Origin of the sequence: Halobacillus shinanisalinarum, from assembly GCF_022919835.1 — a bacterium.
Taxonomy (GTDB): Bacteria; Bacillota; Bacilli; order Bacillales; family Halobacillaceae; genus Halobacillus_A; species Halobacillus_A shinanisalinarum.
In genome coordinates this window covers 4025789-4140642 of record NZ_CP095074.1, presented here as the reverse complement: position 1 = coordinate 4140642, position 114854 = coordinate 4025789, and the positions used below count along the sequence as shown (strand labels likewise).

Genomic DNA, 114854 nt, shown 5'->3' with positions numbered 1-114854 from the left:
GTTAAAATACGTTTGCGAAGCTGCTTCTACCCCATACGCGCCATTGCCAAAATAAATCCGATTCAAATACAACTCTAAAATTTCATCCTTCGTAAAGTTTCTCTCTAAATATATAGCAGCCATGACTTCTTTGGTTTTCCTCATCCATGACTTGTCATTGGATAGAAATAAATTCTTTGCAAGCTGTTGGGTAATTGTACTTGCGCCTTCCACCTTATCCATGGCAATGATATCGCGGTACACGGCCCTAAATACTGATTTAAAGTCCACACCCGCATGCTCATAGAAGCGGCTATCCTCTATGGCAACAAACGCTTGCTGCACGTGTTCAGGCACTTCCGAAATGTCTACTAACATACGGTTTTCTGTATTAATCCGTTCAATCACTTCACCTTCAACCGTTTCCACAGTTGTTGCTGCATCCAGAATCAAATCTTTTTCTGATACGACAAATCTTCCGCCAAACACAATAAATAAATATCCTAGTAAAGCCAGTAAAAATGTTACACCCAAAGCGATTGCTGGCCATTTAAAGGATTTGAGCCATTGAGGACGATGTTCTAAGTATTCTTTAATGGTCACACGTTGCGCATCCTTTCTCATAAAACTTGCAGTCCATACTGCCCAATTGCTACACTTAAACTAATGCAGGAAAGGAGACATTTCTATATGAAAGTATCTATGACAAATGGTACATTAAACTATTTAGCAAAGCTAGATCAGCAGCATAAAGAAGCAAATCTCATGATTATGCAGGACCAGGACAAAACCGTAGCCTACTATGAAGGAAATGAACCGTCTGTATTTGAAGAAGGCCGCGAGTATGAAATCGTTGATTCTGCGGGTAATATACAACACACAGGTTACGTGGTCATGAATAATATTCCTGTTTCCGATGAAGGTCGTCCATTATTTGAGGATCGCTTTAAGAAAAGGATAGGATCTGTCGAGGGGATGGACGGGTTCCAGGCTATTCGGATTTTACGTCCGGTGCAGGGGAATACGTATGTTGTATTCACTCAATGGCGAAATCAACAAAGCTTTGAGGATTGGAAAAATTCGCAAGCCTTTGAACAAGCCCACCAAAACTCTGGACCCAAACATAAAGAAAAGCCCTCCTTTATCGACGGCAAACCTTATATTACGAAATATCAGATGGTGCAACTCGAACAATAATAAACCAGTAGTTATAACAAAAGTGAGCGATCTCAGTCGCTCACTTTTGTTATTGCTGTCCAGCTGTGTTATTTCAGTACTTCTTGTTGAAAAAACTCTTTGAATGTAGCTTCATCCTGTGATCCTACGATTCTCGCTACCTCTTCCCCATTTTCATAATGGACAAGGGTGGGTGTTGATTGGACGCCGTATTCCTGCCACTGATTAGAAAATTCTAGAAGGTTAAGCTTTTTCATATCGATTCCCATTTCCTGTACGATTGGGACCAATACAGGTGTCGTTCGCTGACAGTGAATACATTCCGGGCTGTAAAAATAAACCGTGGTGGGTTCACCTGAATTAATTTGTTTCTCTAGTTCATCTGGTAGAATCTGATTTTGATAATTGGGATCATCCAACTGTTCGATTGTAGCCTGCTCCAAATTACTCTTCCCGTATGGATTACCTTCTGCTTTCTGAGAGTTTTGATAGTTAACGACAAAGGCAAGCACAACAAGTAGAGCGACTAATATCGTTCCAAATATAATCATATTTTTCTTCATTAGCTATTTTCCCCTCTCTTACGAATCATGAACATATGACATACAAAAATAATAATAAATGCTGTTCCCGCTAAAAAGGGGATGGTAATAAAGCCAAAGTAGTTTATGTATTCCGCGTTACAAGGAACTACCCCGCACGAGCCACCTGCTGATTGAAAGGCCGGCACTTTTTGAATCAAATAGTGATAGATCGAGACAGCCATGCCCAATCCACTAAGAATCAGCCCGGAAAAAGCGATGTCCACTTTCCTTTTAACTAAGGCGGTACCATAAATAATGATTAGTGGATACATGAGAATTCGTTGATACCAACAAAGTTCACAAGGAGTGTACCCTAGAATTTCCGAAAAAAACAAACTTCCTAGTGTTGCTACAAGAGCTTGAGCCCATGCAACAAACAACAAGGTTTCACTTCGCTTACTCATAATAATCGTCCCTTCTCCCTCACCATTTACTATTATACAAGGTATCGCTTTGAAATCAAAATAGTTAAATCAAAAAAACACCCCTTCACGTTATTGTCACAAAAAGCATATAAAGCCGTCATATCCAGATTTATAAACTAGTTTGCTGCTCTCTACTATTGAATGGAAGTACCGTTCTAACATAAATCAAATAGCGGTACGTGCAAACGAGCTGAGATAGAAATATTCTTTTTACGTTTAAAGAGCAAGGATCAGGGAATAAAACTAAGTGGAGATAACTTTAACTTGGAAGGATGATAATCAATGGATGAAAAAATGAAAAAACTAATCGATGGATTGAATGAAGACTTGGCTCACGAATATGCTGCTTCTATTATGTACACCTATAATGCGGCAGTTGTATCCGGTCTTTATCGTTCTGTGCTCAAGCCATTCTTTGAAAGTGAAGTAGCTGATGAACAGGGACACGCTGTTTACCTAGCTGAAAAAATCAGCACACTTGGCGGTACACCTACAACGAAACCAGCTGAGGTAAAGCCTTTATCAGAGGTAAAAGAGATGCTTGTAGAAGCAAGAAATTCCGAGTACGATACAATAAAACGGTATGAAGTACGCAAACAACAGGCAGATGAGCTTGGGCTAACTGAGCTTTCCATCAAGCTTGATGATTTAATTTCAGATGAGACCGGTCACATGGAAGAGATAGACCGTCTGCTTCAAGATTCTCGTTTACACTAATCAAAAACCAACCTGAATATATAAGCTCGCCGCATGTGCGGTGAGCTTATTTAGTTTTATTTGCCAAGCTCATTTGATATATTGAATACCATACTGAACCAGAGGAGGAAACACAATGTGGACATCTCTATTTGAAGCAATTGACAGTCAATATGAAAACATGGTAGAGACACGAAGATTTTTACATCAGTACCCCGAAGTTTCTTTTCATGAAACAGACACTGCTCGTTTTATAGCATATACATATAAGCGACTGGGCATTCCTTACCAAAACAATGTTGGGGGAAACGGTATTGTCGCAACATTAAAGGGTGGAAAACCGGGGAAAAAAGTGGCTTTACGAGCCGATTTTGATGCTTTGCCTATTCAGGAAGAAAATGAGGTAGCCTATAAATCTAAAAATGACGGTGTCATGCATGCTTGTGGCCACGATGGACATACGGCTTCTCTTTTAGGCTTAGCTGAAGCACTCCTCCCTTTCCAAGACCAGCTCCCTGGAACAGTTGTCTTCGTACATCAGCATGCAGAAGAACTTCCCCCAGGCGGCGCAAAAACGATGATCGATACTGGAGTACTTGATGATGTAGATGCCGTATTCGGAACCCATTTATGGGCAACAACACCGCTCGGTACCATTCAAACCTCAAAGGGGCCATTTATGGCAGGTGCTGATAGTTTCACGATTAAAATCCAAGGCAAAGGCGGACATGGGGCTCAACCCCACTTAACAAAAGATGCCATTGTCATCGGCTCCCAGCTTATTTCATCTTTACAGCAAGTAGTCAGCAGAAAAGTTGATCCCCTTCATACAGCCGTACTTACTGTCGGAACCTTCCAGGCCGGACAAACGTTTAATATTATAGCGGACTCTGCGACCTTAACAGGTACTGTTCGTACGTTTGATCCCGAAGTACAAGAGCTGATCATAGCGGAAATGGAAAAACTGATCAAAGGTGCTTGCATAAGTAACGGTGCAGATTACCAATTCGATTATCAAAAGGGATATCCGCCTGTTATCAATCATCCTGAACAAGCGGACTTAATTTTACAGGAAGCTGCTAAGGCAAACTCATCTCTTCAAACAGAAGAAGTCGATCCTTCTATGGCGGGCGAGGACTTTGCCTATTATTTAGAAAATAAACCAGGCGCGTTTTACTTTACGGGCGCACAAATACCTGATCACGCCTACCCTCATCACCATCCGAAGTTTAATTTTGATGAACGAGCCCTCCCTCATGCAGCCAAAACGCTAATCCAAGCCTACCGTTCTTATCAAGAGCAAAACAGCTAATTTTGCAACAGTCGGAGACGATACGCATTCATTGTCGTCTCCCCTAATTGCTCAAGAAACCTTTTATTTGCTACATATCCGACGATAGCCCCGAATCCAGGAACGAGCTGCAGCAATTTTGCAAGATCAATCGTGTCACGGTATTCAATTTGCAGCGTCTTCCAGTCTATCTTTTTCCTCTCTGTTGGTACTGCTCTCCAGTTTAGTACAATGTCCCTCACCTTTGTTTTTTCTTGATCACTTGAAAAAGCTAACATAAATATATATAGCAGATAGACCCGTTCCTCATAGTCATCTACGTTTAAACCATAGTATTGGGCAGCATCAAATAAGAACTTCATCTTGATACTTAAGAGAAGCGGGAAATCTACAGCTCCAAGCCAGAATCCTCCGAATCCCGTGCCGGCTCCTTCCCAGGAAGCTGTATTTTTGTATTGTTTGAGCCGCTCCGTGACAAGCTCCTCCCGCTCTTTGAATATCCACGAATCTTTGATCTCTATTGGTCGAATATATTGTGAGGAAGTTAGCGCAAGCTCAATCATCTTACGAATGCTTTCTGTAACGATGGTATGGATCCGTTCGGGAACTCTATCGTTGATCGACGATTGAATGCGTTTTGACGATCGTTGAATGATAGAAGAACGTTTTTCTATCGACTTACTCCATCTCATTGCTTCTTTATACACTTGTGCTTCATAACTCATTTGCCAACCCTCCTGTTTTAAAAATACGGTCCCCAAGCAAAAAGGAACCGTACTACACCAATTTCTGTTTTACATAGCCTTGAATAAAAGCAAAGCTAAATATGGTGCCACCTATCATTACGAGTAAAGCAGCTAAAAAGTTCGTCTGGATAATAAACAATAGGGTAAATAAAACAGTCTGAACGATCATCAGCTGCTTAAGACCATTAAGCATCGCTACTTGCTTCCACTCTGATTTTACTGGATATAAATCAAGCCACGCAATGGTGCGATGATGATTCCACAGTGACATCATTTGAAAAGCACTTAAATAAAGGAACAAAATAGCAAACGCCACTTTCACCCAAACATTCGGTACAAACCAAATCGCAAGTCCACCTATCACCATTAACCGTACGTACATCCCTAAATAATCGCTACTCCGAACAAACGTGATTCGATATAAATAAGTGAAGGTTTGATCCTGACGATAGCTAATTGATGCTAACAATAAACGGACAAGTGAATGTCTCTTTTTGACGGTATTTTTTAAATGAGGTACATCTGTGAACATGTTGGCTATTCGATAAAAAGTCCGCATCCTGGCTTGATCCTTACTTACGAGTAGATCAAATGCTAGTCCAGCTTTTTTTCTAGAAAGGGAGTAACCATACAGCATCATGGCAACGAGTAAAATGGTTACTATGCTTGCAAATATCCATTCCCCCTTGGCTAGAAAATAAAAGAGAAGGATACTGATTGCCCCTCTCACGATCTGATCCGTCATGCGGATAGTTGCATTGCGTTCCTTTAACATCCACCAGTTTGCTAACATGTTCCATACCTTTGCAACGAGAATGACAACAATCATCATTAAATAATGTCGTGTCCCTAGCTCAGGGTATGACGCAAAATATAAAGGACCGAGTGCAGCGACAACAAGAAAGATTAAATAAAGCTGGATGATAAAGCTGTAGTATAAGCAACGTTTAAAATAATCACCCAGTTGATGCTCTGCTGGCAAAAGAAATACTAAATCTGGCTCTTTCAACAAGGTACGAACAGGGCTGTAACTGGCAATGAGTCCAAAAGCTATCCCTACAACCCATGCTGTTGGAAACGATTCAGGAAGCTGCATGAGCCACTGCTGATAGTAATAAGCTAGGGCTGAAACAAAGAAGACCATAGCAATGGCGATATGACCATTAAAAATATAGCGCAAGTAACGACTTGTTTCCTTTATATGTGCCTGGAAGCGATGACTCCAAAATTCCTTCGCATTAATCATTGTCTTCTTCCTTTGTCAACTCAATATAAATATCGTCCAGGGAAGCCCCAGGTTTGTTAAAGGATTTCCTAAGCTCATCTAACGTTCCCATCGCTCGTATTTTACCATCATGTAAAATAATAAACCGATCACAGTACTTCTCAGCTGTCGCTAATATGTGGGTAGACATTAATATACCAGCCCCGTTTTCCTTCATTTCATCCATCCGTTGAAGATAAGATTGAATCCCAAGTGGATCAAGCCCAACAAATGGTTCGTCGACGATATAGAGCTCTGGTTCAATAAGGAAGGCGCACATGATCATGACCTTCTGTCTCATCCCTTTTGAAAAATGGACAGGAAACCAATTAAGCTTCCGTGTTAATCGGAATTCTTTCAATAACGGATCAAGCCTTTTCTTAAAGGTTTCTTCCGGCACATTGTAGGCCATGGCCGTTAAATGCAAGTGCTCATACAATGTCAATTCATCATACAGAATTGGCATCTCCGGAATATAGGCCAGCTGCTGGCGATAATTTTCAGGATTTTCTTCAAAAGTTGTCCCATTGATTGCTACTTTACCTTTTTTAGCCTGCATCATTCCAATGACATGTTTAATCGTCGTACTCTTCCCCGCTCCATTGAGCCCAATTAATCCGACGATCTCTTTTGGAAAAACATCAAACGAAATTCCATGTAGTACGTTTTTGTGCGTATAGCCACCGTGAAGGTTATCGATATGTAACAATGATTTCATTGTCGTCCCTCTTTTCATTTGCGTACATTCTTCACAAATTTTATCACACTTTTCTTAAGGCTTGCATCTTTCTACTATAGAGGGACGGATATCGTTAAAACGCCTTAAATTATGATACAATTATACAAATGATACCAAGGAGTGAATGATATGACACAAGTGGATGATTGTATTTTTTGCAAAATTATTAACGGTGACATCCCTTCGGCTAAAGTGTATGAGGATGAAGATGTGTATGCCTTCCTTGATATTAGTCAAGTTACAAAGGGCCATACGCTGGTTATTCCTAAAGAACATACGAAGGATATTTATCATACTCAGTCAGGTGCAGCTGAAAAATTGTTCGCACGAGTACCTAAGATTGCCAGCGCCATTAAAACATCCTTTCAGCCGATCGGTTTAAACCTATTAAACAATAATGAAGAACCTGCAGGACAATCTGTTTTTCATCTACATATCCATCTTATACCACGCTATGGTGCTGAAGATGGATTTGAACCAAAATGGACAGTTCATGCAGACGATTATACGAATGAAGATTTGCAATCCATAGCCGAGCAAATTAATCAAAATATTCAGAAATAGGCAAACTGAAGACTTTGCATTGCCATTGTTTTTTGCTATAATAAGTCTATGCTTTTGCAGGCGGTCAAAGGATACGTCTGAAGAGTAAATTAGATTAGATGAGTAGAGATGAGGAGAGTTGTTCAAGTGAATACACGTGTATTAGTTATGCTATCGTTACTTGTTGGAATTGGTGCAGTACTGCATGCCATCGTCCCCCCGTTTTTCTTAGGGATGCGTCCAGATATGATGCTTGCCATGATGTTTTTAGGGATTATGCTTTTTCCTAAACTTCAATATGTCATTATTCTTTCTGTAGCAACTGGCTTCATTTCAGCCTTAACCACAACCGTTCCAGGAGGACAGTTAGCTAACTTAATTGATAAACCTTTAACGGCTTTAGCATTCTTTGGTTTGTATCTATCATTACGTAAGTTGCTTAAGAAGGCAGTAGCCCCCGTTCTTACAGCAGCGGGAACGATCATAAGCGGCACCATATTCTTAAGTTGTGTCCTATTCGTTATCGGACTTATGGATGCAAGCTTTACGGTTATGTTTGCCACCATTGTGCTGCCTACAGCTGCGGTGAATACGATCGTTATGGTAGTTATCTATCCAATTGCACAACGAATTATGAAGCGGACACAAATGAATCCATCGTTACCTGTCCAACCATAGGATCCCGAGGTAGCTACTCCATCATGCACAATTACAAAGACCGCTACATCCTTTTGTAGTGGTCTTTTTCTCTAAAAGTGAGTGTTCATAAAGTTGCCAAATTAGAAGGTCGACAAAATCGCCACGACACGCGAGCATTGTCGACACTAGCACGTCCTGTGCGTCGCAATAAGGTCGAGTCGGCGTAGGCTTTGAGCACCAAGGAAAGCTTCCCTGAATCCGCATCGCACGAAGGAAAAGTGTCCTTCTTTTCCAAGGAACGGACTTGCACAGGACTTGCTGACTTCTACGTTGTGCAAAGGACGTGCACGGTTTTAGTAGAAGTTCCCTGCTGCTTAATGATACGTGAGTAGCGAGGCCACTTCAGAGAATAGCCTTCTTCGCTGCCTTGCCCCGAGGAATTTACCTCTTTGAATAGGCTCGCAGACGCAGGGGCACACGCTCTTCAAAAGCAAGCCAACGAAGAGATGCTCCGCTTATCATTTGGTGACTTTTTAAACCTCTAAAAGCACTCTTTTTTAAACATTTTCATTAATTTAGGTTTCAATCGTACATATTAAGAGAAAATAATAAGTAGGAACTTGATACGAAAGGGGATTTTTTTATGCCAAACGCAAAATCGCTTGTACTCGGAATGATCGTGGGTGGGGTCACTGGCGCCGTCTATACATTATTTAACACACCATCATCTGGACGTGACTTCCGTGAAAATGCCAAACTTAAAAGTGAAAATATTAAAACAACGGTGATGAGCTTAAAAGAGGAAGGCATGCAGTTGAAAGATCAAATTGCCCAAACTTCCAAAGAAGGTGCTGAACTGATTAAGGAACTTTCTGAAGATGTGAAAGTGTCCATTGAAAGCTGGAAGAAAACGGTTGAGCCGCACCAAAAAAATATCCAGAAATATCTTGAACAGATTGAAAAAAGCTTAAAAGAGCTTGAGGAAAAGGCTAAGGCAGAACAGGATACCGACACACAGCCTAGCCATGAAATCATTAATCACCAATAAATCCTGCTCATTTCAACGGAAACAGCCCAAGGTAGATCCCATGCCTTTGGGTTGTTCTTTTGTATGCAAAAAGGCTGCACACAACCCTAGAGTTGTGTGCAGCCTCAGCTTGTAGAGAACCCCCTTTTTTTCTCTAAAAGCTTTTTTGTGCATACGTACAGGCGAATACCGCTCGCTTTCCGCGGAAGAATGCCCGAGTCTCCTCCTGAAACCTACACTGCCGGTTCTCGGATCACCCGTTTTTCCTCTAGGTGAAGGGTCATCTTCTTCATGTTCTGACAGGCTGCTGTCCAGTAACGCCTGTTCCCGAACCTTTTGTTGGTTCACGCAAAGGACAATAACGCAGCCCATGCAGTTCTTTTGAATCTGCGAAGCTACGCTGAACTTTCTCTTTTCTCATGCGATATATCCATTTTCCTTCATTGGAGAGCCGGTTCAAGCGAACTTGTTCTTTACCTTCTCCCAGACATACTCCAAATACATCTCTTTGGGCGAGGCCATGACAGATATCTAATCTAAACCAACGGCTTCTACGTCTAAACTGATAACAAATGAACGCAAAAAATAAAATAGAGAGAAAAAATCAGGCTGTCGAAACTTTCTCGACAGCCTGTTCTTTATTACTCAATTATTCTTTTGGCTGCAGATCTTCGATAGATTCTACATCCATATAAGATGGAACCACAAGGCCGATTTTAGCGCCTTCCAGGTTCATACCTAGATCGACTAGACTATCTTTGTATTCTGCATATAAGTCACCGTGAGTGGCTGGCAGCCAAGCCGCGACCATACCTGTTACTTCGCCTTCTGCAACAGCTTCCCACATTGGACCGTTATTTAGCGGTGTAATCGTTACATCAAATCCCTGTTGTTTCAATACTTCTGCTACTACGTTTGTTGATGCTATTTCTGTATCCCAATTTACATACACAAGTTCCACTTCAGTACCATCAACTTCTTCTGTTCCTTCTGTCCAAGAACTTACTTTATCTTTGTTCTCTTCGATCCATGCTTTTGCAGCTTCTTCGGGTGCAGCACCGTCATTAATCTCTAACATAACACTCTCTATATCTTCTCCAGTCCACTGGAATTGATCTAGAATTTTATAGGCATTCGGTTTATCTTCTTCTAGTCCTTTACGAACCATTGTTTTAATTTGCTCTGCTTCTCCAAATACCCCTTTAGGATCCTTAAGATATTTCAAGTCATATTTAGCAAATTTCCAGTGAGGAGACCAGCCAGTTACTACGATAGGTTCCTCATTTTCAATCGCATCACCTAGAGCTGTTGCCATAGCTCCAGAAGAAGAAGTTGAAACTTCCCATCCTGCTAGGTTCTCGTATTCTTCAACAGCTGATTGGGATGCTGCTACAACACCAGCCCCTGCTTCGATACCAGTAATTGTATAATCCAATTGTTCTCCGTAACCTGCTTCTTCACTATCTCCGCCGCTTGCATTAGTGGATGTCTCTTCTTCAGATGATCCACAGCCTGCTGCTACAAGAGTAAATGAAAGTCCTGCAGTCATTCCTAGACGTTTCCAGTCTAATTTAAACATAAAAAATCTCTCCCCTTTTTAAGATTTATTTATTGTTAAAAGGCTGCCATCAGCCTTTTTAACCTCTAATTAAAACAATTCTTAAGCTTGATCTCCACGTTGAGTGTTTAAGTTTTGGGTAAAACGGTCAATGATAATAGCTAAGATAACTATTCCAAGACCTGCAACAAAGCCCGTTCCGACTTCCGCACGCTGGAGACCTGTTATAACTGTTTGCCCAAGTCCCTTCGCACCGATCATGGAGGCAATAACAACCATAGATAGTGCTAACATAACGGTCTGGTTGATTCCTGCCATAATTGTTTTTTTAGCCATAGGCAGCTGTACTTTAAAAAGCTTTTGAAATCCGGTTGTACCAAAGGCATCTGATGCTTCAATTAGTTCATGTGAAACTTGACGAATACCTAAGTTTGTAAACCTTACCGTTGGTGGTGTTGCAAAAATAACAGATGCAAATACACCTGGAACCATCCCAATACTAAAAAAAGCAACGGCTGGGATTAAATAAACGAAGGCTGGCATCGTCTGCATAAAATCTAAAATTGGTGTGAGGATACTCTCTACTGTTTTACTCTTTGCCATCCAGATTCCAAATGGAACACCGATGATGACGGATATTAAACTGGCAAAGATCACCAAAGTAAATGTATTCATTAGTTCTGGCCACAGCTCCTGGTTTTGGATAAACCATAGTCCGATAACTGAAAAAGCTGTAAGTCCAAACTTTTTACCTGAAACAAAGAAGGATAACAAACCAACGACTACGATAAACAGCCAGATTGGAATTTCCATTAGTAGTCCTTCAGCAAAGAATTCAATAAAATTACCAAAGTCTTCTTTAATAAAATCAAATAAAAATTCAAACGTATTTGTTGTCCAGTCTGTAGCTGCAGATATCCATTCAGCTACTGGCAGTTTAGGAATTAGTTTCATTTAAATTCACCTCATTTCCAGCTAATGCTGCAATGACTGTTCCTCTTACAATAATCCCGACAAGTTTGTTCTCTTCAATGACAGCGACAGGTACTGGGGCATCATGAATGATCGAGAAGATTTCTTGCATTGACGTGTCTTTTTTAACCTGTGGAACATCCTTACGTAGAATCGATTTTAAATCTCTTTGTTCTTTTTTAGCTGCTTCCGAAACATCATCCGCTGTAACAAATCCGTGGAGGTTCCTTTTCGCATCGGTTACATAAATACTGGAAAGCCCTTCCTTACGCATCCTCTCAAGCGCTGTTCTTGGACCATGTTTTTCGATATCAACCGTTTCGGGACGTTTCATGACATGCTCAGCCGTTAATACTTTGGAACGGTCCACATCTTCAACGAATTTCTCTACATAATCGTTTGCTGGATTAACTAATATTTCTTCAGGTGTTCCGATTTGTACAATGCGTCCATCTTTCATTAATGCGATACGATCACCAATTCTCAATGCTTCATCTAAATCATGTGTAATAAAAAGGATCGTTTTTTTCATCGATTCCTGAAGCTCTAACAGTTCATCCTGCATTTCTTTCCGAATGAGCGGATCAAGTGCAGAGAAAGCTTCATCCATAAGTAGTATTTCTGGGTCATTGGCAAGCGCACGCGCTAACCCCACACGCTGTTGCATTCCCCAGAAAGCTGGACTGGAAATTGATGAATATATCCGCCAAGCCCTACCATTTCAAGAGATTCTTGAGCTTTTTTCTTTCTTTCCTCTTTATCCACACCTTGGACTTCCAATCCAAACTCCGCATTCTCTAAGATCGTCCGATGTGGAAACAGAGCAAAACGTTGGAATACCATACTTAATTTTTGACGGCGTACTTCCCTTAATTTTTGCTTATCGATTTTAGCTAAATCTTCACCGTTAATATAAACACTTCCTTCAGTCGGTTCAATTAATCTATTAATTAAACGAACTAAAGTAGATTTACCACTTCCGGAAAGACCCATGATAACGAAAATTTCACCTTCTTCTACATTAAAGGATGCTCGGTTCACACCCACCGTATTTCCCGATTTTTCTAATATTTCTTCTTTAGATAATCCCTCATCTAAATATTTTGTTGCCTTTTTGGCATTCTTTCCGAAGATTTTAGATAAGTCTTTAACTTCAATGATCGGCACATCTCTCACCTCTTAGCTTGAATTGTTCATTAGTCGTACAGACCAACGTATTTTATTACAGCGACTTATATACTGTAACCTATTTGCAATATAAAGTTCAAACGATAAATTCTATTATATAAGTTAAAAAATTACGTACAGTTTAAACTGTACGTAATTTTTTATGATAAATACTATTGTTTTCGCCTACTTGCTTTGAATTTCGACTCAACCTGCAATTTTTAAATTTCTGGTATATATAGTAGTGTGTTGTTGACCCTATTTGAGCGAAGGAGGGATCTTATGGAGCTTTATAACCATCATACACTTGAACACTTAAACACCAAGGTAATCCAGGAGTTCTCTAAAACACTTGAAATGTTTGGGCTATCACAAGGAGATGCTCGTTTATTTGTTACTCTTTATATTCACCCTACACCCATGACCTTAGATGAAATGAGTGAAGCACTCGGCAAGAGTAAAACTTCCATGAGTACAGGTGTCCGTAATTTAGCTGATCAAGGATTAGTTGAACGCGTCTGGAAGAAGGGTTTTAGGAAAGATCTTTATCAAGCCGATGAGAATTTATATCGTAAGTTTATGAATTCTTATACTAACAAGTGGCTTACAGCAAGTCATGAACAGATGGCTACCCTTAAATCAATAGACATTCAAATGGAAGATGATTCAAATAATACGGAACAACCTTGTGAAGTCGCTCAATTAAAGAAAAGAGTGGATGATATGATTCGTTTTCATAGACTCATATCTGAGGCATTTAAGGAGATCCAACCTAATAACTCAAAGTAAATCAACCTATGCTAAGTGAGCAACTTAGCATAGGTTTTATTTTTTGGAATGGAAATGATTCAAATAGATCTTGATATTTTTAAAATTCGCTTTACTATTAATATGAGAACACATTATTTCTGCTAGTGAATATAGACCTGACCGCATTGTATATACATCAAACCCTAGAAAAGGTGGTATGTATGAAAGACAACATCTCAAAACAACAAGCCATTTTCTACAGTCATAAAATGGCTCAGCTTTCTAAAGCCCTTTGGAAGGCTATTGAAAAAGATTGGCAAGATTGGATTAAGCCATTCCAGCTAAACATTAATGAACATCACATTCTGTGGATTGCTTACCACTTAGAGGGGGCTACTATATCTGAAGTCTCAAAGTATGGTGTGATGCATGTATCTACAGCTTTTAACTTTTCTAAAAAGCTAGAAGAACGTGGGTTACTTGACTTCTCAAAGCGCGAGAATGATAAGCGTAGCACATACATTGAATTATCAAATGAAGGGGTCACTTTGCTTGAAGATACCCTGAATGCGTATAATCCTGAAAGTAATTCAGTATTACGCGGGTCATTGCCTTTGACTGAAATGTATGGCAAACTGCCAGAATTCCTTGATTTGTCTGCATTGATCAAAGAAATCTATGGAGATGAATACATGAGCATGCTTGAACGTTCCCTTGAAAATATCGAGGACCAAGAAGCCGAATGGAATCAATCATCCCAGATCGCAACATCCAAACAACAGACCAAATCCTCTTAACACTATAAAAGAAGTCCTTCCTAAGTTTGCTAAGGAAAGGGCTTCTTTATATTTTTAACAGCTGTAGTAACTTATTTGTAAGTAATGGATAAATATTTTCTTCATACATAGCAATTATTGTTCTCTCAACGGGCATTTTGTAAGAAAGCATACCCGCAAAATGGATAAGCAGCAACGAGTGATCAATCAACCCGTTCTCAAGATCTTGCTCATATGTATCCTCAAGTTCCTCAAATAGACGCAAGGTTTGCCGATATTCTTCTTCAGTCAAGCCATAGTGGATCACCATTTTAGTAAAGGGATATTGTTTCATCTCCTTCACTTGTAACAATAACTGCAGATGAAAATGAAGCCGCGTGTCCGGGTCCGCTCTTTCCACTTTTTTTCTTCCTCCTTATGACGTTCACAACAAGGATATTTTACTGTAAGTATAGGCATTTATAAAGACCAAAAAAAATAATATTTTTTTCGTTAAAAACCTATTGATTTTTCACGCGAAACATACTAATATACGTTTTGTGCTAAACGCTTTTCAACCGCTACAATAAACTAATCATAACGATATATTTTAGATGAATTCACAGTACTTTTTCTTATAAAGGGGGATTCTTAAATGAATTGCTGGAAAACAGTAGATATCAATAAAGAATTCGGTCCAAACCGTATAAATTTACTATCCCTATTAACCGGACTTATGTCCTTTCTTATCATTTATCTCCCGTTCTCAATTATCCATGGAACGCATGAATTGAAAGATCATGGTTTTGTACCTTTAATGTTTGTCTTATTCTTATTACCAGCTATGCATCGATTAATGCATATATTACCTTTAGTATTGCTGTATAAACGGGTGCGGGTGACTTTTAAATTCAGAAAGAGATTCACGCCTACATTCACCTATCAATGTACGTCCAAACTTTCAAAACAAACATCCATTATAATGGCCCTTGCACCGACATTCTTAATTACAGTGCCTGCCCTGATGATGAGCTTTATTTTTCCAGGTTACTTCGCCTACTTGGTTCTGTTCGCAGCTGTTAATATCGGTCTTTCTTTCTCTGATTTTCTTTATTTAAATCAATTTGCACGTGCACCTCGCCGCTGTGTTATTGCCAACTCAAAAAGCGGGTATGATATTCTCATCCAAAGACCGGAATTGTAATAAAAATGAAGCGCCGCTCTTATAAATAAGAGCAGGCGCTTTTTTAAGGGTTTCTTCTGTTCAACCTAAGGAAATTTTGATAGAGTAGTTTAATAGGGAATAAAGGAGGTTCTTCACTTTGGCATTTGTATTTATCATTTACGGTCTAATCGTCTTATTTGTATTCAATTCTCTCACTCATTCCTTATGTTTGAAAACTAAAATGTCTAATGAAAAACAAGCACGGGTATTTCGGACCATTAACGTGCTTATAACAATTCTTTTGATCACCTCATATATGGATGTCCTCAACCATATGTAAAGAAACAGGCTATGTTCCTAAAAGTAAACATAGCCTGTTTCTTTAATTTCATTTTAGAACCAAGCTGCACCTACGATGATGAGCAAGATAAATAAAACGACGATTAACGCAAACCCACCACTATTTCCGTAACTCATAAACTCACCCCCAACCTTGAGACATATCATATCCTATGCTTATAAAATCTTATATGAATGGGCTGGCACCTACCCCTTTTCTGATTTTTTAATCTTTCTATAGAATAGATGAGGCAAAATATGTTATATTAATCCATGGGCTGCTAGGACCTCTACGTCAAAGAATGTTTATAATTTGTTTGAGGAGTGTACGTGATATGAAGAAAATAGCTATAACGGCTGCACTTGCAGCTAGTGTATTCACCTTATCTGCTTGTTCCTCTGAAGAATCAGAGTCAGAAGCAGTTGTTGAAACAAGTGGCGGTGAAGTGACTAAAGAAGAGTTTTATGAAGAACTTAAGAATAAACATGGTGGACCAATTTTGCAGCAATTAGTAATGAATGAAGTGCTATCCGCAAACTATGAGGTTTCGGATGAAGCAGTAAATCAAGAATTAGAATCATTGAAGGAACAATACGGTGATCAGTTTCAAATGGTCCTTCAGCAAAGTGGTTTCTCAAATGAAGACCAGTTTAAAGAGACTATTCGTTTAAGTCTTCTACAGGAGCAGGCAGCTGCTGAAGAGGTAGATATTTCCGAAGAAGAAATGAAGAAATACTACGAGCGTATGAAAACAGAAATTCAAGCGAGTCATATTTTAGTATCCGATGAAAAAACGGCAAAAGAAGTGAAACAAAAACTTGAAGACGGCGAAGATTTTGGAACACTAGCAAGTGAATATTCCAGTGACGGATCAGCCAAACAAGGCGGCAAACTTGGATACTTTGGCCCCGGTAAGATGGCACCTAAATTCGAAGATGCTGCCTACAATTTGAAAGTTGGACAAGTTAGTGATCCTGTAAAAACTCAATTTGGTTTTCACATTATTAAGGTAACGGACAAACGTGAAGTTGAAGACGTCAAACCATATGAAGAGGCGAAAAAAGAAATTAAACGTACACTTGTCAGTCAAAAGATCGATCAGAAGACACTACAAGCAAAAATGAATGAACTTATGAAAGCAGCTGAAATCGATGTGAAGATTGAACAATATAAAGATCTATTTAAACAGCCAGAAGCTCCTGCCAATGAAGGCGGTGGAGGTTCTTCTGAAGGAGGAGAAAATGGCTCCTCTGAAGGCGGCTCTTCTGAACAAGGAAATGGCTCTTCTGAAGAAACCAACTCTGAAGAAGGCAATTCCCAATAACAATAACCAAAATCGCTAACGCGACTTAACTAACTCACGCCCCAAGTGACTTATTCATCACTTGGGGCATTTTTCGCTTTAATCATAGTGCCGTGGCAGAACGGACATTCTAATTCGACTTCCTCTCCCTTTTTGAGATCCAGACTACATTCATCAATGATATAGTCCGGTACATCATCGGTTTTCTTACAATCTATACATTCAAATTCAACGATAACGAGTTCTTCATCTAACCAACCCTCCTGACTTTTATCCTTTTTATCCAGTTCTTTTCGGTTAGACATACCCACGTTTCCTCCATTTCTTTCCGAACTCTTTTTTCCATATAATGATAAAGGATGCCAAAGATATAAATGACTGTAGTAATGCCTGACTGTAACCCTTGTTTCTTACTCTTGCTGTAGTTATGATATTGAAAGACTTCAGCCACTTGTTTACTTAAAGCATTCAGCTTTTTCCGATCTTCATAGAACACTTTCCTAAGTTTTTTTGGGGTGTTAAACACCATATGACAATGGGGAACAATTCTTGTTGTTTTTAGACCATTCATCCGTATATTTTTACCAACCGTATGACAAAAGCGACTTTTACAAGTAAAGCAAACAAACCTAGGAGCTGGATTTCCTTCGCACCCTAAGCATTCGTAACGAGCATAACCGATGTTTTTGGTTCCACAATGGATCGTTTCTTCCACCGTTTCTTTGTTCTTCAGGAAACCGATCCGCATGGAAAAACCAAAAACCATCAAAATGGTCGTTTCATATTCGTTTGATCATACCAGAACGCCTATTTCCCATTTTCATTATCCTCCTACGGTTTGGTAAGAGTTTACCACTCGCTTTTATAGTTTCCTAAACAAGAACAAAAGCCAGGTGGTTTAAACCACCTGGCTTCTTTCTAGTTAAGATATGGCCTCTTTCTCACGCTTTTTCAAACCACATCTCTCGCTTTTTTCTCTCGCTTTTCCTTTTCCTCGTTCATTCTAGCCAAATAAACCCGTCCCTCACGCTCGATAAACTGTTGCTCTATCTTTTGTTCTGCTCTCATAGCACGGAATGCCATGTATCCGCTTATGAATATGAAAACAATGCAAAAAAACACCCAAATTGGAATACCAAATATCATTGCGATATCCTCCCTGTCCCATTTATTATCATTTTATGAATGGATGCACATAAATATGATTAGGAATTGGACAAGGACCCTTTTTCCATTTTGCTAAACATGAATGCATAGGTCATTGCACCACCAATGGCTAACAGACCGATTACAGTAAAAACCACTTGATAGCTAAAATAATTTGTCGCTACTAAAGAAAAAGGTGCAAGTAAACGTCCTAAAGTAAACCTTAGGGAAGCAGCAGAAAAATATTGTCCCCTCATATTTTCAGGCGCAAGCTTTGCAATAAAGCTCTCCTGGATGCCGACGACCATTAATTCAGCCAATGTGAAAATAGCCATAGCCAAGATAAATACCCAAACATTTTGGGTTAAACCGTAAAGAGTCACACCAAAAGCGTAAAGAAGGCACGAGGAAATGAATACTCGCTTTTCTTTTAAACGATTCATGTACCTAGTAACAATAACCGTAAATAAAGCAACAAGCAAACCATTCTCTGCCAAGATTAATCCAAAGGCGCGTTCTCCTGAAATCGTCCATTTGAAATCTCCAATATGAACAAGCGTCTGCTCCTGCACAACTTCACTCGTATAAACGGCGATGAGAATATCAAGCTGCATAAAGGTTTGCGAAACAAGCACCCCGGCTATGATAAATAACAAAAATGTTCTATCTTTAGCAATAATCCTGTAGTCACTCAGCTCTTCCCATAACACTGACGTCCATTTATTTCCTTTTTCCTTCACACGTTCTTTCAAGGTAGTCGTTTCATCAAGGAAATAAGCTAAAATAATGGCTAAAATAGCTGTTATAATCACACCAGTAAGGAGCATTTCAAACCGATGGGTATAAAATATGTAACTGCCCACGATGGGACCAATAACGACAGCAATATTGATCGACGTATAGAACACGGCAAATACACTTGCTCTATGTTTCTCTGAAACCACATCTGCAACCATCGCGTGGGAAGCAGGCCAATACAATGCACCAAACACTCCTAATAGACTAAACGAAAAGAACGTCAGTAATGGAGAGCTTAACCATGGAGAGTTAGCTGCAGCAAACAATACAAACGATACACTTTCCCCTATAGCCGCAAATACCATCATCTTCTTCCGACCAAATCGATCAGCACAGTATCCGCCTATTAAACTCGCTGCTACTGAAAACACTTGTGAGAGTACGAGCAACACCCCGGCCGAACCCTTACCAAATGAACGTTCAAAATAGATCGTCATGAAGGGGAAAAATGCCCAAAACAATACATTCATCGTCCCTTCCCCAAACAGACGAATTTTTAAATTCCTATCCCAGTCTTTCCACTTCATTCCTCTATCCCCTATGATCTATCCTCAGTCCTCAAACGTTGGTTTGTAAAATGTACGTTGGTCCATCGCATAGATTCTTTCTGTAAATTCTCCCGGTCCCACTTTTTGTAGTGACCGATTTAACATATTCAATCCAGCATCCATCATGTCAATTTGATGAAGCAATTCTGCTTCTCTCACGAGTGGCGGCTTTGGACTTCCCCATTCAGACCTGCCATGATGAGATAAAATCATATGCTGTAAGATCGTGACCACTTCCCCTTTAATGTGCAGTTCATCGGCTACCACCCGAATTTCTTCCACCATGAGTGGAATATGGCCAATCAATTTTCCCTCTAAGGTGTAACTGGGTGATGTAGCTGTTGAGAGCTCTTTAAGCTTTCCTAAATCATGCAGGATAATTCCAGCATACAGCAAATCCTTATTAATATCTGGATAAAGAATAGTTAATTCTTTTGCAATGTTTAACATCGATACAATGTGGTGAGCAAGTCCAGATACATACTCATGGTGATTTCGAACGGCCGCTGGATAACTTAACAAATCTTTTTGATAATGCTTCAGGAAGTGCTTTGTTATTCGTTGAATAGTGGGATTTTTCATCTCAAAAATGGCTTCGGTTAAACGCTCCATTAAGTCTTCTTTATTAACAGGTGCTTTTTCTATAAAGTCCGTTGCCTGAATCCCATCTGTAGGCTGTGCAGGTCGAATGCTTTGAATTTTCAGCTGCGGCTTGTTGCGGAATTGACCTACCTCCCCCTGTACCTTGACAAGCTCCCCTTGTTGAAATAGTGATTCATCTTCAGGAGTAGACTCCCAAAGTTTAGCATCAATCTCTCCTGTCGTATCAGTTAACAATAATGTTAAAAAGGGCTTATTGTTGCTAGCCACTCCTTTAACAGCTGATTTAATCATCAGATAGTGATCGAAGGTATCCCCTAATGTGTAATGGGCAATTCCTTTCTTCATTTTGGCATCTCCTCCTCTAAGTAAAAAGACTGTTCCCATTATACGTCTTTACCCAAAATACCTTTCTTTAGGATAAGAGACAGGAACAGTCTTGCATATTGGTTCAGTTAAGCTGACAAAGGAGTCATTTTTGTTCCGATACTCCCTCTGTAAATGTCATTTGTTTTTTTGATCAATCTTAGGTACATACTCAAAAATCTCGCCGGATTCTACGACATAGATAAACCGCATAAGCCACCGATAATAATTTTGGGCGTATTGCAGACGTTCAATATCAATGTCAATCTTTTCTTTTAATGATTCATCATCCGTATGATCTTTAATCGTTAACAGTTCTTGAATGGCCTCATCGGCTTCCTCAATGTTGGTTTCCGTATGGTGTCTCCATCTACTACCGAAAAGTGAGGTGAAAGATTTATACCAGTCTTCCTCAGATTTGTATAAATCTTTACGTACCCCCTTCTTAAACGACGGTTCCACCATTTTCATATCGGATAAAGCTCGTACACCTGTAGACATGCTGGTTTTACTCATTTCGAGAGCTGACCGCATGTCATCAAGCGTCATAGGGTCCTCTGCAAAATAAAGCACCCCATACAATCGACCAATGGAAGGTGTCACTCCATATAAACTCATGTTTTTTGCTATGACCTGTATAAACTGTTCAATCGTCTCTTCATATTTTGTCCAGTCTTGCTTGTGCTTTTCTGGCAATGGAAACCCTCCACTTGCTTTGTCATCATTTAATCTGAAAACATTTTATCATTAATACTGCCAATTTGCGACCTAATCCTTGATTTAGTTTTTCCAGAGGGCAGGAAATATCCGTTCCATTCTTCAGCCAGATCCTTTCTATATGTGAAAACAATGATCTGATTCTTGTTCGATAATGAACGAAGAAGCTCCATCATAACCTTTCGCCTTGTCTCATCAAAGTTGACAAAGGCATCGTCTACGATGAACGGGGCTTGGATTGTATGAGACATCGATTCACCCAAAGCCAGCCTGAGTGCAACATATAGTTGATCAGCCGTACCTCTCGACAGTTCATTGGTTGTATAAAGATGACCTTGTTCATCCTGTACCACTAAATGGGCAGCATTCTGATCTATAAATAAACGATCATATTTACCTAGCGTTAAACGCATAAAGAAATTCTCCGCACGCTTGATTACTTGAGGTAGATGCTTTTCTTGATAACGTGCTTTTGTAGACTTTAATACTTTTGATGCGATCTGGTAAACTGCCCATTCCTTTGCTTGTTCATTAAATGCGGACTGTTCAACTGATCGCTGGTGAAGGAGCTTAGAATGTTGCTCAGAACTTTCAAGAAATTCCAGCCGGTGTTTTTTTTCAGCAATGTTTTCTTGTAATGATTTCTGTTCCTCCTCAAGCGATTGAAGTTCCCTATCGATTTCATCAATTTCAACCGCTAGTCCAGATGGATCTTTTGGCTTTTCCCAAATTTCGAAGGCAGACTGATCTTGTTGGTTCAACATACTTTTTATCTGTACAATTAATTGTTCTTTGTGCTTCTCGCGTTCTCTTTTTTGTTCAACAAGCATCGCCTGTTCATAAAATTGCTCCACATCATTGGCACAAGCACGGTCCAACAGGTTCGATTTTTCTGTTTGATGTGGGTAGATTTGATGATTGACACGTTGGAGCTCTTCTTCGTAATGAGCCACTTCTTCCTGAATCCGGCTGATTTCAACAGTCATCGCTTGTTGTTTTTCTACCCAGGTAGCTAAGGCGGCAAATTTGTCCGATACTGATTGTCTGGCAGCCTCCCCATTTTGAGTAGAATAAAAATCATCTAACGCCTGTAGTATGTCTGCTTTTACTTGTTGCACTGCCTTTAGTTCCACCTCTAAATCATCCGCTTCTTTTTGCTTTTCCTTCACTTGTTTTAATAAGTGATAAAGCTGTTCCCAGTGTCCTGATTTCAACGATGATAAGAAGGGATAAACCGTTGTTTGTTCATCAATGAGTGCGCCTAATCGTTGCTTCCGTTCTTTAAGATTGTGTCCTTTTTCACTAATAATCAATGTTTCATGTTCTAACTGTCTTAGGCGATCCTTCATATACGAATATTCGCCTCGAGCCTTGTCATACTGTTCAATCAACTGCTTAGCCTGCAAATAGTCGGCCTCACTTAACTCTTCCGGCCTTTCCTTTTGCTTCATGCTCTCAAGCAATTGACTATACTCACTGGCCGTTCGTCTAATGAAAAAGGCAGCTGTGGCGACCACTATGCCAATAACCACAATAACGAAAGGCACGATTAAGTTTGAAACAAAAAAAACAGATAAGCTACTTATTATCAGTAATATCACAGAGACAGTAAACCACCGTTTGGTTGCTGCCTTCTTTTCCTTTATCGTCATTTCTACCCGATTTAATTGCGAACCCTCACCCTGGGCCCCTTCTTGAACATATGAGTTAACGATCTTCTGTTGCTGGACCACTTCTTCCTCATTAGGCCCTCTGCGTTTCAGTTCATCCATCTGCTCTTTAAGCCGCTTTTTTTGCCTTGTTAAAGCATGTTCGTCCTCAAGCAATCTTTCCTCTTCTCCATCAATAACCTGGGCTTCGTTTTTTAAATTTCGCCAAGTTTCTTCTATATAAAAGGGAAGATCATATTCACGGAGTTCATGCTCGTCAATGTGAAGTTCATCTAATTCTGAACTTACTTGTTCCTTTATCCTTCTGATACTGTCGTATAAACGCTGGGCATCCTGATCAGCCTGATCATAGGAAGGTTTTTTTTCTAAAATCTCTATTGCCTTATCAAGTGAAAGTGAAGATTCGACTTGTAATTGGTCTTTGCGATGCCGTTTCTCTTTCCATTTAGACAGTAACAGCCGATGTTCACTTTCCAGGGGCAATAAGGATTCTTGTAGTCTATGCAGCCGCTCCTTCCCATGCTCAGGGAAGGTCTGAACAGGTGCTTGGTAAGTCTCATGGACAATTTGATGATATTCTTGTATAAGAGGCAGAACCTTTTGAAGTCGAACATAGCTGGAACTTTTTAATCGCTGCCGCTGAATGATTCTATCCACTTCCTCAAGCCTGTCAACCAGTTCTTGTTTTTCCTCAATGACTTGTTGATATTGAAGCACCTCAGCTTCTGAAACAACCTGCTGCTTGTCCACTTCTTCTAAAGCATGGAGTTGTTGATTGAGTATTGGCTTCTTCCCCTTCGGCTTAAAGCGATCTTCAAGTTCCTTTTCAAGCCGTTTGTTCGTGTGATAAATATGATCAGAGCCTGTTAAACCAACACTTAGCAAGACTTCTCCTAAATCTTCACCTGTTAGTCCATGTAACTCTGTTAAATCCTCCGCGCTAAAACTATAAATGGATTGATAAGCTGCTTGTGTAAGGTTAGCCGTTAACTCCCTCAGAAACCTTTCATCCCGTTCTTCACCATTAGCAAGCCGACAGACAGCTGCCCCATTATTTCGGTCATGAACCCGTTCAATCCTTACCTCTCCATAATTCTTCGTATGTATTACGAGCATCCCACCTACAGGTCCACCTGTTTTCGGCTGGTAATGCATTCTTTGTTTAGGAGGCAATCCAAATAAAACAAATAGAATGAAGGTTCGAATGGTTGATTTCCCTGCTTCATTATCGCCTGATATGAAGACAAAATCATTCGCTGGCAATGTAATGGGGAAGTCTCTCCATCTACCAAAACCATAAATGTGCAAAGCTTGTATTTTCATTCATTCATCATCCCTTCGGACAATAGCTGCTCAACAACCAACTGTTTGGCTCGTTCTATTATTTCCTTATGGTCTGATTCAGCTAATGAATCCAAATATTTTGCAGCACGGCGATTTTGATACAAGGGGGATAAATGCTCCCTCCATTCTTCTAAAGTGAGCTGTTCAGCATTTCGTATGTATTCACCTGTAAAGTCATGGCCCATCCTCAACTCATCGATGTCAAAAGCAGGTCGGTCGTAAACCGTAACATCATCAATCCAAACCCATGATTTTTCTAAGTCCTCGGCTTCGTTGATGAGATCCACCCACTCTTGTATAACTCCTTCTGTCTGCCACTTTTGCAAGACTCCATTTCTTCCATACAGAGTCACGCTCAACATGACTGGATAATCGACTTGGACTTCTTCTTTCGCTTGTTCAAATATAGCCTCTAACTCTTCAGGGCGCTCCAAAGTCTCGGCAGGAAGCGATACCTCTTCAAATGTGAAGCTATGCAGTGGAATAAAGGTCTGTTGGATCTTATTTTCTTCCCCGAGCTGTACGAGCGAGCATCCCTTCTCACCTTGTTCCTTACGAGATCGTGCTTGAATGTTTCCCGGATATACAATAGGAGGATGCTCCGATAGATGCTGCCACTTATGGATGTGTCCAAGCGCCCAATAATCCATGGGCTGTTGACGCAATTCTTCTAATTTAAAGGGGGCGTAGACATCATGATCACCGTTCGTTTCAAGGCTTCCATGAAGCATACCAATGTGATAGACAGGTGTTCCCTCTTTAACGAACTCTTTCACTTTTCTATCTTTTACTTCACGGTTTACATAGCTGAATCCATAAATGTTGGCAAGATGGTTATCGTCTCGGTAGAAAGGGATAGCCTTAACGGTCTCCTGGTCAAAACTATGTACATTATTCGGATATGTAATCGGATAACGCATGCCCTGAATGTAATCATGATTTCCATAGCTGATAAACACAGTAATATCATGTTTTTCCAAACGTTTAAATCCTTCACGAAGCTGCACTTGTGCTTTTAAGCTTCGCGTTTCTTCATTAAATAAATCCCCGACGATCAATACAAAATCGACCCGATGATATATCGCTTGTTCAATTAACCGATCAAATGCTTCAAAGGTGCCTGCGCGCATTTGTTCTCTTAGGATTTCTGGAAGCCTGCCTCTTCCTTTAAATGGGCTATCGAGATGCAAATCAGCACTATGGATAAAGCGAAGTGTACTCATAATTATCCTCCATCACTCTTATTTTCCTTAAGTTTAACAAAACAAACAAACGAATGCACGTTCGCACTATTGCATTTAATTATGCAAAGATCCATAACAAACAGCTTTGAAATAAAGAATGATCAAAAATACCTCACAAATCGATATTTTACGATAAAAAAGATCCATTTTGAAAAAAGATTGATCAAAATGAACTCTTTTCCAGCAGATTTAGGAATGGTTTTTATAAAAAAGTTTGATCATTTTCTGTTTGTGTTGTTAAGCAATCACGCCTTTTGGTGAAGACAGAATTCACAAAAAGGTATAGATGAAGTTTTGGAAAAGGTGTATAAAGAAGGTTACTCATATAGGATGGAGTATGTGATTTTGTACAATAAATATGTTGAAATAGTAATAAAAACAACAGACCGAGAAGCTACTGAAAACATTAAGAATGAGATGAAACAAATAGCCATAGGCGTTCTAAAGGAAACTAAAGAAGAATGAAATGAAAGTCTTTCCCTAGGAGATCCGTTCTCAAGTCAAATTTAGCTGGCTATGCATATTTTAAACCTTTAGCGAGCCACGGAACCCTCTGGAACCATAGTAAGAGGACGCACCGTTGTGATACACGAAGACGTGCCCGAAGCGATAATCGCAAAAAAGGGCACCGCCGAGTTCTCTAATATCAGAGGGTGTTTGCACCCAACTCGACGTTTTCATATCGAAATTTTCAAGTTTCTGCAACGCTCGATATTGTTCTTCCGTTAAAAGGTCAATGCCCATGGCAGTTGCCATATCAATAGCGTTATTTTCTGGTTTATGTTTTTTCCTTGACTCCAGCCCTTCGCGGTCGTAACAAACACTTCTGCGACCTTTAGGGCTTTCCACTGAACAATCATAAAAAATGTATTCGTCCCTCTTTTTATCATGACCAACAACATCTGGCTCACCGCCAGTTCTTTCCATTTCATTGAGCGACCACAGTTTTTCAGTATTAGCATCCAGCTTTACTTGGACTTTATCCCATTCAAGACCTTTATGTCGTTTCATGTTTTCCTCAAAACGGGCTTTCAATGCTCTGAGTAATTCTTCACGTTGTTCTAGTGACAATTCCTTTTTATTGCTGATTTTATTTCTCTTTGTCATGTTAGTTTCCCCCTTAGTGTTTTTACTCATAATGGTTTAAGTATATATAGAGAAGATGTTCAAAAAGTCACCAAATGATAAAGTGAAACTTCCATCAGTGGGCCACAGTATATGGTATTACTTCACCATTAGGGAATTCTTTCACTAAACCGTCTTTTGTAGCATACACAATGTAGGTATTGTTTACTTTAGCATCTATTTTTGCTCTTTCTCCCGTCATTTTTGCCCATTGGTCAACCCAACCATATTTTCTTTTATTTGAATGGTGTTCACGCATAATAATCCACCACCTAGCTTCATCATTCTACTTGTTTAAGTATATCATAGGGTATCAGCTAATCCATTAATACGGAAGTAAAGCGCAAACCCTATTATTCATACGAATAGGTAAGGGTTTGAAGTTATCGCTCCCTTTTCCCCCTCATTTACACCGTACATGAAACTTCATTAGTCTAGTGGCTGTTCCTCCATATTGATTAGACATTTCATTGGTACTGTGTCACCACTTTCACTGATATAAAGATAAGTTATACAGTAGCTATTCTCACTATGGTTTTCCTTATCAACGCTTCTTAGAGAGTAAGCCCTCCACGTTATCAGCTTACAACGTTGAATTATATCTATTATATAATTCAAGATAAGTAATCAATCAACAATAAAGAATTGCACTTTCAATCACGGTTTAAGCTCGACAAGCCAGAAAAATTTACGATTGATGATTACTCCCTTATGGTTCCGTTTGGGATTTTTAGTATGAATGATCCTATTGAGAGGAGCCTGTCAAAGGGAATTACCTAATCATTAACAATAGAAGGTCAGCTCTGTAATAACAGGAGCTGGCCTATCCTTTCTAATGAGACGTACCTATCTAAAAGTATTTGCTGTAAAAGTCGTGTCTCAGCTTTCCACTTAGTTGAGCGTAAATTTTGGTTGTCTCCCTTTTCTCATAACCAAGTAAGCTCTGGATGACTTCTAGGGGTGCTCCATAGTTGATCATGTGAGTCGCATAACTATGGCGTAAGTGATGAGGATGGATACTCTTCTTAATCCCAGCTCGACTAGAAGGTGAAATTCACAAACTTCAGAAACGATTACAAGACATTGGGATCGAAAATGTGACGACTCTACTTGTCGACTTAAAAGGGGAGGCTGTTGACGAAGAACTTCCGTACGGACCACTTGAAACGCTCTGGCAATTAGATATTGATCTAGCAACAAGAAGTAAATTCCCTTCTGTTACTCCTATCCATTCAACGTCTTCAATACTTGAAGGAACACATGTAGATCAAATTCATTTCATTATCCAACAGCGTGCGAAAAAATTGCTAAGACGTTACCGTGAATTACGTTCAGTTGTAAGTATAAGAGGTATAAACAGTGTTCCAAGCTCAGAAGTTCAAATGTACAAACGAGGCGAACTCCTGGAATCGTATCTAACTCAGCCGTTTTATGTAGCAGAAGAGCTTACTGGTAAAAAAGGGGTAGCAGTTAGTCTTCAAGATACCTTAAACGATGTGCAAAAAATTTTAGATGGGTCAATGGATTCAAAGGAAATTGATCAACTAAGCTATATCGGACTTTACTTTTGCAAAATAAAGTCCACTTCAGGATTCTGATTAAACGTGCCCTATCGTATTGTTGAAGATAATTTCTTAAACCTTATTCAAGGGAACCGCCCAATAGCTGAAGACTCGAAATTGAGATATATCTAAGATAATCTTTTACTCAAGCACTAGTTAGCGAAAACTACTTTACTTCTATAACGAATGTATAAAAAGCATCTCCGTTAGACAAGTTCTTTTCTTTTGATAAATTATTAAAGAAATAAGAGATATCCCATAACTGGTATAGCAATCAAATCAAGTACTAGTAAAAATAAAATAGAGGTGTCATTACCATCATATTGATATGTACCTCTTTTTTGCATTTTCCTTATAGTAATAACAATAAAAGCTAAAACAATAATTCCAAGTACTATTTTTACAATACCCATCCAACCCAATACTTTCCCTCCCAAATGAAATGTTTATAGGAAGTACGGTTACTTTTAATAAAAAGTTTCATCACGTCTTTATTGCACAATACTGCTTTCAAATTCCGAGAAGTTATTCCTTTTAATGTCCCGATGAAACAATAATGGATGCAGTGCAAAGCTTATTCCGCGTAAGCACCCGTTTGGAAGATTCAATTCTAATTATTTTTGGGTCGATTCCCAGTTGCTTAGATAATTTCTATCAACAAACCTATTAAAAATGAATCAACATTTTTACTCTCCGACGATACAACATTCAACCATTTGATCTATAAATCATTTAACGCAATGACTTTGCCGCTGCTTGCATTCACCCCATATTGACAATCTAGTTTTCCGCACAAAACATATTGTTTTTGTTCAAAGTCATACACATAATAAGGCTTTAACTCAAATAATTCTTTCAATTTTTTATATGCCTCTTCCTTATCAATCGCTACCTTATCTGGTGCTTGAAATTGGTCGAACATCTCCAACATCGATTTGTTATCCACGTAATTAACTGCTTGAAAGCTGGTGGCATCAATTATGACCATAAGTTTTCTTTGAAATACACGGTTGTCCTGTTTATTTGCTCGCAATGTTGCATGAATATAACCTCTATTACGATGTAGCGTTTTAAGGATCCAAATTCCTGAGTCATCGGGATATTCTTGACGTAAAAAGTCTTTGACTGCTAGTACACACGTTTCTTGCTCTTTCTTGGTAATCGGATAAGAATCAGGGCTTTGCTCAGATGAAAATGCTTGTTCTACTGTTACCTCTTCAGTCCAACTAAATTCTTTTCTTTCAAATGGATCTTTAATTGTCTTATCTAAAAAAATCGTTTTGTCGATTTTTATATAGGATCTTACATCAACAATAACTTCAAACGGAATCGTCGTCATTTGATCATTTGTAACATAAACTTCTTCTACTCCATATGCGGGAATTAATCTTTGTTGCTCATGGGAAGGAAATTCAATCAACTTCAATTGTTCCTTTGCCAAATGTTCGACCTTTTCAAAAGAAAGCTTATATGTCTCTTCTTTTATAATCTCCTTAGAAGGAAATTGGCCGTGAACAGCAAATAAAGTCAGCTTCCCTTCTTCATCAAATTTTATTTCAACAGAGCCAGACGGAGAAACAGCAACCCCATCAATCACTTCTTTAAATAGAAGTCTTCCTTCCTCTTCTTTATGAAGTTGCAATTGTCTCCCATACGTTAATCCACTTTCCTGTTCCATCCATTTTATGATGTCGTTTGTATGAAGACCTGCAAAGCTAATCCCATTTTTTGCATATGTCTTATCCATTACAAAAATAGCGCTGACAAACTTATGAGAATAGACATTGACTTCAATAACTGCTGTGCCTTCTGGATTGGAATCATCCTCCGGTTCTTCTACATGATCAGGAAACCAATCCATCGATAATGTATATACGGTTTCATTGAATATATTTACATACCGATCAAGTCCATGTCTTTTTAAATAGTAGTTATCTAAGCCAAATCTCGTTTTTGTAACATCCATTAATTCTTTTATTCTACTATCCATTTGCTTCTCCCCCACGACTTGTGTATATGGCCCAAAAAGTTATTCCCAATCTGGTCCTTATATGCGATATCGGAGCGATTCCCTACTAGGGAATCGCTCCCGGTTATTTAGCACTTTGCTAACCATTATTCTTTTGGATCTTCAGGCCATATGTGGATAACTAAATATGCGACAATAGCAAATACTATAGAAACCCAGGATGGGAAAATTTTTAGAAACCAAAAAATCCCCATAATTATAGCAATGCCTAGATATAATTGTTTTTCATCACGCTGCCAACGATTCCGATTCAATAAAATATTTATAAAACCAATTGGCGGCGTAATTAAGCTCATCGCCATCACCCATCCTTTTTTAAATACCAAGGACGTTTTTGTATAAAATTATTAGTTGCCATATTCATAACACCTTTCAATTACTCCACAAAATGGCTCTTATGTTCAGCACTGGCGCTAGATACTTACTCCCGATTAAGCGCCAGATTCTTGAAGATCACTATTTTACTGAATCCACGATATTTTTTGCATCTACCAAAGATAAGCCATATCTCTTTCTTAATGCTTTAAACGTCTGCATCTCTGTCATGGATTTCAACATTTTATTTACTTCCATCTTCAATCCATCACATTCGGAAGTCTTGGTGTGCGAATCATTATATTTTTCCTTTAAACTATCGTCTATTTTATTGATTACGCTACTAAATACAATTACAGCAGGGAATAATGAGAGAATTACAGCAAGCCATTCACTCAAAGTTTTAAGGATCCCTTGAAGATGAAAAACATCATAAATCAGATAATTTGCAAGTTGGATAAGTCCGAATGCAATGGCAACGGATATGATAAACGAAGACACAAGTATTATGATTTGAGATACCGACAGCGATTTCAGTTTTTTAACCTTGCCATTACCAATCGAAAAACAAAGATAAGTTGCAGGTAATAATAATAACTGCCAATCCGTATATCCGAACCTAATCCATAAAACAACCATACCCAAAAGTAGAATCCAACCACTTACGTTAAAAGATCTTTTACCCATTTCAACAACATTCCTTATTTTGATTAATATTCAACAAAATAGCTCAATAATGCGATTTTAGATGCTTTCACTTATTCCTTTCTTGCGCCCTATCGTAATATAAGGTTAGCCAGATTTTTTACTGGTTGACCTTTTTTAATATGGTCTTATTATTAACGGTAGGGTAGAACGTAGCGCCCGTGGGGCTAAGATCCCGTCCGCAAAACTGTTCACCCCCTACTTGTATAAACGTGTTTCAGGCTGGTTGAGACAATGATCCCGTTTAACAAGCGAACCTACGACGTTACAAGAAGCCTTAGGGGATACCGACATTACGTGCAATTAAAGGAGGAGAAATCGTATGAATCCAGTCATTGGTCTGGATGTTGCCAAAGGGGAAAGTCAGATTCAAGCGTTTTTAGATAAGGGAGAGCCTTATCGTAAAAGTTTTAGTATCCTGCATAATGTTAAAGAGCTTAATAAATTTCATGACTTCTTAAAGGAGATTGAGTCTCTAGCTGGGGGAAACCTTCGGTTATTTTGGAATCGACGGGACACTACCATACTCCTATTATTCCATTTTTAGAGGAACAACAATATATGTATATTATTGTTAATCCATTGATTGCACATCGAGCGAAAAGTTCAAGTTTGCGAAAGGTGAAAACAGATGCCATAGATGCCTACAACCTGTGTGAGCTTTATTATAAAGAGGAACTGGAACCTAGTAAGAAAAGAGGGATCCGCCTCTTAAACCTTCGTAATCTAACAAGACAGCACGAAACTATTTCAAGTGTAGCAGCACAAACCAAACTACAACTTCAATCGATATTGGACCAAGTATTTCCTGAATATAGAGGAGTATTTGGGAACCTGTATTCAAAAGTTTCTTTACAGGTGCTTTTAATATTCCCAACATCGAAATCAGTTTTAAGTGTCACTGGATCTGTCTTAGCAGATAAAATAGCTTCACTATGTAAGAGTCGTTCAGATAAATGGGCTAAGGAAAAGGCAAAAAAGCTACGAGATGCAGCAATTCGTAACCCATTTCAAAATAACTTGTATCAAAGTCATATTATTAACCTAGAAATAATGATAAATATTGTTCTTCAATACCAAGAGCATCTATCAAAGTTAGCTGCTGAAATAGATGCCCTTGCCAAAGAAGTTGAAGAATATGAATTAATCCAATCTATCCCAGGTATCGGAGAAAAAATTGCGGCAACGATAATTTCTGAAATTGGTGAGATAGAAAGGTTTAATCATCCCAAAAAGCTCGTTGCATTCACTGGAGTCGATCCTAGTGTGTACTCCTCTGGTAAGTTTACAGCTTCCGTAAACCGTATTACCAAAAGAGGATCTAGCAGATTAAGACAAGCTCTATTTATGGCTGTTCAATGCGGAATACGAGACGCTCGTAAAAAGAAAACAAGCGTGGAAATCATTCCACGTAATAAAAGATTAAGAGAATTTTACGATAAGAAACGCGATGAAGGTAAACCTTTTAGAGTAGCGATCATCGCTTGTGTTAATAAGCTTTTACATTGGATTTTTGCAATGCTTAAAAGTAAGACAACTTTCCTAGATATAGCTTAAAAACTATATTAATCAATTTGAATACAAAATCTTCCAATCAGGGCATAACGGAAGGTTATTTGGCATGTTCATTTTTAGTATAGCATGGAAAACTTAAGATTTTTAATGAAAAATGTTGACAACTATTAGCTGGTTTTGTTTTACAATGCGCCCCTATCCCGATAAAAAAACAACGTAAGTGCATTTAATAAAATGGTAACAATGACAAGTACTGTTGAAGCAACAGCTACACCGCGCATTGTATCCATCAGAGCAGCCCAGTCTTCAATTTTTACCAAGTGAAGGTTATAAAAAATTTGTAAACATATTGCGATAGCGCAAGCGCTGAAACTGATAATGGAAAGAGCAATCCATTTCATATTCTTCTGTTTTTTATCTCCCGCAAGATTAATAATAGGAATTATCCAAGCTACTAATCCAAGTATCAAACTACCGATGTTAAGCCAACCAGCATCAATCATATTTCATTCCACCTTCATTTTTTCTTTCTAAATTTCTCCTCAATAAAACGGCCTTATAGATCAATAAAGAGCGCAATTCTTATTCCAAAATTGCGCCCGATTGATAAAGTATCGTTCTAGAGCATATAGACTGCGATGATACTGCAGATTACGGAAGATAAGTTATTGATTGCTAGATTAAACGTTCTAAGATGAAACTTTTTCATCAACAGTAATTAGTCCATATAATGTGGATATAACTTCCATACGAGGATTATCTCCTTCTATTACTGTTCAAATAGGGATAGATGATTTTAAATAATTGGTAAAGTGACCACAGACAAAATATCAGTAATAATAATGCTCCGCCATAAAAAATGACTAAGTCCATAACAACACTCCTCTTATTTCTTTACACCCTTTTCTAACCGTTTTTTGTTTACGAACAAGGTATTAATTTCGTTTCGACGTTTATAAATATAGTAGCCTTTTAAATGAAAAATGAGCGCTGATCTTTATTACAGATAAGCGCCCGAGAATTGAAGACTCCTCTGAAACGGAATTAAGACTATACCCAATCGTTAATACGTTTATATTGGCATAGGAATAGTTATGTGGCTAGGTTAAATCCTATCCGGATACCTAGTGGAATTGATGCCCATGTGATGATAATAGAAGTGAGTAGATACATTCCAGGAGCTTTGCTTTTGTAAATGAACAATCCAGCCAATACTCCTGCAAACCATATTGGTAACACCCAAAGGAATTCCGGTGATACAAACGTTTTATCAGATGTATTTTCTGCAATCGTACCTGCCGCAAAAAAGGTTGAAATTAGTATTGCAAGAAGTCCACTTACAATCGTGTTGATTATGAAGGTTGTCTTTATCTTCCCTATATACACCACCCTTTCTATATCAGTAGATTCCACAACATTCCAAATTATGTATCTTCAATCATTCTCTACAAAATTCCTGTCCCTTAACATTAACATAAATAACCATATTTTCTTATTCAATATTATAGTAATATGGAACATTTTCCATCTTGAGGAATCCATTGTCTTGAAGTCAAGTCTTCAAGATAATGGCCCTATTCATGCATAAAAAGCGCAAATCCTTTATTCCGGAAATGCGCTCCGATGATTGAACAGTCCTTTTCTGATATTAGCTGGTCGTATTGGAAAAATGGTCAATCGCTTGAACAGCCAGTTCCAATGATTTAATTCTTCTTTCTAAAAGCGTTCTTTGAGGACTACCTGCCTTTGACTTAGCATAACTATTCTCAATTGATGGGAATAAACCAATAAGAACATTGCGAGCTTCTACTAGATCTCCCTGTGTGTAATGATGATTTCTTTGATTCCAAACGCTTTCCAGCATGGCTAAACCGACAGAAACAGCTTTGAGTCGTTTCTTTACCAAGGTAGTATTTGCGCCTTTTTGTGTCATCTGAGACAAAGCACTTTCGAATTTACTGATTGTCGATTGTAAGGATTTTATTGATTCCACTTTATTTACATCTGATACGTTTTCCATGTTGTACTGTCCTTTCTTCGTATTCAACAATCTAGTCCTTATAAGCAAAAATGGCGCGAGTCTTATTCCGTTCTTGCACCCAATTGCCGAACACGAGGACAGGGTATTAATTACCCTAATTCTTGTGTCATTTTAAGAATTAGTAATATACATTCCTTATATTCATTGTACGCCAGACTAAATTTATAAAGAGTATCTTTCTCATAAATTTTTATTCTCGCTAATCTTTCCGTGACTGATTTTATCTGTTCATTAATTACTTCATTATCAATTAAGTCATTTGCATCCCTTAATATTACGACCCTTTGAACAATGTTAGTCGCCAGTTTATTATTCCTTAATTTTATCAACTCTCGTAATTGTTTATCAGTAGGTTGGAAGAAGCCTTTTTGATTTTCAATTTTTGGTATTCCCAATTTGCCAGCTGCGCCTATAGACTTCTTTGCTTCCAGAAGTAACCCTAATGCTACTTCTTTGTGATTTTCTGGGGGACGCTTTCTGTCTTTGTAGCCACACCCTGTTGACCTTCGAATATGTTTTTTTAGCTTCTACACCTGAAAAGTAATTCCTAAATTCACTTGTGTTAATTGTGACCCCATATGTTTCATATGGTTTGAATACTTCTGTTGAATCCAGGCTTTTTTCTACGTTTTTTGATTCCTTAGTATTCTCCCCATTATTTGTAACAAACAAGGTTAGCGTTAATAAAGCAATTATTGACAAGTATATTTTTTGCATATAACCTCCTGAAAACTAAAGTCTAACCGTAATCCAAAGTGTATTAAATTTATGGCGCAGCAGTTGACCATTACAATACTACCTGATTGTTCCACTAGCGCGCCCTTATCATGAAGACTCGGATTCAAGATAATATTGCTCAAAGCAATTACCAAACTTCTATTAGCTGGGTATAACGGAACATGGAATTTATTATCTCTTCTAAATTATGTATTTTCACACGACTATTATTTAAAATAGTAAGTAAACCCAGATTATGGTTAAGAAACAAAAAATCTTATAAACACCTTTATTTAGGGGGTTTTATACGATTCATCTTTTTTCTTTTTTGAATCTGGTGATTTCCTAAATATAGAATATGCTAGTTTTGCACCCATGTATATGAACAGTAAAAATATTGCGCCTGCAATTATAGCAATCAAAAAAGGCATGATAATATCCATCTTTCTTTATTCCTCCTATTTCATATATACTAAAATGCTATATTAAAAGTTTGGAAAGTCTATCTATGCGGGTGTCCACGGTACTGGACCGAAGGGGGGATAAGGAGTGGACACCCTCGATGCCCCCAGACCCTCTTGGCCTGAACAAAAACCCATAGCCTCCCTTAAAATATGTAAATTACCCTAATATGAAAAGCTATTTTCATATTAACACAAAGTGGAAACCAAAAATCCCTCTGACTCCGTTACTTCAGAATCGCGCCCAATTGCTGTATACTCCACTTACAATCAATTCCCATTAATTTCTGTTTATAAAGGAATAAAAAGTTAGGAGCTGAGTGTGTGATGATTAAAGGAATATATGAGCTTATAAGCGAAGAACAGTTAAAAAAGTATGCAGAGCTTGCTGTACAAGCTGGTGTAAATGTGCAAAAGAATCAATTAGTGATTATTCATAGTGACATAAAAAATGTAACATTTGCACGTCTAATCCAAACGGCAGCCTATGAGGCGGGGGCTTCAAATGTGGTTATGGATTGGACAGATGAACAGTCTACCAAAGAATTTTATTTAAATGCAGCAGATGATGCCATCGATCACTTTCCCAACTGGCAGGATGCTCGCTTTAAGGAGTGGGACGATGCGGGTGCTGCTTACATCCATATTATTTCTGAAAACTTAGATGCCTTTAAGGATGTTTCCACAGAACGGATGAGCCGCTTCCAAAAGGCCTCTCGCACCAAGTTGAAGGCTCATCACGCAAAGATTAGATCCCACGAGGTACGCTGGTGTCTTCTAGCTGTCCCGTACTTTGCATGGGCAACTAAAGTATTTCCTCATTTAAGTAAAGAAGAAGCCCTGCAATCGTTATGGCAATTAATCTTACGTGGAGCCCGGGCAGATGGAAAAAATCCTATAAAAGACTGGGAAAATCATAACAGAGCTTTCGAGTCCCGGAAAAGGTTTCTAAACGACAGCCAGTTTGAAGCCCTGCATTTTACAAATAGCCAAGGAACTGATTTATTAGTCGGCATGCCTAAAAATCACTTTTTTATCGGCGGGGGTGTTATAGATAAAAAGGGAATACCGTTCTTTCCGAACATTCCCACGGAGGAAATATTTTCCGCACCCCATAAAAATGAGGTAAATGGCAAACTAGTAGCCACTAAACCGCTTATTTATGAGGGAAGTGTCATCGATGATTTTTACCTAACCTTTAAAGATGGACGGATTACTGCCTATTATGCCGCCACTGGGCAAGAAGCGTTACAAAGTCTCATCGAAACAGACGAAGGTTCACATTATCTTGGTGAAATTGCCTTGGTCTCTAACAATTCTCCTCTTTCTCAAGCGGATACTCTCTTTTACAACACCTTGTTTGATGAAAATACGGCCTGCCATATTGGAATCGGAAACGCCTCCCCTTCCAACCTTCAAAATGGCAGCAACCTATCGGTGAAAGAGTTGAAGGAAGCAGGACTTAATACTTCCCTCTTGTTAGTCAATGTGACCTTTGGTACCGAAGATATGAAAGTAGTGGGTATTAAAGAAGGCGGAACTGAAGTCATACTAATGAAAGATGGTGATTTCCAATTCTAATTTGACTACTCCTTAAAAACAAAGGAAACTGCTAACAGAGTCGGGGGCGCTACCTATGATGTGAATTTTAATAGCAATTCGCCCCTCCAAAACTCAAGTGTACAGTTGTTAAACAATATGGCCCTATTCATGCAAAAAAGCGCAAATCCTTTATTCCGGAAATGCGCCCCGATAGCTTAAGATCACCATAACTTCTATAAACTAAAGTGTTTATTGTTTTTAGTAACGACAAACCACAGAATTAACTCTTCCTCATTACCTAAAGGATCCTTTTCGGTTTGAGTATGTAATTCTTGTTCTAATATTTTATAATTACTTGGCAAAATGCCCCTGATTTCTTCTGTTGTATAAAAGTGAAGAACCTTTTCGTTATGCAAAAATGTATTTTGTTCAACTTCTTCACCAACACCAAAGTTTTTACTGTCCGATCTTGAAATGACGGTAAAGATAAACAGACCGTTGGGTTTTATTAGCGAATCCATTACTTGTACTAATTTCGCTCTATCCTTCTCTAAAAAAAGATGAATGACATTGGAGAGAAATACGGCATCAAATTCTGTTCCAATAGAACTTAAACTAAATAAATCCTTTAATTGATAATTAAGATTAGTCACATCCGCTTTGACATCACTGATAGCGTGTTTTATTGCTTCATGCGAAATGTCTACCCCAGTTACATCATAGCCATTTTTGGCAAAATAAGCACTGTTCCTCCCATATCCACATCCAGGAACCAGAATACTATTTGAACAGTTTTTTTCTAAGTAAGAAACAGTCCTGTAAGCGGAGGGACAAGGTTGATCTCCCCAAAGTTTCCCTTTCTTAAAACGCCCATCCCAATACTCTTTTTGCGAAATCAAATTCAATCGCCCCTATCAAATTTTGTATTTGGGTCAAGTATATCATTATTAAAATTGGGGTATGCGGAATGCACCCAAATTAGGAGTAACCGAAAACCAAACGTCGTAGGGCTTCAAATCGGTATGGTTTTAACCGACAACATGGTCTTCAGTATTATTATTGCATTAATTATAGGTTTATTAACCCGTATCATCACTCATTATTCTATCAAGAGGTTCAATTCTACATAATTTAAACAGCCTACCATCAATTTTTGAAACGTTATGGTTTAACCCCAAAGGCCCCAAAATAGCCTTAAATTATTTTCGAGAACAAAACCTACAATACAAAGTTTTTGAGATTGTTGGCTATTTGTTCTTGAGTGATACCGATCCGATATACCTCTTTGTGAATTCAGGATGCGCATGATTTAAGATTTGCTGCAATTCAGCGATATCCTTAAACTGCTTATAATGCCAGTAACCAAGCATTTTGCGCATAATATGCGTCCCCACGGCATCCGCTTCAGCCATGTCGGCCGCCTTGTTCAACTGCCGATAAGCTTGAACACGACTGATTGGCTGCTTTCCTTACGGCTCGGGAAAAACCACGGCGTATCTTCTACTGTGTCGATGTACACATTCACCTCATCATAGATGTTATAGAAGCTAACCGTTCGTGGTTTTTTTCGTCTTCCCTTCTTTGATTTTCAATTCTTTCTTACGTTGGACATCCTTGACCTTTAAATGCAGTACATCCCCGACACATAATCCAGCGTTAATGATTAAAAATACCTATTTGAAAGGGCGCACCTTTTCTTGAACTATAATGTAAACAATGTAATTGGTAAATTAGTGATGCAAATACGAAATTACCCACATAAGATAAATAGATCACAGACTGTTTAGGACTTTGATATTCAGGGGGATTATTTGGTCAACAAAGTGGAGGATTAGCCCCTCCACTTTTTTTAAAGTTTTTAAAGGAATATGAGAATTACCCACGCCCCTTCAAAAGATTCCTTCACTCTAGAATGAAAACTCCTACAATAGGGTCCGATTCATAAAGGTACCTTGTTAAACAAGCGCGCCCCTCATATGGAAGACTCGAAACCAAGATAATTCCACTATAAGTATTTTGTGAAATTATACCTTATTTTCTGAATCCTTCAGGTGGAAAATAGCAATTTGAAATAATTTTTAATTAACTTGTTTCATTAACTAGCTCATAAAAGAACAAGGTCAGAGCTAAACTGACCTTGTTCTTTGTTTATACAATAGTGTTAGTTATGACCCATTTGCATTATCTTGTTTCTTCCTCTTCATTTCCTCTTTTTCACTATCCATGAATCTCAACAAGTCACCGTAAACGACTTTGTCAGAAAAGCCAAGTTCTGTTTCGGCTTTTTCTTTTAATGGTACACAAGACTTAGAATCGATTTCTTCTCCCGTTTCTTTATCGTAACAGATGTTTTGTTCTGCAGCATATACATACTTGTCCGTGACAACACTTCCGTCACGGAGGATTGTTTCACTCTTACGATTTTTATTTAATAGATCCGTACCGAACTGGACATCATTTTTCTGTTCAACACCCAGAAGGTTTAGGATTGTCGGTTTCAGGTCTATTTGTCCGCCAACAGTATCCATTTCTTTTCCTTCCATTCCTGGAACGTGAACGATCAAAGGCACTTTCTGTAATTGAATGTGTTCGAATGGACGGATTTCTTTTCCAAGAATCTCGCTCATTGCACGGTTATGGTTTTCAGAAATACCATAGTGGTCTCCGTAAAGGACAAAAATGGTATCTTCATATTCGCCTTGTTCCTTCATCATCTGGAAGAATTTCTTGATGGATTCATCCATATAGCGAACGGTTTGGAAATAGCGATCGACAGAACCATCACCTGTATTGGCAGGGTCAATCATTTTATTATTTTCATTGTTTAATATATATGGGTAATGGTTAGTCATCGTTATGAACTTCGCGTAATAGGGCTCGTCTAAACCTTTCAGCATCGGCATGGATTGTTCAAAGAATGGAATATCCTTTAAGCCATAGTTTACGGAGTTCTCTTCGGTCACATTATACTCTTTTTTAGAGAAGTAATGATCATACCCAAGGCTTTGATACATCACATCACGGTTCCAGAAACTTGCATGGTTGCCGTGAAGGCTTACAGGTGTATATCCTTCATTTTTCAAAATCTCAGGAGTTGCATTAAACTCGTTATTTGCGTTCGTTGTAAATACGGCTCCTCGATTGAGTCCGTACATGGAGTTATCAATTATAAACTCTGAGTCGGATGTTTTTCCTTGTCCTGTATTGTGATAGAAATTGCTAAAGTAAAAGCTATCTTCTTTCAAGTCATTTAAAAATGGTGTGATTTCTTGTCCATTTAATTTACGATCAATTACAAAATTCTGCGTAGATTCAAGGGAAACAAGCACAACATTTTTTCCTTCCGCTTTTCCAAAGTATTTCCCTTTGGCACCCATTTTACCTTGCTGTGAGTTAACATAGTTTAAGACTTCAGACAGTTCATTACTGTCTGCCATGACACGGTGAGAAGAAGTTTTTGCAGTCATGACCGTATCATAGATATGATAATTATAGATTCCTAACAATTTAACAAGTTTTGCACGGTCGAACGTTCTTACAAGCAATTGTGGTCGTTCCAATTCAGCTAAGCCCAAGTTTACAACTGCAAACCCTAGAGATGCAGCAAAAATCATGGCTACTGTTCTTCTACGGAATTCCATAGTTGGACGAACCTTTTTAGCGACCAACCATATAATTAAAATGACAATATCAATCCAATAAAGCAAGTCCATTGGATGAATCAGCGCTTTGGCGCTTCCTCCCAAGTCACCAAAGTTCTTATATTGCATAAGAACGGGAAGTGTAATGTAGTCATTAAAGAATCTGTAATACACTACGTTTGCATAAAGAGCCAAGGACATTAAGAAATAAATCGTCATAAACGCTTTATTTCGACGCTTAGGTTTGAAGAAGAGAGATAGCCCTAAGAAAAATAGTATAGAGCTGATCGGCGTAATGATTATAATAAATTGTTGAATTGCATTCTCAATATCTAGTGTAAATGCTATATGAAGGGCGAAATAAGTTTTGGCCCACAATAAAACTGCGGCTATTGTAAAGAAAAACCAACCCTTTTTAAATAGGCTTTGTTGTTGATTAAACATGATTAACCTCCTAATGTAGCCATGAAGTTGGACAATATTTATATAATTTAACAGGGAATTAAGATAAAGTAAATAACATTTGGCTACCATTTTGTTAAATATTTGTTACAATAATAGATTAATATATTCGTAATTAAAATCCACCCTAAGATTTAACCTTTCTGTATAAAAGCTAATATAAGATACCCTTACGTATTATATAGATGAAGGCGATGGATTCGACTTCGTATAGCTTGATGGAGGTGCTGTTGGTAACCTTTTATTTATCACAAAAAGCAGGAAGTCAACCGAAATAAACAGGCCCTTATGGATAAAAAAGGCAGGATGATATTATTACCAAACTTCTATTAGCTGGTATTCATGAAGACTTGATTTCAAGATAATATTAATTACGACCTTCTGCTTTTGCCCTGAACGTTGAATAGACTCACCACAGATCATTAGTAATAACTAAAAATAATCCCCATAAAATGTTAGAAAGCAATGTATCCTCACCTTTCGACAATTGCTAAATCAAGCTATTAGTGAACCGTGCCTGATAACAAAATAAATTAAGAATGCTTCAGCCGGCGTTTTGAAGATAATAATTTAACAACAAATCCTGATCCAAGAGATAACATCGTAAATATACTACCCATCGTCTCTCAGCTTCACTATATAATCTTCTGGCAGTAATACCTCGACTTCTACATATTTAAAATCCATTGATTATCTCCTTATTTCCTTCAGTTAGGAATGGCTGTCGATTAGTTTAATGATCTTCGGCTCTTGCGCCTCTTTAATTGAACATCCAACTAATTAAAATTTGAAAAATCACCATCACAACTGCAATGGCGGGACCTACGATTAGAATCCCTATCAGTAGAGACTTTACAATATCAAAAATTATTGGAGACGACTCTATATCATTGTTCTTTTCTTTAATATCCTCTAAAGATTGATTTATGTTTTTTAATTCCTCTAATATTTGCTTTTCTGTATCTCTTTCCATAAATAACACCCCCACTAAACGACTCCTATCTTAGACAATCCTACAAAAGGGCGCGTTATTCGATAAACGCGCCCTTTAATTGAATAGGACAGAGATATTACTCTGCTAAAATAAATTCCTGCACATATGAAGTACTCGTTCAAGATCATGCTTATGTAATACACCTATATGGCGTTTTAATTCAGATCCATGCACAGAAATATTTTTTTGAAGTACGTGCCACAGATGGCTTTAACAATCCAGCTTCATTCCAATACTCCAAAACAACATCAAATTGATTTCTGGGCTTTTGACTAGTAACTGGAGCAATAATGACATCCACGTCCAGTGCATTTCCGACAATAATAACAGGGCGCTGCTTAGTTTGACGAGTACCTTTAAAAAGGACATCTGCCAACCAAACATCACCCTGTTTCATCCTACTGCTCATTATAGATGTCATCCTCCTCATTATCCCACCAGGCATAATTTTCACTTAGTAAGATAACATCCTTAGACATATATTTTTCTTTAATTGTATCAAGTACCTTTTGCCCTTCTGCCTCACTCAACATGTCAATTTCCTTGATAATTTTATCTGGAATAGACATATCATGTACCCCATTAAACTACACTCATATTATAACTTATACTCCCGTCAACATAAACGGGAATAAACACCGGGTTAATTTTGTTTTTAATTGGACTTTTTACCATTTTAACTCTCCTCCTATCTGCGCCTTCCGTTTACCGCGCATCTTCCTGATGCACCTACCAAAAACCTGCTAAAAAATAGGATCACATAGATCCACATTATCTTCATATTCAGTCCATTTCGAATAAATTTCTAATGTCCACTTATCAGGTACTCTATTATATCCATTCTCCCCAATCCATTGGTGCAAATAAGTATATACCTTATAAATTTCTGAGGATTGTCCTTTAAAGTTTAGAACTCCATACTTCTGTGAAGGGACAACTAGACTAACCATCCTCTCAGGAATCTCCTCAAAATCATGGACTTCATAACAAACCCAGTAGCCATCCTCTTCTTTTGAAGTCTCTGAAGCTTTAAATGATCCGATAAGCTTAACTGGCTCAACTAGTTGTTTAATTTCATCTTTACGTCGTTCTAATGTCATAAATGCTTTAGGAATCTCTTGGCCATAACCCGCAGTATCATTGCAAAGCACACAAAAACCGACTAATTTCTTTTCATCAACTTCTCTTACACCATTTAATGTGATGGGCGAAGTTTCTTCCATACCTTTATTCTCCTTTTCATGAACATTTGGTTTTATAACATGCTTTTAAATATCTATTTCTACAAGAGGAGATTTTCCCCTCCTTTTCTCAAAGCTTTATTTAGTTTGATTCGCTGTTCGCGATCTGAAGCTAGTGCCCTGTATATTTTTAAAATGATCTCGAATTCAAGTCTTACAGATAATGCCCGTTCGCGGAACAAAAAAATCTTGAATTACCACAGTAGAAATTTTTGACCAAAACTTTATAAATCATTCTTTATCTTATATCTACATACAACAGTTCATCTTTTTCAAGACGGTGCAACTTCTTTTACAAACGGATAAACATTGCTTTAAAGATGCAATAGTGGGTGTTGCCAGAATACCTTTCGATACAAAAAGTCTTCATCCCTTTTGAGGGATGAAGACTTCTGTTAATCAATCACTTTTCTTTTTTCGATAACTGCATTGCTTTTTTAATATCTTTAAAAGATGATGATTTCCCATAAAGAAGAACACCACCGCTATAGATCCGGGCACCAAACCATGCAAGGATGGCTATGGAGGCGACGAGTACTCCAACCGAAAGAATGACTTCCCAAACTGGAATATCCAACATTCCCACTCGTAAAAACATGATGAGTGGTGAAAAGAATGGAAAATAGGACGAAACCGTTACGAAGGTGGACTCAGGAGCGTTCAATCCAAATACAGAAATAAAGAAGGCCGCTAAGATTAAATAAATCATCGGTGCAATCATTTGCTGTGCATCCTCTAATCGACTAACTAGCGACCCAAGTGTTGCTGCAAGCGTCGCATAAAGCAAATAACCAAGGATGAAGAATAAAACAGCATAGGCAATGATCGAGCCTTGAATATTAGTTAATCCGAACCCCGCCATCAGCGACCCTTCTCCACCATTTTGGGTAACCCCAAAATAACCGACTATCAAAATTAAACAAAATTGCAACATCCCGACCAAAGCAATGCCAATAATTTTGGCAAACATTTGTGATACAGGTGATACGCTCGAGATTAAAATTTCCATTACTCTACTCGATTTTTCTGTAGCAACCTCAGTTGCGATCATACTGCCATACATAATTACAGACATATAGAGCAGGAATAGCATGACATAAACTAATCCACGTGTTTGTGCTAGTTCTTCTTCAGATTTTGCACTTTCCTCCAATGATACCGTTTCAAATGCTACAGGGGATGATATTTGCTGTAATGTGACTTGATCCACACCTGCCTCCTCTGTAGCAATCCCTACTTTAATTTGCTGCAAAGCTTGTTTAATTTGATCACTATTTTCAGCTGAAGCAATTTCATTAGCATAATAAGTGGCTTCTGGCAAGTTGCTCTCACCTGTAGTAATTTCAACTACGGATTGATAGGTGCCTTTTTCCACCGCTTCTTTCGCTTCATCTAAAGATTTGTCATACGTCTCTACTTCAAAGGAATCATTAATTGCAGCTGTTTCTTCAAGGGTCTGGAACCATTCTTCATTATCCGTTATAACAGCCACCCGATCAGTCTTATCCTCGCCGCTGAATGTATCAATAATGGTTTGAATATTGGTTACCGCTATTATCAGTGCTAACGTCACAAGCGTTGTAATTAGAAAGGATTTGGTTTTTACTCGATTTGTAAAAGTATGACCTACCATGATAAAGAACTTATACATAAGAGGCACCTACTTTCTCGATAAAAATATCGTTCAAAGAAGGTTCTTCCAAATTAAAAGTACGAACGAAACCACGTCCATTTAATTCAGCAAAAATCTTTTGGGATATTTCTTCAGTTTCCACTTGCAATTCACAGCCTTCTCCAAATGCTTTGTACTTGGTTACACCAGGGATATCCTTCAAAAATTGCATATTAAAATCTGCTTTTACGTGGACATTTTTCTTTCCAAATGAGCGCTTGATGTCTTTTAATTGCCCGTGAACAACAGGAGATCCATGGTGAAGAATGCATAAATTCTCACACAATTCTTCCACATGTTCCATCCTGTGAGACGAAAACACAATCGACATGCCAGATTCTTTCAAATCGACCACCGCTTCTTTCAGCATTTCAACATTGACAGGATCAAGACCCGAAAAAGGTTCATCCAGGATTAACAGCTTCGGCTTATGTAATACGGCAGATATAAATTGTATTTTTTGCTGATTACCTTTGGAGAGCTCCTCCACTTTTTTCGTCTTGTAATCAGGGACTTTAAAACGCTCCAGCCAATAATCTAACTCCCTTAGTGAATCTGGTTTACTCATACCACGAAGCTTTGCTAAATAGACAAGCTGGTCACGGACCTTCATTTTAGGATAAAGTCCTCTCTCCTCAGGTAAATAGCCAATTAGGTGACTTTGGTCATACCCAATGTTCCCATCATTCCAAGAAATCGACCCCTCAGTTTCTTGTAATAATCCAAGTATCATTCTAAAAGTTGTCGTTTTACCCGCACCGTTCGCCCCCAGAAATCCAAATATTTGCTTTTCTGGTATTTCGATTGATAAGTGATTGACCGCAACGTGCGATCCAAACTTTTTTGTAACATTGTTCAGTCGTAGCGTCATGTTACTTCCTCCTTTTCCCTTTAAATATACGAATCATCCCTAAAAGTAGTTTCATAAATTTGTTACTCTTACAAAAAAATAAAATCAAGCAGGAATATCGAGCCCATATAACAAATTAATTAAGGAGACTGTTCTTGGAGGGGTAATAATGAAGAAATACTTTCTAACTGTATTCGAAAAAGATGGAACAAATGTATTAGATGATTCATTTGAGGCTGAAAATGATTCAGAAGCAAAGAAGATTGGGGAGGGCAAGCTTGATGAGCAAGGATATCAAGAATATACCCATCGCTGTGTAGCCCCTGAAGGCCATCTTGTTTTATTCCACAGGTAATCACAATTAAAAGTCGCGCTCCCACGCGACTTTTTCAATTCCCGTTAAAGTCAGGTTTACGTTTTTCTAAAAAGGCTGATACGCCTTCTTTATGATCCTCTGATGTTCGAAGCGTCCATTGGGCTTGTCTTTCTTTTGCCATGTATTGCAAAAGTTGATCGATTTTATATTGATGATAAATCTCCTTTGTTGCAATCATTGATTTCAGTGGTCTTTGACTCCACGTCCATGCTAATTGGTCAGCTTCCTCATGAATATTTCTTGCAACAACAATGTCTACTAGCTTATGATCAAAGGCTTCCTTCGCTCTCATTTCTTGTCCTTGCCAGGTAAGATGTTTAGCATGATGAACACCAAGCCGCTGTTCTAAGAAAAAATGTCCACCCCCGTCAGGAACAAGTCCGATACCGATGAAATTCATTGAAATACGAGCATTGGCGTCTGCCATAATATAGTCAGCAGCAAGCGCAATACTTAGACCTAAACCAACCACAGGCCCATGCAAGGCAGCAATCACAACCTTAGGCATGTTATAAATGGTTGTCACGACCGTCTCAATATCATTCATCACCTGTTCATAGATCTTAGAATCACCAATTTCTTTCATCATCTTTAAATCACCGCCGGCACAAAATCCTTGCCCCGTTCCAGATATAACAACTACTTGTGCTTTATGCTCCTTAACGACTGTAACAGCTTCAGCAAATTCCTGAAGCATTTCGACATGTAAAGCGTTATATTTTTCGCCGCGATTCAGGCGTAAGTGGATGACATTACCCTTTGGCTCTATTTGAAAAAAGCGCATGGCTATCCCCCTTTGCAAAATGTTCTTTCATGTAAAAATTCGCCTATATCTTAATAATTCCTTCAAAAAAACAAAATTAATGAAGAAGGGACGAACGAGGAGCCTCACGGTTCGTCCGCGGATAACGATCCCTGTCTACGGTCTTAATATCGAGAACAACAACCTTTATTCATAGAGTTAAAATAAAAAAGCCGCCTATTAGGACGACTTTTTTTACTATTATTGCTGTGGTTCTTCAGGATTACCGTAAAGCTCTTCAAGAGGCTTCGTAATAATTTTGCTTACGTCATTAATTACTGTGTTCAAACGCTGTTCTTCTTCCATCAGCTTAGAAATTTGCGGATGCTGTTGGACAAGCTCAACCACTTGACGTGCTTGTTCCACTTCTTCTTCGCTAATTTCTTCCCCTTGCATTTGCTTCTGTTGAAGAGTAACTTGTGTTTGACGGAAGTCTTCGAACATCTTCTTAGCAGATTCTTCGCTCATTACCGCTTCATATGCTTCTTTTAGTCCTGTGAATTCTTCACTGTTGCGAATTGCTTTTTCAAGATCATATGCGTGATCATAAATATTAGCCATAAATTAAATGTACCTCCTAGAATTGAGTTAGTAACTCCTTCCCCACTATAACAAACAAGCTAGTCCATGTATAGGAATAGACGGTTATCCGAGAATCAGCACAATAATCCCCTGGATCACTCCGATCATTCCACCTAGAAGTGCCCCTAAATACGTGATCATTTTAAATTCTCGTTTTGAAATACCGAGTACTATTTCTTCTAACCGTTCAACAGGAAAGGAAGCGACCTGTTCTTCCACAATCCCGGATAGATTCATTGACGTCATCATCCGGTCTATTCTTGAAGACAACATATCCGTGAATTTAGGTACCATCACCGGGACAACATCAAGAATAATTTTTGAATGCAGCGGTTTCGTCCAATCTGCTATCGAGCGGGACATCCACTCCTCAAGGGGATTGCCTGACCAACAGCCTTCCCAAGTGTGTTAGCAATTGTTTCCTTACCTATTTTCTCTTCGAAATCTTTAACTGGTTGGTCTAATGCCTTTGTTATTTCTGTCTGGATCATCGTTTGTAACCAATCCGTAGCCTCTTGTGCCGAAACATATTTAATAAGTACGGGGTGCACGCGATCGATGAGTCTTTCCGATCCCATAAAGGAAGCGATCATGTTTCCTAGGAATCCCTGATTGTCCAAATAATCATCTATGAGGGCAGCAATTCTTTCTTTTCCCTCGTGACTATCCAGATACATTTTAATTCGATCTTGAATATAGACAGCAAATTGATCAGCACCTGCCTCTATTTTACTTTTCCAATGATCTGAGAGTATGTCTCCTACTCTTTGCTCTCTTGTGTGGCTCATCATTAATTCGTACCGTTCTTCTACCCAAAGAGATACGGATTCTCTCAGCAGATCTTTATTCAGGTCAATGTCTAAGGATTTCAAGAACTCCTGTATGGTTTCCTCTTTGCTCAACAGTTTTTCTACTTCTTCCTGAGCAAACGTGGTCAGTTGGTTTTCAAAACCCTGACCGTTAATTTTCCGTCTTAGTCCATCCGCCGTTAATAAATGATTCACAACCATTTCACCTAACTGACGAGACAGTTCTTCACGCCGTTTAGGGATCAACCCTGGTGTGAATGGAAGCTGAAACTTGCCGATCTTAATCGCTTTATATGGACGAAAAAGCATTTTAATAGCCAGATGGTTTGTCACACCACCAATGGCAGCTCCAATCAACATCATAAATAGAATCAACACAAATGCATTCATTTCTTACCCTCATTTCAGTCATAGAACTGTTCCAATTATATATGACTTGCTGCGGTGATGCCAATCTCACCTAGTGGGGATTAACTCCAATAATTGGCTTAGTGATTCTGTTCCTAAGGGGAAAGTTAAACATGGAGGTGAAAAAAGTGAAAAAGAAAAAAGGTTATAATCCAGAGGGTAAAAAACAATTAGAACTCGATGTGGACCGAATGATAAATGAGGGTATGGCAGGAGGAGGACCGCTTCCTGCTTCTGGTGATAATCAGATTGGTGAAACCCATCCAATACCAAAACAAGAAAACGAATCCCACAGAAGGCGCCCAGCGGATTAGAGCGTCTTCTGAAATGTTTATCGTAAAATAAACTCTGCTGTGCTGCTCCCGTTGAAATGGGCCGCAGCATGACAGGTTAGCGGCTTTTCACAATCATGCGGACCGCTTCCTCTATCTGTTCTTCAGAAGATTCGCCGTCTTCTTGCGATTGTTTAATACTCGATTCTAAATTTCTTGCAACAATATATCCGATCGCGCGATCCATTGCAGATCGAGCTGCTGAAAGTTGGGTGACAACTTCCTTACATTCCTTTTCCTCTTCCATCATTTTAAGGACACCACGCACTTGTCCCTCAATTCGTTTCAAACGGTTTTTTGTTTCTTGGCCGTACTGATCCCTTTCTTTCACTTGATCCATTTGCTTTCCCTCCCCATTTCCATCTAAATAAAGACGATTATATCCTAACTGAGTGTTTGCTGAAATGATGGTTTATATTACTATGATAGTAGATATTTTTACAAAAAGGAAGGTACTATGACTAAAATCGATCAACTTAAGCAGCTCTATCCTTCTTTAATTGTCATTAATCAAGGGGAACAAAAGCCGTCAGAACAATTCCAATTCTTTCAAACGCCTGATGACGAAATCGTTGGCATATTAAAATCTGATTTTAACAAAAGGGAGAGCCAACTTCTTCATTTATTCCTCACCCCCATCGAAAGCAAGGACGTAACGGAAACAGATCGTGAACGTGACTGGATCAAGTTTATTCGCGAGCAGTCAGATGAACTAACTTTAGATCCACAGCCACAAAGATATAGGTTTGTATTTTTCTCATTGACGAACAAGTCACTTGAGCTTGATCCCTTTCAACAAGCTCTTCAATCTTTGTTTCCAAAAGTAATGCCGCTGGTTTGGGAAAATAATCATGAAGGCGTAATCATCGAAGAAATGATGGAAGAAGGACAGGAGACTATTTCTTTTCAAACAATTATTGATGTATTAATGAGTGATTTCTACACAAAAATCCACTTCTATATCAGTGACTTTGCAGAAAACATAGGTGAAGCGCCAAGGTTGTTTCAGTGGGCGAAAAAATGCTTCTACATCTCCATGAAGCATCGTATCGGTCCGGTTATCACTTTCCAAGATGTTATCCCTTTTCTTTATATTGAATCAATGCCCGTGGAAGAACGAGCACTGATTTCTCATGGATTATTGGCTAGTGTCCAAGCAGATAGGGAATTATTGCAAACCATTCGCGTCTTCCTCGAAGCCGGGTCAAATGTTACACTCGCTGCAAAAAGGCTTTATATGCATAGAAACAGTTTGCAATATCGAGTAGATAAATTCATCGAAAAAACAGGCGTTGATATTAAGCAATTTCAAGGGGCTGTCATCACGTACCTTACATTAATGGAATTGGACCGATAACAAAGTGCACAAAGACTCATGGAGTTCTTTGTGCACTTTGTCCATTTACCCTGCCCTATTTCTTGCGATAAACTTAGGACATATAAAAGAAAGCGATTTCAATTTTTAACAGGGAGGCTTTACTAATGGCGGAGTTAAAACTAAACAACATCGAAAAGGTGTATGACAAAAAAGTAAAAGCTGTGGATGACTTTAATTTACATATTAATGATAAGGAATTTATCGTGTTCGTTGGACCTTCAGGGTGTGGGAAGTCTACAACACTTAGAATGATCGCTGGACTAGAAGAAATCACCAATGGCGATTTCATCATTGATGAGAAGCGTATGAATGATGTGGCTCCTAAAGATCGTGATATTGCAATGGTTTTCCAAAACTATGCCTTGTACCCGCATATGAACGTTTATGACAATATGGCATTCGGACTTAAACTTCGTAAAATGGATAAACAGGAAATTAAACAACGAGTAGACAATGCTGCAAACATTCTTGGACTTGAAGCTTTATTAGACCGTAAGCCTAAAGCCCTTTCTGGCGGCCAGCGCCAGCGTGTAGCCCTTGGCCGTGCAATCGTACGTGATGCCAAAGTATTTCTTATGGATGAGCCACTATCCAACCTAGATGCGAAATTACGTGTACAGATGAGAGCTGAAATTCAAAAATTACACCAACGTCTGCAAACTACAACTATTTATGTAACACACGACCAAACTGAAGCTATGACAATGGCCACCCGTCTTGTTGTTATGAAGGATGGTCTGATCCAGCAGGTCGGGGCTCCTAAAGAAGTTTATGATAAACCTGAAAATGTCTTTGTTGGTGGCTTTATTGGCTCCCCAGCCATGAACTTCTTTAATGGAACGCTTCGCGAGAACCATATCGAACTAGGCAACGATATTAAAATTGCTGTACCTGATGGCAAGTTGAAGCCGTTGCGTGAACAGGATTATATAGGAAAAGAAGTTATTTTAGGTGTGAGACCTGAAGACATGCATGATGAACCCGTGTTTATTGACGCCAACCAGGATAAGAAAATCACTGCCTATATTGAAGTAGCTGAACTGATGGGTGCCGAATCTTACCTTTATTCTAAAGTTGGCGACCAAGAGTTTATTGCCCGTGTTGATGCACGAACCGAAATCAATGGCGGCGATGAAATCGAGCTTGCTATCGATATGAACAAAGTTCACTTTTTCGATAAAGATACAGAACAACGCATTCGCTAATATTAACGTTATCAAAGCCGTAAGCTATGAATAGCTTACGGCTTTTTTTAAAAGATAAAAAAGGAGAAAGGGCGCACCCTTTCTCCTTTGTCAAATTATTTATTATTTTTGTTGTCCACCGAACTGTTGTTCAGCCATTGATACAAGACGCTTAGTGATTTCTCCACCTACAGAACCGTTAGCACGGGAAGTAGTGTCAGCACCAAGTTGTACTCCGAATTCTGATGCAATTTCAGTTTTCATTTGGTTTAGAGCTTGTTGTACACCAGGTACTACTAACTCATTTGAACTGTTGTTGTTAGCCATTGTTTCTCACCTCCTGTTGTGTGTAATAGTAGTATGAGCACGTACTCTCATTTTTATCACAAAAATTTCATTCCAATAAACGGAAATTTTTCAGGTGGTGAAAAACAGACCTAATAGTGTGTGTTCAAAAAAATTGACCAGTGAGAACGTCGTCAAAAAACCCGTGATAAAGTCGACACGAACACGCTCCTTGCGCGTCGCAAGAAGGTCGAAGCGCAAAAGTTTTGACGGACAGAAAGCCGTATGCCTTCATACATGAGGACCGGAAAAACCGAGCCGTTGATCATTTGGTGAGCCTCTAATAGTGAATTTTTACTTGGCGTTAGGCTTCGTCATCGCCTTGGGATCAACATATTCATCAAACTGGCCTTCTGTAAGAATCCCCATTTCAACAGCCGTTTCCTTCAGTGATTGATCTTTTTCAAAAGCTGTCTTCGCAATTTTAGCTGCATTTTCATACCCAATATGCGGATTCAACGCCGTAACCAACATCAGCGAATCACGTAAATATTTTTCAATTTGTTCATGATTCGGTTCAATCCCTACTACACAACGATCATTAAAGGAAATCATACTATCAGCAAGCAGTTGCGCTGATTGTAAGAAGTTATAAGCAATAACTGGCTTAAATACATTAAGCTCAAAGTTACCCTGACTTGCTGCAAATCCGATTGTTGCATCGTTCCCCATCACCTGAGCAGCTACCATTGTAATCGCTTCGCTTTGGGTTGGATTTACTTTACCTGGCATAATTGAGCTGCCTGGTTCATTAGCAGGAATAGTAATTTCACCGATTCCAGATCGTGGTCCGCTAGCTAACCATCTGACATCATTAGCAATTTTCATCACATCAGCGGCCAATGCTTTCATTGCCCCATGTGTATGGACAAGCTCATCGTGTGATGTTAAAGCATGAAACTTATTAGGAGCAGAAATAAAATGTTTGCTCGTCTCTTCATTAACTTTTGTGACGACTTGTTCCGAAAAATCAATGTGTGCATTTAAACCTGTCCCTACAGCCGTACCGCCAATCGCAAGCTCTCTTACGTAGTTTGTACTATCTATAAGCATGTTTTCAGTCTTTTCAAGCATACGATGCCAGCCGCTTATTTCTTGTCCTAGTGTTAATGGTGTCGCATCTTGAAGGTGCGTTCGGCCAATTTTAACGATTTCATTAAATGCTTTCATCTTTTCTTCTAGCGTATCCTTCAATTTAGTTAATGCCGGCAGTAACACATCCTCAAGCTTTCTAACCGATGCAATATGCATAGCTGTTGGATATGTATCATTAGAGCTTTGTGATTTGTTGACATCATCATTTGGGTGCAGGCGCGTTTCTTTGCCTTGCTGTTTTAGCCACTCGTTTCCAACATAAGCAATAACTTCATTGACGTTCATGTTAGATTGCGTACCGCTTCCTGTTTGCCAAACTACCAGTGGAAAATGATCTTCCAATTCACCCGCGAGAATCAGGTCAGCTGCATGGCCAATCGCCTCCGCTTTATCTCCTTCAAGCAACCCAAGTTCAAAATTTGCCCTCGCTGCACTTTTCTTCAGAATAGCAAAACCTTCGATCACTTCTGTTGGCATTTTTTCATTTCCAATTGGAAAATTTTCTTTACTTCTTTGTGTCTGTGCCGCCCAATACTTGTCACTTGGTACTTTTATTTCACCTAATGTATCTTTTTCAATACGATAATCCATGATGATCCTCCTTTATCTATTGTGAACATCCTTTTCAATTGTATCAATTTTCTCATAAACATTCATTAACTTGATTCGAGTCATCTGTCGAATATCAAACAAATATATTATCTAATTATTTACATTATTCTGATTATAGTGTATGATCATACTTATTAGGTGGAAAGGAGGCAAAGACAGACTCCATAACCTTGAAGGAGGGATGGATAGTTCTCCTGTTTTTGCTTGATCTTCTCCATTGGGTAATTAATGTGGAAAAAGAGCCATGGGAGTGGCTCTTTTTTGCGTTATAATAAAGATAAAAGAGGTGAGTGTATGCCAAACATATGGACACATATTCTGTTTGCTCAAGATGTATGTAATGAACTTCAAAGAGAGGATATTATCAATACTTCGGGGCGATTTTTAAATATGGGAGCTCAGGGACCTGACCCTTTTTTCTACTATAATTTCTGGCCTAAGCTTAGCGACTATGGAGTAAATGATGTCGGCATGAAGCTGCATACTGAACAATGTGGTGCTTTTTTAATGAACATGATCAAGCGTGGGAAACATGTGAAAAATCGATCCCAGGCCTATATTTTAGGATTTGTCAGTCACCACATTCTTGACAGAGTCACCCATCCTTACATTCATTATTACTCTGGTTATCAAGGACATAAACACCAAGAGCTTGAAGTGATCATTGATACGCTTATGCTCGAGAAGTACCGCCAGCTAAAACCATGGAAAACTCCTGTTCACAAACAGGTACAATTGAATAAAAAAGAGGCAGAACAAATAGCTCGATGGCTGGAACAGGACATCTATACATTGTTTCCAGAACTAACTTCGTCCGTTCCATCGAATTATGTAGTGAAATCATTGATGGATATCACTCTTGCTCAGCGGCTATTATTTGACCCTAAGGGCTGGAAGAATGATTTATTAGGATCTGTGGTTTCATCGTTTTCTCATCGACCAATCAAAGAAGAGTTCGATTACTTAAACGAAAATAGAAAGGAATGGAGGCATTCTGCAACAGGTGAGCCGTCACATGCCTCATTTATTGATTTATATAAGACTGCTTATCAAGACGCCTGTTCAATAATAGAACCTATTTTGTTCTATTGGGGCAGTTCTAATGAAGGATTGATCGATAATATCGCAGATCAAATCGGTGATCTTTCCTATGACACGGGAAAACCGCTCTCCCTCCGTTTGAAAAATCACTATACTTATCCAATCGTGTAACAAAAGCAGAGGCTTCACCTCTGCTTTTCACGTTCTAACAACTGTTGTATGCTCCTGGGCCTCTTTCGCCCCTTTTTCGACATCAACAAATCTCAATAGGATAATACCACCTATAAAAAAGATAAGCAGTGATAATATACCAAGACGGCTCGAACCCGTTAACTGACCAACTAAGGCAAAGGCAAATGGACCAAAGATGGCCGCAAACTTAGATGATATTCCATAAAAACCATAAAACTCCGCCTGTCGATCAGCTGGCACCATTCTCCCAAAAATAGATCGACTTAACGATTGTGCTCCACCTTGAACCATTCCTACACAAATAGCTAATATATAAAAGTGCAAGGCTGTCGTCATAAAGTAGCCTAAAGCAACGATGGCTAAATAAATGTATAATGCCAGTGTAAGTGCACGCTTGGCAGTAATTTTATCGGCCAAAAACCCAAATAAAAATGCAAATGGTATGCCGACAAACTGAGTGATTAATAAAGCTATGATAAGCGAGTTGCTATCAATTCCTATATCCCGGCCATAAATGGTAGCCATTTTAATAATTGTTGAAATCCCATCATTATATAGCCAAAATGCTAATAGAAAAACAAGCAGCTGCTTGAATTGATTAAGCTCCCTAAATGTTCGTCCGACCCGTTTAAAACCAATTTTGGCGTAAGACTCTGTTCGTTTAGGTTGTAGCTTTTTCTCTTCTTTCACATTTTTAAAAAGCGGAATCGAGAAAATCAACCACCATATGCCGACGGAAACAAAAGAGAGCTGTGAGGCAACGAGACTGTTTGGAAGCCCAAACCATTGATAATTTAAAATCATCATCAAGTTAATAGCTAGAAGCACGCCGCCGCCAATGTAGCCAAAAGCAAACCCTCTGGCGGACACCTTATCAATCGTTTTTTCATCAGAAACTTCCGGCAAAAAAGCATCATAAAAAGCATTTCCACCCGAGAAGCCTATCGTACCGATAATCAGGAGTAATGAAGCTAATAAATAATCTCCTTCGCCGACGAAGGCCAAAAGGACACTTGCAATCATCCCCATAAAAGCAAAAAACATTAAGAACTTTTTCTTTGCTGCAGAGTAATCACTTATAGCTCCGAGGATTGGTGCAAGGATAGCGACGATTAACACAGCGATGGATTGGGAATACCCCAGTAGCTGGTCGCAAGGGTTTGATCTACTCCTTTGGCTGCTACATCATAATAAAATACTGGCAAAACAGCAGCCATAATTGTCGTTGCAAAGGCAGAGTTTCCAAAGTCATACAGCATCCAGCTTAAGACAGGTTTCTTTCTCATCGCTTTCCTCCCCCTCGAACCTTTGTAAAAACGGCTGTATAATTCAGTGTATCAAAGACAACATGAGTGTAGTTCAAACTTTCAAAAAAATTCTAAAAAGAGGTGCCGTTAATGAAACTAGCTGTATTTGGCGCGACAGGCAGAGTCGGCAGTCGTGTCGTAAACATGGCCGTCAGGGAAAACATAGAAGTAAACGCTCATGTAAGAGATATAAAGAGAGCTGAACAAATCATCCCAGAAGCCAACCTAATCAAAGGAGATGTTACAAAAAGTAAGGATGTTGAAGCAACTCTACGAGACTGTGAGCTAGTCTTTAGTGCGCTTGGTACAGACAAAACTGATACATTATCCAAGGCGATTCCGATTATGATTCAATTAATGAAAAAGCATCAGGTCGAACGTATAATCACAATTGGAACAGCTGGCATTTTAAACAGCCGATTCGAAGAAAACAAATTCAGATTCGAAACAAATGAATCAAAGCGGCGTCTTACCTTTGCAGCCGAGGAGCATTTATCGGTTTTTAAGACATTATCACAATCTAGTCTTTCTTGGACGATTTTATGCCCCACGTACTTACCTGATGGAGAAGCAGAAGGGCGCGTCCGTTATGAACAAAACTTCTTACCTGAAGGCGGTAAAAAAATAACCGTGGGCGACACGGCTCAGTTTGCTTTTCAGGAAATCAAAACGCCCAGATTCCCCCATTTAAGAGTTGGATTAAGCGATTAAAAAAGAGCCTTTAACGTAGGCTCCTTTTTCGATCGTTTAAGAAGATGGATGTAATCCAAAGAATTCTTCGAGGGTTTCTCCTTGATTGTGTATATTTGTAGATATATCTTTTCCTACATATCTTAAATGCCATGGTTCATAGGAATAACCGGTAATATCAGATTTCCCTTCTAAATAGCGAATAACAAATCCATATTCATGTGCATGATTGGCAAGCCACTCTCCCTCATTGGTTTGACGAAACGACTGTTTCAGCTTAAAGGCCACTTGGGCAGAGGTGACATCCATAGCAAGTCCTGTCTGATGCTCACTTGTGCCAGGTTTTGCAGAGAACTGATTTGCTTCCTCTTCTCCACGCTCAGCAACGTTTTGTTCATAAATACTCTTCTGTCTTTCATAAGAGCGGTAGCCTGAAGCAGCAACCAAATCGATTCCATTCTTTTTAGCTCCTGCAAATAACGCTTCAAGTGCATGTGCCGCCTCTTCCCGCATTTGCTTTTTAGGATGAAACTCATTAAAGTAAAAAGGAACATCCGGCACAACGAGATCAGGTGGTTTGTACCCTTCAGGTAATTTTCTTTGTTTATTAACCACGACTTGAATACTTTTCGGTTCATTTACAATCGTTAATCCATCACTATCTTTCTTTTCCGATTCTTTTTCTTGAGCCGCTGGAAGATTTTCTTCTTGCTCATTCTGTTGCTCAGAATTCTCCGTTTTTTCTTTTTGCTCACCGGACTGTTCTTGTTCAACATCTGGCGTCTCTGTTTCTTGACTGGAGCTGTTTGACGATTGCCCCCATGAACATCCTGTAAGTATGAGACTTAAACCCATACCGATTATGATAGACTTCCATTTCATATTGTCATACCTTCCTAACCCTATAATTTCATTAACACTATAACATTTTTAGGAAGCAAATGTATAAAGGATAGATTATTAAAATGGCCGATTACATTTACAAAAAAAGCGCCACCTATTCAAGTGGCACTTTTCTCATCTATTCCTACGTATAGAACTGATATTGTTCACTCAAGCGATCGAATTCTTCTCGGTCATTGTTATCGATGGCTGAATTAATTTGTTTGTCTAAACGTTCTTTATTAAATTGGAAGCTTAGTTGATCTAGAAGCAGTCTTGAGGCTAATTGAATCCCGAAGGACAGTTCTCTTTTGGCTGTAATTTCACGATTTCTAAAACCAGGGTCGCGACGCAATACGTATATCACCTTTTGCTTTCTCATGAGAATACCCCCTAATTGCTTTTTTTCATTATGCAGGATTTCAAGTGATTTCGCAATAACTTTTCTGAATATTTAGTTATATAATTCCCCTTTTTCAAAAAAATAAACCTCTATTCCGCCTTTTAAAACTTGTTCCGTTTTATGAACAGTTTTTCAACAATATTCCTTTAAAATATGGCTAGACTGTGAATATTAAAATGTTTACTCTAGGCAAAGAAGCTTACCGCTTCCAAGCTATGTGAAGTAGGGTAGTTTTTTTTCTATAGACTTAATGCAATTGACTTTGGTAAGCTAAACCATGCTGTAGGTAAGACTCGAATCGGAGGATCTCATTATGGGAGAATATGAAAATTTAAAACGTGGGCAAAAAGGGGCTTGGGTAAGCATCATTGCTTATTTAATTCTAGCTGCTGCAAAACTGATTATAGCCTCCATAGGACAATCGGAAGCTTTACGAGCGGATGGACTTAACAATACAACAGATGTTATTGCTTCTATAGCGGTTCTAATCGGCTTAAAAATATCACGCAAACCGCCAGATAAAGATCATCACTACGGACATTTCCGGGCTGAAACCATTGCCTCTTTAGTAGCTGCCTTTATCATGATGACAGTAGGTATTGAGGTGATCGTAGGTGCGTTTGGAGATATTATGAACGGACAGCAAAGCGAACCTGCGCTGTTAACCGGCTTGACGGCTATCGTTGCATCTGCAGTCATGTTTGGTGTGTATCGCTACAACCTTTCCCTAGCTAACAGCGTGAAAAGCCAGGCACTTTATGCTGCTGCACAAGATAACCGTTCAGATGCCCTCGTAAGTATTGGAGCTGCTGTAGGTATATTTGGAGCCCAATTAGGGGTTTATTGGCTTGATCCATTAGCTGGATTAGTTGTGGGGTTAATCATTTGTAAAACAGCCTGGGATATTTTCAGAGAGTCTAGTCATACGTTAAGCGATGGCTTTGATGAGCAGGAAATTAAAGACATCCGAAAACATATAGCCAGCCACTCCTCTGTTTGGACCGTTAAAGATGTAAAAGCACGTTTGCAAGGCAATCAAGTTTTGGTGGATGCGACGATCCTTGTAAATCCTGAGTTGACCATACAAGAGGCCCATGAGATTACTGACGAGGTAGAGGTCATTCTTGAAAAGGAAATGCGAATTTATTATGCACATATTCATATTGAACCCTATGAAAAAGAGTAAAGCCTTCCAACGAGGAAGGCTTTAGCTTATGAAAAACGCTGTAGTAACAGATCAATACTTTTCCATCCATAGGCTGTTTCCTCATATGTTCCTTGACCGATTGTTACTTCCTCTGCTTCGACAGGTTCAGCTCCTAATCTGCCATAAAAGTTTCCTGATGGGTTACGCGTCAGCACCCAAACTAATAAGGAGCGATACCCGGCCTCCTTCATGGCATTTGCGAAAGAAGCGACAAGCGTACTTCCATATCCTTTTCGTTGATAAGCATCTAATAAATAGATCGCATAAATCTCACCATCATACCCATAATTCTTTGTACGCTCCTTTCCTCCAGACACAAAACCTACGACTTTTTGTTGTTCATTTTCAATGACATAAGCAATTTGACCATTAACCGGCGTCCGTAAAACGGTTTCCCAAAGAACAATTCGATTCTCAATAGTTATATTACTCATATCCTTTTCATCAATTAAATCCTTATATGTAGACTTCCAGCTTTGAATGTGAATAGTAGCAATATCTTTTGCATCTTCAAATCGAGCCATTCGAACACGGGTCATTTCTCTTCTCTCCTTTTTACTCACTTATATCTATAGTTTAGCAGAAAAAATGGCACCACGCCTGTGGCACCATTTGTTTTCTAGCATCGAAAACTTGAAATACGATCTGTATCAATCCCGAAGTATTCCCAGCTATAGCGGTTCGGTCGCCAGCGGTAGCCTGCTACAGATGTACGTCCAATGAATACTGGGTAAAACCAAAATCTCCGTCCATTATTTAAACGGACCCTAGTAAAGTTATATAAACATCCAAACATGGCACCTGGATCGACAGCTTGAATACTTGGTCCCCCAAACCCTTGAAAATCAGGCGATGGATCCTGGCCTCCACCTGGAGGAGGTCCTGGTGGGAAACCTTGAGGTGAGCCCTGTGGCGGAGGCCCTTGCGGAGGTCCAACCCCAGGGAATCCACCTTGACCGCCTTGACCCGGGCCACTCTGTCCAGGACCCCATGGTAAGCCGAATTGTCTTTGCATAACGCGATCAATTCCTTTCTATAAGTTTCCTTATACGTTATGCATAAACACCCACGGCGTGCTGCCTACAGAGTCATCAAAAAGACAGCTACGATTGCACCAAGAACAACGCCAATAATATTCACATTCAACCAAGCTAATAATATGGCAAATAGGGCGGCTATCACACCAATTTGTGGGGCCTCAGGCTTCACACTTACTATCCCGGGGAAAATCAGTGCCCCTAAAGCAGCATAGGGAATTGCATTTAACCAGCGATCAACCCACTTAGGAAACTTGGCCTGATTAATAATGAACGCCGGAAGAAAACGTGGGATCGCTGTTACAACAGCCATGCCGATGATTATCCATATCATCATAGTTCCTCCTCCTCATCAGCTAATACCCATATACCACTTAGACCACCAATAAGCGTACCGAGAACGATCGCCCAACCTTGATTCATCCCCCACCATTGACATAGGAAATTGATGATCATCGCTAACACTGCAATAATCGCAATACGATAATGTTTTCTAATCGATGGGATTAACAAACCAATAAACATCGCATATAAGGCAATTCCCATACTCTCACTAAGCCTAGACGGCATCACATCGCCTAATACACCTCCGAGATATGAACCTCCTACCCATGAGAAATAAGCGGTTAAAATTAAAGCAGCATAAAACCATGAGCCATGGGTTTCCTTTGCCTCTTTTCGATATAAAGTAGACACGGTGAATGTTTCATCGGTTAAGCCTAAGGAAAGTGGAATTTTAGCTTTAAGTGCTATATTTCTCAATCGGTTCATAAAGGATAGACTCATTACGAAATGACGAAAATTCAGGACAAATGTAGCGATAATAATTTCCACGGCCCCTGTCCCGGCAGCCACCATACTTACAGCCAAAAACTGAGCAGCACCCGCAAATACTAGGACACTCATTAGGGTAAGTTCCATATTAGTCATTCCTGATTGCCCGGCCAATACACCATATGTTAAAGACACGGGCAAATACCCTAACATGATAGGAAAGCCTGCTATGGTGCCGCGTCTGATCATATGTAACCGATTTGAACCTTGTGATGCTCCCGCGATTTGTGACTGCATAGTCCTATCCCCTGTCTGTAAATTTCCACTATTATACACAATTAAGTTATAAGAAGAAAGGGACCTATTTTTTAGATTTGTAATTCTTGACCCGAATTGAGGATTCTTATTAAACCTGTAGTGATTCTGACCAAAGGAGGAAAGATTCTAACTTAAATCATAAGATTCGTTCCAAATATAAAAAGATTCTGTCCAAATTCCCGACGATTCTGACATCACTGAAATAGGATTCTTACCTAATACCTGCTGACTTTCATTTACAGTAAGCAGATTCATGAATATGTTGACATTATCCTTTCTTCTAGCATATAGTATCAATATACTTCACCACTTAAAAGCGTTTAAGTAAAAAACCACACTATATATATCCACTCCACCGAGAGTAGTTTTTAGGAGGAACCATTAATGCTTCATTTACAACCGAAGCACTTGCCTAAGGTGCTAGAATCAATCTTCTTACTCATTGGAATTATTGGCATGATCAGCTATTTTATTATTCATTTACAAAGTGTTCCACATGTACCAATCCTATTAGGCATTATGGTGATGCTTGCATACGGGTTAGTTAAAAAGATGTCCTTTAACCAGCTGCAAAATGGAATGATTCAAGGAGCGCAAACAGGAATGGCCGCTGTTTTGCTATTTTTTCTCATTGGCATCCTTATTTCAAGTTGGATGGCCAGTGGAACCATCCCTGTGCTCATGGATGCATCCTTTCTTATTGCAGGAGGTCCCTGGTTCTATGCGATAACTTTTACGATAACAGCGGTGGTTGGAATTGCTCTAGGCAGCTCGTTTACAACTGCCGCAACAGTAGGTGTAGCGATGATAGGTGTCGCTCAATCTACTGATATTTCCCTGGCCATCACGGCAGGATCTGTCGTATCTGGCGCATTTTTCGGTGATAAGATGTCCCCGTTGTCTGATACAACAAACTTGGCCTCTACTGTCGTAAAAGTAGATTTATTTGATCATATTAAAAATATGTCATGGACGACAATTCCGGCTTTTGTCATAAGCTTTATCCTTTTTGCTATTCTGTCGCCTTCACAAAATATGTCAGGCGGAGAATTATCTACCTTTCAAGATGGATTAATAGCCTCAAATTTGATGCACTGGAGCTCGTGGATTCCGTTGGGTGTTCTTGTTATTTTCACCCTGTTTAAAGTCCCTGCCTTTCTTTCACTCACGGTTACCAGCCTGACAGCAACTGGGATTGCTGGGGTCAGAGGCATCCTTCCATGGGGAAACCTGTGGGGAATATGGTTCAATGGGTACACAGGCGAAACGAGTAACCAGGCGGTAAATGAGCTATTAACAAGAGGCGGTATGAATGGAATGTTATTTACGGTCTCACTCGTGCTCTTAGCATTGGCTTTAGGTGGACTTTTCTTTGTAACAGGAGTGATTCCGGCCATTCTAAACCGTATCCAACACTCCCTACAGTCGGCGCGATCCATTATAGTTTCTACGGCTCTAACTGCCATCGGGGTCAACATCGCAGTAGGGGAACAATATTTATCTATCTTATTAACTGGTGAAGCTTATCAGGATATGTATGAAAAGGCACAGTTAGCTAGAAAAAACTTGTCGAGAACACTTGAGGATGCAGGAACAGTTATCAATCCGCTCGTTCCATGGAGTGTTTGCGGCGTTTTCCTATCAGGGGTTCTGGGTGTACCGGTCATTGAGTATCTTCCATTTGCCTTTTTCTGCTTGCTCTCTCCTATCCTAACGATTTTATTTGGAATCACTGGAAAAACGTTAACCCCCAAATCAGCTGAGAACAAGTCTTCCTTGAAAAATATCAATTAACCAAACAGACCGCATTAGTGGTCTGCTTTTGTTTATGTTAACTGTCTAGTAAAGCCTTGAGGTCTTTAAACCTATATCCAAATAAATTCAACGTTTCACCAGCAAGTTCTATCGTATCTTGATCATATTTTTCAGCACCGAGAGCCTTGTAAAATAAAACTGCCTTGTTTCCTTCAAGCACCCATACAACCATCTGCTCAAATGAATGATCGACACATGTTTGTACAACCGGTTTGAGCAGCTGCTTCCCTAATCCGCTCCTCTGGTAATTAGGTAAAATGTAAATCGCATATAATTCCGCTAGCTTTTCTGCCCCCTCTCCTCTTAACCCTCCGCCATTTGCATATCCCACTGCCTCCCCTTTTTCCGTTTCCGCTATATAGCTGAACATCTTTGGGTCGATTAGCTTCTGTTTCCATTTATTCGTTCGTTCTTGATAGGACATCTGATCCAAAAACGCCTGTGAAACGATTCCCTTATAAGTAGCTCTCCATGTATCCACACTTATTTTAGCAATCGCTGCTGCATCACCATGGTTTGCCTTTCTAATTCTCATACGTAGAAAAGCGTAGAGGGTCGGTTAGACCTGAAACGCATAAGCAGAGCACTGCAGTGAAGTGATTTTTCTTCACGGAAGTGAACTGCTTATGTCGCGAAAGTCTGACCCTCGCAGCTAGACACTATCCCTCCCATTCCAAACCTTGATATGAATAGAACCGCTCAAGTAAAAACAAACTATAAAAAAAGGAGCGGTGTTTATGGATAAAGAACAGCAGCCTTTGATGGACGATGGCTGGCACATGGCCCATGCAGAGGCTGAACAAGTCTTAGATGATTTAGCCTTTTATAGAACATTAATCGCGAATGTTATTTTTATCGGTAAAAAAGATACGGAAAACTGGGTGTTAATCGATTGCGGTGTGAATCATTACTCTAAACGGATAATTGAAGCCGCTGAAAAACGATTTGGAACACATCCTCCTAAAGCGATTATTCTTACTCATGGACATTTTGATCATATTGGATCAGCAAAGGAATTAGCCAAACATTGGAATGTTCCTATTTATGCTCATCCGCTTGAAATGCCCTTTATTACGGGAGAAAAATCGTATCCTGTTGCCAATTCAGCTATAGGTGGGGGTATGTTTTCACTGCTATCACCCTTTTTCCCAAGAGACCCAATCAATTTAAGTAAATGGGTTCAACCGTTACCTAAAGATGGATCTGTTCCCCATTTAAAAGAATGGCGGATTGTCCACACACCTGGGCATACTCCCGGTCATGTATCGCTATTTCGTGACCATGACCGCACATTAGTCGCAGGCGATGCTGTCATTACGGTAAAACAAGAATCGAGCATGGCTGTTTTTATTCAAAGCCAACACATTCATGGGCCTCCAGCCTATTTCACCCACGATTGGCATGCAGCTGAGCAGTCTGCTAAAAAAATTGCCCGCCTGAATCCTAAGACGATTCTCTCTGGGCATGGGCTCCCTATGGAAGGGGAGCTCATGCAGGAACAGCTCACACAGTTAGCCATGAATTTTAAAGACTATGCTATCCCTGTTCACCAAGACAAGCCGCACTAAATTCTTCAACGTTTAAGTTTTAAGTACCGTGTATAACTTTCTCAAGCCTTCAAGCAATCTTGGGCTGGGTCTACAATACAATGATTCCTCAAGCACATGGATTCTATCTTCTTTGATGGCTTTCATGTCTAACCATCCGGGTCTTTTCTTTAAAAGATCCGGATTCATTTTTTCTTCTTTTACCCCGACCCACACCATACAAATTTGATCTGGATCTCTTTCTCTAACATCATCCCAATCAGTCTGGACACTTGCTTCCGGCTCCCCAGCATAGAGATTTACCCCGCCGGCTAACTCGCTTATTTCAGTTAACCAGTTCCCTTTACCAGGTGTAAAAATCGGTTTGGGCCACCACTCCCAATACAGGCTTGGCTTCTCTACTACATTTGCACTTCGCTGGCGATAGGTTTCAATTTCAGTTAAGAACTCGTTCGCCTTCTCTTTGCCTAACTCCGTCAAACCTAAGGCCGCACCCACTTTTTCTATATCTGCAGCAATTTCTTCAAGAGTACCGGGATCTAGAATAATGTAAGGCAGGTTATGCTCATCCAAGCCCTCAATATTCTTCTCCATTCCAGGGACGCTCAACGAGGCAAGAACAAGATCTGGTTTTAATGCTGCTACCTTATCGATATCAATTGATAAATCCGGACCAAGCTTAGGTAACTGGTTCACTTGTTTGGGAAAATCAGAATAATTGTCGACACCAACCAACATTTCTTCTTTCCCTAAATACGCGACAATTTCAGTGTTACTAGGACAAATCGACACAATTCGAATACGACCACTCCTTTTTTCAGAATCCTCTGATGTTTCATTTTATTCCATTATAGCTTATATTTAGGGTAAGAAAAAAGTTAAGAAAGGGATGAAACACGTGGCCGCCACATTATTAGATACAGCAAAAGGAATCGTAGAGTATTCATACGAGGGTAACGGCCCAACCATCCTTCTTTTCAAAGGTGGACATTGTACAAGAGATACTGATTTATCCCATAGCAGTTTAATCTATGAAGGCTATTCGTTATTAACGATCTCACGGCCTGGCTATGATAAAACAGACAGATCTACAGGACCAAGTACTGAGGTATTTGCAGATACTGTTATAGAAGTCTTAAATCATTTAGGGATAAATAAAGTGTCCGTCATTGCCGTTTCGGCAGCTGGTCCAACTGGGATCGCATTAGCCGTTCACCACCCCGAAAGAGTAGAAAAGCTAATTATGGAATCTGCTGTAACAGCACCTTGGGAGGCTGGCTCTAAAAGACAGGCAAAAATGTTGTTTGGTCCTAGTGAGAGGGTCTTTTGGAGGAGTGTTAAAACATTATTAAGAGTTATGCCAGATATGGTCATAAAACAAATGCTTGGGGCACTGACTACAGAAAATGTGGAGAACTTCTATGATCAGCTTTCACCAAACGATCGTAGATTTATATTTGATATGCTGGCTACGGCTCAATCAGGAAAAGGATTTTCACTTGATATCAATCAAGGCATACCTGACATGAGTAAAATTCAAGCACCTGTACTTGGGATGTACTCACATAAGGACAAAAGCGTTCCCTATTCACAAGCCCTTCTGCTTCAATCAACTGTCCCATCGTGTGAAATTTATGATGTGAAGTCAGATAGTCATTTAATTTGGATTGGTCGAAGTGCCCAAAATGTGTGGAACAAACGATTAGAATTTCTCAAACAATGAAAAATAAAGGAGGAGAAAAGTGGATAACATCAAGATAACCCATTTAAAAGATGAGTTTTTAGCCTTCTACAATCAGGCCATTACATCAAAGGCAGATCCTGATGAACGATTTGAATTATGGAGGCAACTGTACGGCTTTTCAGTAACTCAATTAGGAAACCACGATGACCAGTTGACTAGGGACATGCTCGATCATGCCTTTCCACAATACGCCTTTGCCGTTGATCGTATCGAACATTTTGAGCCGAATGCCGAAGAAATCTCAACCATGCTTACGGCCGTTAAGGAAGAATTAAATTATTTCCCACCTGTACACATGTCCATTGTGTTTTTCGTAGGAAATTTCGAATCAGATCCATTTCTTCAGACAGACGAATTGGACCATATCACTCTGTATTACCCAATTGAAAAAGACTTAAGACAACTAGATCTTGCCAAAGAATTAGCACGTGCCGTCTATTGTCTTAAATTAGGGGATTCCTCTCCATTCGCTAAAAGTGTTGCCCACATTACATTACAAGAAGGGATTGCCTTACACACGGCTGAGAAGGTTAATACTTCCTTTGCTCTTTCAGCACCATCCTATTCTTGGATGAATGTCTGCAATCAAGAACCAAATCGAATTATGATAAATTTACTTCCCCATATTAAACGAAATGATTACGAGGCTCTATACTCATTTACAAAAGGACGGGGGGCATCAGGTTTCTTTAATGAAGCCATTTTCGTAGGGTGGGTAACTGTGAAACATTTACTTGATAAAGGAAGAGCACTCAGTGAGCTTGCCGCCATTCCTGAAGAAGAAGTCACTGCGCTTTTAGAACAAACCCTCTATAACGTTCTTGACACTGCCTATTTTGCCAAGCCTTAATCAGCTTAGAAAAAAAGTTTTGAAAGAGACTTTCCTTTTTTGAGACCATCTGTTATAATAAAATTAATTATTGTTGTTCGATATGATTCATAACAGAGAAGATGCGTCATAACGATACGTCTTGATTGAATATGAAGAGCAAGAATAGTAATACAATGTGGATTTAATCCACGCAGGAGGTATTCTTCATGGTTGAAGGTACAGTTAAATGGTTTAATGCAGAAAAAGGTTTCGGTTTTATCGAGGTAGAAGGTCAAGACGACGTATTCGTTCACTTCTCTGCTATTCAAGAAGAAGGTTTCAAATCTCTTGAAGAAGGTCAAGTTGTAAACTTCGAAATTCAAGAAGGTCAGCGCGGACCACAAGCTGCTAACGTTCAAAAAGCGTAAGCTAGCTTTTAAAAAAAGACTCCCTTCTTGGGAGTCTTTTTTATTCTCATCCTTAATTTCAATTAATTTCTATTATGAGTATCATTTGTTTTGCTCATTTGTTATACTTATAGCAGTTATTGTTGTTCGGAAACGATTTATAGAACAGAAGTTGCTTCATAGTAATTTTCGTCTTGATTGTGAAAGAGCAAGAATAGTAATACAATGTGGATAAGAGATCCACGCAGGAGGTATTTTTCATGGTTGAAGGTACAGTTAAATGGTTTAATGCAGAAAAAGGTTTCGGTTTCATCGAAGTAGAAGGTCAAGACGACGTATTCGTTCACTTCTCTGCTATTCAAGAAGAAGGTTTCAAGTCTCTTGAAGAAGGTCAAGTTGTAAACTTCGAAATTCAAGAAGGTCAGCGCGGACCACAAGCTGCTAACGTTCAAAAAGCATAAATAAAAAGCTCCCGAATTGGGAGCTTTTTTTTGTTTCTTACTTTTTGTCCTGATCCGTTAAAATGAACGGTCCTTCTTTAGTAATCGCGATTGTATGCTCATATTGAGCGGAAAGAGAACCATCTAATGTACGTGCTGTCCAGTTATTCTGATCCATCTTATTTTGATACGTACCGATGTTAATCATCGGTTCAATAGTAATAACCATCCCATCTTTTAGGCGAGCACCTTTTCCAGCCTCTCCAAAATGGGGGATGTAAGGGTCCTCATGTATCGTTTCACCAATCCCATGTCCTGTAAAGTCGCGGACGACAGAATAACCTTCTCCTTCAGCATACGATTGAATCGCATGACCTAAATCACCAATACGATTACCAACCTGAGCTTTTTCAATGGCCTTATAAAGTGATGTCTTTGTTACATCAAGCAGCCTCTCCGTCTCTTCACTAATCTTGCCAACTGGGTGGGTCCAAGCAGAGTCAGCTAAAAAGCCATTTAAATTGACAACCATATCAACCGTAACAATGTCTCCTTCTTGAAGCTTTTCCTCTCTAGGAAATCCATGACAAATTTCATCGTTGATGGAGGCACATGTTGTAAATTCATAGCCTTGATATCCTTTTTGCTCACCGGTTGCTCCATGCTTCTCTAAATAGCGCTCAACGAACCTCTCGATCTCCATAGTCGTTATGCCTGGCTTGATAAAGTCGCGAAGCTCCTTGTGTACATTAGCCAACAGCTTACCTGCTTCGTGCATCCGTTCTATTTCACGTTTACTTTTTCTTTTAATCATAGCTCCAAACCCTTTCTCCTATTCTTCTTACATATATGCGTTCACCTTTAAGTATGATAACTGAAAAAAATCACTTCGACTACCATTGCAACTTAATCGACTGTTTTTATAAATTTCGCAGGATTTCCTCCAACAAAGACATTTGCTGGTACATCTTTTGTAACAACAGCTCCAGAGCCAATGACTACATTATTTCCTATCGTTACCCCAGGATTAATGACAGCACTGCCACCAACCCACACATCGTCCCCAATATAAACAGGCTTTCCATATTCGAGTCCGCTTGCCCGTGTCTCTCTGTCCATCGGATGTGTGGCTGTATAGATTTGTACATTAGGCCCCATCATTACTCTATTTCCAATCTTTATCTTGCAAACATCAAGAAATACACAATTAAAATTCGCAAAGAACTGGTCCCCTACATGAATATTGTAACCATAATCACATTGAAAAGCAGGTTCAATGGCCGCCTCGTCACCTGCACTTCCTAGTAAGCTTTGGAGCAACTGATCCCTATTGTGGGCTTCTGTTACCTTTGATTGATTAAATGAATGGAGAATTTGTCTGGCCCGTGTCCGATCAAAGACGAGCTCGTCATCCCAAGATTTATATAGTTTTCCCTCTATCATTTTTTCCTTTTCCGTCATCGACTCACCTTCTTAATATAAAAAGTTCACTCTCCTCTTTACTTTACCATAAATGTTCGCTACCCTTATTAAAATTAGAGGAGGAATCCATATATGATCATTCGTCAATTAGAACGTAAGGACGCCGACAGTTATCGCGAATTACGTTTAGAAGCCCTTTTAACAAATCCTGATGCCTTTATTACCACCTATGAACAAGAAAAGCAGCGTCCCAACCCAGTTGAATCTACAGCAAGTCGGTTAGAATCAGATCTTTCGCATACATTTGGAGTTTTCTCAGAAGAAAAGCTTGTCGGAAATGTAACTTTAATGAAGGAGACCCATCCTAAGTTTGCACATAAAGCTTCCATATTAGCTATGTATGTTAGTCCAGATTTCAGGGGAAAAGGAGCGGGTGAGGCACTCTTGAAAGAAACTAAACGTTATGCAGCAGAAATTGAACTAGAAATCCTTCAACTTAGTGTAGTTACCGATAATACAGCAGCTAGAAAATTATATGAGAAAGCTGGTTTTCACGAATATGGCGTGGAACATAAAGCAATTAAGCTTCCTAATCGCTATTTAGACGAGCTCCATATGGTCCATTTCATTAAAAACTGAAACGTATTGTTGCTTCATTCGTACTGTATATAGATGGAAATGAGAGGAGCTATTAATATGATTAGCATCGAACAAGTCACTAAACAATTCCCTGGAAATACGGCTGTAAGAAACCTTTCTCTTACGATTCCAGATGGTAAGATATTCGGGTTTCTCGGTCCTAATGGAGCCGGAAAATCCACCACCATTAAAATGATGACAGGCATCCTCCCTGTTGAATCAGGCAGTATTACTATTAATGGATCTGACATTACAAAGGAACCGATGAAAGCAAAAGAAAGAATCGGTTATGTGCCGGACCGCTCAGATATATTTCTGCGCTTAAAAGGTGTTGAATACTTAAACTTCATTGCTGATATGTACGGTGTACCGGCGGATATCCGACGAGAGAAGATTGAATACCTCACAAAAAGCTTCAGTATTTATGGGGCGTTAAATGATCACATCCTTACCTACTCTCATGGGATGCGGCAAAAAATTGTCGTATGTGGTGTCTTGCTTCATGATCCAGATGTATGGATTCTAGATGAGCCGCTTTCCGGCCTTGATCCAAAGTCTTCTTACACATTAAAGGAAATGATGCGTGAGCACGCAAGTAAAGGTAAAACCGTGTTTTTCTCCACTCACGTCCTTGAAGTCGTTGAGCAATTGTGTGATGAGGTAGCCATCATTAATAATGGTCAGCTTGAATTTTTAGGGAGCATGGCTGAAATGAAACACCAATTCGAAGAGGATGATAATTTAGAGAAAGTCTTTTTGGAGCTGACGCAAAATGGCTAAGACATTAAAACTAATTAAAGTCATGGTCAAAATGCAGCTCTCGCTTGCAGGCAAAAGCACCAATGAGAAAATAGGATATATTTTTTTAGCAATTGTAGCGATTCCTTTTGCCCTCTTCGTTTTATATATGTTAGACGGCATCATTGGTTCGATGTACGACGTCTTAACAACTACTGGAAATGAAAACATTATTCTTGGGCTGCTTTTTGTTATCATCACGATTCTCTTTATTTTTATCAGTGTAGGAACCATACTAAGCTCATTCTATTTCGCAGAAGATGTAGAATCCTTTGTCGCGCTGCCTCTTCAGCCTTATCAAATAATGCTTGGAAAAGCTGCTGTCCCCTTCCTAACGTTGTACCTTACAAATTTACTTTTATTAGCCCCTGCCCTCATTCTTTACGGCATACATAGCGGGGCCGGCATTGTTTATTACATCTTCGGATTTATTTTATGGCTGCTTACTCCAGTCATTCCGTTTGTTCTTACGGCAGTTGTTGTTATGTTTGTGATGCGTTTTTTAAACCTATCCAAAAATAAAGATCGTATGAAAATCTTCGCAGGGTTGCTTACGTTTATTTTTGCGATTGGAATTAATGTTATCATTCGGCTTAATTCCTCGGGCTCAAACGCTGGGGAGAATCTAGCCCAGCTCGTAGCTGAACAAAACGGTTTATTACAAATGGTCACTAAATTCGTTCCAACCGCCTATTTTAGTTCAATCAGTCTAACAGCTCCTACATCCCTTGCAGGAATTGGTTATTTTCTCTTAACGTGTGTACTTTGCCTCTTTGCCCTCCTATTCATGGCGACCACAGGACAAAAGCTATACTTCAAAGGGGTACTTGGATTATCAGGCGGAGCTAAGAAAAGCATCAATCATACAAAAATGATGGAAAAAGTGAAAAAGAAGAATGTGATTTATTCTAGCTGGGTACGCGAGATGAAAATTATGCTGCGGACTCCTGCATTTTTCACGCAAATCATCGTGCAGTCCCTTTTGCTCCCTGTCCTATTCATTGTGATCATCGTAATGGATACAAGCGGTACAATGGGAAATATCGGTACGATGCTTGAATCGTTTCAAGGAAAAACAATAATATTAAGTATGGTTGGATTCACCATTTTCACCTTAGGTATTAACCCTGCATCCATATCATCTGTTTCACGCGATGGGAAGAGCTGGTTCAATCATCTTTATATGCCGATAAAAGCTGAGACCGTTATGTTCAGCAAGCTCCTGGCTTCTTTTTTCATTAATCTATTAAGCCTTGCTGTTATTGCGACTATAGCGTTTTTTATAAAAATCCCATTGATGATTGGTGTTATTTGGATTTTCCTTTCATTGCTAATCAACTGGTTTACTAGTGTTGTAGGTACTGTGCTTGATCTATATTCCCCTCATTTAAATTGGACCGATGAACGGGAAATTTTTAAAGGAAGGCTCATCGGCATCCTAGCTTTAATTATAGAAGTGGCTGTTTTTGGAACAATCATTCTCTTACTCTGGAACATCGATGCCATTCAAGGGGTATGGGTGACTTCCATTATTCTCTTTGTAACTCTGCTTGTACTGACCTTAATCAGTAATCAGATCTTGAAGAAAATGATTAAGAAATATTTCTACATGCTTTCTTCATAATCGTTTAAGGGCTCTCCTATGAGGGCTCTTTTTTTACATATCCTCATAAATTCCTGCATATGGGACTAGTCAATTTATAAATACCATGATATAATTTGCTTCGTTCTTATCGGTTCAAGGCACGAATGTGATCGTGTCAATTTTTTATGGAAAGAGGTGTAGTATTGAACACGGCTACAATTAAACAACAATGGTTTGGAAACGTAAAAAACGATGTGCTCTCAGGCATGGTTGTCGCTATGGCGCTTATCCCTGAGGCAATCGCTTTCTCTATCATAGCTGGAGTCGACCCCATGGTAGGTTTGTACGCTTCCTTCTGTATCGCTGTCGTTATTGCTTTTATGGGTGGACGCCCGGGGATGATTTCGGCTGCAACTGGAGCAATGGCTCTGCTTATGGTCACATTAGTAAAGGACCATGGACTTGAGTATTTGCTTGCAGCAACGATCTTAACTGGAATCTTGCAATTTCTATTAGGAGTATTGCGAGTCGGTCAGCTTATGAAGTTTATCCCGCGGTCCGTGATGGTAGGCTTTGTTAATGCACTTGCCATCTTAATTTTTACTGCCCAACTGCCGCACTTTGAAGGTGCCAACTGGGTGATGTATGCGATGGTTGCCGGTTCCCTTGCGATCATTTATATTCTTCCGAGGTTTACTAAAGCTGTACCCGCACCGCTAATCGCAATTATCTTAATGACGGTCATCACTGCTACTAGTGGTTTATCGTTAAAAACTGTAGGGGATATGGGTGAACTTTCAAGTACTCTTCCTATCTTCTTAGTACCTGAAATTCCGCTTACGTTTGAGACATTACAAATTATTTTTCCGATTTCCCTTGCTTTAGCATTTGTGGGTTTGCTTGAGTCTTTACTGACATCACAAATTGTTGATGATATGACAGATACTGTGAGTGATAAGAACAAAGAAGCTCGCGGCCAGGGAATTGCTAATATTACGTCAGGATTTTTCGGAGGAATGGCGGGATGTGCCATGATAGGACAATCCGTTATCAACGTTTCCTCAGGAGGGCGCGGTCGTTTATCCACTTTAGTCGCAGGGGTATTTCTCATCCTGCTGATTATTTCATTTAACGATATCCTCGTTCAAATTCCGATGGCTGTGCTCGTTGGTGTGATGTTTATGGTTTCGATCGGAACATTTGACTGGAGTTCTTTAACGAAATTTCATAAAAATCCGATCTCAGATTCTGTCGTTATGGTCGTTACCGTCGTATCCGTTGTATTAACGCACAACCTATCTATTGGTGTCTTAGCTGGTGTGATTTTAAGTGCCATCTTCTTTGTTGCAAAAATTTCTAAAGTGCATGTTGAGGAGAAACTAGAAGCTGAGACAAAGACTTATTTCGTAAGCGGGCAAGTTTTCTTCGCTTCCATTGAGAGCTTAATGACACAAATAGATCTTAATGTAGAGGCAAAAGAAGTACACATTGACTTCACTCATGCCCATGTTTGGGATGATTCGGGCGTAGCCGCGATTGATAAACTCGTGACAAAACTTGAGGAAAATGATAAATTGGTCAAAATTGGTGGGCTTAATCCAGCTAGTTCCCAGCTTGTCAACCGATTAGCTGCCTACCAAAATAAAGCGAACGCTTCATAGACTAAGATTACCGTAAGCATCTTTAAAGACACACATTATAGTCTTTTCTTATCAAGCCAGTTGAACGTAAAAATGCTGCCTCGCAAGGTCGTGAAATGGACGACCTTTATTGAGGCAGCTTTTTTTAGAAGTCATCGTTTCACTTGAGATCACGGCCATTTACTACAAAATTGCGGGCAAATACGAACGAATCACCTGACCTGCACTTTTTTATACTCTGCCATCCATATTTCAGGTGAACCTTTTACCTTAAAGGAATACACCCCTCTTATGGTATGCAAATAAAAAAAGCCATACGTCCCTGACAGCGGACGATAGGACACATCATGAACATCTTCAATCAAAAATTGGGCTGATGGGGTTATAACTTGGTCGTTGTACAATTCTATATGGGACTCTTCTTCAACATAATGCTGCTGATTATCTTTAATAACTCGCTTCGTTGTAAACACAGGATGGGAACAAATCAAATGGTCGCCTCCTAGCCTAACTTATATTCCCCACTGAAGTGCGATCAAACCCGAAATACTTTTTTTCTTAACACGATTGTATTAGGATAATATAGGTGATTTTACGAATGATAGCAATAATGGAGGAAAAAATGTATGAGTGATCGTAATAAAGGAATTCTGTTACTACTTATCTCTGCCTTTGGATTTTCGATGATGGCAGCTCTTGTGAAGTTGTCAGGTGATGTCCCTACTGTTCAAAAAACGTTCATGCGAAATATCGTTTCTGCAGTGATTGCATTTGTATTAGTCATCTACAATAAAGAACGAATCTTTGGTAAAAAAGAGAACCAGGTGTTACTACTCTCAAGATCTGCACTTGGAACGATTGGGATGGTGTTGTTTTTTTATGCCATTGACCATATGGTGTTATCAGATGCAGAGATGCTCAACAAGCTAAGCCCATTTATATTAATTATTTTTTCAGCCATTTTTCTTAAAGAAAAAGCGCAGACTTATCAAATTGTGGCAATCTTAGTTGCATTTGTCGGCACATTATTCATTATAAAACCGCAATTTTCCGTCGAGCTCATCCCCTATATCGTTGGGGTTCTCTCAGCTGTGTTTGCTGCAGGAGCCTATACCCTCTTGCGCGTACTTGGAAGTAAAGAACAGTTTTATACGGTTGTTTTTTATTTTTCCTTTTTTACAACCGTTTCTCTGCTCCCTTTTACAATCGCCTTCTATGAGCCGATCTCAACGAAACAATGGATTTATCTATTGGGCGCCGGTGGATTTGCAACAATAGGACAATTCGGATTAACGATTGCCTATAAATTTGCACCCGCCCGCGAAATTTCGATCTTCTTCTATTCTACTGTCGTGTACACAGCTGCGATTAGTATCATTTTCTTTAACCAAGTGCCCGATTGGATGAGCTTCCTCGGTTACTTTATCATTTTTGGCGCATCCTTATACATGTTTCTTAGGAATAATAAGGAAGCTAAAACTGCCGATTAATATGGGCGACTGTAGAGATACAGTCGCTTTTTTTATAGGAAGTCTATAACCTCTTCCAACTCTACAATTGACAAAACCTCCTTCCTACAATTATCATCAGGACCTCGTTTCCATATAGCTTTCATCCCAGCCGCAAGAGCCCCTTCCACGTCATTTTTAACATGATCATCAACAAAAAGACAGGATTCGATCGGTACCTGCAGCTGTTCAGCAGCCTTTTGAAAAATCCTACGATCAGGTTTTTTCATTTGTTCCTGTTCCGAAATCAGGATGACATCAAGGAAATCTTCTATATCCAAAGCTCGTATGTTCGCTGTTTGAAAGTTCGTTTGCCCGTTTGTAATAATCCCCAGCTTTATACCTTTTTTCTGGAGGATGATTAACATTTCGCACATCCCCTTAAACCCAATACATTCTTCTGAGAAAAAATTATAATAATGATCCAGCAATTTTTGATCATTGATGGTATCCATATAGTAACGAGCAACAAGCTGTTTATAGACCTGTTCCTTCGGTTGGTAGCCCCCTTCATCAAGCTCAATGAACCTCTCTAAGAATTCGTCGCGTTCTATGTATTGATGAAGAGATTGAAAAGAGTCATACTGCTTTTTCACAAAGTTTTTTAGTGACTGATCTCTATCTAACAATGTTCGATCTAAATCAAATAATACGGCTTGTATCAATGAAACACCCCATTTTCTGTTTTGTAGAAAAAACCATTTTCATTAAAAGCTGTTTTCTTTCTAAGCAGTGCCCTTAAAATGTTATAAGTAAAGGACTCAGGCATCAAGACTAAATCCTTTTGGAAAAATCATTTAATTTTGCAGCGTGCTGCCCTGTTTTCGCCAAGAAAACCTACACCTGCGACAGAATCAATAAATCAAAAGATGACCATTCTAAAAATAGATGTACGATTTAATGAGGTATTTGCGTATTTAACGCGCTTTATGCATAGATTTAGGGCCAGATATACGTATTTACCCTATTTTCCAACTCCTTCATTATTAATTATGATGACACCCCATCTGACACCGTACATGACACGGTACTGATCTTCTCAATCCCCTGAAACGACGCCTTTTTTCGGCCGAATACAAGAGCGCAAATAAAGAGAAAAATAATGTTTATAAAAAAGATTTGTAAAAGAACAGAAACACATATTCAACAAAGACATGAATAAAAAAATTTTATGAACCGGAAACGACACCAACTTCATCCCTCGTTTCGATTATTAAAGTAGACCAACCGAAACATTTCTGAAACCTTTATTGATATGACTCGACCCTTTTTATTACCAAAGAATATCTTGTCAGCTTGGCAAAGTGTAAAACGTGCTTATTATAAGGGGAACCTTAAACAACCGATTGAATGGTACATAGAACAAATTTACAAAACATCCAAATAAGCCATATTTGCGAAGGAATATGGGATGATTAAGAAAACCTTTCTCGGTTATTTTTACGGGGGCTTATTGACATAGTTAGTCTTTCACCTTCTATAACTATTGACGGTAGGTAAAATACTTATCCTTTTGACTGCTTATCGAGAACAAGACTGCTGTCACTTAACCTCCTCTTATTTAAAAAGTAGAGTTGTTACTTTTCTACCTAATTCAGCCTAACCATGGTAAAAAAATAATTTAAAACTGGGAGGGGAGTCGCCTGGAGAAAGTATTGAAACAAATTATTACTGAAATTCAATAAGTTAATGACCGTTTGGATACCTTAGAAACGGAGCAAAATAGCCTAGCGGTCGGTCAAGCTAACTTAGTGACCGGACAAGCTACTCTTGAGGTTGGACAAGCTGGCTTAGTGACTGGACTTACTATACTTGAAACTGGACAGGTTAATTTAGAGGCTGGACAAGAACGTATAGAATCAAAATTAGACAACCTGTCATCAGAAATGCACAGTCATTTCAATCATCTCGAAGAAAAGCTAGAGCAACACCAATCTGTATTCAAGGTTGTTTCTGATGAAATTCAAGGTACTAACATTGATATTGATTATTTGATTTTTAAAACAGGAAAGCACGATATTTAAAGAAAAGACTTCATTTATAACATCATCACTCTAACTTCTCCGATTAATTCTGTATTTGGCCCTTCATCCAATTTTTCTGAAGGTTTCTACGAACTAAGACTTATCTAATCCTTCACTAAAAACTGTCCAACCAAGTGTTGCCTATCCATGTTACCCTTAGGTAATTATATGATAACCTGGCATCTAGCTGCTTAAGTCCCCATGTCTCAAGCTTAATCTTATACTTAGCAGCTTTATTTAATAATCAAGACCTTTCTAATCGTTCTTCCTTCAGTTTCTAACACTTTAAACGTTAGGTTGACCCGCTCCAACACCTCTCCCTCTTCAGGGAAATCGTTAAACTCTTTTAGCAAATATCCGGCAAGAACATCCTCTTCTTCTGGAATTTCTGAATTAAAAATGGAATTTAACCGCCGAAGCGTAATTTTTCCATCACAAATGATTTCGGTATCCGTAACCTTTTCAACAATCGCTTCGCTTTCAAGGTCCATTTCATCCTCAATTTCTAGACCAATCATTGCTTCGATTATATCTTCATGTGTTAGAATTCCTTCTGTTCCACCATACTCATCCAATACGATGGCCATATGTTTTTTCTCTTTTGTCATCTTGCGGAAGACCCATTCTATCGGATGGAATTCATAGATAATCAATGGATCAGTGTAACTAAATGCTTCTAACGGTTTCCCCTGCTCTGTGGACCACGATAGCAAATACTTTGAATGGAAGACAGCCACAATATCATCAATATCTTCTTTATATACAGGATATCTTGTAAACGGATTTTGAATGACAACGTCCCTTACCACTTCAAAACTTGCCGTACTTGGAAGAGCAGTAAGCTCTACCCTTGGTGTTTTTAATACATCCTTGACATTTAAATTGTAAAAATCGAGTACGCCTTTAATACGGTGGGACTCTGCTTGATTGAACGTTCCTTCTGAGTCTGCAATATCAACCATAGTACGCAGTTCCTCTTTGGATATGGATACATCGTTTGGTTGATCCTTTGCAAGAGCTTTTGTAATTATTCCTGTAAGCCTATTAAGTACGATCGTTACCGGTTTAAAAACAACGACAAAAAATCGAATGATCGGGGATACGAGCAGTGCAATACGATCGGGGAATGCAGCTGCTACCGATTTAGGAATGACTTCAGAAAAGATGATAATCGTAACCGTTAAAATAGCAGAAGCAAGCCCTACATTAAATCCATACTGAATCGCAAGCGTTGTCACAAGCGTAGGAAGTAATATATTGGAAATATTGTTTCCAATTAGAATAGTCGTAATAAATTCACCTGGTTTAGAAACTAAATGTAAAAGTTTTTCAGCCTTTCTATCGTTGTTACCTGCCTTCGTTTGCAGTCTCATCTTATTGGTGGCTGTCAATGCCGTTTCACTTCCTGAGAAGAAAAATGAAACAAATAATAAAAATATGATCGCAATGATCACTAGGCATTTCCTCCCTTGATTATGGAAAAAATCACATAACAATATATAGTTTAATCAATGAAACGACTCGCTTTCCTGCGGCCCCACAGGACGTTTCGGTTTTAGCCGAACATCCTCTAAACAGCAAGCTTCCTCAGGCGAAGCCTTCCGGGGTCTCGCCGTTTCCCCAGCCACCCCACCTGTTTTGTGATGAACGGAGCCATTCGTATTCCGAATGAGTCTCCAATGTGTGGCATAATAACCGCGTCACAGAGAGATTTTCAGCTCTCTGATAAGAAGTTCTTCTGTCGTTTTGGGTGACTTGTGAACCTGGAGTGTTTCCGTTCTTCTCACAAACACAAGAGGTCCGGGAAATTGCGAGACTCCTGTGGGATGAACATGACAGGTGAGACCCCGGAGGACGGAGTCCGAGGAGGCTCAGCGCATGCCCACGGAAAGCGAGTGATTTGGACCTCCTTCTCCATCCAAGGAAACGGAAACCTATCTCGAGATGGAGTCTTCCAGATTACCGCCCTTACCTAATAAAAATCAAATTTCCTACTTGACTAGATTTGGGAAGGTACTTCCTTTTTTAGATTTTGAATCCCCTGGGGCACAGGGGACTTAAATTATGAAATTCATTCATTTGTATAAATTGCTTTAGAAATCTAAAAAAATAAAGTTATTTGGACTTGCCGATAAGCCATTGCTAAGAATATTATTATTCTCCTCTATTCCTTGGTGTTTTATTAAGATAAATTTAAAATCAATACTCAACATCCGTCTACCTCCTCCTCTCCTTTTTTGCCTAAGAGGGAAAGCGTGCATAAATTTAATATTTATCTACCCTTCTCAATCGAAGATAAACCACTATCACTTTAATGCAATGACCTTTATAATAGATAAGCATGAATCTATATAAGGAAAAGGTGTTTCAAATGAGTTTACTCACAGTTAATAAGTTGAGTCATGGGTTCGGGGATCGTGCGATCTTCGATGACGTTTCTTTTCGTTTATTAAAAGGAGAACATATTGGACTTATTGGCGCCAATGGCGAGGGTAAGTCTTCTTTTATGAATATCATTACAGGCAAACTAGAGCCTGATGCGGGAACTATCACATGGTCCAAACACGCACGTATCGGTTACTTGGATCAGCATGCTGATTTAAAGCCAGGTATGACAATTCGAGATGTACTCAGGACAGCTTTTCAATATCTATTTGATATGGAAGCAGAAATGAACCATTTGTTTGCGAAAATGGGGGAAGCTGACCCAGAAGAACTAGAAGAACTTCTTGATGAAACCGGTCGACTTCAAGATGCCCTTACAAACAATGATTTTTACACCATTGATGCCAAAGTTGAAGAAGTTGCCAATGGTCTTGGTCTCGATGACATTGGACTTGATCGTGATGTTCACGATTTGAGTGGAGGGCAAAGAACGAAGGTTTTGCTTGCTAAGCTGCTTTTAGAGAAACCAGATATTCTGTTACTCGATGAACCAACGAACTACCTTGACGTTGAACATATAGAATGGTTAAAAAATTATTTACTTGAATACGATCACGCCTTTATTCTGATTTCCCATGACATCCCGTTTCTCAATAGTGTTGTCAATTTGATCTATCATATGGAAAACCAACAGGTTACGCGTTACCCAGGAGACCACGACGAATTCCTCCGCGTCTATGAAATGAAGAAACAACAGTTAGAATCGGCGTATAAGAAACAGCAAAAAGAAATCGCCAACTTAAAAAACTTTGTAGCAAAAAACAAGGCGAATGCGGCAACGAGTAAATTGGCTACCTCCCGTCAGAAAAAGCTCGATAAGATGGATGTCATCGAGTTAGATTCGGAAAAGCCGAAACCAACGTTTCATTTCAAACAAGCACGAACGGCCGGAAAATACTTGTTTGAAACAAACGACCTTGTCATTGGTTATGACGAACCCCTCTCCCGACCTCTTAACTTGTCAATGGAGCGCGGGCAAAAAATTGCATTATCAGGGGCGAACGGGATCGGAAAAACGACCCTTTTACGAAGTATCCTTGGTGAAATAGACCCTGTGTCTGGTTCGGCACAGTTAGGAGATTACCTTCATATCGGTTATTTTGAACAAGAATTAAAGGAAGCAACCAACAACACATGCATTCAAGAAATATGGGATGAATTTCCTCATTTCACTCACCATGAAGTACGTGCTTCTTTAGCCAGGTGTGGTTTAACCAAAAAGCACATCGAGAGTAAAGTTCAAGTGTTAAGCGGTGGCGAAAAGGCGAAGGTTCGACTCTGTAAACTAATCAATAAAGAGACCAACTTGCTCGTCCTTGATGAACCGACCAACCACCTGGATGTTGATGCCAAGGCAGAACTCAAACGTGCCTTGAACGATTACAAAGGCAGTGTGCTTTTGATCTCACACGAACCAGAGTTTTATCAAAATATTGTCACAGACGTTTGGAATTGTGAAGATTGGACCACGAGAGTATTTTAACAAAAAGGACTGCACTCTAATAAGAGGCAGTCCTTTTTGAAGTTTGGGCTAGTCTTCTTGCATAAGTAAAAATAAACAGGTGAATACTATTAATTACAATTATTTTCCATCTAATATGATGCAATGATTATATATGCAAAAGTTTTCAAGAAAGGAGGAGACCGTCATCTTTAAACAAACAAGGGGACCTATGAAAGTCATAAAAAAACAATTAAAAAAAGCGGTCAGCCAACGAACCGTTAGAGATGACCTTACCCCAGAAGAGGAAAACATCATCCAAATTATCCGCGCCATCACCCGAAAACAAAATCAAAACAATGTGACTCGAACGCAGGCCTACTTTGATTTTTATCAAGAGCATCCGGAAATTCATTGGGCATTATTGGCGCACCTGGTGTCACGTAATGCCGGCTGGAACATGACCGATCTTAAAGGAGAATATTTGCCGAAGCTTTTATCTCGGAAAGAGCAAACCGACTTTTTTTTGTTCCTGGAGCGAGGCAACTGGTTGATTTTCCAGGATGCTTATCCACAGTTATTATTATATGAAGAAAGCAAAAAACGTGGACGCCCCCTCTTTCATCTATTGTCTTCCATGGAGGTTTCCAAATTCATGGAACCGTTCTGGAATCAATTCTGGACTGAGTCTACAAAGGAAGAGCTGACGATCGCGCTAATCATCAATGAACAGCAATACATTGAAGGACGTGTGATTCAAAATAAACAATACAAGGATACAGTGTTGAATACGATTATGTTCAGGCTCCAAGATCTGTTCGAATTCAATCATATTTTGCTCCCTTATACGGACTCTGTCCAAAAAAACACCAAATTGATCGGTGGAACGGTTCACCACTTTTCATCAGTGAAGGATCGAATCAACCTTGGAAAAAGGTTATATAGTCTGCTTTTTTCCGGTCAAAACCGTTTGACACAAACCATTGAATGGACGAAATCCCATCCTCATACTGGATCCCGCAAGGACTTTTGGCCTCAACTGTTTAATAATGTGAAAGAAACAGCACCTGGGCAGATGCATGAATTGCAAAGTACTCCCTGTTCTTTAAAACATGAAGCTCAGCGGATTTACAGCCCAACACTTAGTGCCACATGGAAAGATTGGAATCACATAGATGCTGAGTCTGGTGATTGGTATAAAAATAAAAAGATGATCCATTTTGTAAAGAAGCCCGTAAAAAATTGGGGCGGGGAGATTCAGGAAAGTTACTGTAAGTCCATTGAAGAGATGGAGATAGCCGCCTCAACAAAAGCACTTTTTCCAAAAAAGGATGAGTCATGAAGTGCTGTAAACGAGGAATCCTTTTTCAAGGACTGCTGCTCAGATTAGTTTAAACTGACTTATCTTCCCTATTGTTAAATATAAGATTTATATAACTTACAGTAGTCTTGCTTTGATACCCCCTCTTCTCAACAGGGAATAGTAGGTCCTAGATGGTAATAATTAAAACAGTTGCTTTCATCCTACTCAACTGTCAAACTTAAGAGGTTAAAAGTTTTCATTGAAAGAAGGCGCAGGTGACTAACATGATTGAAATTAAAACTTCCTCACTCACGAATGACGAGTTCAATAGAGGAGTATTCGCCACACGCGATATAGCAAAACGCGAGCTTATCCATGAGGCCCCAGTTATTCCGTACCCTAACGAGGAACATGTATTCATTGAGCAAACTCGACTTGCTGATTATGCCTTTGAATATGGTGAAAACCATACAGCGTTTCTTTTGGGATATGGTATGATGTTTAACCATTCGTATAAACCTAATGCAAATTACAAGATTAACTTTGCCAATGACACGTTTGATTTCTATGCTTACACAGACATAAAAGCGGGAGAAGAGATATTAATTAACTATAACGGCTTTGTCGATAACAATGACCCATTATGGTTTAACGAATAGATAATGGTAAGATGAAAACCGCGCGGCAATCATAGTTCTTCCAAAGATCTTTAAATTCGTTGTGCTGCAAAATTTTTCAGGTCAAGTTTGACAATGGAGGAAAAAATATGACTAACGATACAAAATTACGAAAAGAAGCCATGCACATGTTAAAACTAACAAGCAGAACCTTTTACATTCCTATCAGTCTTTTGCAACCGACGTTGAAGAGGACCGTAGCCTCTGCTTATTTATGCATGCGAGCTATTGATGAAATAGAAGATCACGAAATGATAGATTCAGAAGTGAAACAACATGTATTACGCTCGGTTAGCCAGCTTTTAAAAGATGAATTTGATAACGATGCGTATGACCAATTGATACATCCATACAAGAACCTACTCCCCGAGGTAACTTTGCGCCTTGGAGATTGGATCTCCTTATGCCCCGCAGGAATCACTGAAAAAGTAAAAGATTCAACCAGCGTCATGGCAGCTGGGATGGCAGACTGGGTAAGCAAAGACTGGCATATAAAAAGTAAAGAAGATTTGGATGATTATACGTATTATGTAGCAGGATTGGTTGGCGTTATGCTCTCAGATATTTGGCAGTGGAGCGACGATATAGTGACAGACAGAGAGCTGGCTATTGCTTACGGTAGAGGTTTACAAGCCGTAAATATTTTAAGGAATCAACAGGAAGATCACGAGCGTGGTGTGAGGTTTCTTCCAGATGGTTGGAGCAGGGCAGACATGTTCACGTACGCAACAAATAATCTGAGCTTAGCAGATGAGTACATAAAGGACATAAATAACCGAAATATTCTTCTGTTTTGTAAAATCCCTCTTGCTCTAGCTAAAAAAACGCTTAAAACATTAAAGAGCGGAAGAGAAAAGATTTCTCGAGATGAGGTGGAAACGATTGTTGAGGGGATTAAGAAAGAGTGAAAAGCATGTACTCCTCTGTTGCTCGAACGAATATGATATTCTAAATAACTCTGCGTAATTAAAATGACGATAAACCAAAAGTAAGCCCGTCCTAGAGACGGGCTATTGATCGATGCCTAAGGATGTCAGGGAATCGCTCAAATAAGTGTATAGATTATCACGTTTCTCCAGGATGCTTTTCCCTTTCAGGATTTCTTTTTGGGAGGGTTGAATCGACCAACACCCAAATCCTTCCCTTCTCTATAGACAGCTTTAATGAAACTGATAGTCATTAAAATCATGATAACAGAGAATGGCAAAGCAGCAATAATCATTGTGTTTTGCAATGCTTGAAGACCCCCTGTATATAGTAAAGCGAGTGCTATGGCTGAAAGTAAGCAACCCCAGATTAATTTAATCGTAAGGCCAGGGTGTTGCGATCCATCAGAAGTCATCATTCCTAATACATATGTTCCTGAATCTGCAGAAGTTATAAAAAATGTGCTAATCAGTGTAATGGCGACAAGGGAGGCAACAATGCTAAATGGGTAATTAGCCAAAACCCCAAATAACGACTCCTCTGTGGCTAGAGATGAGAGTGTAGCTATCCCATTGTGTTCAAGTGAAATAGCTGTGCCGCCAAAAACCGCAAACCATAAGAACCCGATGACTGATGGAATAATTAATACCGTAAAGACAAATTCCCTAATACTGCGGCCCCGAGAAACCCGAGCAATAAATATCCCTACGAACGGTGACCATGCGATCCACCACGCCCAATAGAATACTGTCCATCCATTAATCCACCCTCTTGCCTCTTCGTTGAGCGGAGCTATCCGAAAACTCATAGCCGGAAGGTTCTGTAAGTACGTCCCGAGCGAATTTGTAAATAAATTTAATTGAAATAACGTTGGTCCGACAATGAAGACGAAACCAAACAACAGGAGCGCTATAATCATATTAGCGTTACTTAAAATTTTGATTCCTTTACCTAAACCTGACCAAGCCGAAATCATAAACAGAATTGTGACGATAGCTACAATGATAAATTGAATGACAATGTTAACGGGGATGTCGAACAAATAAGACAATCCACCATTAATCTGGACTGCGCCAAAACCAAGTGTTGTGGCTACACCTATGACTGTAGCGATGACAGCCAGAATATCAATAAGTTTCCCAAAGTTTCCCTCTGCTGCTTTTTCGCCGATTATCGGATGTAGCGTAGCACTGATAAGGCCTTTTCTTCCGTGTCTAAAATTAAAGTAAGCTAACACTAGTGCCACGATCCCATATATTGCCCATGCGTGAATTCCCCAATGAAAGAAAGTAAATCTCATGGCATCTTTAATCGCTTGATCCGTACCCGTTTCACCCGTAGGGGAACTGATCGCATAATGACTGATCGGTTCAGCTGTCCCCCAAAACACGAGCCCTATCCCCATTCCGGCGCTGAACAACATGGCAATCCAGGTGGGTCTGGTGAATTCAGGCTTTTCCCCTGGCTTACCAAGTTTAATTCTTCCCAACGGAGAAATTAAAAAGACCAAACATACGATAACGAAAAGTGTCACTACGATCAAATAGTACCAGCCCAATTTATTAGATATAAATGCTTGAACTTCAGTTGTAGTGGTTTCCAAATTCTCTGGCCACAAAATACCTAAAATAACGAGTAAGAAAATAATTCCAGCCGATATAGTGAATACAGGTGTGAATTTTTTTAGCATTATAGAAAAACTCCCTTCACCCCAAAAATTACATACTCGTCCTCCCCAACACGCCTAATTGTCTCACTGAATAACGTGGGACTAGGAGTTTGAAAATGACTTATTACGTTATTATCTTTAGAACTTTTACTTTTATTCATAAACCGTTTAGTCATAGGTCTTCACACAGCGTTGCTCAAGCTTGTTTTGGGCCAAAAAAATGAAAGCTGACCTTTTTGCTTACGAGCGTCAGCCTTCTAGTTAGTTGCTTCAGATCAATATATTTAGAAGGTGTGAAGCGTAGGTAGAGGTTGACTTGGCAGAACGAAGGCTGGGGAAAAATACTGACAGGCATATCTTTCAAACTTCTAAGCCATAATCGATGGTTCGAACCCTCATTCAACGTTCCACACATGAACTCAGTAGGAAAAGTCATCCCTTGTCAGCTTAGTGAAAAACTTTATTGTAAGTGAAACAACCGCACCAGTTTAGTTTAGGTTTAGTTAAGAAAACGTATATATTTCATTTTTTTTCACAAAATAATTTGAAATAAATGAGTGATGAAAAGAGTGAAATATTATGGAGCAAGAAGAAAAAATGAAAACTGCTGCCACAGCAATGACGAGTGATTTAAAGGTACAAACTTTTGGTGATGCAGAAAAAACGACTAAAACTTTTGAAAACATCGAGACAGTCCAAGCTATTGTTAATGATTGGAATGCAATGTCTAAAAAATCCGCTCATCTTACAATTGAACAATACGGTCCTCCAAACGAAGCCACTGAAAGCAGACTAATTTGGTATAACAATGGACCTTGGAAGCGAACCATTGTCTATCGTGACGAGATTCCTCACGATTTTCCACAACCACATACCGATGTGATCGAAAATTTATATTAACTACTCCGTTCCAACAGACATGTTTAGTGAATTAGCCAAATTTGATGGAAGTGTCGTTGTTGAACGTACAAGAGGTGAAGTGTCTTCCCGTTGTGATATGGAAGCCGCAAATATTCTCGCCCTCAACTTAATGAATGATATTGTGACAGGTAAGTTAAGCGCTGACGAAGCCCGTGATAAATATTGTGAAGTGACTTCTGCTTTTATGATGAATAGACCAGCATCTTATGCTGAGAAACTTCAATTCGATGTTTCGAAACAAGAAAAATATGATACAGACGTTGTGATGATTGCTGACGAAATGGTGGAACAAGCCAAAGAAAAAATCAACGATGTGATCGATGATAATATGGATAAGAAAAGACTTCATTAAAAATATAAGCTCTCTAAAAGCTGTCTAAAGACAGCTTTTATTTTTTACTAAGATCCCGATCAAAAAGTTTCGTACTGCTTAACCTCTTCCGCTAAAATAGAATATAATTTTAAGTCTTGGAACTCCCTTTAGCAAACATCCCTTTGCGTATTATGCCTTCAAATGACATACCAACCTTCTCCATCACTCTTTGAGAACCTATATTATCAACAAAACATCTGGCTTGAATTCGTTCTAATCCAAGCTCCCTAAATCCGAAATCAATTAATTTCTTTGCAGCTTCTGTTGTCAGTCCATGCCCCAATGATCCTTTGAGAGCACATATCCAATTTCTGCATTCTTATGTTTTGAATTTAAAGTTACAAAATCAATGGTGCCTACAAGTTTTCCAGTAGACTTTAATTGCATACCCCATATCGCTTTTTTGTGTTCCCTATACCCATTTAATATAAATTCCACAAATTCCTTTGTGTCCTCAATAGAGTGGTGTGTGTCCCACCCCACTTTTTGGGATACATATGGGTTAGACCCATAAGAATAAATATGCTCTATGTCATTTTTATTTATCTTTCTAAGAATTAATTGATCTGTTTCTAATTTAGGCAAACTTTCAAAAACGGTAAACAAATCCAATTTATTCTCCCCCTTTTAACAAAAAGACGACCAGGCCGGCCGTCTTTTAGCTTTATTTCCTAATTTTATTTAATTTCGTTAACGTCTCCTGATATTCCTTCTCCAATTTCCCTTTATCGTCTAAAGAATCGGGCATGCTCAACCGACTGATTAATTCCGTCACTTTTGTTTCAAGAGCTAGTTGATCATAGTCCTCTTCTTGCACGGCCGGGCGATCTTGCTCGTTCATCCAATCGACCCATGTCCCTTCAAACATACGTACTGTCTCATTCTTCATCAACCATAGCTGGTCGGCAACTTTTTCAATAAATCTACGGTCGTGTGTAATAAATAAAACCGTTCCTGGATAGTCCACAATTAATTTCTCCAATGATTGAAGAGCTTCGATGTCCAGATGATTTGTTGGCTCATCCAAAATAAGCAGATTATAATCTCCTGCTAACAGTCGGGCGAGAGCTACCTTGACTCGTTCCCCTCCGCTCAATGAATAAATAGATTTAAAGACATCTTCTCGATAAAAGTGAAGCCTGGCAAGAATAATCCGAATCGTTGACTCATCGAGCGGACTTTGGTCACTAACGTACTTGTAAATGGTTGAATCTACAGGCAGTTCGGTTAAATCTTGTTGAAAATAGCCTATCTTTGCCTGAGACACCCATTTCGTTGTGTCTTCCTTCAGAATTTGGTTGACTAAGGTTGTTTTTCCACAGCCATTATCACCAATAAGTGCCGTCTTTGAACCTGTTTTCAGCGTTAACGATTCGATAGTATATAATGGTTTGTTAGGAAGTCTGGCTGTCAATTTCTCACTTGTCATCACGGTCGTTTGATGTAACGGCTCAACTTGATAATAATCCATCTTAACCTTTTCCCATTCAAATGGTTTGTCGACAGTCTCTAATCGCTCTAATCTTCGCTCCAAGTTCTTTCCTACTCGCTCCACTTTCTTCTGTTTCGCAGCTGCTTTATTTTTACCTAATTGCCATTCAGAATTACTCATTCTCTTTGGCGGCTTCCTCATCCCCTGCGATTGCTCTTGTTTTTTACGAATTCGATGCTCTAACCGTTTCTTTTCCTTCACATATTTCTCATGATCTTCATATTGCTTGGCCGTCTCCAGTTGTTTTTGTTTATGGTAAAACGTGTAATTGCCGTTATATACCTTGAGTTCTCCCTCTGCTAATTCCCAAATTGTTGTACACGTATGGTCAAGCAAAGCTCGATCATGTGATATGACGACGTATGCTCCCTGATGAGAGAGGAGCTGTTGTTCTAAATAATCAATATGGTTTAGGTCAAGGTTATTCGTTGGCTCATCAAGCAGCAAAACATCTTTGTTTGAAGCGAAAAGTTCAATGATTTTTGCTTGTGTTTGTTCCCCGCCGCTCTTTTGGGATCTCCTCTCCCCATTCAGCTGTTCCATCCAGTTGACGGACCCTTGCCATAGAACGGAGAGGTATGCCCCATCAAGCTCTCCTAATAAATACTTAATCAACATCGTTTTGCCTTGACCATTTTTTCCAACCAGGCCAATTCGGTCCCCTTTATGAATGGATAATTCATCAATTGAAAGAAGTGTCCGATCACCTATAGCATAATTTACGTTCATTGCGCGCATAAATGACATTAAAAAAACCTCCCTGTTTCGTTCCAGAGAGGATACAAAGATGCCTATTTTAAAAAGCCTACTAGTCAAGACACGACAAAGGTACGTGCTCGAAGCAATAGCCATTCGAAAGAAGGCAGACTAATCCTGTGTTCTGGAACGAGTGTATTTCATATTCTTCATACTCGTATAAAGCAACAGGATTAGTACTTCATTGCTTCAAACTTCAGTCCCTTCTATTTGAGTTGTTCTTATTATATGATGAAATTATCTAAAAGTACAGTCTATTTACAGAGAGACATTATCTATCTTGACTTTTTCGTTAAAAATGCTAATCGCAGTGGATTTTAAATAAGGTTGGAGTACAAATCTAACGAAAGTGAGTGATGAAAGATGATCCCGCCAAAACTTAAAAAAGGCGATGAAGTTCGAGTGATCTCCCCAGCAGAGAGTATGGCTATGATCGCCCATGATCAGCGCAACCTTGCCATTCGACGGTTTAAAGAAATGGGGCTTACGATTACATTTAGTCAGCATGCCTCTGTAGAGAATGCTTCGATTAAGCAGCGAGTGACTGACCTCCATGATGCTTTCAAAGATCCAAAGGTAAAAGCCATCCTAACAACAATCGGCGGCTATAATAGCAATCAACTGCTCCAGTACATTGATTATGACCTAATTGCCAACCATCCTAAGATCTTGTGCGGATTTTCAGACATTACGGCACTTTCTCATGCTATTTATGAAAAGACTGGGTTAGTCACCTACTCAGGACCTCACTTTTCAAGCTTTGGCATGGTAAAGGGGATAGAGTACACCTCCGAATATTTCCAAAAAGCACTGATGACTCAAGGCCCGCTAACCGTTCGCCCTGCGGACCATTGGAGTGATGATGAATGGTATATCGATCAGGAAAACCGTTCCTTCCACCTCCATGATGGCTATGTGGTTATGAATGAGGGCAGTGCAACAGGAACAAGCATGGGAGGTAACCTGTGTACACTGAACCTTCTTCAAGGAACAGATTATATGCCTTCATTAGCTGGGGCCATCCTATTTATTGAAGACGACTTATTAACAAACACCCCCACCTTTGACCGTGATTTACAATCACTGATCCATCAGCCAGAATTTAGTCAAGTTCGGGGCGTGGTGATTGGCCGTTTTCAGAAGGGCTCAAAGGTTACACTGCAAGACTTAAAGCAAATCATAGCCTCGAAGCAGGAACTTACTAACTTACCTATTGTTGCCGAAGCCAGCTTTGGACATACGACCCCACGGTTCACTTTTCCTATTGGGGGAACAGTATCGCTTGAAGCAAAAGTTAATAGGGTCACCATTACTTTTACAAGCCATTAGTCATGCATTAAGGCAGGACCTGAGTTGCTTATTGACTCAGGCCTTACTTTCAATTAGGTCATAAAGCTTATATACCTTACCACTTTCAATGGAAGAATAATCGTTCAATAAATCCATCAGTACAGCGGCAACGGTTTTAGGAGAATTCAGCTGTCCTTCCTCCTTTAAAGCCTTAAACTTATCAAGATCCGCAAACGCAGATTCCTTGGATGAACGAATTTCTTTTTGCATATCCGTATCTACCACACCAGGGCTATAGGCAATGATTTTGTGTTCCTTATCAGCCATCTCCTGTTCAAGGGCCGTTGTTTCAGTAAATCGATTAATAGCAGCCTTTGAACTGCTGTAAACACTCCACCCGTGAACAGACCGTTCGGCTGCACCTGAGGTAATATTGATGATAGCCGTTGTTATGCTATGGTCATTTGCTTCTTTCAGTAAATGATTAACAAACATCATGGGTGCTGTAACGTTGATCATCATATGTTTACTTACATCTTGTAAATGAAAATTCCCTACAGTCTCAATTGGTTCAATCACACCGGCATTATTAACGAGATAAATAAAGTGGGTGTCGTTATGTGTCACTTGTTTCACCACTTGCTCGATTCCCTTCTCCAGCTGAGAAGGATCACTCAAGTCACAGCCAACATGTGTATAATTTCCATCGTATTTTTCGGCAAGTTTACTAAGTTCCTTATTTGAATGTCGGGAGACACCGATAACATGAATCGATTTTCCTAAAAACTGTTCAGCTATGGCTTCTCCAAGTCCTCTGGAATCTCCTGTTACGATTGCGTATTGCATGTATAGCCCTCCTCGTTATTTATCTTTTGTTAACGTTTCCTTCTATCCTTTTTCAAAAACATCCTTCCTTTACAACAACCAAGTCAACGTATATGATTAATAAAGTACAAGTCAGACTGAAGGTGTCAACTATGAAGTACGTTTATTTGTTTATAATTTATGCCTTAGGGTTAGTGGTGTCAAGCCTAGGACTTGCCCTAATTATAAAATCGGGCTTAGGAGTCGGTCCAGGTGATAGTGTGGCTGTGGGAATATCCAGACATACTCCGATAACAGTAGGAAACGTAATGATTATTGCCTTCGTTATACTTCTGTTAGTTAATGCCTGGCTTGAACGCAAGCGTCCTCAATTTGAATCGTTGCTCCCCATCATCATCCGTGGTCGGAGCCTTGATATCTTTCTTTATGGCACGCTGGATCAGGCAACCTTTGAACTATGGTGGTCACAATGGGGAATATTCACCCTCGGTTTAGTGGCAACAGCTGTAGGGATAGCGGTTTACTTACGAACACCGTTCCCTCGTATTCCACTCGATCATTTTATGATGATCATGAATGAGAAAACGAAACGGTCTAAAAGCTCTGTACGGATAGCAACAGAATCCGGTATGGCATTGATTGGCTTCCTTCTGGGAGCTCCTGTAGGGATCGGGACATTGATCGTCGCCATATTGTTAGGCCCGTTTATTCAAACAGCCTATCAGGGAGCACGGCCGATTGCCGCCCTTTGGAGTACATCAAAGAAAAATCAGCCCAAAAAAGCGTGAACCTCATATGGTTCACGCTTTTTCTTACTTACTTTTAAGTTCAAGATTTGTAATTCCTCGCTCCTCTAGCTCTTTGCCAATTTCCTCTTCGTACTCAACGCGTTTTGCAATCATTTCTTCCGATAATGTGTCAGGGAGCGAACCAAATTCTTTCACCAATTCTTTTTCAGATAATTTTTCAACAAGTTTATCCCAGAAACTAAACTCATCATAATCTTCTACATACTTCTGTAGCAGCTGATTTTCAAAGTCCACAGCCAAATCGTGCACGTCAAATGCTTCCTCGTATGTCACCTTATCCTCGAGTTCTGCTTCTTTAAATTTAGATAGAACGAGGTTGCGAACACCTTCAAATGATTCATCTAGCTCAAGCTGTGTTGAGTTGACCATCCACGTACCAAGAAAAACCGTTTCCACTAGCTTTTCATACTGGTCTTGACTCATTTCTAAGTTGATTTTCTTCATATCATTGCCTCCAATAGGTTTCAACCTCGACTGAATACTACGCCTTTAAGTGAGTAAACATGGATTGAGATTCTTTAATCTGTGCATCCTGCTCATATTTTTGCTGCATTTTTCTGGTAATGGGACCTACTTGCCCTTCTTGAATCAGGTTCCCGTCAACTTTGACGATCGGCATTACCTCAGCTGTACTGCTAGTCAAAAACAACTCATCTGCATGTTGTATGTCTTCAACTCGGAACGTTTCCTCCACAAAAGGGATGCCCTCATCTTTACAAAACTGTTTAATACGTGTTCGTACACATCCATGAAGAATATTTTCTTTGGCTGGGTGTGTGTACAATTTCCCATCACGAACAAAATAGGCGTTGGATGAGCTGCACTCAGTGACTTCCCCATCCTTATGTAGAATGGCTTCAAAGCAGCCTTGTTCGCTTGCTTTTTGCTTAGCGATGACGTTCGGCAGCAGGTTCAAGCTTTTAATATAGCACCAGTCCCAACGAACATCAGGGGTAGTAATTGCCGAAACCCCTTCTGCCATAAGGTCAATTTTCCTAGGCAGATCCTGTACGTAAGCATACAGGTTAGATGTTACATTTAAAGGGAAAGCATGATCCCTTGGCGCGGACCCGCGTGTGATTTGCATATAAATCTTAGCATCTTGTTGAATTTGGTTCTTTTCTAAAAGCTCATTCAACTGTTCATACATTTCGTCTTTCGAAAACGGCACCTTGAGCTTGACCGCTTCAGCTGAACGGAAGAGACGTTCAACGTGTTCCTCAATCAAATAATACCTTCCTTCGTACACCCGTATTACTTCATATATTCCATCACCAAATTGAAGACCTCTTTCCTCAAATGGATAATTCAAATCATCTTTATGAACAAATTTGGCTTCCGTTAACACATAATCATAGACACTCATCATTCCAGCCTCCTAAAGATCTTTTTACTGTTTAACGATTAGTTTACCAAAAAAACATAATCTATAGGAAGCAAAAACAAAATCCCACCAATACACTTCATTGTACCCACAATCACATGGAAATAAAACCCACCTCAGGTCATCCATTTTATGGATGACCTGAGGTGGGTTTTATTGGATTTTTACGTTACAGGTATTTCTTTTGAACTTTCTTGCCGCCGTAGTTAAAGGCTACATTCTTTCCTTCTACGATGGTTTCCATATGGACTGGGCGCCCCCATAACTGATAAATATAAGGAAGTGTTTTTTCTAAATAAGTCAAATCCAGCTCCACATCTTCAAAGTGATGCTTCAAATAAAGCTCGCCGCTCTTCATGTAATCACCGTCTTGCACAGTTAAATAAGGAAAACCACCATTCACACGCATTGTGATCAGCTGATCTCTTACCGCTTCATGATCTTTATCGGTAATCTTATATTTCTGCCCCTGTTTTTGAAATAAATACAAGTCTTCTTCTCTCGCTAACTCTTTCGTTAAATAGTTACGAATAAAGCTTTGATCAGACTCTATCTCCCGCACTTCAAAAATTTTCTCACGGCCCGATCCCGCCTCAATCCCATGTTTCATCATTTCCTCTGTAGGATTATCGTATCGCCTTTCTATATCCTCGAAAATTTTCACTCCAAGGTAATATGGATTTAATTGTGTCTTGGATGGCTGAACGACACTCGCATTTAAATTAGCAAAATCAACGACTTCATCACTCGTTAAATCCATTTCCCTTAAGATTCTCGCGTGCCAATAAGAAGCCCATCCCTCATTCATAATCTTCGTCTCAAGCTGCGGCCAAAAGTACAACATTTCTTCTCGCATCATGGTAAGAATGTCGCGCTGCCAATCATCAAGTTCACGGCTATGTTCTTCAATGAATAACAGTAAATCCTTCTCTGGTTGTGGCGGAAACTTTTTACCCTTCTTAAACTTCGGTTTTTGATCAGGTGATTCCCCTATTTTCCATATATCATCATAAGGTGTTCTTGGCTTTTGATTTCCTTGTTCCTCATCAGCTTCTTCATCAGGACTCCAGGGTAATTTCGGTCTTACAAGGGAAGGATCAATATGTTCCTGGATTGCAAGAACGGCGTCTAAAAATGCTTCTACTTCTTCCTTGCCATGGATTTTCTCATAAGCGGTAATTCGCTCAGCCGTTGCAGACATGCTCTCTACCATATCACGTTTCGTATTTTGGAAGCGTGCATTGTTTTTAAAAAAGTCGCAGTGCGCTAATACATGAGCTACAATTAATTTATTTTGGATTAAACTATTTGAATTTAATAAAAACGCATAGCAAGGATTCGAGTTAATTACAAGCTCATAAATTTTACTTAAACCAAGATCATACTGCAGCTTCATTTTGTAATATTGCTTACCAAAACTCCAGTGGGAAAAACGCGTGGGCATCCCATAAGCTCCAAAAGTATAAATGATATCGTCTGGACATACCTCGTAATGCATTGGATAAAAGTCAAGACCGAATCCCTTTGCAATATCAGTAATTTCACTAATCGCCTGTTCAAGCTTACGATGATCTTCTTGTCTCAAAAATGCCCCCTCCTTAAGCTTTACCTACATTACTATATGAGAGAACATGCATGAACATGTGATGTAACTGTCCAACTTCAGACGTTTTATCATTCAGCCTGTAGAAGGAGGTAAGCAAGCGCTTTTTCATTTATACTGAATAGAGCGACAACTTTTAGTCGAAAAATATGGAGGTTATAGGATGAAACAATTAATAGGTCAAAATTGGAAGCTTGATTCGCTCTATCCCAATCATTCCGGGAAACTGGAAGAACAACTATCAACACTAAGCCAGCAAATCGATCAACTTCATTTAAATTTAAAAAAGACTGAAACTGCTCAAGACTTTCTTCCTCTTTTCCCGATGATCGAAACAGTGATAAATGGCTGTCTTGAGGTGGATGATTTTCTGATTTGTGTATCCTCAGATGATGTGAACAACGCAAAGGCTGGTAAATTACTTAATGAAAGTACAGCAGTAAGAACACGCTTCGATGCTTTTTTATTAGAGTTGGATCATCTGCTGTCCTCCTTGTCCGAGCAAGAATGGAAAGAACTTCTTCAATATGAACAAATACAACCGGGCCAATTTTTCTTAGAAGAAAGAACGCGACTTTATAAAGATAAGCTGCCACTTAATATGGAAAAATTAATTACCACCTTGTCTACGAATGGGTTTGCCGGATGGGAGGATCATCATAATCACACGTTGGGCCGTCTAAAGGTTCCGGTTGGAGAAGATGAAACTCTATCAGCAGGGCAAGCGCTAAATAAAGTGATGTTTGCAAATGACCGTATGGTTCGTTTACAAACAAATCAGGCTTTAGAAGAGGTCTGCGAACAGAATAAAGATGCTTTTGCTACTATTCTCAACCGAATTATGGGGTTTCGGCTGGATGTTTATCAGCAGCGCGGATGGAAGGATCCACTGAAGGAACTACTAGATCAAAATCGAATCAAGCAGCAAACATTGAAAACGATGATGACTAAGATTAAGCAAAATAAAGAAATGGTGAACACGTTTTTAAAGCGTAAAGCCGAGCTAAATCAACTGTACAAATTAGCATGGCATGACTTTTTTGCACCGAGTTTCACACCTAAGAATCAGCTTACATACACAGAAGCCGTCGACTTGATTCTATACCATTTCTATAACTTCAGTGACAAATTAGGTGATTTTGCTAAGCAAGCTTTTGAAAACGGATGGGTGGAAGCTGAAGATCGAACAAATAAGGCACCTGGGGCCTTTTGTGCATCCCTCCCACTAGCAAAAGAAAGCCGTGTATTCCTAACCTTTTCAGGAAGCTACCAGGACGTCGTAACGCTTGCACACGAACTCGGGCATGCCTATCATAACTACATCCTGCATGAAGAATCAGCTTTTTCTCAGCAAACTTGCACAAGTGTGGCGGAAACAGCTTCAACATTTACGGAGAACTTAGTGCTTGATGCAGCCATCAACAAAGCTGAAAAGGAAGAGAAATTATCGTTATTAGAAATGAAAATCACCAACGGTTTAAAGTATCTGACTATGATTCCAGCGATGTTCGAATTTGAACAAAAGTTATATCAAAAGAGGCAAACCGGATTGGTCTCTGCGGATGAAATTGGTAATTTAATGGTTGAGGTGGAGCGTGATCTTTACGGAGAGACCGTTGATGAATTCGATCGATACCGTTGGATGACAGTGTCCCATTTTTATGATACGGAGCAAGCCTTTTTCAACATTCCTTATACTATAGGATATTTATTTAGTAACGGTGTCTATGCTATGTCAAAATCTCAGGGTGCAGCATTCCCTCAGCAATATGATGAACTGCTGCGCAACTCCGGATCGATGACAACAGAACAGCTGGCGAAGTATTTCTTGGATCAAGATTTAGAGGAAGGAGATTTTTGGGAGGCATCGATTCAACCGATTAGAGATGCGATTGAAGAATATTTGTTCCTGACAAAAGACCGGATACAATAAAAAAACAGGATTCTCTAACTTTGAGAATCCTGTTTTTTCCCATTATGATTGTGCATCCGGGAAGAGACGGTCAGCCATTCTTCCAAAATTACGGAAAAATCCCTGTACCGGTTCACCATTGGCAACATCATCTACATAGTTGTTCGTCAAATCAACAAAGTCTGGATTACTGGAGATATATACATTGTTAATCCCCTGATCTGTATCCTTAACTACTTGTGTGATTTGTTGTTCAAGTTCATCACTAATTTCTTGTTTCGCTTGACCATCTTGGTTATCTAAAACCGTTGCAACATAAGCATTATCGTTTGTTGTTAAAACATAAGCTTCGTTAATGCCTTCTACATTGTCTTCAATGCTTTTTGCAGCTTTATCAGCGACATCATAGTTGTGCTGGTCCGCGCCATTTCCACCATTGTTGTTGTTGCCTTGATCATTAACATTACCGCCAATGTTGTTATTCCCATTGCCATTGTTTCCTTGCTCATTGGCATCGCGATTTGCATTATTGTTGTTTCCTCGGTCATTCATGTCATCGGCCATACGTTCAAAGTTTGTATTTTGAACACCATCATTATTGCCGTTACCATTGCCTGCCTCGTCATCAGCTTGACATGCAACAAGCGATGAAGCTACGAGTAGACCAAGTGCATATGCTTTTATTTTCATGGTGTATTCCTCCTTCCAAGCTTATTCGTAGTATGTGTTGTGGAGGAACTTATATACAAAAATTGAACAGTTGTATTTTGCTGAAATGTATATTTTAGGATGACCTTAACTTCAGAATGAGTAAAAATTCCGGAATCTGGATCTTTCTCAAATGTCTAGCTTTAACATAAAAAAACAGACCTTCCTTTAGAAAGCCTGTTTTTCAATTATTCACTAAATGGCAGCAGATACCATATGTGAATAGTTACCATGTATAAAGTTAGCATAGCATTAAAAAATATAAAAAATATTGGTGTCAATTTGAAGAGTCCTCTGATTTTTGCATAACTAAACTTGAGTAATACAATGCTTGCAATAAATGCGACATAATATAGATAAAACCATATCCAACTGTTGTTTGTTTGAGCATCGATGCTCATTTCATATCCAATTCCAAATGCGATCCATACTCCTACGAATGAAAGAATCGAAATTGCAAACCAGCGTTGACGATCTTTTATGTAAAATAATGTGAGTACTGCAAAAATAAAAATAAGGATCCCGATTATCTCACTTATAACTACTATAGCCCCTTGAGCTGGTCCATTTATTGCCGTACATAAGCTAATGAGAATGAATAAACCAAACGCACTCACTCCCCCAAGGTTCATCCAAAGCCAGTGTCTTTCCGTCATGCCCTATTTCTCCTTCCATCATGATCAAGCAATCTTTTCCATATACCATCATAACAAATCTTCGACAAAAAAGAATACTGTCGAATTTTCCATATCTGAGAAGAACTTTCTGATTCATTGTTACCCTTCATGGAGACAATAAAAACAATCCTTTCTTAATAAGGTAGTTCAAAAAGTCAAGTGATTGAAGCCATAGTACCTCATCAGCTTGCGACAAACTTTTTGAACGCACATGTAAAGAAGGATGTGTTTATGACCTATGTATTATCAAGATTATGATAAAGCATTGCAATTCATGATCTGGGGACAGTGGGATGATTTACTCGTCCTTATGGTAAGGACACCGGATCATTTTCTCTCTAAAAAAATCGAGGCGTTTCTACACGCTTACCATTACCCTGGTCATGAAATAACATTGCTCCAAAGCCACGAAAACTTGCTGCACTATATCGATCACGCCCAAGCTACGACACACCCTAACCTTTATGTATAAATTTACCACCTCAGGTCATCCATTTTATGGATGACCTGAGGTGGTATTTAATGTAAATGTTACTTCATGTATTTGACGCCGAAGAGGGCGGCTTGCGTTCTGTCGTGTACTTCTAGTTTTGAGAATACATTAGACAAGTGAGTTTTTACTGTTTTTTCTGTTATAAATAGATGGTCTGCAATTTCTTTGTTGCTGCGCCCCTTCATTATCTCCTTTAAAACATCTTTCTCTCTGCGCGTAAGTTCATTCACTCGCTTTTCTTCCTCTTGTTGATGAGCACCTGTTACATGTGTCATCAACTGTGAGGCAGCTTTCTCATCAATCATCGTTTCCCCTTTATGAACCCGTCTAATGACCTCAGCCAATTTATCTGGGTCAATATCCTTCATTTGATAACCATTTACCCCTGCCTGAACAGCTGGAATAACGGTATCATAATCAGAAAAACTCGTCAGCATCACAATTTTTGTGCAGGGAAATTGTTCACGCAATTGTTTAGCTGTTTCAATTCCGTCCATCTTAGGCATCTGAATATCCAAAATTACTACATCCGCTTGGTTATTGGTCATATAATCCAGTACTTCTTCCCCGTTGGATGCCTCATATGCAACCTCAATATCTTCCTGAGTTTGAAAAAAGAACACTAATCCTTTTCGAACAACTTGATGATCATCAGCTATCAATATGTTAATCATGACCCGCTTCTCCCCTCTAACGGTATTTCTACCTTTACAACCGTGCCTTCACCTTTTTCACTTGTTACCGTAAGTCTTCCATCATATAACGCTGCCCTCTCCCTCATACCTGAGATGCCAAAGGATAAAGGATTCAATTCCCTATTAAATCCAACACCATGATCACGTATGATAAGAACAACCTCATGACGGAACTTCTGTAAGCTTACTTCCACTTCTTCTGTACCAGCATGCTTTAATACATTATGTAAAGCTTCCTGACCAATCCGTAATAATGTTTCTTCCAATGCATAAGGGATCGATTCTGTTCCCTCTGAATCAACAGAATATTTTAAGCCTATCGTTCCAGCATAAGAACTTAATTCTGCTAGCACACCTTCCTTAAGCCGGCCGCTTTTCTCTTCAGCAATCAATGCGCGCATTTCCTGAAGCGCTTGTGAAGAAATATCCTGAATATAATCCACCTGTTCTTTTAAGGAAGGGTTCGAAGCTGATAAACGGCTGGCTGCTTTTGAAGTAAGCACAATGGAGAACAGCAGCTGATTAACAGAGTCATGTAAATCCTGAGCAAATCGCGACCGTTCTTCCCTCCTGGCCATCGTTTTTTCCTTTTCAATAAGAACTAACTTCTTCCATGAAACCGTGATATATTTCTTGACCAGCTCAAAGACCTCGACCTCGGCCTTAGTGAATGTCTGTCCGCTGACATAAAATGCCTCCTGATCACTAATCACACCACATAACTTAGCTGAGGAAGCTACCGCTTTATTGGTCCATTGTACCTTTTTCTCTGGGTACAACGCTTGTAACCCGCGCTCAACAGTCCACTTTAAAGCACGTAAGTCCTGAGCATCCTGAATACTCCTTGTCAGTTCATGTGATTGCATGAGTAAAAGACTCCATTCCTCTTCTGCTTCGAACCGTTCAATCCGCTCAAGAGCTGTTCCCACCTGGAGCGCAATCGATTCTAATAAATGCAGATCCTCCGAATAACTCGATTTATTTCTCGTGGCTACATTGAAAAGACCAAAAGACCGTCCAGGTGTTTGTAATGGCACTGTAGCATGATGCGTAATGCCATCGGTGCCCTCTAAACCTTCTTCTTGTGCTTGCTCAATCCTCTTACAGGCGATGATACTCGTCGCCTTTGTAAGTCTGCCACTTTTATATCTGGATACACAGCTGCAGTCCTCCCCACACATCCTCCGTTTATTATCACGCGAAAGTGCTGGCGGAAGACCGATATCAGCAGCTAACTGAATCTCATCTTCCTTTTCAAGAAAAATCCAGCCAGCCTCAAATGCAGTCATCGAAATAAACTTCCTAAGTACATTCCCGAGTACATTTTTATTCGTCGATTCATTTAATAATTCAGCAATATTCTTTAACGTTTCTATTTGAGCTGTGGCATCATGCACGAAAGTCACCCTCTTTTTATGTAAAAATATTCTTAAACAATTATAACAAAAAGGCGAACCCAACCAGGTCCGCCTTCCTATAAATTTACGTACGATCAGGTTTTACTTCTGTATCGATATGATAATTCAACTCAAATAAATCGCGTCTGCGATCACGAAGCTGCCTTACCGTACCTGACTTTCTCTGTCTTCGTAAAACTTCCAAATCGACATCACCTACGACGACGGCCTCCACATTAGGGTTACATTCTCCTACTATGCCGTCGCGTGCAAATTCGAAATCAGAAGGTGTAAAGATGCCTGACTGCGCATACTGAATGTCCATATTCTCCACCTGTGTCATGTTGCCCACTGTTCCTGCAATGACCGTGTACACTTGGTTTTCAATGGCGCGGGCCTGTGCACAGTAGCGTACCCGTAAGTATCCCTGACGATCATCTGTACAGAATGGTACAAAAATAATATTCGCCCCTTGACTAGCAGCATAGCGGGCAAGCTCAGGGAACTGGATATCATAACAAATTTGAATAGCAATCTTCCCACAATCGGTATCGAACACTTTGACAGCATCACCAGGTTGAATGCCCCACCATGTCCGTTCGTTTGGCGTTACATGAATTTTGTATTGTTTTTCGATCGTACCATCACGTCTAAACAAGTAAGAAATGTTATAAATTTGCTCATCTTCCTCAACGAAGTGGGAACCACCGATAATATTGACATTGTACCTTACGGCTAAGTGCTCGAACAATTCAATATATTCCTCGGTATATTCAGACAGCTTTCTGACAGCTTTTGAAGGTACTTTTTCCTCAAGAAATGACATAAGCTGTGTCGTGAAAATCTCTGGGAAAACCGCAAAATCTGCTCCATAATCAGCAGCTACATCGACATAATACTCGCACTGCCTGCTAAACTCCTCAAACGAATCAATATTCTTCATCATGTATTGAATCACCATAATTCTTACGGGGTGACTTGTCTTAAAATGACGTTTCGTTCGAGTTCTGTAGTCAATATTATTCCATTCCATCAATGTAGCATATTTTGATGACATTTTATCATCTGGCAAGTAGTTTGGATTGATCCGCATTACCGTAAACCCATTAATGATCTGAAACGTGAGCACAGGATCATAAATATTCTGATTACGAACCTCTTCCACATATTCACGAGGTGACATCTCTTGTTCATATTTATGATAGTTCGGTATCCGTCCGCCAATAATAATACTCTTCAAATTTAATTCACGCGCCAAGTCTTTTCTCGCTTCATAAAGACGGCGCCCAATTTTCATTCTGCGAAACTCCGGGTGCACCATAACCTCAATTCCGTATAGGTTGTAACCGTCCGGATCATGATTCGTAATATACCCTTCGTCCGTAATATCATCCCATGTATGTTTATCATCATATTCATCAAAATTGACAAGTAAGCTTGAACAGCTTCCTATGATCTGACCATCATACTCGACAACAAATTGTCCTTCTGGAAAGTGTGTTAAATGACTTTCCAGGTGTCCACGTTCCCATGGGTCCATATTTTTAAAACAAAGCTTTTGCAACTCAAAAATTTGTTCAATATCTTTCGCTTGCATATTCCGTACGATCATTTTTTTCTCAAATTGAGATAAATCAAGTTTAGACATACGTTCGTCCCTTTCTGTATTGGAAAGTCTCAAGAGAAGCTTGGTATCCTTATCGTACTGAACAATCAATTGATCTGTCTAGTTTGACCTACTCTTTTGATTTAAAATAGATGAACCCCGACCCTATGAACGAACGGATCCTATCCTTATAAATGAATGATCGTTACCTGAATGTCTGAACATACCAGCTTATCGCTTGATTGATTTTACTATCGAACAGCTTTTCTCGCCAATACAAATCAGCAGTCTGGGAGACAGCATTATTTCTTGCCGGATAGGGGTGAATGACATTCGATAGGGACTGAAACTTTTTATTCAACCCTTGAATTGTTCCCACTTCCTGCATCCACTCACCTGCTCCAGGACCAATCGCATGGGCACCTACGATTTTACCGCGGCTGGTCGTTAATATCTTCACAAGGCCTTCTGTATGGTGCTCGGCCATAAACCGATCGTTATCAGAAAGCTTCGTCTTAAACGTCAGCAAACGGTCCCCGTATCTTTCGTGTGCTTCTTCCTCTGTTAAACCTAAATGATAGATCTCGGGTGCTGTATAAACAACCCATGGGACCTTTTCGTAAGACGCTTTTCTCGACAAACCTAAAACAGCATTGGAAACGACTACCTTCCCTTCCATTCCCGCAACATGAGTAAATGGCATCGACCCATTACAATCTCCTACAGCATAAATATGCTTCTTGCTCGTTCTTAAATAAGGGTCCACGTCTATTGCCCCTTCTTTGGTTACTATACCGGCTTTGTCTAATGATAAACACTCGGTATTAGCTTGCCGCCCGACGGCAATAAGCAGCTTGTCTGCTTCCACACTACCCTTTGACCCTTCCTTTGAAAAATGAACCTTTATACGTCCTTCGAAGGTATCAACGCGTTCAACCTTGGCTTCTGTTATAATAGAGGTTTGTTCAGAAATAACTTTTTGAGCAATGCTCGCAATCTCTTTGTCTTCTTTGCCCGCGATCCGTTCGCCTGCCTCGATCATCGTAACGTTCACTCCTAAGCGAGCCATGGCTTGAGCTAATTCAAGACCAATCACACCGCCCCCAATCACAACCAGTGATTCCGGTCGCTCCCTTAAGGAGAAAATGGACTCATTTGTTAAATAATCGACCTCGTCCACTCCTTCAATGGGAGGAACAACGGGCGAGGAACCTGCGGCGATGACAATTCGTTTTGCGGTGATCATACGGCTGCCAACTTGTAACGTGTGGTCATCAATAAATTCTGTCTCATTCTGATAGATGTCCACGCCCATCTCCTTAAAACGATCCTTGGAATCATGTGCTTGTACATTTGTGACGGCCTTTGAAACCTTTTCCATTGCCTGAGTAAATAATCTATCGTATTGCTCGTCTGAGAGACCTGTCAGTTGTCCCGTCTGATAAACCTCTTCTGCTGCATGAATAAGAGCCTTTGAAGGCATACAGCCATAGTGTAAACAGTCTCCCCCTAATTCACTTTTACGTTCAATTAAAGCAACGGAAGCCCCGAAGCTCGCGGCACCCGCAGCCACTGTTAAGCCGCCAGACCCGCCGCCAATAACAGCAATTTGGTAATCATAATTCATGAATGTTCCCCCGATTCGATTTTCCTTAAATAGTTACGTCTAATGTTTTCCATTCGCTTGCGATTTACACCTAAGTCTGAATAACCCGCTCTTGAAGCTGATCGAAAATGGACGACTCGGGAAGATTCGTCAAAATAAAATTCAACATCATCTTTAAATTTAAGCAATTTTGAAGTGAAAATAACATGAAGATAATTTTCTTGTTCTGATTGAATGCTTGTTCGTTGTTCCTCATTAATAATTTGTTTTATTAATGATTTTGTATATGATATATTCTCAATGAATGGAAGAGAGTCCATTGCTTTATCAAGACTTTTGGCTTGTGTGGATACACAATTTGGAGAATGGGGACATGGAGCTAGCTTCCCGTCCTTTACCCCTAAGTATTCCTTTGTCATTTTGTTTCCTCCTCTATTGGTATATTAATTATATATTCACTAAATATACAATAAAAAAACACCTCGTTTAGTCGAAGTGTCGAGTTAATGTGGGGGCTTGTTCTTGTCCTTATTCGCTTTCCCATTATTCTCATGTTTATTGGGACTATGACCATTGTTACTATGGTCATTCTGTTTATTCTTCTTATGCTCATGTTTGGCCTTATCATTTTGATTTTTCTTATGCTCTTGCTTAGGCTTATGGGCGGGTTGTTTCTGTTTATCCTTCTTCTCATGTTCTTTTGGTTTTTCTTTATTTTCGTTACCATTGCCTGGATTTTCTTTTTGCGAAGGATGATCCGGTTTTTCTTTTTTCTGTGCTTTTTCATCAGCTCTCTGGCTTCTATTTTCCTTACGTGCTGGCGAATTTCCAGCTTGTTTTTCTTCCACGTGGGAAGGTTTATTTATTTCAAATTTTTCTTTTGGAATGATAAATGTCTCATTGGAAGGATCCGTGTACGGTTGCTCTGGCAGCCGTTCATTGGCCTTAGATTTCGGTTGCTCTGATGATGAAGCTGGATCCTTGTAAAAAGATTGTATAATTGCTTTATCCTCATCTTCAATCGTTACTTTCGTCGAATGACTATTCGTTTCTTCCTTGATCGAATCCGCCATTAGCTCATTTACAGAAACCTTTTCCTTTTTAGCTTGCTCCCTTATTTGACTGGGTACAATATAAGAAGCTACAGTCAGATTTGAAGACTGATTTGCTAAAAAACTTTCAATCTTAGTTGAGAAATCTTCATCATGCTCGTTTACATAGCTTACTCCAATGAGCACCTGATTCTGATTGTTAATAAAACCCATCTCTTGACTTAAGGTAATCATATCAAAGGTCACTTCTGAAGCTGGATCCTTATACCATTTCTCAAGCTTAGATATGATCTTCTCGGCATCCTTATTTAACGGAATGACATCAATGACTTGCATGTCTTCATTTAGCTCAAGCTCGACACTCGGGTTCATATCAATATTTACAAAGGCATAGGCTGTATTACTCCCATACCATAGATAGGCTGGTAAAAAGGCAATAAGCAAGGCTGCAACAATGGCTCCAACTTTGGCCCTTCGCCACATAAACGATTGTTTGTTCGCTGTATGTTTTCCCAATAACGGTTGAAAATGAACCTCCATCCCTACTTCAGCTCGTTTTAAAAGCTTTGCCTTGTGGAAAGCGCCATCATTTGTCATCACAATCGTATATTTCCTGCTCTGCTCCATGACAATACCTTTCCTCACATACCCACCCCCTTCAAATAGTCTTTAAGATAAACATAATCTCCTGATAAAATGAGGACCATCGCAATGATGAATTTACGGTTGCGCTCCAGGGTTTTCTTACTCACTTCTACTTCTTGTACAAGATCTTTAATAGGCAGCCGGCCTTTCTCTAAGACTTGTTGACGAAACTCACTGTTTTCATAAACAATATGAGCTATTTGAATAGCAGACTCACGTGCATCTTTGTGCTTTGGGGAAGATTCCGTTAATTCAGCAAAAGAAAGCTTGTACTCTCGCAGGTGGAGCTGAAATTCTCGAATCTCTTCCCTGCGATACCAAGATTCTGTCTCAAGTACATAGCGGTCCTTAGCTGCCTTCACCTGTGATGGATTTTCCATCTGTTCATCGTCAACATAATCTTCGTCAAGTGATACGGCTTTAAGACGTTTTTGTTCATTTCGAATGTAATCAATTACTTTTCGCTTAATGACAAGCTTTGCAAAGGACAGGAATGAACTGCCTTTTTCACAAGAATAGGCATGAATGGCCTCATTAAAAGCAAGTAAACCTATGCTGTATTCGTCATCTTTCATTGGATCAATGTATCTTTTGCATACTTCGGAGACACTTTTGGCGATAAAAGGTTGATACTGTTTTAGAATTTCATTTTTTATATTGTCGTCTCCCTGTTTGGCAGCAGCTACAAGTTCATCAAGGGAGGTGTCGTTCTTTCGAAACAGACCTCTGATCAACCCTCATCACCTCCAGCTAATAAATAGTTTCGTTTAGGATGTCAATTATTTGGGTGTATTTCAAACAAGAAATTTCATTTGTATTACATTTTTGTATCAACCACATTAAACTCAGACGATTTCACTAATTCTATGAGCAGGTATGCTTTGGTATTGTATAGAGCAAGACAATTTTACTCAAAATCGCGCCTATATTCCACCACACACGATTTACATTTTGTTAAATAATCATTTCAAAAAGTAGGTACTTTGATTCATCTTATATCCATTAGCCTGTTAAAGAGAAACGTTTATTCTATAAAAGGGACTTTATAACTACAATCAAGTGATGATATTGAACCACAAAAGCCCCCTAAGGTAAATGGCCACTATTACTTAAGGGGCTCTTCATTTGTTTTCTCATAATAGTAGTCAATAGGGGTGGCAAGACCTACACGCCCCTCTTGCTCATCGTCCAACGTCGCGAAAACAACAGCGATTACTTTTCCTTCTTGATTAATGACAGGACTCCCTGAATTCCCTCGATAGATAGGAGCATCTAGCATTAGTACGGGCTGACTCCAGTCGTCTAAGGTTGTGTAACCAATAATCGTACCTTTGTTTGCAATTCCCGTAAATCTTAAAGGATTACCGATAAAGTAAAAGGACTCCTCTTCTTCAAACGATGTATCCTTCGCTAATCTCAGATGTGGGAAGTCACTGCCCTCAGCTTGCAATACGGCTAGGTCCACTTCAGGAAACTTCTCAACGACTTCAGCGTTAAACAGGCCTTTTTCCGGGAAAGCAATGGATATCCTGTTCTCCCCCTCTATGACATGATGGTTTGTTATAATTGTCCCGTCACCATCAATAGCAAATCCTGTTCCCTTCTTTTGGCCTGCCTCAACAACCACAACTGCCTCTTGATAACGATCGATATCAGCATCATTTGATAGCTTTGCCGAGGTCACTAAGAAATCAATCGCAGGGATAGAAAACGTATTCGGCAAAACGGCAACGATATTTGTTACCATCATAATAGCAATTAAATAAAAAAGCCATCTCGGAAAAGGGCGCTTAGATTTTCTCTCCTCTTTTTCTATACGTTCCCGTTCCCAGGCCTTCCTCTTTTCTTCCTGAATGAGCTCATACAGCTCCTCATCATCTATTTCTTCATATAAGTCATCGTCAATCATATCAGGTTTTTGATCATCATCACGGTCTCTCATACGTTGACACCTCATGACCCACTAGAATAGGAACCACATTACACACTCGTTTTCACAGCGCCTTGCTGCATTTTATACATGTGATAATAGTGTCCTCCTTCGACAAGGAGTTCACTATGTGTTCCCTGTTCTATCATTGTACCATGATTTAATACGAAGATTTGATCAGCCTGTTGAATGGTCGACAAACGATGGGCTATCACAAGCGTTGTACGGCCTTGTTTTAATACTTCTAATGCCTGCTGAATCAATTGCTCTGTTTCCGTGTCAATATTTGCTGTCGCTTCATCTAAAATTAAGATAGCAGGATCAAAAGCGAGAGCCCTCGCAAAAGATATCAGCTGCCGTTCTCCCATTGATAAAGAATCTCCCTTCTCTTTAACAGCAGTATCATATTGATCTGGTAATTTTTCAATGAAACGATCGGCTCCGACAGCTTTCAAGGCGTGGACAGCCATTTCTCTGGTAATTTTTTCATCATTCATTGTCACATTCGATAAAATTGTTCCAGAGAATATGAATGGATCTTGAAGTACAATCCCCATGTGACTGCGAACCTGTTGCCTGGACCATTCTCTTGTAGAATGACCATCTATCGTAATTTCCCCGGCTTGAGGATCATAAAAACGAAAAAGCAGATTCATAATCGAGCTTTTCCCTGACCCTGTATGACCAACAAAGGCCGCAGTCTGTCCTGATTTAACCTCAAAGTTAATGTCTTTAAGCACGTTCTCATTTTCTAAATAGGCAAAAGTTACATTCTTGAATACAATATGGCCTTGATAACGGGAAATCCGCTGATGATTCTGTTCCTCCCCTGTCTCGTCCAGCATGGAGAAGACACGCCCGGCAGCGACCCTTGCTTGTTCAAGCTGCGGCAGTTGATTAACAAGATCAGTCACGGGTTGAAACAGGCGGTTCAAGTAATCAACAAATGCATAAAGCACTCCCGCTGTTACAATTCCTTCTGCACCTATGGAGGAAGATCCAAAATACCAAATGAATCCGACAAAAGCGAGGTTCCTCAGTACATTTACTAAGTTAAACGAAGTTAGAGCACTAAGGCGGACAAGCTTCCGTTCGTAATTAAAGTGTTTCGAATTTAAGCTCTCAAATTCAGTGGATGTCTGTTTTTCTTGACGAAAAGCTTGAATAATCGACATTCCTTGAATCGCTTCATTAATATTTCCATTCATATCACTGACCGTAGACCTGACGACAGTATTGTACTTCCCGCCAAAATGCTTATACAGCTTCATCCAGCCCGCAATGATCGGGATAAGCAATAAACACATGAGTGCAAGCTTCATATCCAGCAAAAACAGGGCAATATAGATTCCCGCCATATAAAAAATACTTGTGACAAAGGTGGCCAATACCTTCACATATAGTTCACGAATCGCCTCCGTATCATTGGTTACCCGTGCCACAATTTTTCCGGCCGGCTGATCAATAAAGTAATGAACCGGCAGCCGCTGAATATGGGCAAACACATCGTCCCTCATCATCTTAATAATTCGATTGGACGTTTTTTGTAAAATAAAGGTGTGCACAAATTGGAAAACGGCAGCAATCAATAATAGGCCGAGATAGATAGCAAGCAGCCAATAGATTGATCGTTGCTCTGGCTGAAAGAAACGGTACAGCTCATTTAATGATAGTTTCTGTGCTTCTGCCTTAGTTGTCTCGCTGTTTGTATCAATGGTAATCATTCCATTCTCAAAACTTCGGCTCCCTGTAAGTGAAACGGATTCAGTTACAAAAACATAATTTCTTCCCACCTGTAAAATGGTCGCTGTACTTGTAATTTGATCCGTTTCTTGGATTCGATCCGCACGTTTATATAGTTCACCATGATAAGAAACCGTGTAAGCATCCCTCTCCTCTACCTCATGCCATTGATCTTCGATGCCAACGATGTGCTCATCTATTAATCGTTTCGCAATGAAAGGACCCGTCAGTTCTAGTGCAACAGCAATGATCAGACACACGAGACCGATTAAGATGCTCTTTCTATACAATAAAGCAAAATTTAATAATCTACGTTCTGTTGAAGGCTTCTTCATTCTCCCACCTCCTGTTCTCCAAGCTGTTGATGGTCATACTGTGTTTGATACCATCCGTGTTGCTTCATAAGCTGAGCGTGTGTGCCTTGCTCGATAATCTGTCCTTCCTCAAGGACGAGAATATGATCAGCATGTGTCACGGCAGACAAACGGTGGGCAGCAATCAATGTCGTTTTACCTTCTCGTTCCTTCCTTAGGTGTTTGATAATTTCCGCTTCCGTCTTGCCATCGACGGCAGACATGGCATCATCCAGCATAAGAATTTCCGGGTCCATGATAAAAGCTCGGGCAATGGCAACTCTCTGTTTCTGACCACCAGAAAGGGTGACACCACTTTCGCCAACCATTGTGTCTAAGCCTTTCGGTAAAATTTTCATATCTTCAAGGAAATAAGCTAACTTCATCACTCGATAAATTTCCTCATCTGTTGCGTCCTTCTTACCAAACTGAATATTTTCACGAACGGTTTTTGAAAATAAAATTTGCTCTTGTGGGACATAACCAATCCAGGAGCGAGTCGCTTCTAAGTCCAGATCTTCGATATCTACCGCACTAATTTGTAACGAACCTTTCAATCCAGGGTATTCACGGAGAAGCTGTCTGAATAGGGTGGTTTTCCCTGACCCTGTCTTCCCGACAATCCCCACCGTTTGCCCTCGTTTAATCGAAACAGTTAACTGACTTAATCCCTTTGCTTCCGATCCAGGATACTGGAAATCAACGCCATTAAATTCAATCGTATGAGGGTAATCGAGACTTTTCGGATTGGCAGGAGACAAAACATCTGGCTTGTAACCTAATGTCTCGTTTACACGATCAAGTGACGCATTCCCCCGCTGCATCACATTAATCAATTCACCTACTGCAAACATGGGCCAAATTAACATCCCTAAATAAACATTAAAGGAGACCATTTCACCTAAGGTAATCACATTGTGAAAAACTAAGGAGGCCCCATACCCCAGTCCTATCGTGTAAGAGATTCCTACTAAGATCGTTATTGTAGGTTCAAACAAAGCATCTACCTTTGCGACCTCGACATTCTTTTCGTACACCTCTTCGGTCATATTTTGAAACCTTTGTTCATCGTGCTTTTCTTGAACAAATGCCCGAATGACCCGTACACCTCTTACGGATTCCAAAACATTATTATTTAAATCACCAAAAGCTTCTTGGGCTTCCATAAACCTCGTATGAATCACTCCACCATACTTATTCATGACAAACGCCATAATCGGAAGCGGAAGCAGTGCCGCCAGAGTTAATTTAAAACTAATGGTAAACCCCATCACCGCAATAATTAAAATCATAAAAATGGTGGAGTCAACCAATGTCAAGATTCCGAAGCCTGCCGTCATTGTAAGAGCCTTAAGGTCATTTGTTGCTCTCGCCATTAAATCACCAGTCTTATTAAGCTGAAAAAAAGTAGGCGTCATTTTCAAGAAATGATTCATAAGTTTTGACCGCATACTACGCTCCATAATCATAGCTCCACTGAATAACGTATAGTCCCACAAATAAGAGATGGTATAGCTGGCAATAATTAAACCACCGTATAAAAGCAATACATCGATTAAGTGCTCCATCGTTAATGTATTAAACTGTATTTCATCAATAGCCATTCCAACCAATTTAGGCGGAATCAAATCAATCGCACTGACAATAATCAGAGCCACAATGGCAAATGTGTATCTTTTCCAGTATTGCTTAAAGAACCAACGTAATTTCACTAACACACTAAACATACCTATCACCCTTTCATTTGTTCACAAGCTAACCGCTTTCTTTCCAATCCTCGTTCCATTCTTTTCGAGTCCTGTTGTTACTCATTTCATAAAAACCTCCTGTAATGATTTATTTATGTAAAGCGGCGGTCATAGCCGCTAGACACCAAGAAAAGTGCAGGCGAGTGTTTAGCTCCGTACGGATAAGTCAAAACACGTCGTGACGTGGGTTTTCGTCACAGAGTGGATTGACTTATCTCGATAGGAGCTGCGAGCTGGAACTAGACACCATGAAAAAGCATTTAGACACGAAAAAAGCATACGTGCGTGACGTATGCTTAGAGACATAAAAGAGCCACGTATATACGTGACCCCCGGTAATGATCTTATAAATGTCTAGGAGACTAACGGCTGGTCACGAACCATATTAAGTTAACATTGAATCGTACGTTTCGCTTTTCCATGGTCGTGACCTCCTTTTCTCAATGATTACTTATTATATAATTTTCGGAAAATTAATGCAATGTTTTCTTTGGAAATAAATGATAATTAGCTAATTTATGCTTTCTATTCATGGGGTACGGGATGAATCTTTTGGCGTTTGAGTAGAATCCTCGCAAGTTTTGGCAGAATCTTTAAGACTTTAGATAGAATAATCGAAATTAGGATAGAATCCTAAGTTCCAAACCATTAAAAAACCCACTCAGCTGTCAGAGTGGGTCCCAATCATTCATTTTCCTATTTCATCGGGGTGTGGTCCCAGACGATTATTTTTGTTTAAGCCATTAATTTTCTCTACTTCGTTATCCGTTAATTCGAAATCAAATAGGTCAGCATTCTCCTGTTGCCGTTCCTTATGGGTCGATTTTGGAATCGTCACAATACCATGCTGCAAGTCCCATCTTAAAATAATCTGCGCCGGTGTTTTATTATATTCCTCCGCTAATTCTTGTAAGACGGGATTATCCAGGTAATTTCCTCGGCCAATCGGTGACCAGGCTTCAACCTGAATATCTTGCTGCTTACAATAATCAATCATTTCTTTTTGATATAGTTCCGGGTGCAATTCGACTTGGTTGACCATCGGCTTAATCTCAGCATCTTTTAAAAGGTCGTCCAGGTGATGCGTCAGGAAGTTGCTCACTCCGATGGCTTTAACCTTTCCATCTTTATAAAGCTTCTCTAATGCTTTCCACGTATCTTTATATCTGCCTTGAATAGGCCAATGGATCAGATAAAGATCTAAGTAATCAACACCCAATTTCTCCCTGCTTCGATCGAAGGCCTCCAATGTTTCTTCATAGCCTTGTTCATCATTCCACACTTTTGTTGTAATAAATAACTCTTCACGAGGAATCCCGCTTTCCTTAATTGCCTGTCCTACTCCCTCTTCATTATCGTAGAAGGAGGCTGTATCCAAGTGCCGGTATCCAAGGTCCAAGGCTGATCTGACAGCATTTACAACTTCCTCTCCACTGTCCATTTTGTAAACACCCAAACCAACCCAGGGCATTTTCACTCCATTACTTAATGTAGTTACATCCGTTAAACTCATCTACTATCCACTCCTTTTTTCCATAAAAATAATTTACCCGTAATGACGATCAAGTTAAACGTTATGATCAGAAAGAATGAACTTGATAGGATGCTTGTCCTAAATGATCTAGTAAAAAGTCGTGTGGGCTATTCCCAATCATATATAACTCGTGAAGCGGTCTTGTCATGGCCACATAGAGCACCTTTATGTCCAGCTCATTTTTTGTAAAAGGATGGTCCTCACTATAGAGAAAGACTACATCAAATTCCAGTCCTTTTGCTAAGTAGGCAGGCAGTATCAT

Annotated in this window: 121 protein-coding genes and 5 pseudogenes (2 of these 126 running past the window's edge); 44 read left to right on the top strand and 82 right to left on the bottom strand. The window is 39.4% G+C overall.

Going from position 1 to position 114854, the window contains the following annotated elements; all coding sequences use genetic code 11:
- A protein-coding gene (locus MUO14_RS20560; protein ID WP_244752384.1) for a transglycosylase domain-containing protein crosses the window boundary here: on the bottom strand, positions 1–582 show its start. 1587 nt of this gene lie to the left of the window's left edge; only the first 582 of its 2169 coding nucleotides appear in the window; its start codon is at positions 580–582; its stop codon lies beyond the left edge, outside the window.
- An 87-nt stretch (positions 583–669) separates the two neighbouring features.
- On the opposite strand from MUO14_RS20560, the gene MUO14_RS20555 reads away from it, so the two are divergent.
- Positions 670–1176 (top strand): antibiotic biosynthesis monooxygenase family protein, encoded by a 507-nt coding sequence (locus MUO14_RS20555; protein ID WP_244752383.1) that lies wholly within the window; start codon positions 670–672, stop codon positions 1174–1176.
- Between the two features lie 68 nt (positions 1177–1244).
- On the opposite strand, the gene MUO14_RS20550 is transcribed toward MUO14_RS20555, so the two are convergent.
- Positions 1245–1718, bottom strand: a complete 474-nt coding sequence (locus tag MUO14_RS20550) for a thioredoxin family protein (RefSeq protein ID WP_244752382.1) — start codon at positions 1716–1718, stop codon at positions 1245–1247.
- Positions 1718–2143 (bottom strand): disulfide oxidoreductase, encoded by a 426-nt coding sequence (locus MUO14_RS20545; RefSeq protein WP_244752381.1) that lies wholly within the window; start codon positions 2141–2143, stop codon positions 1718–1720. The genes MUO14_RS20550 and MUO14_RS20545 overlap by 1 nt, the downstream gene beginning before the upstream one ends.
- A gap of 303 nt (positions 2144–2446) precedes the next feature.
- Between MUO14_RS20545 and MUO14_RS20540 the strand changes: the two genes are divergently transcribed.
- Positions 2447–2881: a ferritin-like domain-containing protein gene (locus MUO14_RS20540; protein WP_244752380.1), complete on the top strand. Its 435-nt coding sequence runs from the start codon at positions 2447–2449 to the stop codon at positions 2879–2881.
- A 115-nt stretch (positions 2882–2996) separates the two neighbouring features.
- A complete protein-coding gene (locus tag MUO14_RS20535) occupies positions 2997–4172 on the top strand; it encodes a M20 metallopeptidase family protein (RefSeq protein ID WP_244752379.1) in 1176 nt (391 codons plus the stop codon).
- Here the strand turns inward: MUO14_RS20535 and MUO14_RS20530 are convergent.
- From MUO14_RS20530 to MUO14_RS20520, 3 genes are read right to left on the bottom strand one after another with little or no spacing between them, the layout of a single operon-like run.
- The gene (locus MUO14_RS20530; protein WP_244752378.1) at positions 4169–4876 is read right to left on the bottom strand and encodes an EcsC family protein; all 708 of its coding nucleotides are present in this window, start codon (positions 4874–4876) and stop codon (positions 4169–4171) included. The genes MUO14_RS20535 and MUO14_RS20530 overlap by 4 nt on opposite strands.
- A 52-nt stretch (positions 4877–4928) precedes the next feature.
- Positions 4929–6143, bottom strand: coding sequence for an ABC transporter permease (locus tag MUO14_RS20525; RefSeq protein WP_244752377.1), 1215 nt, complete (start codon positions 6141–6143; stop codon positions 4929–4931).
- A complete protein-coding gene (locus tag MUO14_RS20520; protein WP_244752376.1) occupies positions 6136–6879 on the bottom strand; it encodes an ABC transporter ATP-binding protein in 744 nt (247 codons plus the stop codon). Before MUO14_RS20520 ends, MUO14_RS20525 begins: the two co-directional genes overlap by 8 nt.
- A 150-nt stretch (positions 6880–7029) precedes the next feature.
- Here MUO14_RS20520 and MUO14_RS20515 point away from each other — a divergent pair, with 150 nt between their 5' ends.
- From MUO14_RS20515 to MUO14_RS20505, 3 genes are all read left to right on the top strand, one after another.
- A complete protein-coding gene (locus tag MUO14_RS20515; protein WP_244752375.1) occupies positions 7030–7464 on the top strand; it encodes an HIT family protein in 435 nt (144 codons plus the stop codon).
- A 126-nt stretch (positions 7465–7590) separates the two neighbouring features.
- Positions 7591–8121, top strand: a complete 531-nt coding sequence (locus MUO14_RS20510; protein WP_244752374.1) for a tryptophan transporter — start codon at positions 7591–7593, stop codon at positions 8119–8121.
- Between the two features lie 604 nt (positions 8122–8725).
- Entirely contained in the window at positions 8726–9130 is a 405-nt protein-coding gene (locus MUO14_RS20505; protein WP_244752373.1) for a YtxH domain-containing protein, read from the top strand.
- A gap of 212 nt (positions 9131–9342) precedes the next feature.
- Here the strand turns inward: MUO14_RS20505 and MUO14_RS20500 are convergent.
- From MUO14_RS20500 to proV, 4 genes and pseudogenes are all read right to left on the bottom strand, one after another.
- A pseudogene (locus tag MUO14_RS20500) lies at positions 9343–9590 on the bottom strand (transposase); the annotation flags it as partial.
- Positions 9591–9758: 168 nt separating this feature from the next.
- Entirely contained in the window at positions 9759–10688 is a 930-nt protein-coding gene (locus MUO14_RS20495; RefSeq protein WP_244752372.1) for a glycine betaine ABC transporter substrate-binding protein, read from the bottom strand.
- A gap of 81 nt (positions 10689–10769) precedes the next feature.
- Positions 10770–11621 (bottom strand): ABC transporter permease, encoded by an 852-nt coding sequence (locus tag MUO14_RS20490; protein ID WP_244752371.1) that lies wholly within the window; start codon positions 11619–11621, stop codon positions 10770–10772.
- Positions 11605–12806, bottom strand: a pseudogene (gene proV / locus MUO14_RS20485) (glycine betaine/L-proline ABC transporter ATP-binding protein ProV). Before proV ends, MUO14_RS20490 begins: the two are co-directional and overlap by 17 nt.
- A 282-nt stretch (positions 12807–13088) precedes the next feature.
- On the opposite strand from proV, the gene MUO14_RS20480 reads away from it, so the two are divergent.
- Positions 13089–13595, top strand: coding sequence for a GbsR/MarR family transcriptional regulator (locus tag MUO14_RS20480; protein WP_244752370.1), 507 nt, complete (start codon positions 13089–13091; stop codon positions 13593–13595).
- 182 nt (positions 13596–13777) lie between these two features.
- The gene (locus MUO14_RS20475) at positions 13778–14353 is read left to right on the top strand and encodes an HTH-type transcriptional regulator Hpr (protein WP_244752369.1); all 576 of its coding nucleotides are present in this window, start codon (positions 13778–13780) and stop codon (positions 14351–14353) included.
- A gap of 46 nt (positions 14354–14399) precedes the next feature.
- Here the strand turns inward: MUO14_RS20475 and MUO14_RS20470 are convergent, their stop codons facing one another.
- Positions 14400–14732: a DUF1878 family protein gene (locus MUO14_RS20470; protein WP_244752368.1), complete on the bottom strand. Its 333-nt coding sequence runs from the start codon at positions 14730–14732 to the stop codon at positions 14400–14402.
- Between the two features lie 234 nt (positions 14733–14966).
- Between MUO14_RS20470 and MUO14_RS20465 the strand changes: the two genes are divergently transcribed.
- Positions 14967–15515, top strand: a complete 549-nt coding sequence (locus MUO14_RS20465; protein WP_244752367.1) for a DUF3267 domain-containing protein — start codon at positions 14967–14969, stop codon at positions 15513–15515.
- A gap of 118 nt (positions 15516–15633) precedes the next feature.
- A complete protein-coding gene (locus tag MUO14_RS20460; protein WP_244752366.1) occupies positions 15634–15816 on the top strand; it encodes a hypothetical protein in 183 nt (60 codons plus the stop codon).
- A gap of 53 nt (positions 15817–15869) precedes the next feature.
- Here MUO14_RS20460 and MUO14_RS20455 read toward each other — a convergent pair whose 3' ends face one another.
- Positions 15870–15953: a YjcZ family sporulation protein gene (locus tag MUO14_RS20455; RefSeq protein ID WP_244755707.1), complete on the bottom strand. Its 84-nt coding sequence runs from the start codon at positions 15951–15953 to the stop codon at positions 15870–15872.
- 197 nt (positions 15954–16150) lie between these two features.
- Here MUO14_RS20455 and MUO14_RS20450 point away from each other — a divergent pair, with 197 nt between their 5' ends.
- Positions 16151–17140, top strand: coding sequence for a peptidylprolyl isomerase (locus MUO14_RS20450; protein WP_244752365.1), 990 nt, complete (start codon positions 16151–16153; stop codon positions 17138–17140).
- Between the two features lie 50 nt (positions 17141–17190).
- Here the strand turns inward: MUO14_RS20450 and MUO14_RS20445 are convergent, their stop codons facing one another.
- The 11 genes from MUO14_RS20445 to MUO14_RS20400 all read right to left on the bottom strand — a co-directional run bounded on the left by MUO14_RS20445 (position 17191) and on the right by MUO14_RS20400 (position 27707).
- The gene (locus MUO14_RS20445) at positions 17191–17424 is read right to left on the bottom strand and encodes a hypothetical protein (protein ID WP_244752364.1); all 234 of its coding nucleotides are present in this window, start codon (positions 17422–17424) and stop codon (positions 17191–17193) included.
- Positions 17370–17867: a transposase zinc-binding domain-containing protein gene (locus MUO14_RS24880; RefSeq protein ID WP_396265858.1), complete on the bottom strand. Its 498-nt coding sequence runs from the start codon at positions 17865–17867 to the stop codon at positions 17370–17372. The genes MUO14_RS20445 and MUO14_RS24880 overlap by 55 nt, the downstream gene beginning before the upstream one ends.
- 203 nt (positions 17868–18070) lie before the next feature.
- The gene (locus MUO14_RS20440) at positions 18071–18265 is read right to left on the bottom strand and encodes a sporulation YhaL family protein (RefSeq protein WP_244752363.1); all 195 of its coding nucleotides are present in this window, start codon (positions 18263–18265) and stop codon (positions 18071–18073) included.
- A gap of 59 nt (positions 18266–18324) precedes the next feature.
- A complete protein-coding gene (locus MUO14_RS20435; RefSeq protein ID WP_244752362.1) occupies positions 18325–19590 on the bottom strand; it encodes an MDR family MFS transporter in 1266 nt (421 codons plus the stop codon).
- A gap of 24 nt (positions 19591–19614) precedes the next feature.
- A complete protein-coding gene (gene yhaM, locus MUO14_RS20430; protein WP_244752361.1) occupies positions 19615–20559 on the bottom strand; it encodes a 3'-5' exoribonuclease YhaM in 945 nt (314 codons plus the stop codon).
- 156 nt (positions 20560–20715) lie between these two features.
- Positions 20716–21273, bottom strand: a complete 558-nt coding sequence (locus MUO14_RS20425) for a GbsR/MarR family transcriptional regulator (protein ID WP_244752360.1) — start codon at positions 21271–21273, stop codon at positions 20716–20718.
- A 29-nt stretch (positions 21274–21302) separates the two neighbouring features.
- Positions 21303–24287 (bottom strand): AAA family ATPase, encoded by a 2985-nt coding sequence (locus MUO14_RS20420; protein ID WP_244752359.1) that lies wholly within the window; start codon positions 24285–24287, stop codon positions 21303–21305.
- Positions 24284–25531, bottom strand: coding sequence for a metallophosphoesterase family protein (locus MUO14_RS20415; protein WP_244752358.1), 1248 nt, complete (start codon positions 25529–25531; stop codon positions 24284–24286). Before MUO14_RS20415 ends, MUO14_RS20420 begins: the two co-directional genes overlap by 4 nt.
- Before the next feature lie 546 nt (positions 25532–26077).
- On the bottom strand, positions 26078–26659 hold the full coding sequence (locus tag MUO14_RS20410; protein ID WP_244752357.1) for a DUF4256 domain-containing protein: 582 nt from the start codon (positions 26657–26659) through the stop codon (positions 26078–26080).
- Between the two features lie 94 nt (positions 26660–26753).
- On the bottom strand, positions 26754–26936 hold the full coding sequence (locus MUO14_RS20405; RefSeq protein WP_244755749.1) for a hypothetical protein: 183 nt from the start codon (positions 26934–26936) through the stop codon (positions 26754–26756).
- A 591-nt stretch (positions 26937–27527) separates the two neighbouring features.
- Positions 27528–27707, bottom strand: a complete 180-nt coding sequence (locus MUO14_RS20400) for a tyrosine-type recombinase/integrase (protein WP_255822213.1) — start codon at positions 27705–27707, stop codon at positions 27528–27530.
- Positions 27708–27774: 67 nt separating this feature from the next.
- On the opposite strand from MUO14_RS20400, the gene MUO14_RS20395 reads away from it, so the two are divergent.
- On the top strand, positions 27775–28275 hold the full coding sequence (locus MUO14_RS20395) for a hypothetical protein (protein WP_318035992.1): 501 nt from the start codon (positions 27775–27777) through the stop codon (positions 28273–28275).
- Between the two features lie 200 nt (positions 28276–28475).
- On the opposite strand, the gene MUO14_RS20390 is transcribed toward MUO14_RS20395, so the two are convergent.
- The 4 genes from MUO14_RS20390 to MUO14_RS20375 form a co-directional block, all read right to left on the bottom strand.
- A complete protein-coding gene (locus tag MUO14_RS20390) occupies positions 28476–28661 on the bottom strand; it encodes a hypothetical protein (protein ID WP_244752355.1) in 186 nt (61 codons plus the stop codon).
- A gap of 299 nt (positions 28662–28960) precedes the next feature.
- A complete protein-coding gene (locus tag MUO14_RS20385; RefSeq protein ID WP_244752354.1) occupies positions 28961–30229 on the bottom strand; it encodes a hypothetical protein in 1269 nt (422 codons plus the stop codon).
- 125 nt (positions 30230–30354) lie between these two features.
- On the bottom strand, positions 30355–30564 hold the full coding sequence (locus tag MUO14_RS20380) for a hypothetical protein (RefSeq protein ID WP_244752353.1): 210 nt from the start codon (positions 30562–30564) through the stop codon (positions 30355–30357).
- 160 nt (positions 30565–30724) lie between these two features.
- Positions 30725–31270, bottom strand: a complete 546-nt coding sequence (locus tag MUO14_RS20375) for a disulfide bond formation protein DsbD (protein WP_244752352.1) — start codon at positions 31268–31270, stop codon at positions 30725–30727.
- A 340-nt stretch (positions 31271–31610) separates the two neighbouring features.
- Between MUO14_RS20375 and MUO14_RS20370 the strand changes: the two are divergent.
- Positions 31611–32845: pseudogene (locus tag MUO14_RS20370) on the top strand (IS110 family transposase).
- Positions 32846–32985: 140 nt separating this feature from the next.
- Here MUO14_RS20370 and MUO14_RS20365 read toward each other — a convergent pair.
- Positions 32986–33306 (bottom strand): hypothetical protein, encoded by a 321-nt coding sequence (locus MUO14_RS20365; protein WP_244752351.1) that lies wholly within the window; start codon positions 33304–33306, stop codon positions 32986–32988.
- Positions 33307–33998: 692 nt separating this feature from the next.
- Between MUO14_RS20365 and MUO14_RS20360 the strand changes: the two genes are divergently transcribed.
- Positions 33999–34391 (top strand): hypothetical protein, encoded by a 393-nt coding sequence (locus MUO14_RS20360; protein ID WP_244752350.1) that lies wholly within the window; start codon positions 33999–34001, stop codon positions 34389–34391.
- A 60-nt stretch (positions 34392–34451) separates the two neighbouring features.
- On the opposite strand, the gene MUO14_RS20355 is transcribed toward MUO14_RS20360, so the two are convergent.
- The 3 genes from MUO14_RS20355 to MUO14_RS20345 all read right to left on the bottom strand — a co-directional run bounded on the left by MUO14_RS20355 (position 34452) and on the right by MUO14_RS20345 (position 36004).
- Positions 34452–34823, bottom strand: coding sequence for a hypothetical protein (locus MUO14_RS20355; RefSeq protein ID WP_244752349.1), 372 nt, complete (start codon positions 34821–34823; stop codon positions 34452–34454).
- Positions 34824–35219: 396 nt separating this feature from the next.
- Entirely contained in the window at positions 35220–35561 is a 342-nt protein-coding gene (locus MUO14_RS20350; protein ID WP_244752348.1) for a hypothetical protein, read from the bottom strand.
- A gap of 293 nt (positions 35562–35854) precedes the next feature.
- Positions 35855–36004, bottom strand: coding sequence for a hypothetical protein (locus tag MUO14_RS20345; RefSeq protein WP_244752347.1), 150 nt, complete (start codon positions 36002–36004; stop codon positions 35855–35857).
- 345 nt (positions 36005–36349) lie between these two features.
- Here MUO14_RS20345 and MUO14_RS20340 point away from each other — a divergent pair, with 345 nt between their 5' ends.
- Positions 36350–37603 (top strand): aminopeptidase, encoded by a 1254-nt coding sequence (locus MUO14_RS20340; RefSeq protein ID WP_244752346.1) that lies wholly within the window; start codon positions 36350–36352, stop codon positions 37601–37603.
- A gap of 194 nt (positions 37604–37797) precedes the next feature.
- Here the strand turns inward: MUO14_RS20340 and MUO14_RS20335 are convergent, their stop codons facing one another.
- The 9 genes from MUO14_RS20335 to MUO14_RS20295 all read right to left on the bottom strand — a co-directional run bounded on the left by MUO14_RS20335 (position 37798) and on the right by MUO14_RS20295 (position 46445).
- Positions 37798–38463: a class I SAM-dependent methyltransferase gene (locus MUO14_RS20335; RefSeq protein ID WP_244752345.1), complete on the bottom strand. Its 666-nt coding sequence runs from the start codon at positions 38461–38463 to the stop codon at positions 37798–37800.
- Between the two features lie 348 nt (positions 38464–38811).
- Positions 38812–38976 carry a site-specific integrase gene (locus tag MUO14_RS24640; protein ID WP_318035991.1) on the bottom strand — a complete coding sequence of 55 codons (165 nt, stop codon included), beginning with the start codon at positions 38974–38976 and terminating at the stop codon, positions 38812–38814.
- Between the two features lie 753 nt (positions 38977–39729).
- Positions 39730–41649, bottom strand: coding sequence for an LTA synthase family protein (locus tag MUO14_RS20325; protein ID WP_244752344.1), 1920 nt, complete (start codon positions 41647–41649; stop codon positions 39730–39732).
- 778 nt (positions 41650–42427) lie between these two features.
- Positions 42428–42640 carry a hypothetical protein gene (locus tag MUO14_RS20320; RefSeq protein WP_244752343.1) on the bottom strand — a complete coding sequence of 71 codons (213 nt, stop codon included), beginning with the start codon at positions 42638–42640 and terminating at the stop codon, positions 42428–42430.
- Between the two features lie 181 nt (positions 42641–42821).
- The gene (locus MUO14_RS20315; protein WP_244752342.1) at positions 42822–43070 is read right to left on the bottom strand and encodes a type II toxin-antitoxin system PemK/MazF family toxin; all 249 of its coding nucleotides are present in this window, start codon (positions 43068–43070) and stop codon (positions 42822–42824) included.
- A complete protein-coding gene (locus MUO14_RS20310) occupies positions 43060–43230 on the bottom strand; it encodes a hypothetical protein (protein WP_244752341.1) in 171 nt (56 codons plus the stop codon). The genes MUO14_RS20315 and MUO14_RS20310 overlap by 11 nt, the downstream gene beginning before the upstream one ends.
- 174 nt (positions 43231–43404) lie before the next feature.
- Positions 43405–43884, bottom strand: a complete 480-nt coding sequence (locus tag MUO14_RS20305) for a GyrI-like domain-containing protein (RefSeq protein WP_244752340.1) — start codon at positions 43882–43884, stop codon at positions 43405–43407.
- Positions 43885–44305: 421 nt separating this feature from the next.
- Positions 44306–45553, bottom strand: coding sequence for an ABC transporter permease (locus tag MUO14_RS20300; protein WP_244752339.1), 1248 nt, complete (start codon positions 45551–45553; stop codon positions 44306–44308).
- Entirely contained in the window at positions 45546–46445 is a 900-nt protein-coding gene (locus MUO14_RS20295; protein ID WP_244752338.1) for an ABC transporter ATP-binding protein, read from the bottom strand. Before MUO14_RS20295 ends, MUO14_RS20300 begins: the two co-directional genes overlap by 8 nt.
- A gap of 148 nt (positions 46446–46593) precedes the next feature.
- Between MUO14_RS20295 and MUO14_RS20290 the strand changes: the two genes are divergently transcribed.
- Positions 46594–46779, top strand: coding sequence for a YhzD family protein (locus tag MUO14_RS20290; RefSeq protein WP_244752337.1), 186 nt, complete (start codon positions 46594–46596; stop codon positions 46777–46779).
- A gap of 34 nt (positions 46780–46813) precedes the next feature.
- Here MUO14_RS20290 and MUO14_RS20285 read toward each other — a convergent pair whose 3' ends face one another.
- The 4 genes from MUO14_RS20285 to MUO14_RS20275 all read right to left on the bottom strand — a co-directional run bounded on the left by MUO14_RS20285 (position 46814) and on the right by MUO14_RS20275 (position 49383).
- A complete protein-coding gene (locus MUO14_RS20285; RefSeq protein WP_244752336.1) occupies positions 46814–47584 on the bottom strand; it encodes an enoyl-CoA hydratase in 771 nt (256 codons plus the stop codon).
- A 219-nt stretch (positions 47585–47803) separates the two neighbouring features.
- Positions 47804–48163, bottom strand: a complete 360-nt coding sequence (locus tag MUO14_RS20280) for a YlbF/YmcA family competence regulator (protein ID WP_244752335.1) — start codon at positions 48161–48163, stop codon at positions 47804–47806.
- Between the two features lie 84 nt (positions 48164–48247).
- Entirely contained in the window at positions 48248–48547 is a 300-nt protein-coding gene (locus MUO14_RS24425) for a DUF445 domain-containing protein (protein ID WP_255822138.1), read from the bottom strand.
- Positions 48532–49383: a DUF445 domain-containing protein gene (locus MUO14_RS20275; RefSeq protein WP_255822137.1), complete on the bottom strand. Its 852-nt coding sequence runs from the start codon at positions 49381–49383 to the stop codon at positions 48532–48534. The genes MUO14_RS24425 and MUO14_RS20275 overlap by 16 nt, the downstream gene beginning before the upstream one ends.
- Before the next feature lie 131 nt (positions 49384–49514).
- On the opposite strand from MUO14_RS20275, the gene MUO14_RS20270 reads away from it, so the two are divergent.
- Positions 49515–49715, top strand: a complete 201-nt coding sequence (locus MUO14_RS20270) for a hypothetical protein (RefSeq protein ID WP_244752334.1) — start codon at positions 49515–49517, stop codon at positions 49713–49715.
- 76 nt (positions 49716–49791) lie between these two features.
- Here MUO14_RS20270 and MUO14_RS20265 read toward each other — a convergent pair whose 3' ends face one another.
- Positions 49792–50073 (bottom strand): metal-sensing transcriptional repressor, encoded by a 282-nt coding sequence (locus tag MUO14_RS20265; RefSeq protein ID WP_244752333.1) that lies wholly within the window; start codon positions 50071–50073, stop codon positions 49792–49794.
- 117 nt (positions 50074–50190) lie between these two features.
- On the opposite strand from MUO14_RS20265, the gene MUO14_RS20260 reads away from it, so the two are divergent.
- Entirely contained in the window at positions 50191–51090 is a 900-nt protein-coding gene (locus MUO14_RS20260) for a PucR family transcriptional regulator (RefSeq protein ID WP_244752332.1), read from the top strand.
- Between the two features lie 125 nt (positions 51091–51215).
- The gene (locus tag MUO14_RS20255) at positions 51216–52316 is read left to right on the top strand and encodes an ABC transporter ATP-binding protein (RefSeq protein ID WP_244752331.1); all 1101 of its coding nucleotides are present in this window, start codon (positions 51216–51218) and stop codon (positions 52314–52316) included.
- Between the two features lie 102 nt (positions 52317–52418).
- Here MUO14_RS20255 and MUO14_RS20250 read toward each other — a convergent pair whose 3' ends face one another.
- Both MUO14_RS20250 and fumC read right to left on the bottom strand, forming a co-directional pair.
- A complete protein-coding gene (locus tag MUO14_RS20250) occupies positions 52419–52622 on the bottom strand; it encodes an alpha/beta-type small acid-soluble spore protein (protein WP_244752330.1) in 204 nt (67 codons plus the stop codon).
- A gap of 312 nt (positions 52623–52934) precedes the next feature.
- Positions 52935–54326 carry a class II fumarate hydratase gene (gene fumC / locus MUO14_RS20245; protein WP_244752329.1) on the bottom strand — a complete coding sequence of 464 codons (1392 nt, stop codon included), beginning with the start codon at positions 54324–54326 and terminating at the stop codon, positions 52935–52937.
- 315 nt (positions 54327–54641) lie between these two features.
- On the opposite strand from fumC, the gene MUO14_RS20240 reads away from it, so the two are divergent.
- Positions 54642–55559, top strand: coding sequence for a zinc dependent phospholipase C family protein (locus MUO14_RS20240; protein WP_244752328.1), 918 nt, complete (start codon positions 54642–54644; stop codon positions 55557–55559).
- Between the two features lie 27 nt (positions 55560–55586).
- Here the strand turns inward: MUO14_RS20240 and MUO14_RS20235 are convergent.
- Positions 55587–56866 (bottom strand): annotated as a pseudogene (locus tag MUO14_RS20235) (MFS transporter).
- Between the two features lie 111 nt (positions 56867–56977).
- Between MUO14_RS20235 and MUO14_RS20230 the strand changes: the two are divergent.
- Positions 56978–57598, top strand: a complete 621-nt coding sequence (locus tag MUO14_RS20230) for an NAD(P)-dependent oxidoreductase (RefSeq protein ID WP_244752327.1) — start codon at positions 56978–56980, stop codon at positions 57596–57598.
- A gap of 36 nt (positions 57599–57634) precedes the next feature.
- On the opposite strand, the gene MUO14_RS20225 is transcribed toward MUO14_RS20230, so the two are convergent.
- Both MUO14_RS20225 and MUO14_RS20220 read right to left on the bottom strand, forming a co-directional pair.
- The gene (locus MUO14_RS20225; RefSeq protein ID WP_244752326.1) at positions 57635–58459 is read right to left on the bottom strand and encodes a M15 family metallopeptidase; all 825 of its coding nucleotides are present in this window, start codon (positions 58457–58459) and stop codon (positions 57635–57637) included.
- A gap of 145 nt (positions 58460–58604) precedes the next feature.
- Positions 58605–58841 carry an IDEAL domain-containing protein gene (locus MUO14_RS20220; protein ID WP_244752325.1) on the bottom strand — a complete coding sequence of 79 codons (237 nt, stop codon included), beginning with the start codon at positions 58839–58841 and terminating at the stop codon, positions 58605–58607.
- Between the two features lie 334 nt (positions 58842–59175).
- Here MUO14_RS20220 and MUO14_RS20215 point away from each other — a divergent pair, with 334 nt between their 5' ends.
- Positions 59176–60048 carry a cation diffusion facilitator family transporter gene (locus tag MUO14_RS20215; protein WP_244752324.1) on the top strand — a complete coding sequence of 291 codons (873 nt, stop codon included), beginning with the start codon at positions 59176–59178 and terminating at the stop codon, positions 60046–60048.
- A gap of 26 nt (positions 60049–60074) precedes the next feature.
- Here MUO14_RS20215 and MUO14_RS20210 read toward each other — a convergent pair whose 3' ends face one another.
- The 4 genes from MUO14_RS20210 to MUO14_RS20195 form a co-directional block, all read right to left on the bottom strand.
- Positions 60075–60608: a GNAT family N-acetyltransferase gene (locus tag MUO14_RS20210; RefSeq protein WP_244752323.1), complete on the bottom strand. Its 534-nt coding sequence runs from the start codon at positions 60606–60608 to the stop codon at positions 60075–60077.
- An 80-nt stretch (positions 60609–60688) separates the two neighbouring features.
- Positions 60689–61084, bottom strand: coding sequence for a hypothetical protein (locus MUO14_RS20205; protein ID WP_244752322.1), 396 nt, complete (start codon positions 61082–61084; stop codon positions 60689–60691).
- A gap of 65 nt (positions 61085–61149) precedes the next feature.
- On the bottom strand, positions 61150–61443 hold the full coding sequence (locus MUO14_RS20200) for an AzlD domain-containing protein (RefSeq protein ID WP_244752321.1): 294 nt from the start codon (positions 61441–61443) through the stop codon (positions 61150–61152).
- Positions 61440–62177 (bottom strand): AzlC family ABC transporter permease, encoded by a 738-nt coding sequence (locus MUO14_RS20195; protein WP_244752320.1) that lies wholly within the window; start codon positions 62175–62177, stop codon positions 61440–61442. Before MUO14_RS20195 ends, MUO14_RS20200 begins: the two co-directional genes overlap by 4 nt.
- Before the next feature lie 405 nt (positions 62178–62582).
- On the opposite strand from MUO14_RS20195, the gene nhaC reads away from it, so the two are divergent.
- Entirely contained in the window at positions 62583–63992 is a 1410-nt protein-coding gene (nhaC, locus tag MUO14_RS20190; RefSeq protein ID WP_244752319.1) for a Na+/H+ antiporter NhaC, read from the top strand.
- Positions 63993–64029: 37 nt separating this feature from the next.
- Here nhaC and MUO14_RS20185 read toward each other — a convergent pair whose 3' ends face one another.
- Complete coding sequence (locus MUO14_RS20185) at positions 64030–64548, bottom strand: GNAT family N-acetyltransferase (protein WP_244752318.1); 519 nt, start codon at positions 64546–64548, stop codon at positions 64030–64032.
- A gap of 202 nt (positions 64549–64750) precedes the next feature.
- On the opposite strand from MUO14_RS20185, the gene MUO14_RS20180 reads away from it, so the two are divergent.
- Complete coding sequence (locus MUO14_RS20180; RefSeq protein ID WP_244752317.1) at positions 64751–65581, top strand: MBL fold metallo-hydrolase; 831 nt, start codon at positions 64751–64753, stop codon at positions 65579–65581.
- A 12-nt stretch (positions 65582–65593) separates the two neighbouring features.
- Here MUO14_RS20180 and MUO14_RS20175 read toward each other — a convergent pair whose 3' ends face one another.
- The gene (locus MUO14_RS20175; protein ID WP_244755705.1) at positions 65594–66361 is read right to left on the bottom strand and encodes a cobalamin-binding protein; all 768 of its coding nucleotides are present in this window, start codon (positions 66359–66361) and stop codon (positions 65594–65596) included.
- An 88-nt stretch (positions 66362–66449) separates the two neighbouring features.
- On the opposite strand from MUO14_RS20175, the gene MUO14_RS20170 reads away from it, so the two are divergent.
- The 4 genes from MUO14_RS20170 (at position 66450) to MUO14_RS20155 (ending at position 68983) form a co-directional block, all read left to right on the top strand.
- Positions 66450–67283, top strand: a complete 834-nt coding sequence (locus MUO14_RS20170) for an alpha/beta fold hydrolase (RefSeq protein WP_244752316.1) — start codon at positions 66450–66452, stop codon at positions 67281–67283.
- A 19-nt stretch (positions 67284–67302) separates the two neighbouring features.
- Entirely contained in the window at positions 67303–68154 is an 852-nt protein-coding gene (locus MUO14_RS20165) for a hypothetical protein (protein WP_244752315.1), read from the top strand.
- Positions 68155–68342: 188 nt separating this feature from the next.
- Positions 68343–68543 carry a cold-shock protein gene (locus MUO14_RS20160; RefSeq protein ID WP_079529279.1) on the top strand — a complete coding sequence of 67 codons (201 nt, stop codon included), beginning with the start codon at positions 68343–68345 and terminating at the stop codon, positions 68541–68543.
- Between the two features lie 239 nt (positions 68544–68782).
- Positions 68783–68983: a cold-shock protein gene (locus tag MUO14_RS20155; RefSeq protein WP_079529279.1), complete on the top strand. Its 201-nt coding sequence runs from the start codon at positions 68783–68785 to the stop codon at positions 68981–68983.
- A 37-nt stretch (positions 68984–69020) separates the two neighbouring features.
- On the opposite strand, the gene map is transcribed toward MUO14_RS20155, so the two are convergent.
- Both map and MUO14_RS20145 read right to left on the bottom strand, forming a co-directional pair.
- Complete coding sequence (gene map / locus MUO14_RS20150) at positions 69021–69776, bottom strand: type I methionyl aminopeptidase (RefSeq protein ID WP_244752314.1); 756 nt, start codon at positions 69774–69776, stop codon at positions 69021–69023.
- Positions 69777–69868: 92 nt separating this feature from the next.
- Positions 69869–70423 carry a sugar O-acetyltransferase gene (locus MUO14_RS20145; protein ID WP_244752313.1) on the bottom strand — a complete coding sequence of 185 codons (555 nt, stop codon included), beginning with the start codon at positions 70421–70423 and terminating at the stop codon, positions 69869–69871.
- A 93-nt stretch (positions 70424–70516) separates the two neighbouring features.
- Here MUO14_RS20145 and MUO14_RS20140 point away from each other — a divergent pair, with 93 nt between their 5' ends.
- The 4 genes from MUO14_RS20140 to MUO14_RS20125 all read left to right on the top strand — a co-directional run bounded on the left by MUO14_RS20140 (position 70517) and on the right by MUO14_RS20125 (position 75067).
- Positions 70517–71023 (top strand): GNAT family N-acetyltransferase, encoded by a 507-nt coding sequence (locus MUO14_RS20140; protein ID WP_244752312.1) that lies wholly within the window; start codon positions 70517–70519, stop codon positions 71021–71023.
- 57 nt (positions 71024–71080) lie between these two features.
- A complete protein-coding gene (locus MUO14_RS20135) occupies positions 71081–71803 on the top strand; it encodes an ABC transporter ATP-binding protein (RefSeq protein ID WP_244752311.1) in 723 nt (240 codons plus the stop codon).
- Positions 71796–73445, top strand: a complete 1650-nt coding sequence (locus MUO14_RS20130) for a putative ABC transporter permease subunit (RefSeq protein ID WP_244752310.1) — start codon at positions 71796–71798, stop codon at positions 73443–73445. Before MUO14_RS20135 ends, MUO14_RS20130 begins: the two co-directional genes overlap by 8 nt.
- A 164-nt stretch (positions 73446–73609) precedes the next feature.
- Positions 73610–75067: a SulP family inorganic anion transporter gene (locus MUO14_RS20125; protein WP_244752309.1), complete on the top strand. Its 1458-nt coding sequence runs from the start codon at positions 73610–73612 to the stop codon at positions 75065–75067.
- Positions 75068–75258: 191 nt separating this feature from the next.
- On the opposite strand, the gene MUO14_RS20120 is transcribed toward MUO14_RS20125, so the two are convergent.
- Positions 75259–75537, bottom strand: coding sequence for a hypothetical protein (locus tag MUO14_RS20120; protein WP_244752308.1), 279 nt, complete (start codon positions 75535–75537; stop codon positions 75259–75261).
- A 135-nt stretch (positions 75538–75672) separates the two neighbouring features.
- On the opposite strand from MUO14_RS20120, the gene MUO14_RS20115 reads away from it, so the two are divergent.
- The gene (locus MUO14_RS20115; RefSeq protein WP_244752307.1) at positions 75673–76536 is read left to right on the top strand and encodes a DMT family transporter; all 864 of its coding nucleotides are present in this window, start codon (positions 75673–75675) and stop codon (positions 76534–76536) included.
- A gap of 32 nt (positions 76537–76568) precedes the next feature.
- Here the strand turns inward: MUO14_RS20115 and MUO14_RS20110 are convergent, their stop codons facing one another.
- Positions 76569–77219, bottom strand: coding sequence for an HAD family hydrolase (locus tag MUO14_RS20110; protein WP_244752306.1), 651 nt, complete (start codon positions 77217–77219; stop codon positions 76569–76571).
- Between the two features lie 1032 nt (positions 77220–78251).
- On the opposite strand from MUO14_RS20110, the gene MUO14_RS20105 reads away from it, so the two are divergent.
- On the top strand, positions 78252–78578 hold the full coding sequence (locus MUO14_RS20105) for a hypothetical protein (RefSeq protein WP_244752305.1): 327 nt from the start codon (positions 78252–78254) through the stop codon (positions 78576–78578).
- 233 nt (positions 78579–78811) lie between these two features.
- Here MUO14_RS20105 and MUO14_RS20100 read toward each other — a convergent pair whose 3' ends face one another.
- Complete coding sequence (locus MUO14_RS20100; protein ID WP_244752304.1) at positions 78812–80032, bottom strand: hemolysin family protein; 1221 nt, start codon at positions 80030–80032, stop codon at positions 78812–78814.
- 917 nt (positions 80033–80949) lie between these two features.
- On the opposite strand from MUO14_RS20100, the gene MUO14_RS20095 reads away from it, so the two are divergent.
- From MUO14_RS20095 to MUO14_RS20080, 4 genes are all read left to right on the top strand, one after another.
- Positions 80950–82506 carry an ABC-F family ATP-binding cassette domain-containing protein gene (locus MUO14_RS20095; RefSeq protein WP_244752303.1) on the top strand — a complete coding sequence of 519 codons (1557 nt, stop codon included), beginning with the start codon at positions 80950–80952 and terminating at the stop codon, positions 82504–82506.
- Positions 82507–82696: 190 nt separating this feature from the next.
- Positions 82697–83806 (top strand): DUF2515 domain-containing protein, encoded by a 1110-nt coding sequence (locus MUO14_RS20090; protein ID WP_244752302.1) that lies wholly within the window; start codon positions 82697–82699, stop codon positions 83804–83806.
- 245 nt (positions 83807–84051) lie between these two features.
- The gene (locus MUO14_RS20085; RefSeq protein ID WP_244752301.1) at positions 84052–84426 is read left to right on the top strand and encodes an SET domain-containing protein; all 375 of its coding nucleotides are present in this window, start codon (positions 84052–84054) and stop codon (positions 84424–84426) included.
- A 107-nt stretch (positions 84427–84533) separates the two neighbouring features.
- Entirely contained in the window at positions 84534–85352 is an 819-nt protein-coding gene (locus tag MUO14_RS20080) for a squalene/phytoene synthase family protein (RefSeq protein WP_244752300.1), read from the top strand.
- Positions 85353–85537: 185 nt separating this feature from the next.
- Here MUO14_RS20080 and MUO14_RS20075 read toward each other — a convergent pair whose 3' ends face one another.
- On the bottom strand, positions 85538–87061 hold the full coding sequence (locus tag MUO14_RS20075) for a glycine betaine uptake BCCT transporter (protein WP_244752299.1): 1524 nt from the start codon (positions 87059–87061) through the stop codon (positions 85538–85540).
- Between the two features lie 558 nt (positions 87062–87619).
- Between MUO14_RS20075 and MUO14_RS20070 the strand changes: the two genes are divergently transcribed.
- Together MUO14_RS20070 and MUO14_RS20065 are read left to right on the top strand one after the other, a co-directional pair.
- Complete coding sequence (locus tag MUO14_RS20070; RefSeq protein ID WP_244752298.1) at positions 87620–87940, top strand: hypothetical protein; 321 nt, start codon at positions 87620–87622, stop codon at positions 87938–87940.
- Between the two features lie 19 nt (positions 87941–87959).
- Positions 87960–88313 (top strand): hypothetical protein, encoded by a 354-nt coding sequence (locus MUO14_RS20065; RefSeq protein ID WP_244752297.1) that lies wholly within the window; start codon positions 87960–87962, stop codon positions 88311–88313.
- 59 nt (positions 88314–88372) lie between these two features.
- On the opposite strand, the pseudogene MUO14_RS20060 reads toward MUO14_RS20065, so the two are convergent.
- Both MUO14_RS20060 and abc-f read right to left on the bottom strand, forming a co-directional pair.
- A pseudogene (locus tag MUO14_RS20060) lies at positions 88373–88946 on the bottom strand (GNAT family N-acetyltransferase).
- Between the two features lie 52 nt (positions 88947–88998).
- Entirely contained in the window at positions 88999–90573 is a 1575-nt protein-coding gene (gene abc-f, locus MUO14_RS20055) for a ribosomal protection-like ABC-F family protein (RefSeq protein WP_244752296.1), read from the bottom strand.
- Positions 90574–90945: 372 nt separating this feature from the next.
- Between abc-f and MUO14_RS20050 the strand changes: the two genes are divergently transcribed.
- Positions 90946–91911: a S66 family peptidase gene (locus MUO14_RS20050; protein ID WP_244752295.1), complete on the top strand. Its 966-nt coding sequence runs from the start codon at positions 90946–90948 to the stop codon at positions 91909–91911.
- A gap of 36 nt (positions 91912–91947) precedes the next feature.
- On the opposite strand, the gene MUO14_RS20045 is transcribed toward MUO14_RS20050, so the two are convergent.
- Positions 91948–92718 carry a (S)-benzoin forming benzil reductase gene (locus tag MUO14_RS20045; RefSeq protein WP_244752294.1) on the bottom strand — a complete coding sequence of 257 codons (771 nt, stop codon included), beginning with the start codon at positions 92716–92718 and terminating at the stop codon, positions 91948–91950.
- A 131-nt stretch (positions 92719–92849) separates the two neighbouring features.
- Here MUO14_RS20045 and MUO14_RS20040 point away from each other — a divergent pair, with 131 nt between their 5' ends.
- The gene (locus tag MUO14_RS20040; RefSeq protein WP_244752293.1) at positions 92850–93485 is read left to right on the top strand and encodes a YczE/YyaS/YitT family protein; all 636 of its coding nucleotides are present in this window, start codon (positions 92850–92852) and stop codon (positions 93483–93485) included.
- A 24-nt stretch (positions 93486–93509) separates the two neighbouring features.
- Here the strand turns inward: MUO14_RS20040 and MUO14_RS20035 are convergent, their stop codons facing one another.
- From MUO14_RS20035 to MUO14_RS20025, 3 genes are all read right to left on the bottom strand, one after another.
- On the bottom strand, positions 93510–93950 hold the full coding sequence (locus tag MUO14_RS20035) for a hypothetical protein (protein ID WP_244752292.1): 441 nt from the start codon (positions 93948–93950) through the stop codon (positions 93510–93512).
- Positions 93951–93987: 37 nt separating this feature from the next.
- Positions 93988–94872 carry a D-amino-acid transaminase gene (gene dat, locus MUO14_RS20030; RefSeq protein ID WP_244752291.1) on the bottom strand — a complete coding sequence of 295 codons (885 nt, stop codon included), beginning with the start codon at positions 94870–94872 and terminating at the stop codon, positions 93988–93990.
- Between the two features lie 187 nt (positions 94873–95059).
- The gene (locus MUO14_RS20025) at positions 95060–96475 is read right to left on the bottom strand and encodes a SpoVR family protein (RefSeq protein WP_244752290.1); all 1416 of its coding nucleotides are present in this window, start codon (positions 96473–96475) and stop codon (positions 95060–95062) included.
- 181 nt (positions 96476–96656) lie between these two features.
- On the opposite strand from MUO14_RS20025, the gene MUO14_RS20020 reads away from it, so the two are divergent.
- Positions 96657–98426, top strand: a complete 1770-nt coding sequence (locus MUO14_RS20020; protein ID WP_244752289.1) for a M3 family oligoendopeptidase — start codon at positions 96657–96659, stop codon at positions 98424–98426.
- 42 nt (positions 98427–98468) lie between these two features.
- On the opposite strand, the gene MUO14_RS20015 is transcribed toward MUO14_RS20020, so the two are convergent.
- Positions 98469–99095, bottom strand: a complete 627-nt coding sequence (locus tag MUO14_RS20015) for a YhcN/YlaJ family sporulation lipoprotein (protein ID WP_244752288.1) — start codon at positions 99093–99095, stop codon at positions 98469–98471.
- Positions 99096–99301: 206 nt separating this feature from the next.
- Positions 99302–99769 carry a hypothetical protein gene (locus tag MUO14_RS20010; RefSeq protein ID WP_244752287.1) on the bottom strand — a complete coding sequence of 156 codons (468 nt, stop codon included), beginning with the start codon at positions 99767–99769 and terminating at the stop codon, positions 99302–99304.
- Between the two features lie 259 nt (positions 99770–100028).
- On the opposite strand from MUO14_RS20010, the gene MUO14_RS20005 reads away from it, so the two are divergent.
- Positions 100029–100262, top strand: a complete 234-nt coding sequence (locus MUO14_RS20005; RefSeq protein ID WP_244752286.1) for a YhdB family protein — start codon at positions 100029–100031, stop codon at positions 100260–100262.
- Between the two features lie 59 nt (positions 100263–100321).
- Here the strand turns inward: MUO14_RS20005 and MUO14_RS20000 are convergent, their stop codons facing one another.
- The 12 genes from MUO14_RS20000 to helD all read right to left on the bottom strand — a co-directional run.
- Positions 100322–100957 carry a response regulator gene (locus MUO14_RS20000; protein ID WP_304654198.1) on the bottom strand — a complete coding sequence of 212 codons (636 nt, stop codon included), beginning with the start codon at positions 100955–100957 and terminating at the stop codon, positions 100322–100324.
- Complete coding sequence (locus MUO14_RS19995; protein WP_244752285.1) at positions 100954–102375, bottom strand: GAF domain-containing sensor histidine kinase; 1422 nt, start codon at positions 102373–102375, stop codon at positions 100954–100956. The genes MUO14_RS20000 and MUO14_RS19995 overlap by 4 nt, the downstream gene beginning before the upstream one ends.
- 85 nt (positions 102376–102460) lie before the next feature.
- A complete protein-coding gene (locus MUO14_RS19990; RefSeq protein ID WP_244752284.1) occupies positions 102461–104023 on the bottom strand; it encodes a GNAT family N-acetyltransferase in 1563 nt (520 codons plus the stop codon).
- A 163-nt stretch (positions 104024–104186) separates the two neighbouring features.
- The gene (locus MUO14_RS19985; RefSeq protein WP_244752283.1) at positions 104187–105608 is read right to left on the bottom strand and encodes a dihydrolipoyl dehydrogenase family protein; all 1422 of its coding nucleotides are present in this window, start codon (positions 105606–105608) and stop codon (positions 104187–104189) included.
- Positions 105605–106006, bottom strand: a complete 402-nt coding sequence (locus MUO14_RS19980; protein WP_244752282.1) for a DUF1499 domain-containing protein — start codon at positions 106004–106006, stop codon at positions 105605–105607. Before MUO14_RS19980 ends, MUO14_RS19985 begins: the two co-directional genes overlap by 4 nt.
- A gap of 84 nt (positions 106007–106090) precedes the next feature.
- Positions 106091–107284, bottom strand: a complete 1194-nt coding sequence (locus MUO14_RS19975; protein WP_244752281.1) for an anti-sigma factor domain-containing protein — start codon at positions 107282–107284, stop codon at positions 106091–106093.
- On the bottom strand, positions 107281–108018 hold the full coding sequence (gene sigI, locus MUO14_RS19970) for an RNA polymerase sigma factor SigI (protein ID WP_244752280.1): 738 nt from the start codon (positions 108016–108018) through the stop codon (positions 107281–107283). Before sigI ends, MUO14_RS19975 begins: the two co-directional genes overlap by 4 nt.
- Positions 108019–108389: 371 nt before the next feature.
- On the bottom strand, positions 108390–109226 hold the full coding sequence (locus MUO14_RS19965; protein ID WP_244752279.1) for a S1C family serine protease: 837 nt from the start codon (positions 109224–109226) through the stop codon (positions 108390–108392).
- 38 nt (positions 109227–109264) lie between these two features.
- Positions 109265–111292 (bottom strand): ABC transporter ATP-binding protein, encoded by a 2028-nt coding sequence (locus MUO14_RS19960; RefSeq protein ID WP_244752278.1) that lies wholly within the window; start codon positions 111290–111292, stop codon positions 109265–109267.
- Positions 111289–113037 carry an ABC transporter ATP-binding protein gene (locus tag MUO14_RS19955; protein ID WP_244752277.1) on the bottom strand — a complete coding sequence of 583 codons (1749 nt, stop codon included), beginning with the start codon at positions 113035–113037 and terminating at the stop codon, positions 111289–111291. Before MUO14_RS19955 ends, MUO14_RS19960 begins: the two co-directional genes overlap by 4 nt.
- 709 nt (positions 113038–113746) lie before the next feature.
- Positions 113747–114571, bottom strand: coding sequence for an aldo/keto reductase (locus MUO14_RS19950; RefSeq protein ID WP_244752276.1), 825 nt, complete (start codon positions 114569–114571; stop codon positions 113747–113749).
- A 67-nt stretch (positions 114572–114638) separates the two neighbouring features.
- Positions 114639–114854: the 3' end of an RNA polymerase recycling motor HelD gene (helD, locus tag MUO14_RS19945; RefSeq protein WP_244752275.1), read on the bottom strand. Its footprint extends 2052 nt past the window's final position; 216 of the gene's 2268 nt are visible here — the last part of the coding sequence; its start codon lies off the right edge, out of view; it ends in the stop codon at positions 114639–114641.

Bases quoted from the DNA above. Each gene is read 5' to 3' on its own strand.
- MUO14_RS20555 (WP_244752383.1), top strand. From the start codon at position 670: ATGAAAGTATCTATGACAAATGGTACATTAAACTATTTAGCAAAGCTA.
- MUO14_RS20550 (WP_244752382.1), bottom strand. From the start codon at position 1,718: ATGAAGAAAAATATGATTATATTTGGAACGATATTAGTCGCTCTACTT.
- MUO14_RS20545 (WP_244752381.1), bottom strand. From the start codon at position 2,143: ATGAGTAAGCGAAGTGAAACCTTGTTGTTTGTTGCATGGGCTCAAGCT.
- MUO14_RS20540 (WP_244752380.1), top strand. From the start codon at position 2,447: ATGGATGAAAAAATGAAAAAACTAATCGATGGATTGAATGAAGACTTG.
- MUO14_RS20535 (WP_244752379.1), top strand. From the start codon at position 2,997: ATGTGGACATCTCTATTTGAAGCAATTGACAGTCAATATGAAAACATG.
- MUO14_RS20530 (WP_244752378.1), bottom strand. From the start codon at position 4,876: ATGAGTTATGAAGCACAAGTGTATAAAGAAGCAATGAGATGGAGTAAG.
- MUO14_RS20525 (WP_244752377.1), bottom strand. From the start codon at position 6,143: ATGATTAATGCGAAGGAATTTTGGAGTCATCGCTTCCAGGCACATATA.
- MUO14_RS20520 (WP_244752376.1), bottom strand. From the start codon at position 6,879: ATGAAATCATTGTTACATATCGATAACCTTCACGGTGGCTATACGCAC.
- MUO14_RS20515 (WP_244752375.1), top strand. From the start codon at position 7,030: ATGACACAAGTGGATGATTGTATTTTTTGCAAAATTATTAACGGTGAC.
- MUO14_RS20505 (WP_244752373.1), top strand. From the start codon at position 8,726: ATGCCAAACGCAAAATCGCTTGTACTCGGAATGATCGTGGGTGGGGTC.
- MUO14_RS20495 (WP_244752372.1), bottom strand. From the start codon at position 10,688: ATGTTTAAATTAGACTGGAAACGTCTAGGAATGACTGCAGGACTTTCA.
- MUO14_RS20490 (WP_244752371.1), bottom strand. From the start codon at position 11,621: ATGAAACTAATTCCTAAACTGCCAGTAGCTGAATGGATATCTGCAGCT.
- MUO14_RS20480 (WP_244752370.1), top strand. From the start codon at position 13,089: ATGGAGCTTTATAACCATCATACACTTGAACACTTAAACACCAAGGTA.
- MUO14_RS20475 (WP_244752369.1), top strand. From the start codon at position 13,778: ATGAAAGACAACATCTCAAAACAACAAGCCATTTTCTACAGTCATAAA.
- MUO14_RS20465 (WP_244752367.1), top strand. From the start codon at position 14,967: ATGAATTGCTGGAAAACAGTAGATATCAATAAAGAATTCGGTCCAAAC.
- MUO14_RS20455 (WP_244755707.1), bottom strand. From the start codon at position 15,953: ATGAGTTACGGAAATAGTGGTGGGTTTGCGTTAATCGTCGTTTTATTT.
- MUO14_RS20450 (WP_244752365.1), top strand. From the start codon at position 16,151: ATGAAGAAAATAGCTATAACGGCTGCACTTGCAGCTAGTGTATTCACC.
- MUO14_RS20445 (WP_244752364.1), bottom strand. From the start codon at position 17,424: ATGTCTAACCGAAAAGAACTGGATAAAAAGGATAAAAGTCAGGAGGGT.
- MUO14_RS24880 (WP_396265858.1), bottom strand. From the start codon at position 17,867: ATGCGGATCGGTTTCCTGAAGAACAAAGAAACGGTGGAAGAAACGATC.
- MUO14_RS20440 (WP_244752363.1), bottom strand. From the start codon at position 18,265: ATGATATTTGGTATTCCAATTTGGGTGTTTTTTTGCATTGTTTTCATA.
- MUO14_RS20435 (WP_244752362.1), bottom strand. From the start codon at position 19,590: ATGAAGTGGAAAGACTGGGATAGGAATTTAAAAATTCGTCTGTTTGGG.
- yhaM (WP_244752361.1), bottom strand. From the start codon at position 20,559: ATGAAGAAAGGAATTGCCCATTACACATTAGGGGATACCTTCGATCAC.
- MUO14_RS20420 (WP_244752359.1), bottom strand. From the start codon at position 24,287: ATGAAAATACAAGCTTTGCACATTTATGGTTTTGGTAGATGGAGAGAC.
- MUO14_RS20415 (WP_244752358.1), bottom strand. From the start codon at position 25,531: ATGAGTACACTTCGCTTTATCCATAGTGCTGATTTGCATCTCGATAGC.
- MUO14_RS20410 (WP_244752357.1), bottom strand. From the start codon at position 26,659: ATGACAAAGAGAAATAAAATCAGCAATAAAAAGGAATTGTCACTAGAA.
- MUO14_RS20405 (WP_244755749.1), bottom strand. From the start codon at position 26,936: ATGCGTGAACACCATTCAAATAAAAGAAAATATGGTTGGGTTGACCAA.
- MUO14_RS20385 (WP_244752354.1), bottom strand. From the start codon at position 30,229: ATGGATAGTAGAATAAAAGAATTAATGGATGTTACAAAAACGAGATTT.
- MUO14_RS20380 (WP_244752353.1), bottom strand. From the start codon at position 30,564: ATGAGCTTAATTACGCCGCCAATTGGTTTTATAAATATTTTATTGAAT.
- MUO14_RS20375 (WP_244752352.1), bottom strand. From the start codon at position 31,270: ATGGGTAAAAGATCTTTTAACGTAAGTGGTTGGATTCTACTTTTGGGT.
- MUO14_RS20365 (WP_244752351.1), bottom strand. From the start codon at position 33,306: ATGATTGATGCTGGTTGGCTTAACATCGGTAGTTTGATACTTGGATTA.
- MUO14_RS20360 (WP_244752350.1), top strand. From the start codon at position 33,999: ATGAACAATCCAGCCAATACTCCTGCAAACCATATTGGTAACACCCAA.
- MUO14_RS20355 (WP_244752349.1), bottom strand. From the start codon at position 34,823: ATGGAAAACGTATCAGATGTAAATAAAGTGGAATCAATAAAATCCTTA.
- MUO14_RS20350 (WP_244752348.1), bottom strand. From the start codon at position 35,561: ATGCAAAAAATATACTTGTCAATAATTGCTTTATTAACGCTAACCTTG.
- MUO14_RS20345 (WP_244752347.1), bottom strand. From the start codon at position 36,004: ATGGATATTATCATGCCTTTTTTGATTGCTATAATTGCAGGCGCAATA.
- MUO14_RS20340 (WP_244752346.1), top strand. From the start codon at position 36,350: ATGATTAAAGGAATATATGAGCTTATAAGCGAAGAACAGTTAAAAAAG.
- MUO14_RS24640 (WP_318035991.1), bottom strand. From the start codon at position 38,976: ATGGCTGAAGCGGATGCCGTGGGGACGCATATTATGCGCAAAATGCTT.
- MUO14_RS20325 (WP_244752344.1), bottom strand. From the start codon at position 41,649: ATGTTTAATCAACAACAAAGCCTATTTAAAAAGGGTTGGTTTTTCTTT.
- MUO14_RS20320 (WP_244752343.1), bottom strand. From the start codon at position 42,640: ATGGAAAGAGATACAGAAAAGCAAATATTAGAGGAATTAAAAAACATA.
- MUO14_RS20315 (WP_244752342.1), bottom strand. From the start codon at position 43,070: ATGAGCAGTAGGATGAAACAGGGTGATGTTTGGTTGGCAGATGTCCTT.
- MUO14_RS20310 (WP_244752341.1), bottom strand. From the start codon at position 43,230: ATGTCTATTCCAGATAAAATTATCAAGGAAATTGACATGTTGAGTGAG.
- MUO14_RS20305 (WP_244752340.1), bottom strand. From the start codon at position 43,884: ATGGAAGAAACTTCGCCCATCACATTAAATGGTGTAAGAGAAGTTGAT.
- MUO14_RS20300 (WP_244752339.1), bottom strand. From the start codon at position 45,553: ATGTATAAGTTCTTTATCATGGTAGGTCATACTTTTACAAATCGAGTA.
- MUO14_RS20295 (WP_244752338.1), bottom strand. From the start codon at position 46,445: ATGACGCTACGACTGAACAATGTTACAAAAAAGTTTGGATCGCACGTT.
- MUO14_RS20290 (WP_244752337.1), top strand. From the start codon at position 46,594: ATGAAGAAATACTTTCTAACTGTATTCGAAAAAGATGGAACAAATGTA.
- MUO14_RS20285 (WP_244752336.1), bottom strand. From the start codon at position 47,584: ATGCGCTTTTTTCAAATAGAGCCAAAGGGTAATGTCATCCACTTACGC.
- MUO14_RS20280 (WP_244752335.1), bottom strand. From the start codon at position 48,163: ATGGCTAATATTTATGATCACGCATATGATCTTGAAAAAGCAATTCGC.
- MUO14_RS24425 (WP_255822138.1), bottom strand. From the start codon at position 48,547: ATGTCCCGCTCGATAGCAGATTGGACGAAACCGCTGCATTCAAAAATT.
- MUO14_RS20275 (WP_255822137.1), bottom strand. From the start codon at position 49,383: ATGAATGCATTTGTGTTGATTCTATTTATGATGTTGATTGGAGCTGCC.
- MUO14_RS20270 (WP_244752334.1), top strand. From the start codon at position 49,515: ATGGAGGTGAAAAAAGTGAAAAAGAAAAAAGGTTATAATCCAGAGGGT.
- MUO14_RS20265 (WP_244752333.1), bottom strand. From the start codon at position 50,073: ATGGATCAAGTGAAAGAAAGGGATCAGTACGGCCAAGAAACAAAAAAC.
- MUO14_RS20260 (WP_244752332.1), top strand. From the start codon at position 50,191: ATGACTAAAATCGATCAACTTAAGCAGCTCTATCCTTCTTTAATTGTC.
- MUO14_RS20255 (WP_244752331.1), top strand. From the start codon at position 51,216: ATGGCGGAGTTAAAACTAAACAACATCGAAAAGGTGTATGACAAAAAA.
- MUO14_RS20250 (WP_244752330.1), bottom strand. From the start codon at position 52,622: ATGGCTAACAACAACAGTTCAAATGAGTTAGTAGTACCTGGTGTACAA.
- fumC (WP_244752329.1), bottom strand. From the start codon at position 54,326: ATGGATTATCGTATTGAAAAAGATACATTAGGTGAAATAAAAGTACCA.
- MUO14_RS20240 (WP_244752328.1), top strand. From the start codon at position 54,642: ATGCCAAACATATGGACACATATTCTGTTTGCTCAAGATGTATGTAAT.
- MUO14_RS20230 (WP_244752327.1), top strand. From the start codon at position 56,978: ATGAAACTAGCTGTATTTGGCGCGACAGGCAGAGTCGGCAGTCGTGTC.
- MUO14_RS20225 (WP_244752326.1), bottom strand. From the start codon at position 58,459: ATGAAATGGAAGTCTATCATAATCGGTATGGGTTTAAGTCTCATACTT.
- MUO14_RS20220 (WP_244752325.1), bottom strand. From the start codon at position 58,841: ATGAGAAAGCAAAAGGTGATATACGTATTGCGTCGCGACCCTGGTTTT.
- MUO14_RS20215 (WP_244752324.1), top strand. From the start codon at position 59,176: ATGGGAGAATATGAAAATTTAAAACGTGGGCAAAAAGGGGCTTGGGTA.
- MUO14_RS20210 (WP_244752323.1), bottom strand. From the start codon at position 60,608: ATGACCCGTGTTCGAATGGCTCGATTTGAAGATGCAAAAGATATTGCT.
- MUO14_RS20205 (WP_244752322.1), bottom strand. From the start codon at position 61,084: ATGCAAAGACAATTCGGCTTACCATGGGGTCCTGGACAGAGTGGCCCG.
- MUO14_RS20200 (WP_244752321.1), bottom strand. From the start codon at position 61,443: ATGATGATATGGATAATCATCGGCATGGCTGTTGTAACAGCGATCCCA.
- MUO14_RS20195 (WP_244752320.1), bottom strand. From the start codon at position 62,177: ATGCAGTCACAAATCGCGGGAGCATCACAAGGTTCAAATCGGTTACAT.
- nhaC (WP_244752319.1), top strand. From the start codon at position 62,583: ATGCTTCATTTACAACCGAAGCACTTGCCTAAGGTGCTAGAATCAATC.
- MUO14_RS20185 (WP_244752318.1), bottom strand. From the start codon at position 64,548: ATGAGAATTAGAAAGGCAAACCATGGTGATGCAGCAGCGATTGCTAAA.
- MUO14_RS20180 (WP_244752317.1), top strand. From the start codon at position 64,751: ATGGATAAAGAACAGCAGCCTTTGATGGACGATGGCTGGCACATGGCC.
- MUO14_RS20170 (WP_244752316.1), top strand. From the start codon at position 66,450: ATGAAACACGTGGCCGCCACATTATTAGATACAGCAAAAGGAATCGTA.
- MUO14_RS20160 (WP_079529279.1), top strand. From the start codon at position 68,343: ATGGTTGAAGGTACAGTTAAATGGTTTAATGCAGAAAAAGGTTTCGGT.
- MUO14_RS20155 (WP_079529279.1), top strand. From the start codon at position 68,783: ATGGTTGAAGGTACAGTTAAATGGTTTAATGCAGAAAAAGGTTTCGGT.
- map (WP_244752314.1), bottom strand. From the start codon at position 69,776: ATGATTAAAAGAAAAAGTAAACGTGAAATAGAACGGATGCACGAAGCA.
- MUO14_RS20145 (WP_244752313.1), bottom strand. From the start codon at position 70,423: ATGACGGAAAAGGAAAAAATGATAGAGGGAAAACTATATAAATCTTGG.
- MUO14_RS20140 (WP_244752312.1), top strand. From the start codon at position 70,517: ATGATCATTCGTCAATTAGAACGTAAGGACGCCGACAGTTATCGCGAA.
- MUO14_RS20135 (WP_244752311.1), top strand. From the start codon at position 71,081: ATGATTAGCATCGAACAAGTCACTAAACAATTCCCTGGAAATACGGCT.
- MUO14_RS20130 (WP_244752310.1), top strand. From the start codon at position 71,796: ATGGCTAAGACATTAAAACTAATTAAAGTCATGGTCAAAATGCAGCTC.
- MUO14_RS20115 (WP_244752307.1), top strand. From the start codon at position 75,673: ATGAGTGATCGTAATAAAGGAATTCTGTTACTACTTATCTCTGCCTTT.
- MUO14_RS20095 (WP_244752303.1), top strand. From the start codon at position 80,950: ATGAGTTTACTCACAGTTAATAAGTTGAGTCATGGGTTCGGGGATCGT.
- MUO14_RS20090 (WP_244752302.1), top strand. From the start codon at position 82,697: ATGAAAGTCATAAAAAAACAATTAAAAAAAGCGGTCAGCCAACGAACC.
- MUO14_RS20085 (WP_244752301.1), top strand. From the start codon at position 84,052: ATGATTGAAATTAAAACTTCCTCACTCACGAATGACGAGTTCAATAGA.
- MUO14_RS20080 (WP_244752300.1), top strand. From the start codon at position 84,534: ATGACTAACGATACAAAATTACGAAAAGAAGCCATGCACATGTTAAAA.
- MUO14_RS20075 (WP_244752299.1), bottom strand. From the start codon at position 87,061: ATGCTAAAAAAATTCACACCTGTATTCACTATATCGGCTGGAATTATT.
- MUO14_RS20070 (WP_244752298.1), top strand. From the start codon at position 87,620: ATGGAGCAAGAAGAAAAAATGAAAACTGCTGCCACAGCAATGACGAGT.
- MUO14_RS20065 (WP_244752297.1), top strand. From the start codon at position 87,960: ATGTTTAGTGAATTAGCCAAATTTGATGGAAGTGTCGTTGTTGAACGT.
- abc-f (WP_244752296.1), bottom strand. From the start codon at position 90,573: ATGTCATTTATGCGCGCAATGAACGTAAATTATGCTATAGGTGATCGG.
- MUO14_RS20050 (WP_244752295.1), top strand. From the start codon at position 90,946: ATGATCCCGCCAAAACTTAAAAAAGGCGATGAAGTTCGAGTGATCTCC.
- MUO14_RS20045 (WP_244752294.1), bottom strand. From the start codon at position 92,718: ATGCAATACGCAATCGTAACAGGAGATTCCAGAGGACTTGGAGAAGCC.
- MUO14_RS20040 (WP_244752293.1), top strand. From the start codon at position 92,850: ATGAAGTACGTTTATTTGTTTATAATTTATGCCTTAGGGTTAGTGGTG.
- MUO14_RS20035 (WP_244752292.1), bottom strand. From the start codon at position 93,950: ATGAAGAAAATCAACTTAGAAATGAGTCAAGACCAGTATGAAAAGCTA.
- dat (WP_244752291.1), bottom strand. From the start codon at position 94,872: ATGAGTGTCTATGATTATGTGTTAACGGAAGCCAAATTTGTTCATAAA.
- MUO14_RS20020 (WP_244752289.1), top strand. From the start codon at position 96,657: ATGAAACAATTAATAGGTCAAAATTGGAAGCTTGATTCGCTCTATCCC.
- MUO14_RS20015 (WP_244752288.1), bottom strand. From the start codon at position 99,095: ATGAAAATAAAAGCATATGCACTTGGTCTACTCGTAGCTTCATCGCTT.
- MUO14_RS20010 (WP_244752287.1), bottom strand. From the start codon at position 99,769: ATGACGGAAAGACACTGGCTTTGGATGAACCTTGGGGGAGTGAGTGCG.
- MUO14_RS20005 (WP_244752286.1), top strand. From the start codon at position 100,029: ATGTATTATCAAGATTATGATAAAGCATTGCAATTCATGATCTGGGGA.
- MUO14_RS20000 (WP_304654198.1), bottom strand. From the start codon at position 100,957: ATGATTAACATATTGATAGCTGATGATCATCAAGTTGTTCGAAAAGGA.
- MUO14_RS19990 (WP_244752284.1), bottom strand. From the start codon at position 104,023: ATGTCTAAACTTGATTTATCTCAATTTGAGAAAAAAATGATCGTACGG.
- MUO14_RS19985 (WP_244752283.1), bottom strand. From the start codon at position 105,608: ATGAATTATGATTACCAAATTGCTGTTATTGGCGGCGGGTCTGGCGGC.
- MUO14_RS19980 (WP_244752282.1), bottom strand. From the start codon at position 106,006: ATGACAAAGGAATACTTAGGGGTAAAGGACGGGAAGCTAGCTCCATGT.
- MUO14_RS19965 (WP_244752279.1), bottom strand. From the start codon at position 109,226: ATGAGAGACCGTGATGATGATCAAAAACCTGATATGATTGACGATGAC.
- MUO14_RS19960 (WP_244752278.1), bottom strand. From the start codon at position 111,292: ATGAAGAAGCCTTCAACAGAACGTAGATTATTAAATTTTGCTTTATTG.
- MUO14_RS19955 (WP_244752277.1), bottom strand. From the start codon at position 113,037: ATGTTTAGTGTGTTAGTGAAATTACGTTGGTTCTTTAAGCAATACTGG.
- MUO14_RS19950 (WP_244752276.1), bottom strand. From the start codon at position 114,571: ATGAGTTTAACGGATGTAACTACATTAAGTAATGGAGTGAAAATGCCC.